Annotated in this window: 104 protein-coding genes (1 of these 104 running past the window's edge); 47 read left to right on the top strand and 57 right to left on the bottom strand. The window is 47.7% G+C overall.

Going from position 1 to position 115,343, the window contains the following annotated elements; genetic code table 11:
• The 5 genes from D9Y29_RS12080 to D9Y29_RS12060 form a co-directional block, all read right to left on the bottom strand.
• Positions 1–478, bottom strand: partial view of an RtcB family protein gene (locus D9Y29_RS12080; protein ID WP_127128412.1) — the 5' end (the start) only. The gene continues 974 nt to the left of window position 1, outside the view; 478 of the gene's 1,452 nt are visible here — the first part of the coding sequence; the start codon lies at positions 476–478; its stop codon lies beyond the left edge, outside the window.
• Positions 479–1,677: 1,199 nt separating this feature from the next.
• Complete coding sequence (locus tag D9Y29_RS12075; RefSeq protein WP_127128410.1) at positions 1,678–2,352, bottom strand: response regulator transcription factor; 675 nt, start codon at positions 2,350–2,352, stop codon at positions 1,678–1,680.
• A gap of 22 nt (positions 2,353–2,374) precedes the next feature.
• Complete coding sequence (locus D9Y29_RS12070) at positions 2,375–3,130, bottom strand: sensor histidine kinase (RefSeq protein ID WP_127128408.1); 756 nt, start codon at positions 3,128–3,130, stop codon at positions 2,375–2,377.
• The gene (locus D9Y29_RS12065; protein WP_127128406.1) at positions 3,091–3,753 is read right to left on the bottom strand and encodes a hypothetical protein; all 663 of its coding nucleotides are present in this window, start codon (positions 3,751–3,753) and stop codon (positions 3,091–3,093) included. The genes D9Y29_RS12070 and D9Y29_RS12065 overlap by 40 nt, the downstream gene beginning before the upstream one ends.
• A gap of 52 nt (positions 3,754–3,805) precedes the next feature.
• Positions 3,806–4,318 (bottom strand): hypothetical protein, encoded by a 513-nt coding sequence (locus D9Y29_RS12060; RefSeq protein ID WP_127128404.1) that lies wholly within the window; start codon positions 4,316–4,318, stop codon positions 3,806–3,808.
• A gap of 189 nt (positions 4,319–4,507) precedes the next feature.
• On the opposite strand from D9Y29_RS12060, the gene D9Y29_RS12055 reads away from it, so the two are divergent.
• Positions 4,508–4,774, top strand: coding sequence for a hypothetical protein (locus tag D9Y29_RS12055; protein ID WP_127128402.1), 267 nt, complete (start codon positions 4,508–4,510; stop codon positions 4,772–4,774).
• Positions 4,775–4,791: 17 nt separating this feature from the next.
• Here the strand turns inward: D9Y29_RS12055 and D9Y29_RS12050 are convergent, their stop codons facing one another.
• The 3 genes from D9Y29_RS12050 to D9Y29_RS12040 are packed head-to-tail and all read right to left on the bottom strand — an operon-like array spanning position 4,792 to position 7,185.
• Entirely contained in the window at positions 4,792–5,868 is a 1,077-nt protein-coding gene (locus D9Y29_RS12050) for a PA0069 family radical SAM protein (protein WP_127128400.1), read from the bottom strand.
• Positions 5,869–5,888: 20 nt separating this feature from the next.
• On the bottom strand, positions 5,889–6,524 hold the full coding sequence (locus tag D9Y29_RS12045; RefSeq protein ID WP_127128398.1) for a 2'-5' RNA ligase family protein: 636 nt from the start codon (positions 6,522–6,524) through the stop codon (positions 5,889–5,891).
• 37 nt (positions 6,525–6,561) lie between these two features.
• Positions 6,562–7,185, bottom strand: coding sequence for a 2'-5' RNA ligase family protein (locus tag D9Y29_RS12040; protein WP_127128396.1), 624 nt, complete (start codon positions 7,183–7,185; stop codon positions 6,562–6,564).
• 72 nt (positions 7,186–7,257) lie between these two features.
• Between D9Y29_RS12040 and D9Y29_RS12035 the strand changes: the two genes are divergently transcribed.
• Positions 7,258–7,692, top strand: a complete 435-nt coding sequence (locus tag D9Y29_RS12035) for a LexA family protein (RefSeq protein ID WP_127128394.1) — start codon at positions 7,258–7,260, stop codon at positions 7,690–7,692.
• A gap of 134 nt (positions 7,693–7,826) precedes the next feature.
• A complete protein-coding gene (locus D9Y29_RS12030; protein WP_127128392.1) occupies positions 7,827–9,155 on the top strand; it encodes a Y-family DNA polymerase in 1,329 nt (442 codons plus the stop codon).
• Positions 9,156–9,163: 8 nt separating this feature from the next.
• Here D9Y29_RS12030 and D9Y29_RS12025 read toward each other — a convergent pair whose 3' ends face one another.
• Positions 9,164–10,084 (bottom strand): DUF72 domain-containing protein, encoded by a 921-nt coding sequence (locus tag D9Y29_RS12025; RefSeq protein ID WP_127128390.1) that lies wholly within the window; start codon positions 10,082–10,084, stop codon positions 9,164–9,166.
• A 106-nt stretch (positions 10,085–10,190) separates the two neighbouring features.
• Between D9Y29_RS12025 and D9Y29_RS12020 the strand changes: the two genes are divergently transcribed.
• The 3 genes from D9Y29_RS12020 to D9Y29_RS12010 are packed head-to-tail and all read left to right on the top strand — an operon-like array spanning position 10,191 to position 11,422.
• Positions 10,191–10,769 carry an RNA polymerase sigma factor gene (locus D9Y29_RS12020; RefSeq protein ID WP_127128388.1) on the top strand — a complete coding sequence of 193 codons (579 nt, stop codon included), beginning with the start codon at positions 10,191–10,193 and terminating at the stop codon, positions 10,767–10,769.
• A 6-nt stretch (positions 10,770–10,775) separates the two neighbouring features.
• Positions 10,776–11,180: a hypothetical protein gene (locus D9Y29_RS12015; RefSeq protein ID WP_206513770.1), complete on the top strand. Its 405-nt coding sequence runs from the start codon at positions 10,776–10,778 to the stop codon at positions 11,178–11,180.
• Positions 11,181–11,206: 26 nt separating this feature from the next.
• A complete protein-coding gene (locus D9Y29_RS12010; RefSeq protein WP_127128386.1) occupies positions 11,207–11,422 on the top strand; it encodes a hypothetical protein in 216 nt (71 codons plus the stop codon).
• A gap of 61 nt (positions 11,423–11,483) precedes the next feature.
• On the opposite strand, the gene D9Y29_RS12005 is transcribed toward D9Y29_RS12010, so the two are convergent.
• From D9Y29_RS12005 to D9Y29_RS11985, 5 genes are all read right to left on the bottom strand, one after another.
• Positions 11,484–12,869 carry a deoxyguanosinetriphosphate triphosphohydrolase gene (locus D9Y29_RS12005; protein WP_127128384.1) on the bottom strand — a complete coding sequence of 462 codons (1,386 nt, stop codon included), beginning with the start codon at positions 12,867–12,869 and terminating at the stop codon, positions 11,484–11,486.
• Between the two features lie 29 nt (positions 12,870–12,898).
• Positions 12,899–14,242, bottom strand: a complete 1,344-nt coding sequence (locus tag D9Y29_RS12000; RefSeq protein ID WP_127128382.1) for a DEAD/DEAH box helicase — start codon at positions 14,240–14,242, stop codon at positions 12,899–12,901.
• 211 nt (positions 14,243–14,453) lie between these two features.
• Complete coding sequence (locus tag D9Y29_RS11995) at positions 14,454–16,925, bottom strand: TonB-dependent receptor (RefSeq protein WP_127128380.1); 2,472 nt, start codon at positions 16,923–16,925, stop codon at positions 14,454–14,456.
• 315 nt (positions 16,926–17,240) lie between these two features.
• A complete protein-coding gene (locus D9Y29_RS11990) occupies positions 17,241–20,651 on the bottom strand; it encodes a methylmalonyl-CoA mutase family protein (RefSeq protein ID WP_127128378.1) in 3,411 nt (1,136 codons plus the stop codon).
• A 217-nt stretch (positions 20,652–20,868) separates the two neighbouring features.
• A complete protein-coding gene (locus D9Y29_RS11985) occupies positions 20,869–21,177 on the bottom strand; it encodes a hypothetical protein (RefSeq protein ID WP_127128376.1) in 309 nt (102 codons plus the stop codon).
• A gap of 312 nt (positions 21,178–21,489) precedes the next feature.
• On the opposite strand from D9Y29_RS11985, the gene D9Y29_RS11980 reads away from it, so the two are divergent.
• The 6 genes from D9Y29_RS11980 (at position 21,490) to ispG (ending at position 28,762) form a co-directional block, all read left to right on the top strand.
• Positions 21,490–22,314 (top strand): amidohydrolase family protein, encoded by an 825-nt coding sequence (locus tag D9Y29_RS11980; RefSeq protein WP_127128374.1) that lies wholly within the window; start codon positions 21,490–21,492, stop codon positions 22,312–22,314.
• Positions 22,315–22,495: 181 nt separating this feature from the next.
• Positions 22,496–24,061: an alpha,alpha-trehalase TreF gene (gene treF, locus D9Y29_RS11975; RefSeq protein ID WP_127128372.1), complete on the top strand. Its 1,566-nt coding sequence runs from the start codon at positions 22,496–22,498 to the stop codon at positions 24,059–24,061.
• Between the two features lie 27 nt (positions 24,062–24,088).
• Positions 24,089–24,913, top strand: a complete 825-nt coding sequence (locus D9Y29_RS11970) for a class D beta-lactamase (protein WP_127128370.1) — start codon at positions 24,089–24,091, stop codon at positions 24,911–24,913.
• A 139-nt stretch (positions 24,914–25,052) separates the two neighbouring features.
• Positions 25,053–25,967, top strand: coding sequence for a VWA domain-containing protein (locus D9Y29_RS11965; protein WP_127128368.1), 915 nt, complete (start codon positions 25,053–25,055; stop codon positions 25,965–25,967).
• Complete coding sequence (locus D9Y29_RS11960) at positions 25,964–26,590, top strand: tetratricopeptide repeat protein (protein ID WP_127128366.1); 627 nt, start codon at positions 25,964–25,966, stop codon at positions 26,588–26,590. Before D9Y29_RS11965 ends, D9Y29_RS11960 begins: the two co-directional genes overlap by 4 nt.
• A gap of 174 nt (positions 26,591–26,764) precedes the next feature.
• Positions 26,765–28,762, top strand: a complete 1,998-nt coding sequence (gene ispG, locus D9Y29_RS11955) for a (E)-4-hydroxy-3-methylbut-2-enyl-diphosphate synthase (RefSeq protein WP_127128364.1) — start codon at positions 26,765–26,767, stop codon at positions 28,760–28,762.
• A 196-nt stretch (positions 28,763–28,958) separates the two neighbouring features.
• Here ispG and pheS read toward each other — a convergent pair whose 3' ends face one another.
• Complete coding sequence (gene pheS / locus D9Y29_RS11950; RefSeq protein WP_127128362.1) at positions 28,959–29,987, bottom strand: phenylalanine--tRNA ligase subunit alpha; 1,029 nt, start codon at positions 29,985–29,987, stop codon at positions 28,959–28,961.
• A gap of 68 nt (positions 29,988–30,055) precedes the next feature.
• On the opposite strand from pheS, the gene D9Y29_RS11945 reads away from it, so the two are divergent.
• Positions 30,056–31,192 (top strand): arginase family protein, encoded by a 1,137-nt coding sequence (locus tag D9Y29_RS11945; RefSeq protein WP_127128360.1) that lies wholly within the window; start codon positions 30,056–30,058, stop codon positions 31,190–31,192.
• Between the two features lie 24 nt (positions 31,193–31,216).
• Positions 31,217–32,605 carry a D-alanyl-D-alanine carboxypeptidase/D-alanyl-D-alanine endopeptidase gene (gene dacB, locus D9Y29_RS11940; RefSeq protein ID WP_127128358.1) on the top strand — a complete coding sequence of 463 codons (1,389 nt, stop codon included), beginning with the start codon at positions 31,217–31,219 and terminating at the stop codon, positions 32,603–32,605.
• An 85-nt stretch (positions 32,606–32,690) separates the two neighbouring features.
• Here the strand turns inward: dacB and D9Y29_RS11935 are convergent, their stop codons facing one another.
• Both D9Y29_RS11935 and D9Y29_RS11930 read right to left on the bottom strand, forming a co-directional pair.
• Positions 32,691–33,161, bottom strand: coding sequence for a nucleotidyltransferase (locus D9Y29_RS11935; RefSeq protein WP_127128356.1), 471 nt, complete (start codon positions 33,159–33,161; stop codon positions 32,691–32,693).
• A gap of 3 nt (positions 33,162–33,164) precedes the next feature.
• Complete coding sequence (locus D9Y29_RS11930) at positions 33,165–33,584, bottom strand: hypothetical protein (protein ID WP_127128354.1); 420 nt, start codon at positions 33,582–33,584, stop codon at positions 33,165–33,167.
• 252 nt (positions 33,585–33,836) lie between these two features.
• Between D9Y29_RS11930 and D9Y29_RS11925 the strand changes: the two genes are divergently transcribed.
• Together D9Y29_RS11925 and D9Y29_RS11920 are read left to right on the top strand one after the other, a co-directional pair.
• Positions 33,837–34,379, top strand: coding sequence for an RNA polymerase sigma factor (locus D9Y29_RS11925; protein ID WP_127128352.1), 543 nt, complete (start codon positions 33,837–33,839; stop codon positions 34,377–34,379).
• 5 nt (positions 34,380–34,384) lie between these two features.
• Positions 34,385–35,896 carry a porin family protein gene (locus D9Y29_RS11920; RefSeq protein ID WP_127128350.1) on the top strand — a complete coding sequence of 504 codons (1,512 nt, stop codon included), beginning with the start codon at positions 34,385–34,387 and terminating at the stop codon, positions 35,894–35,896.
• Here D9Y29_RS11920 and mutL read toward each other — a convergent pair.
• On the bottom strand, positions 35,882–37,840 hold the full coding sequence (mutL, locus tag D9Y29_RS11915; RefSeq protein ID WP_127128348.1) for a DNA mismatch repair endonuclease MutL: 1,959 nt from the start codon (positions 37,838–37,840) through the stop codon (positions 35,882–35,884). The two genes, D9Y29_RS11920 and mutL, sit on opposite strands and share 15 nt — an antisense overlap.
• A gap of 137 nt (positions 37,841–37,977) precedes the next feature.
• Between mutL and D9Y29_RS11910 the strand changes: the two genes are divergently transcribed.
• Both D9Y29_RS11910 and D9Y29_RS11905 read left to right on the top strand, forming a co-directional pair.
• Positions 37,978–40,890, top strand: coding sequence for a serine hydrolase domain-containing protein (locus tag D9Y29_RS11910; RefSeq protein WP_127128346.1), 2,913 nt, complete (start codon positions 37,978–37,980; stop codon positions 40,888–40,890).
• A 448-nt stretch (positions 40,891–41,338) separates the two neighbouring features.
• A complete protein-coding gene (locus D9Y29_RS11905) occupies positions 41,339–43,192 on the top strand; it encodes a 2-oxoacid:acceptor oxidoreductase subunit alpha (protein ID WP_127128344.1) in 1,854 nt (617 codons plus the stop codon).
• A 167-nt stretch (positions 43,193–43,359) separates the two neighbouring features.
• Here D9Y29_RS11905 and D9Y29_RS11900 read toward each other — a convergent pair whose 3' ends face one another.
• The gene (locus D9Y29_RS11900) at positions 43,360–44,679 is read right to left on the bottom strand and encodes a Pycsar system effector family protein (RefSeq protein WP_127128342.1); all 1,320 of its coding nucleotides are present in this window, start codon (positions 44,677–44,679) and stop codon (positions 43,360–43,362) included.
• Positions 44,680–44,781: 102 nt separating this feature from the next.
• On the opposite strand from D9Y29_RS11900, the gene D9Y29_RS11895 reads away from it, so the two are divergent.
• The 3 genes from D9Y29_RS11895 (at position 44,782) to D9Y29_RS11885 (ending at position 49,986) form a co-directional block, all read left to right on the top strand.
• On the top strand, positions 44,782–45,618 hold the full coding sequence (locus D9Y29_RS11895; protein ID WP_127128340.1) for an SdiA-regulated domain-containing protein: 837 nt from the start codon (positions 44,782–44,784) through the stop codon (positions 45,616–45,618).
• A gap of 149 nt (positions 45,619–45,767) precedes the next feature.
• Entirely contained in the window at positions 45,768–49,409 is a 3,642-nt protein-coding gene (locus D9Y29_RS11890; RefSeq protein WP_127128338.1) for a BamA/TamA family outer membrane protein, read from the top strand.
• A 58-nt stretch (positions 49,410–49,467) separates the two neighbouring features.
• Positions 49,468–49,986 (top strand): DUF4251 domain-containing protein, encoded by a 519-nt coding sequence (locus tag D9Y29_RS11885; protein WP_164735383.1) that lies wholly within the window; start codon positions 49,468–49,470, stop codon positions 49,984–49,986.
• A 72-nt stretch (positions 49,987–50,058) separates the two neighbouring features.
• Here D9Y29_RS11885 and D9Y29_RS11880 read toward each other — a convergent pair whose 3' ends face one another.
• The 12 genes from D9Y29_RS11880 to D9Y29_RS11825 all read right to left on the bottom strand — a co-directional run bounded on the left by D9Y29_RS11880 (position 50,059) and on the right by D9Y29_RS11825 (position 62,260).
• Positions 50,059–52,464 (bottom strand): hypothetical protein, encoded by a 2,406-nt coding sequence (locus D9Y29_RS11880; protein ID WP_127128334.1) that lies wholly within the window; start codon positions 52,462–52,464, stop codon positions 50,059–50,061.
• 367 nt (positions 52,465–52,831) lie between these two features.
• On the bottom strand, positions 52,832–53,524 hold the full coding sequence (gene nth, locus D9Y29_RS11875) for an endonuclease III (protein ID WP_127128332.1): 693 nt from the start codon (positions 53,522–53,524) through the stop codon (positions 52,832–52,834).
• Between the two features lie 92 nt (positions 53,525–53,616).
• Entirely contained in the window at positions 53,617–53,856 is a 240-nt protein-coding gene (locus D9Y29_RS11870) for a hypothetical protein (protein ID WP_127128330.1), read from the bottom strand.
• Between the two features lie 256 nt (positions 53,857–54,112).
• Positions 54,113–54,409, bottom strand: a complete 297-nt coding sequence (locus D9Y29_RS11865; RefSeq protein WP_127128328.1) for an FtsB family cell division protein — start codon at positions 54,407–54,409, stop codon at positions 54,113–54,115.
• Positions 54,410–54,511: 102 nt separating this feature from the next.
• On the bottom strand, positions 54,512–55,801 hold the full coding sequence (gene eno, locus D9Y29_RS11860) for a phosphopyruvate hydratase (RefSeq protein ID WP_127128326.1): 1,290 nt from the start codon (positions 55,799–55,801) through the stop codon (positions 54,512–54,514).
• Positions 55,802–55,810: 9 nt separating this feature from the next.
• Entirely contained in the window at positions 55,811–56,731 is a 921-nt protein-coding gene (gene gldA, locus D9Y29_RS11855) for a gliding motility-associated ABC transporter ATP-binding subunit GldA (protein ID WP_127128324.1), read from the bottom strand.
• Positions 56,732–56,755: 24 nt separating this feature from the next.
• Complete coding sequence (locus D9Y29_RS11850; protein ID WP_127128322.1) at positions 56,756–57,394, bottom strand: carbonic anhydrase; 639 nt, start codon at positions 57,392–57,394, stop codon at positions 56,756–56,758.
• 118 nt (positions 57,395–57,512) lie between these two features.
• On the bottom strand, positions 57,513–58,136 hold the full coding sequence (locus D9Y29_RS11845) for a carbonic anhydrase (protein WP_127128320.1): 624 nt from the start codon (positions 58,134–58,136) through the stop codon (positions 57,513–57,515).
• A gap of 4 nt (positions 58,137–58,140) precedes the next feature.
• On the bottom strand, positions 58,141–59,736 hold the full coding sequence (locus D9Y29_RS11840; protein ID WP_127128318.1) for a SulP family inorganic anion transporter: 1,596 nt from the start codon (positions 59,734–59,736) through the stop codon (positions 58,141–58,143).
• A gap of 225 nt (positions 59,737–59,961) precedes the next feature.
• Positions 59,962–60,336, bottom strand: coding sequence for a hypothetical protein (locus D9Y29_RS11835; protein WP_127128316.1), 375 nt, complete (start codon positions 60,334–60,336; stop codon positions 59,962–59,964).
• Positions 60,337–60,495: 159 nt separating this feature from the next.
• Positions 60,496–60,735: a DUF6814 family protein gene (locus tag D9Y29_RS11830; RefSeq protein ID WP_127128314.1), complete on the bottom strand. Its 240-nt coding sequence runs from the start codon at positions 60,733–60,735 to the stop codon at positions 60,496–60,498.
• Between the two features lie 10 nt (positions 60,736–60,745).
• Positions 60,746–62,260: an MFS transporter gene (locus tag D9Y29_RS11825; RefSeq protein ID WP_127128312.1), complete on the bottom strand. Its 1,515-nt coding sequence runs from the start codon at positions 62,258–62,260 to the stop codon at positions 60,746–60,748.
• A 134-nt stretch (positions 62,261–62,394) separates the two neighbouring features.
• Here D9Y29_RS11825 and acs point away from each other — a divergent pair, with 134 nt between their 5' ends.
• Positions 62,395–64,308, top strand: a complete 1,914-nt coding sequence (acs, locus tag D9Y29_RS11820; protein ID WP_127128310.1) for an acetate--CoA ligase — start codon at positions 62,395–62,397, stop codon at positions 64,306–64,308.
• Positions 64,309–64,792: 484 nt separating this feature from the next.
• On the opposite strand, the gene D9Y29_RS11815 is transcribed toward acs, so the two are convergent.
• The 5 genes from D9Y29_RS11815 to D9Y29_RS11795 form a co-directional block, all read right to left on the bottom strand.
• Positions 64,793–65,347 carry a L,D-transpeptidase family protein gene (locus D9Y29_RS11815; protein ID WP_127128308.1) on the bottom strand — a complete coding sequence of 185 codons (555 nt, stop codon included), beginning with the start codon at positions 65,345–65,347 and terminating at the stop codon, positions 64,793–64,795.
• Between the two features lie 145 nt (positions 65,348–65,492).
• The gene (locus tag D9Y29_RS11810) at positions 65,493–66,323 is read right to left on the bottom strand and encodes an outer membrane beta-barrel protein (protein WP_127128306.1); all 831 of its coding nucleotides are present in this window, start codon (positions 66,321–66,323) and stop codon (positions 65,493–65,495) included.
• A 30-nt stretch (positions 66,324–66,353) separates the two neighbouring features.
• On the bottom strand, positions 66,354–67,529 hold the full coding sequence (locus tag D9Y29_RS11805) for an anti-sigma factor (protein WP_127128304.1): 1,176 nt from the start codon (positions 67,527–67,529) through the stop codon (positions 66,354–66,356).
• A 1-nt stretch (position 67,530) separates the two neighbouring features.
• Positions 67,531–67,983 carry an RNA polymerase sigma factor gene (locus tag D9Y29_RS11800; RefSeq protein WP_241237920.1) on the bottom strand — a complete coding sequence of 151 codons (453 nt, stop codon included), beginning with the start codon at positions 67,981–67,983 and terminating at the stop codon, positions 67,531–67,533.
• A 230-nt stretch (positions 67,984–68,213) separates the two neighbouring features.
• Positions 68,214–68,435, bottom strand: a complete 222-nt coding sequence (locus D9Y29_RS11795; RefSeq protein WP_127128300.1) for a hypothetical protein — start codon at positions 68,433–68,435, stop codon at positions 68,214–68,216.
• An 82-nt stretch (positions 68,436–68,517) separates the two neighbouring features.
• Here D9Y29_RS11795 and kbl point away from each other — a divergent pair, with 82 nt between their 5' ends.
• The 3 genes from kbl (at position 68,518) to D9Y29_RS11780 (ending at position 71,519) form a co-directional block, all read left to right on the top strand.
• On the top strand, positions 68,518–69,705 hold the full coding sequence (kbl, locus tag D9Y29_RS11790; protein ID WP_127128298.1) for a glycine C-acetyltransferase: 1,188 nt from the start codon (positions 68,518–68,520) through the stop codon (positions 69,703–69,705).
• 227 nt (positions 69,706–69,932) lie between these two features.
• Positions 69,933–70,979 carry a tetratricopeptide repeat protein gene (locus tag D9Y29_RS11785; protein WP_127128296.1) on the top strand — a complete coding sequence of 349 codons (1,047 nt, stop codon included), beginning with the start codon at positions 69,933–69,935 and terminating at the stop codon, positions 70,977–70,979.
• Positions 70,980–70,988: 9 nt separating this feature from the next.
• Complete coding sequence (locus D9Y29_RS11780) at positions 70,989–71,519, top strand: DUF3267 domain-containing protein (protein ID WP_127128294.1); 531 nt, start codon at positions 70,989–70,991, stop codon at positions 71,517–71,519.
• Here the strand turns inward: D9Y29_RS11780 and D9Y29_RS11775 are convergent, their stop codons facing one another.
• Positions 71,520–71,900: a Rid family detoxifying hydrolase gene (locus tag D9Y29_RS11775; RefSeq protein WP_127128292.1), complete on the bottom strand. Its 381-nt coding sequence runs from the start codon at positions 71,898–71,900 to the stop codon at positions 71,520–71,522.
• A gap of 84 nt (positions 71,901–71,984) precedes the next feature.
• Between D9Y29_RS11775 and D9Y29_RS11770 the strand changes: the two genes are divergently transcribed.
• From D9Y29_RS11770 to D9Y29_RS11750, 5 genes are all read left to right on the top strand, one after another.
• On the top strand, positions 71,985–72,629 hold the full coding sequence (locus tag D9Y29_RS11770; RefSeq protein WP_127128290.1) for a 3-hydroxyacyl-CoA dehydrogenase family protein: 645 nt from the start codon (positions 71,985–71,987) through the stop codon (positions 72,627–72,629).
• A complete protein-coding gene (gene tsaB, locus D9Y29_RS11765) occupies positions 72,629–73,339 on the top strand; it encodes a tRNA (adenosine(37)-N6)-threonylcarbamoyltransferase complex dimerization subunit type 1 TsaB (protein ID WP_127128288.1) in 711 nt (236 codons plus the stop codon). Before D9Y29_RS11770 ends, tsaB begins: the two co-directional genes overlap by 1 nt.
• 100 nt (positions 73,340–73,439) lie before the next feature.
• A complete protein-coding gene (locus D9Y29_RS11760) occupies positions 73,440–73,787 on the top strand; it encodes an ArsR/SmtB family transcription factor (protein ID WP_127128286.1) in 348 nt (115 codons plus the stop codon).
• A gap of 111 nt (positions 73,788–73,898) precedes the next feature.
• Positions 73,899–75,305 (top strand): MBL fold metallo-hydrolase, encoded by a 1,407-nt coding sequence (locus D9Y29_RS11755; protein WP_127128284.1) that lies wholly within the window; start codon positions 73,899–73,901, stop codon positions 75,303–75,305.
• 159 nt (positions 75,306–75,464) lie between these two features.
• A complete protein-coding gene (locus D9Y29_RS11750) occupies positions 75,465–75,923 on the top strand; it encodes a hypothetical protein (RefSeq protein ID WP_127128282.1) in 459 nt (152 codons plus the stop codon).
• A gap of 3 nt (positions 75,924–75,926) precedes the next feature.
• Here the strand turns inward: D9Y29_RS11750 and D9Y29_RS11745 are convergent, their stop codons facing one another.
• On the bottom strand, positions 75,927–77,144 hold the full coding sequence (locus tag D9Y29_RS11745) for a hypothetical protein (protein ID WP_127128281.1): 1,218 nt from the start codon (positions 77,142–77,144) through the stop codon (positions 75,927–75,929).
• Between the two features lie 49 nt (positions 77,145–77,193).
• Between D9Y29_RS11745 and D9Y29_RS11740 the strand changes: the two genes are divergently transcribed.
• Positions 77,194–80,169 carry a sensor histidine kinase gene (locus tag D9Y29_RS11740; RefSeq protein WP_127128279.1) on the top strand — a complete coding sequence of 992 codons (2,976 nt, stop codon included), beginning with the start codon at positions 77,194–77,196 and terminating at the stop codon, positions 80,167–80,169.
• Positions 80,170–80,171: 2 nt separating this feature from the next.
• On the opposite strand, the gene D9Y29_RS11735 is transcribed toward D9Y29_RS11740, so the two are convergent.
• The 9 genes from D9Y29_RS11735 to D9Y29_RS11695 all read right to left on the bottom strand — a co-directional run bounded on the left by D9Y29_RS11735 (position 80,172) and on the right by D9Y29_RS11695 (position 88,991).
• A complete protein-coding gene (locus D9Y29_RS11735; RefSeq protein ID WP_127128277.1) occupies positions 80,172–80,825 on the bottom strand; it encodes a response regulator transcription factor in 654 nt (217 codons plus the stop codon).
• Between the two features lie 9 nt (positions 80,826–80,834).
• On the bottom strand, positions 80,835–81,512 hold the full coding sequence (locus D9Y29_RS11730) for a sensor histidine kinase (RefSeq protein WP_127128275.1): 678 nt from the start codon (positions 81,510–81,512) through the stop codon (positions 80,835–80,837).
• 100 nt (positions 81,513–81,612) lie between these two features.
• Positions 81,613–82,509, bottom strand: a complete 897-nt coding sequence (locus D9Y29_RS11725; protein WP_127128273.1) for a lysophospholipid acyltransferase family protein — start codon at positions 82,507–82,509, stop codon at positions 81,613–81,615.
• A gap of 6 nt (positions 82,510–82,515) precedes the next feature.
• The gene (locus D9Y29_RS11720; protein ID WP_127128271.1) at positions 82,516–83,970 is read right to left on the bottom strand and encodes a RapZ C-terminal domain-containing protein; all 1,455 of its coding nucleotides are present in this window, start codon (positions 83,968–83,970) and stop codon (positions 82,516–82,518) included.
• Positions 83,971–84,034: 64 nt separating this feature from the next.
• Positions 84,035–84,763 (bottom strand): nucleotidyltransferase family protein, encoded by a 729-nt coding sequence (locus D9Y29_RS11715; protein WP_127128269.1) that lies wholly within the window; start codon positions 84,761–84,763, stop codon positions 84,035–84,037.
• Between the two features lie 149 nt (positions 84,764–84,912).
• On the bottom strand, positions 84,913–86,511 hold the full coding sequence (nadB, locus tag D9Y29_RS11710) for an L-aspartate oxidase (RefSeq protein ID WP_127128267.1): 1,599 nt from the start codon (positions 86,509–86,511) through the stop codon (positions 84,913–84,915).
• Between the two features lie 24 nt (positions 86,512–86,535).
• Positions 86,536–87,225 carry a lysoplasmalogenase gene (locus tag D9Y29_RS11705; protein ID WP_127128265.1) on the bottom strand — a complete coding sequence of 230 codons (690 nt, stop codon included), beginning with the start codon at positions 87,223–87,225 and terminating at the stop codon, positions 86,536–86,538.
• A 10-nt stretch (positions 87,226–87,235) separates the two neighbouring features.
• Entirely contained in the window at positions 87,236–88,006 is a 771-nt protein-coding gene (locus tag D9Y29_RS11700; protein WP_127128263.1) for a hypothetical protein, read from the bottom strand.
• A gap of 31 nt (positions 88,007–88,037) precedes the next feature.
• On the bottom strand, positions 88,038–88,991 hold the full coding sequence (locus D9Y29_RS11695) for an aldose 1-epimerase (RefSeq protein WP_127128261.1): 954 nt from the start codon (positions 88,989–88,991) through the stop codon (positions 88,038–88,040).
• 45 nt (positions 88,992–89,036) lie between these two features.
• Between D9Y29_RS11695 and galK the strand changes: the two genes are divergently transcribed.
• Positions 89,037–90,206 carry a galactokinase gene (gene galK / locus D9Y29_RS11690; RefSeq protein ID WP_241237904.1) on the top strand — a complete coding sequence of 390 codons (1,170 nt, stop codon included), beginning with the start codon at positions 89,037–89,039 and terminating at the stop codon, positions 90,204–90,206.
• A 211-nt stretch (positions 90,207–90,417) separates the two neighbouring features.
• Here the strand turns inward: galK and D9Y29_RS11685 are convergent, their stop codons facing one another.
• From D9Y29_RS11685 to D9Y29_RS11670, 4 genes are all read right to left on the bottom strand, one after another.
• On the bottom strand, positions 90,418–91,023 hold the full coding sequence (locus D9Y29_RS11685) for a type 1 glutamine amidotransferase family protein (RefSeq protein ID WP_127128259.1): 606 nt from the start codon (positions 91,021–91,023) through the stop codon (positions 90,418–90,420).
• Between the two features lie 39 nt (positions 91,024–91,062).
• Positions 91,063–91,512, bottom strand: coding sequence for a GyrI-like domain-containing protein (locus tag D9Y29_RS11680; RefSeq protein WP_127128257.1), 450 nt, complete (start codon positions 91,510–91,512; stop codon positions 91,063–91,065).
• A gap of 90 nt (positions 91,513–91,602) precedes the next feature.
• The gene (locus tag D9Y29_RS11675; RefSeq protein ID WP_127128255.1) at positions 91,603–92,151 is read right to left on the bottom strand and encodes a DNA-3-methyladenine glycosylase I; all 549 of its coding nucleotides are present in this window, start codon (positions 92,149–92,151) and stop codon (positions 91,603–91,605) included.
• A gap of 19 nt (positions 92,152–92,170) precedes the next feature.
• The gene (locus D9Y29_RS11670; RefSeq protein ID WP_127128253.1) at positions 92,171–93,127 is read right to left on the bottom strand and encodes a helix-turn-helix transcriptional regulator; all 957 of its coding nucleotides are present in this window, start codon (positions 93,125–93,127) and stop codon (positions 92,171–92,173) included.
• A gap of 113 nt (positions 93,128–93,240) precedes the next feature.
• On the opposite strand from D9Y29_RS11670, the gene D9Y29_RS11665 reads away from it, so the two are divergent.
• Genes D9Y29_RS11665 through D9Y29_RS11645 form a run of 5 tightly spaced genes read left to right on the top strand, consistent with a single transcriptional unit; the run spans position 93,241 to position 99,917 of the window.
• On the top strand, positions 93,241–94,086 hold the full coding sequence (locus D9Y29_RS11665; protein ID WP_241237903.1) for a 3-hydroxyacyl-CoA dehydrogenase family protein: 846 nt from the start codon (positions 93,241–93,243) through the stop codon (positions 94,084–94,086).
• Between the two features lie 30 nt (positions 94,087–94,116).
• Positions 94,117–95,112 carry an SDR family NAD(P)-dependent oxidoreductase gene (locus D9Y29_RS11660; protein ID WP_127128251.1) on the top strand — a complete coding sequence of 332 codons (996 nt, stop codon included), beginning with the start codon at positions 94,117–94,119 and terminating at the stop codon, positions 95,110–95,112.
• A gap of 11 nt (positions 95,113–95,123) precedes the next feature.
• Positions 95,124–96,206 (top strand): carboxypeptidase-like regulatory domain-containing protein, encoded by a 1,083-nt coding sequence (locus D9Y29_RS11655; RefSeq protein ID WP_127128249.1) that lies wholly within the window; start codon positions 95,124–95,126, stop codon positions 96,204–96,206.
• Positions 96,207–96,221: 15 nt separating this feature from the next.
• On the top strand, positions 96,222–96,965 hold the full coding sequence (locus D9Y29_RS11650) for a LytR/AlgR family response regulator transcription factor (RefSeq protein WP_127128247.1): 744 nt from the start codon (positions 96,222–96,224) through the stop codon (positions 96,963–96,965).
• A 9-nt stretch (positions 96,966–96,974) separates the two neighbouring features.
• Entirely contained in the window at positions 96,975–99,917 is a 2,943-nt protein-coding gene (locus tag D9Y29_RS11645; RefSeq protein ID WP_127128245.1) for a sensor histidine kinase, read from the top strand.
• A 26-nt stretch (positions 99,918–99,943) separates the two neighbouring features.
• On the opposite strand, the gene D9Y29_RS11640 is transcribed toward D9Y29_RS11645, so the two are convergent.
• On the bottom strand, positions 99,944–100,888 hold the full coding sequence (locus D9Y29_RS11640; protein ID WP_127128243.1) for a UDP-3-O-(3-hydroxymyristoyl)glucosamine N-acyltransferase: 945 nt from the start codon (positions 100,886–100,888) through the stop codon (positions 99,944–99,946).
• Positions 100,889–101,231: 343 nt separating this feature from the next.
• Between D9Y29_RS11640 and D9Y29_RS11635 the strand changes: the two genes are divergently transcribed.
• From D9Y29_RS11635 to D9Y29_RS11615, 5 genes are read left to right on the top strand one after another with little or no spacing between them, the layout of a single operon-like run.
• Positions 101,232–101,822 carry a pseudouridine synthase gene (locus tag D9Y29_RS11635; protein ID WP_127128241.1) on the top strand — a complete coding sequence of 197 codons (591 nt, stop codon included), beginning with the start codon at positions 101,232–101,234 and terminating at the stop codon, positions 101,820–101,822.
• 51 nt (positions 101,823–101,873) lie between these two features.
• Positions 101,874–102,749: a YicC/YloC family endoribonuclease gene (locus tag D9Y29_RS11630; protein WP_127128239.1), complete on the top strand. Its 876-nt coding sequence runs from the start codon at positions 101,874–101,876 to the stop codon at positions 102,747–102,749.
• Between the two features lie 24 nt (positions 102,750–102,773).
• Positions 102,774–103,259 carry a gliding motility lipoprotein GldH gene (locus D9Y29_RS11625; protein ID WP_164735382.1) on the top strand — a complete coding sequence of 162 codons (486 nt, stop codon included), beginning with the start codon at positions 102,774–102,776 and terminating at the stop codon, positions 103,257–103,259.
• A gap of 3 nt (positions 103,260–103,262) precedes the next feature.
• Entirely contained in the window at positions 103,263–104,237 is a 975-nt protein-coding gene (locus D9Y29_RS11620) for a sensor histidine kinase (RefSeq protein WP_127128235.1), read from the top strand.
• 9 nt (positions 104,238–104,246) lie between these two features.
• Positions 104,247–104,951: a response regulator transcription factor gene (locus D9Y29_RS11615; protein WP_127128233.1), complete on the top strand. Its 705-nt coding sequence runs from the start codon at positions 104,247–104,249 to the stop codon at positions 104,949–104,951.
• 1 nt (position 104,952) lies between these two features.
• Here the strand turns inward: D9Y29_RS11615 and D9Y29_RS11610 are convergent, their stop codons facing one another.
• Complete coding sequence (locus D9Y29_RS11610; RefSeq protein ID WP_127128231.1) at positions 104,953–106,407, bottom strand: BatD family protein; 1,455 nt, start codon at positions 106,405–106,407, stop codon at positions 104,953–104,955.
• 376 nt (positions 106,408–106,783) lie between these two features.
• On the opposite strand from D9Y29_RS11610, the gene D9Y29_RS11605 reads away from it, so the two are divergent.
• Positions 106,784–108,073, top strand: coding sequence for a histidine kinase (locus D9Y29_RS11605; RefSeq protein ID WP_127128229.1), 1,290 nt, complete (start codon positions 106,784–106,786; stop codon positions 108,071–108,073).
• A 35-nt stretch (positions 108,074–108,108) separates the two neighbouring features.
• Positions 108,109–108,855, top strand: coding sequence for a LytR/AlgR family response regulator transcription factor (locus D9Y29_RS11600; RefSeq protein WP_127128227.1), 747 nt, complete (start codon positions 108,109–108,111; stop codon positions 108,853–108,855).
• Between the two features lie 293 nt (positions 108,856–109,148).
• Here the strand turns inward: D9Y29_RS11600 and D9Y29_RS11595 are convergent, their stop codons facing one another.
• On the bottom strand, positions 109,149–109,850 hold the full coding sequence (locus tag D9Y29_RS11595) for an SDR family NAD(P)-dependent oxidoreductase (RefSeq protein WP_127128225.1): 702 nt from the start codon (positions 109,848–109,850) through the stop codon (positions 109,149–109,151).
• A gap of 91 nt (positions 109,851–109,941) precedes the next feature.
• Here D9Y29_RS11595 and D9Y29_RS11590 point away from each other — a divergent pair, with 91 nt between their 5' ends.
• The gene (locus D9Y29_RS11590; protein WP_127128223.1) at positions 109,942–110,637 is read left to right on the top strand and encodes a YjjG family noncanonical pyrimidine nucleotidase; all 696 of its coding nucleotides are present in this window, start codon (positions 109,942–109,944) and stop codon (positions 110,635–110,637) included.
• A 71-nt stretch (positions 110,638–110,708) separates the two neighbouring features.
• On the opposite strand, the gene D9Y29_RS11585 is transcribed toward D9Y29_RS11590, so the two are convergent.
• Genes D9Y29_RS11585 through D9Y29_RS11575 form a run of 3 tightly spaced genes read right to left on the bottom strand, consistent with a single transcriptional unit; the run spans position 110,709 to position 113,111 of the window.
• A complete protein-coding gene (locus D9Y29_RS11585) occupies positions 110,709–111,365 on the bottom strand; it encodes a phosphatidylserine decarboxylase family protein (protein WP_127128221.1) in 657 nt (218 codons plus the stop codon).
• Between the two features lie 34 nt (positions 111,366–111,399).
• Positions 111,400–112,281, bottom strand: coding sequence for a phosphatidate cytidylyltransferase (locus tag D9Y29_RS11580; protein WP_127128219.1), 882 nt, complete (start codon positions 112,279–112,281; stop codon positions 111,400–111,402).
• A gap of 14 nt (positions 112,282–112,295) precedes the next feature.
• A complete protein-coding gene (locus tag D9Y29_RS11575; protein ID WP_164735381.1) occupies positions 112,296–113,111 on the bottom strand; it encodes a CPBP family intramembrane glutamic endopeptidase in 816 nt (271 codons plus the stop codon).
• Positions 113,112–113,256: 145 nt separating this feature from the next.
• On the opposite strand from D9Y29_RS11575, the gene dusB reads away from it, so the two are divergent.
• Both dusB and D9Y29_RS11565 read left to right on the top strand, forming a co-directional pair.
• The gene (dusB, locus tag D9Y29_RS11570; protein ID WP_127128215.1) at positions 113,257–114,297 is read left to right on the top strand and encodes a tRNA dihydrouridine synthase DusB; all 1,041 of its coding nucleotides are present in this window, start codon (positions 113,257–113,259) and stop codon (positions 114,295–114,297) included.
• Between the two features lie 29 nt (positions 114,298–114,326).
• On the top strand, positions 114,327–115,268 hold the full coding sequence (locus D9Y29_RS11565) for a M20/M25/M40 family metallo-hydrolase (RefSeq protein WP_206513769.1): 942 nt from the start codon (positions 114,327–114,329) through the stop codon (positions 115,266–115,268).
• Positions 115,269–115,343 lie beyond the last annotated feature (75 nt).

Here is a 115,343-nt window from a genome sequence, read left to right as displayed (position 1 = left end):
TATCGAAAACTGACAGGCACATCCTGCAACCGATATCAACCCCAACGCCATAGGGGATCACGGCATTGGAGGTGGCCAGCACCCCACCTATTGGCAATCCATAACCGGAGTGAGCATCCGGCATCAACGCTCCGCTGACAGATACAGGCAGCCGGGCTGCCTGGTCCATCTGCGTCAATGCCTGCTGCTCGATAGCGCCCGACCCGAAGATGTTCACAGGAACTCCTGTTTTGTTCAATTCTATAACATTCGCTGCGATGGTTTCCTTCGGGATCAGTTGCAGTGCAATCAATCCAAGCACGGCATCATTCTCGTATTCGACAGGCGCTTTCAATATTTTTTGTAACAGTTCCATTACTTCCTCCTTTGTGGAATATTTGAATTCCCTTTGCATGATATTCTTTGCGATACTGATCACCGGACCTTCCGGATAACCTATTTGCCTGAGGTCTTTGCCTCTTAATTCCAACTTTGCCATTGTGAGTCTTTTTTTGACGCGTAGATGAATTCTCCTTCCCACTCGTCTTCATTCCATTCTTCCGCATCAAATTCTTCTTCTGTTGAGCTGCTACCTATCGCAGGCTGAAAGCCGCGGGGTGCAGAGGTTCTTTGTGGTCATCAATTTCCACTTTTTTTCTTTTCTTTTTCCTGCTCTCAATCAGTGAGCTTATGAGCGACACAAGCAGGACGAATAATACCAGTTTCATGTTGGCCTCCTTTTCTTTTCGTCATTTGTTTTGGTTTTGAAGGGCGGACCATACTGAGTTGGGCTGGGCATCAAAAAAGCCCGGTCGGTATGGTCCGGCCGGGCTTTCGGTATCTTGTTCAGCGCAGTGCTGATCTTATGATCCGTAGTCTCCCGACCTTTTTCGTTTGATAAACTTAATACTGCCATCAAAGCTTGATACGAAATGCGCGTTACCCGTTGGGCACATACGCGTATCCTGCCGGCGCTCAGCCAGGGCGAGGAATATTGTTCCGTAATTGACATTGGCATCGATGGGCATAACTATCACAACTGTTTTGAATTCAGTGAAACAAAAAACCCCGCAGATGCTGCGGGGCTTATATTTTGAGGATCTTTTCGATCCGGCTATGCTGCAGCATAACAAGCCCCGCGGATGGCGTCACTCGGATTGAGTGCAAACCACTTCACTGTTTCGATATGTTGCATCTTTTGGGACATGTTTTAAATTGTTTGTCGATGCAAAAGTGAAACTATTTTTTTAATAGTGCCAACTTTTTATCAGGAATTTTTAAAAAAATATTTTCCTATGGCTACCCGAAGAGGGCGGAAACGCAGACTGAATAAGAGTTTCATAGGGTTCAGAAGCAGTGACAAATAAGCTGGAATGTTTATTGCTGGTTTCGGTTCTCTGACAGATTCAATTCAACTCTATAACGTAGATGCTAAACCGAATAAATCAGCTTACGTTTTTCCCTGCTCAGATTACGCAGAGTTGGAGGTGCAAGAAAAAAGCAAGGATTATTCTGAAGCGATGTTTTCTACGGGGTGCAACAACCGGGGCTGACTAAAAAGGACGGGGAGCTGGCAGTCGCTCGCCTCCCGGCGAGTGACTTGTATTTGTTCGCCTCCGGCGAACACCGCGTCGCCAGAGGCGACTAAACAAAACTCACTCGCGGGGACGCGAGCGAGTGGGCACACCGAGATTATTTTCAGATCCTTTCTGGTGTATAAAGATTGTTCTTGATGGCATAAATGATGATCCCAGCCGTATTCTTCACTTCCATTTTTTCCAGGATCTTCATCCTTAATCCTTCCACGGTTCGAACGCTTAGGAAGATGCGTTCTCCGATCTGTTTACTGGTGAGACCGTCGCAGATATGACGGATGATCTCCAGCTCTCTGTCGTTGAACTCGGGTTTCACCTGCTGGCGGTGCGGGTTGAATTTGCTCCTGGCCACCATTTCAGCCAGCTTATGGCTGGTATGACGACAGTAATAGGGTTGCTGATCGTAAACAGATTTGATGGCATCCACGATCTCGTTCTTATCTGCATTTTTGAGGAGGTAACCTTTGGCGCCGGCTTCCAGCATATCGATGATGAGATCTTCTTCATCAAACATCGTGAGGGCGATGATGCCGATATGCGGATAATGTTCTACGAGATGACGGGTGGCTGCTGCTCCGTCCATGCGCGGCATCTTCACATCGCTGATGACTATATCCGGTTGGAGTTTCTTTACCTGGTCAATGAGTTCGCGGCCATCACCGGCCTCGCCTACCAGTTGAATATCCTGCTGCTTTTGCAGCATGATGCGCATGCCATCGCGGAATATTTCATGGTCATCCGCGATCACTACTTTGATTGTGCCAAGTATTGTGCTCATAAAACAGAGGATTCGGTGGTGATCATAGCGGGATTTCGAATGTGTACATCGTCCCCTTTCCAGGCTCAGACTGGCAACTGAGTTCAGCTCCCATCACTTCTGCCCTGCTCTGCAAGTTACGAAGTCCAAGTCCCGGATTGTCTTTTATTTTCAAAAAATAATCGAATCCTTTTCCATTATCGGCGGTCATGAGGAGGAGGCGGTTCTCTTCGATCACCATTTTGATGATGAGACAACTGGCCTGAGCATGCTTGATAGTATTGTGAACGATCTCCTGTATAATACGGTAGATATTGATCTCTTTCTGCTGGTTCAGGTTGAGGTTTTGTTCGCAGATGAATTTCACCTGAAGGCCGCTCGTCTGTGTGGCATGGTTGGATTGTTCCACAAACTCTGAAATGGCTTTCTGCAGTCCTTTACGCACAAGCGTATTCGGCATAAGGTTATTGGAGATCTCGCGCAGTTTGGTGATGATACTGTCTATATGCGTACTGGATTTCATGATGGTGAGCGCATCCAGGTCATTGGCTGCGTCCAGGCTGTTGATCTGCAGCTTCACGGCAGAAAGCAACGGGCCCAGTTCATCATGAAGATCGGAAGCGATGCGAGTGCGCTCATTTTCGAGTGTATCGATCTCGGCCTGGATCTTTTCCTTATGCAAACGAAGGCTCCTTCGCTGGTAGCGAATAATAGTGATGATAAAGTAGATGAGAACGGAGCCCACCACCCCAACCACCATCAAAAGGGCTTCATAAAGTTTTGCTTCCGGGGTATCCATACGATCGCTACAGCATACAAGAAGTTAACCAAAATATTTGAACACACATTGATGATCTGAAGATTTTGCCTGAACAGTTTGGTGGCAGACCTGAACACGTTGAGGTTTACCATGCAAACCAGTATGAAAAAAGTATAAAAGATAATGATGCCAAGGCAGATCCAGAACTTGGGATTGTGAAAAATATTTCGTCTGTCGTTCACCACGGCCTTATTGAAAGTATTCACGCTGAAAGCGATCAGGATAGCCGAATACAGTACCCTGAAAGCGAAGTTGGGTGTGAGGATATTCTGGAGGATGAGGGTGATGAATATCCAGGCGGCAAAGCCTGCAGCGAGAAACGAAATGAAAACGGTCCGGTTGCCATTGAAGAGCCTCCAGTTATGGAACAACCAGGTGAAGAGAACATAATCAAGAATGGAAAAAGTATTGATCACAACAGTGAAATACCGGGGCTCGGTCGATAAAAAGAAGAGCCTTGCAGTGACCTCGATGATCAATACAAGGAAGATGCGATAAAGAAAGGGATAGTAAGACTTATCGATTTTACGGAATCTTACTATCCCGATCAATACAGCAAACACAATACTCAGGCTCAATACAAAACGTACTGTATCATTCATCAGTTAAGGTGGAGAGGATTATGATTTGGTTTGCGGCCGGGGAGCTGCTCAACTATTCACCGGGATACGGTGCAAAACAGGGCGGATCGCATTGGCCGTATTCAGCACCCCCTCTCCTCGGAGTTGTTTGAGTAGCTACTGCCGAGCCATTGTCGATATACAGGTCCTGTCCTTTTGCATCAACACCCACGATGATCAGGCGGAATTCATCTCTTGCACCACTCTTATCTTTGGCAGCACCATAATAGATGCGGATGCCAACACATTTGGGGTCTTTCAGAATTTCCAGCAGTATCTTTTTATTGAAGGCTTCACTATTGGGAATAAAGAGGTTGGGCATAAGGCGCTTCAGGGTATCGCGGTCGATGGCGAAATCTGCGCGGAATTCCTTGATCTCAGCTTCAGGAATAAAGTGGTTTCGTTTGCCCAGGTCGGAAGAGTCTTTCGGATTAGGTATCCATACGCCGTCTTCTTTGGAGCCTCCTGTGCAGGAGTGAAGAAGGAGCATTATGGAGAAAATACCGATCAACGACATTACGCTGGCTTTTTTCGGGTTGGTTGCCATAGAAAACGTGTTTATTGGTTAAATAGTGGCTTAAAGATATTTGTAAAAGATTTTTTCCCAATAAGTATATCTACGGAATCTGATTTCACGCTCTACGCCCAATAAAGGGTATTTTAACGGTTGTTCCGCATACAGGATTATAGGAAATTTGGGAGGTAACTTATCACCGAAATCATTAAACAGCCTGTTATGCGCCACCATCCACCGGTTCCGGGTAGCGGAAAGCTTTCATCCGCCCTGCCGGCCGGAAAGAAGCCGGTCATTGTATCACCGATACTGGGTGATTCATTGGAAGCGATTGAACTGTATCACCGGGAAAAAGCGCAGGTGCTGGAAAAAAGCCTGCAGCAGTTGAACCTGCTGGAGAATGCAAAGGAGATTGCATTCATCTGCCGCGAGGTGATGGTAATCCGTGAGAAGATATCTTCTATTCTGAAAAGGAAATTCAAAGCATAGTCAGGAGTTCCTTTCCCTTAAAACAACTTCATTTGTTCGCCCGGGCGACGGAACTGTGAGCAATCCAGTTCCCATTTCTCTTCGTTTAATCCAAAACGTTTGCACCAGGTCTTGAACTGACGGTTGATCAGTTCGGCCAGGGGGCCTTCTCCGCGCATGCGCGTACCAAACCTGCTATCGTTCACCTGCCCGTTATGACCCTGCTCGATGAAATGCCAAACTTTATCGGCGCGGTCGGGATAGTTTTTATAGAGCCAGTCGTGAAACAATAATTTCACGGCGCCATTGAGTCGCACGAAAGTGTAGGCAGCAAAAACGGCCCCTTCCTCCGATGCTGCTTTCAGGATATTATGCATTTCCTGATCGTTCAGTCCCGGGATCATGGGGCCTAACATAACGCCCATGCGCACACCGGTATCCGTCAGTTCCCGGATCACCCGCATCCGCTGCCGCGCTGTGGTGGTCCTGGGTTCCATCTTTCGCCGCAGTTCCTCATCAAACGTGGTCACTGAAACCAGTGCTGACACAAGGTTCCTGGCAGCGAGCTGCTGCAGCACATCCTTATCACGGAGGATGCCGGCATTCTTGGTAATGATGCCCACCGGCTGATTAAACTCAAGGCATATTTCCAGGATGCGCCGGGTCAATCGATATTTTTTCTCTGCTGGTTGGTAACAATCGGTATTGCCACTGAGGGATACCGGAACACATTGCCAGCGCGGATTCATGAGGAATTTCCGGAACAGCTCGGGTGCATTCTTCTTCACCATGATATTCCTCTCGAAATCCACACCGGCACTGTATCCCCAGTATTCAAAGGAGTTGCGTGCATAGCAGTAGATGCAGCCATGCTCACATCCCTGGTAGGGGTTAATGCTGTACCACATGCCAACGTCAGGGCTATCTACTCTATTAACCACCCCTTTGGCTTTGTCTTCGAGGTAACGCGTTGCTACATCGGATTCGATCCATTCATCGATTCCCTCGATATGTTCCTTCACCCTTTCATTTTTCAAAAAACGGTTACGCGTGTTGATCTGCGCACCGCGCCCCTTGAGATAGGTATCGGGTTTCTGTTCTTCGTGGTTTTCCATGATTCGTTTCCTTTCTTCACTCAGGCGAAAAGCTCACCCTGCCTGGTATTCACAGGAAGGTTCTTGAACTCGAAGCGCTCAGCGATCTGCCAGGCGCGGTCGCCCGTTCTTCTTTTCAATAATAACATGCCATCTGCCAGGAAGCGGCCTGTGAACTGCCTGTGAGAATATTCCAACCACCCCTGTTCGTATTGCCAGGGCTGCAGTCTGCTGGCGATGGTGATGAAAGGCTCATCGATAAAATGAGGTTTACGGTCCTTATCATATTTCATCAGTCTCTGCAATTGCCTGATCTCTTTCACCAGCCCCTGAACAGGCTGCCTGGTTACCACATTTACATAAATGGAATGGGTGGGGAATGCACCATAATTCTTCAGCTCCACCCGGAACGGATGATAGCCATTGCCTGCAATGCGCAGGCGGTGCAGGATCTTTTCTTCCATCATCTCCAACTGTGTGAACTTCGCAAGCAGGATATGAGGACGAACGAAATTCGTATATCCGCCAGGGTAAGTCTCATGAAAGGCCTTCTTCACTGCAAGGATCTTGTTACGCAGCTCTTCATGAGGCGAAAGCACCAGTTGATATTCATTGGTGCGCAATCCGCTTTTGTAAAGCGCTCCATAATCAGGTAAGGTGTCAACAAGCTGTTTCATTTGCACGATTTTAAAAAGATAGAAATAAGGATAAGGCTCAGGACAATTCCTGATATAGTTCGTAAGTACCCGGCAGGAACCGGAATACATTCACTGTTTTGTTGTTTGCTTCATAAGGAGAGCTTTTCACCAGCAGGAGATCATTGGCGAGGAATGAATGATGAAAAGATCTTCTTGAAAAATCTGGCATGGCCTTCTCGTATACGGACTGCGGCAAATGCCCCGCAATGTCCAGGTAAGGGCGCAACATCATGATGGGCGGCGGACAGGCAGAGGAACGAATATAATCTTCCACCGGACGAAGCTGCCTGATCAGTTGCCGGATTGGCCATTGGTCCTGTATGCGCAGGTAAATGGTATGCGGCGGATGGCCACTGTAATTATTAAGTGTGATCACAAAGCTGCGGTGGTTGCTGCAGATCCTTTGTATCCAACGCATCAGGGTTTCTTCCATTCCATCCCTCACGGCGAATTTAGCGATGGTGATCTGGTGCCCTGAACGCGCCTGCCCCTTCAGTCCATACTTCAAAACCAGGTCCTGCTGCTCCAGCCAAACCTGCTGACGAACTACATTATCTGCCTGGATCACAAGGCTGTATTCCTGTAACCCTTCTGCCATCCAACCCTTGCCCCCACTATGATTGACCGCTCCTGTGTGCATAAAATTTCTTTTGTCTGATCATATATTTAGCATAAATTTACTAAATAATTTAGCACAGCCAAATTTAATTATATGCAGGACGAAATTTTTTACGATGCCGCTTATAAAGGTTCCAAAGATTACAATCAATGGAATGTGAAGACTGCCGATGCCACAGGCTTCGGAGCGGCCGCGGATGATTATATGGAGCGCGGGATCGATCTGAATGAACAGCTCATTCACAACAAACCCGCTACCTTCTTTTTGCGTATGAGAGGCGATGCCATGACCGGTGCAGGGATCCATGATGGTGATGTGGTGATCGTGGACAAAAGCCTCAAGGCGCAGAGCGGGAAAGTTGTGATTGCAGTACTGAACGGCGAGATGCTGATCCGCAGACTGGAACGAACATTCAACAAAGTGCGGCTGCTGCCGGAGAACAGGCAGTTCGCCAGCACGGAGATCGATCCCTCCTGTGATACACTCGAGATCTGGGGCGTTGTCACTTATGTGATCCACCAATTATAAAGGCATCGCCTTTTTAAAGATACTGCCAACGAGCAGCCATTACCATTAAGCCTCCTATGAGAGAAGTGAGCAGCTCTTACCGTTCCATGAGTTGCTCATTATCTCTCCCTTTCATCATCAGCAATCATTGAAGCATGAAAACAGCAGCAGCACCTGATCTTTTCACCGCCATTCCGGGTTCCTACGGAATGAAAGCGATCGTGGACTGCAACAGTTTTTATTGTTCCTGCGAAAGATTGTTCCGGCCGGACCTCCGGAACAAACCGGTAGTAGTACTCAGCAACAATGATGGCTGTATTGTTTCGCGAAGTGATGAAGCCAAAAAGTTCGGGGTGAAAATGGCAGGCCCGTATTTTGAAGCAAGGCCATTGATCCGTCAGTTCGGGATCACAGCTTTCTCTTCCAATTACAACCTGTATGGCGACCTGAGCTGGCGCGTGATGGAAACATTGCGCATGCTGGTTCCCTCTGTGGAAGTATACTCGGTGGATGAGGCATTCATTGACCTCAGTCATGTACCATATGATCAACTGGAACAAACAGCAATGCACATACGTAAAACAGTAGAACAATGGACAGGAATATCCGTTTCGATAGGGGTAGCGCCAACAAAAACGCTGGCCAAACTGGCCAATTATATAGCGAAGAAAGACAAGCAGGCTTCGCAATGTGTAACCGTAACTGCCACCAGGGAGGAGCAGCTCAGGATGCTGCAGTCTACCAGGGTGGAGAATATCTGGGGCGTAGGGTGGGCCTACGCGGAAAAACTCATCAACCAGGGGATTATCAGTGCCTGGGACCTGAGCAATATGCCCGAAGAATGGGCTCACCGGCACCTGGGTGGTGTGAATGGCGTTCGACTGATCCGCGAACTCAATGGCATCCCCGGGAAAGAGATGGCAGCGCCCCTGACCAGCAAGAAAATGATCGCTACTACCCGTATGTTTGGACAACCCGTAACGGAACTGAATGATGTGCGGGAAGCCATCGCCACTTATACTTCGCGGGCCGCAGAGAAATTACGCAGGCAACATGGCGCCGCCAAAACCATCGGCATTTTTCTCGTGACCCGCGAAGAAAACCATTTGACCAATTTCAAACGAGGCGCCACCCTGCATTCGCATATCACACTTCCTTCCGCCACCGCTGTTACGCAGGAGCTGATCAAAGCAGCCGTACAACAGGCAGAACAATTGTTCAGAAAAGGAAAGTGGTACAAGAAAGCAGGCGTGATGCTCAGCAATATCGTGCCGGATGATTCCATCCAGGGCAACCTCTTCTCCCCTCCTTCGGGTAATGAATACCGTTACCTGATGGATGTGATAGACAATGTGAACTTCAGCATGCGCGATGATGTATTGAAGTTTGCCGTTACCGGCACCACGCGTAACTGGAAGATGCGGCAGGAGTTGAGAAGCAAGCGCCACACAACCCGTTGGGAAGAGTTATATGAAGTGAAATAGTAGCATCGTCAAAACATACTTATCTGGGTACTGCCGGGAGCAGGCTGTATGAATTGTGGCTTCGGAATATGAAGTCTGCTTACAGCCTCCATCCTTCCGGCAAAATAATCCACCATCTCCGGCGCCATGATCTCTTCTGGCGTGTGCATGAAAAACCAGATCTCTTCCAAACCCTTATCCAGCCATCGTTTCAGCCTGCCGGCCCATCTGTCTAACCGAACCGGGTCTGTCGGCCCCATACCATGCCCTACATATCGTATGAATGTTTTCGGCAAGGTCAGCTCCATATGCGCACAGTCCCTTCTGCCGGATGTGTCTGTGATCACTGCTCCGATCTTCATGTCACGCAAGGTATCGAAGAGATATTTTTTAGGCGCGCCGGTGAGCCAATCCGGATGACGCAGTTCCAGGAAGAAAGTAAGATCGGTTGGCAAAGACTTTAAATAACTGAATAATTTTTGCTGATTGGCAGGAGAATGCTTTTCACTCAATTGCAGAAAGATGGGCCCCAGGTGATCACCAAAAGCCATGATGCCGCGGAGAAAAGAATCGGTAGGCTCTTCCACATTATTGAAGCCGCTGTAATGACTGATCAGTTGAGGTACTTTCGGGCAGAACATGAAATCCCGGCCTTCAGCTTTCGCCGCCCATTTGGCAATGGTTTCCTCTCCGTAGATCTGATAATGCGTTGCATTGAATTCGATACAATTGAAATGCTTCACGTATTCATCCAGGAAATCTGCCTCTTTTGTTCCCTTCGGGTAGATCTTATTGATCCATTGTTTAGGGCCGCGGGTGGCGCATCCCACATAGAGTAATGGCTTTGGCGCCGGCTTACCAGGCAGCACAAGCGCATTGCCCGGCGGATCGGCAGGAAGGCTGAAATCAATGCTATTCACCTCATTTTCAGGTACTTTTCCAAAATGCATAGGCCGTTGTTTCGCTTGCAAAACTAGGAAAACCGGTCATTCCAGATTTTTTTTCTGAATTTTAAAATATCCTGTCGCCAAGCCCGTCTACCTTTTTATACAAAGCATGGAAGAGAGCCTGACGATATCAACCATTATGCCGGCTGAACGCAAAAGAAACATAACGCAAGTTATTAATGACTACAGTAAAAGACTGTTCGGCTTTATCCGTAAACGGGTGAAGAATGAAGCAGATGCGCAGGATATTATGCAGGATGTGTTTTATCAGTTCGTGGGCAATGCACAGCCCATCGAACAATTATCAGGATGGTTGTTCACCGTAGCGAGGAATAAGATAACAGACAGGCAACGCAAACACAAACCGGCCAATTTCAGCGACCTGTATTCGGATGAAGAGCAGGAAGATCTCGAAGGCTTCTCTGAATTGCTGATGGATACCGGAGATGATCCGGAGAAAGAATATCTGCGCACTTTATTCTGGCAGGAACTGAACACTGCGCTGCAGGAATTACCGGAAGAGCAACGCGATATATTTATCAAACATGAGCTGGAAGGCGTAAGCTTTAAAGAACTTTCAGCAACAACCGGCGAATCCGTAAACACGCTGATCAGTCGAAAACGCTATGCAGTGCTGCATTTGAGGGAAAGACTGAGAGCGCTTAAAGAAGAACTTTTAAATTATTGACAGAATATGAGACGTACAACCAAAATCTTTAAAGGAATAGGCATCTTCATTTGTGTGATATTGGCAGCCATATTGTTTACCTACATCGTGATGTTCTTGTGGAATGCCATCCTTCCCGAGGTGATCGGCGTGAAGGCTATTACCTTCTGGCAAGCTCTGGGAATCCTCATCTTGTCTAAGATATTGTTCAGTGGCTTTGGCAAGGATGAAGGTGGCCACTGGAAAGGAAAAGCCCGCGCACGCTGGAAAGACCGCATGATGAGCAAATGGGAAAGCATGAGCCCTGAGGAAAAAGAGAAATTCAAATCCTCCTGGGAATCCAGGTGCGGCAAGCCCTGGAGACGCCCATTCGGCGGCCAGCGCTTTGAAGAGAAAAAACCGGAAGACAGCCGCGATGCTGGTGCAGAATAAAACATCAATCCCAAAAAAACCATATTATGGAAGTGCTGGTGTTCAAAACAAGTGTCCAAAACAGGAACAATGTTCAATCGGTCAGTGCTGCCCTGGATGCATTAACCGGTGTTCTGAAATGGAACTTCGATCTGCAGGATGCAGATAATATCCTTCGCGTGGTAGCAAACGATGTATCGCCCCGGAAAGTGGAGCTGACACTACATTACGCAGGATTCACCTGTGAGGAATTACCTGATTGAGAGAAAAGGAAGCACTCTACTCAATGCAATGCCAGGCGCATTGCATTTTGCTGTTGGAACATTATCGCAATTGCGGCATACTGATACCCGTGATCTTCCTGTAAATATCCACTGCATACAGATCCGTCATGCCGGAAATGAAATCCACCACCGATTGAATATCGTGATACAATTTCTCAGGCTCGCCCGTTATTACAAACTGAGGAGAGATCAACTGTAATACTTTCTTCGCTTTCGCAGATTTCTGTTCGATGATCGCCTCAAAGAATTCTTTCAGCAATCCGCCAATTACATTATAGCCGGCAATTTCGATTTCCACCACCGATCGGTGATTGTAGATATGCTTTACGGAATATTCATCGATATGTTTGATGATCGACAATTCATCATCACTCAGATAATCAATCAAACTCTTTTCCAGCGTACCTTCCAGCAATTCTTTCTCACGCTCCATGAATACCTGGCAAATCCGGTTGATCAGGAGGTTGATCAGTCTTGCGCGGAGGAAACTCACTTTCTGGTTATCATCTTTGATCTTCTTCAGCGCCGTTTCCACTTTTTCTTTCGATTCATATCCTTCTTTGGCATCGAAGAAAGAAAGGAAGAGTTCTTTGATGGTATCGAGTGAAATGATATTGAGGCGATGTGCATCCTCAAAATCGATGATGCGATAGCAAATATCGTCTGCAGCCTCTACGAGGTACACAAATGGGTGTCTTGCATATACATTGGCATTATCCGAACGTTTTGGGATCTGTAATGCCTCCGCAATACTCTGGAAGATACCTGTTTCTGAATCAAAGAAGCCTGACTTCTTTGTAATTAGTTGCTGCTTGTTGAACCCGCTGAGAGAATCAGTGGGATACTTAATGATGCTGGCCAGTGTGGCATAAGTGAGCCTGAACCCTCCGGGAGCATCCTCATTGAAATGATGCGTAAGCGTTCTGAACGCATTGGCATTGCCTTCAAAAAACAGGAAATCCCTTTGCTGATTGGGCGTGAGAAAGTTTTCAAACTTTCTTTTCGCTTCTCCTTCCAGGTCGCGGAAAAAAGAGCGGATGGCATCTTCTCCGGAATGACCGAAGGGAGGGTTGCCGATATCGTGTGCGAGACAGCCGGCTGCAATCACGGCAGACAATTCATATTTGTAGAATTCGCGAAAATCTTCGCTGTTATTGGGATACTTGTCTGCAATGGCATCACCAACGGCCTTTCCCAGGGAACGCCCTACTGAAGCCACTTCCAGGCTATGCGTGAGCCGGTTGTGTACAAACACGGGGCCGGGCAGGGGGAATACCTGCGTTTTGTTTTGCAATCTCCTGAAAGCAGATGAAAAGATGATGCGGTCATAATCGCGCAGGAAGGAAGTTCGTATGGCATCGTTATTGCCGGAAGATTTGTTCTCTGATCCTGTACGTTTATTGCTGTAAAGGGTTTCCCATTTCATGTATCGGAAAGGCGTATGATTTTCGGTAACTATTGTTTGGGCTGTTGCGGCCTGGGGCTTTTATTGGCTGACTGATGATGTTGTCCACCACCCTGACGATTCCCTCCACCATTGCGATTGCCACCGCCGTTATGATTTCCATTTCGATTACCACCGCCGCCTTTGCGGTTGTTGCCACGCCATTTCCCTCCGCCGCCGCTTCCTCCGGTCCGCTTCTTATTCCGCGGACGATAGTCTGGTGCTGGTCCCAGTTCTGCGGGCACCATTCCCTTGTTCACGGTACGTCCGATCAGTTCCTCTATTGCAGCAAAACGGTTCTGTTCCTTTTCACTGATGAAAGTAATGGCTGCGCCATCGGATTCTGCGCGGGCAGTACGTCCGATACGATGCACATAATCCTCCCCATCATGAGGAACATCGTAATTGATCACGAGGTCGATATTATCGATATGGATACCACGGCTAAGTATATCCGTAGCTACCAGTATGGGGATCCTTCCGCTGGTGAATTGCATCAGCACATCTTCGCGGGCAGCCTGTTCAAGGTCCGAGTGGATCTCGGATGCGGGCAGTTTGGCGCGGCGAAGATCGCGGGTGAGGTTCTTCACATTCTGTTTGCTGGAACAGAAGATCAGGATCATTTTACAATTGGTATGCTGCAGGAGATGCAGTAACAGTGCGGGCTTCTGGGGCTCGTACACAACAAATGCCTCCTGCACGATCTTATCCGGAGGACGTGAAATAGCGATATTCACTTCTTCCGGGTTATGCAGGATCTTCCTGGCAAGCGAACGGATCTTCTCGGGCATGGTAGCAGAGAAAAGCAATGTTTGTCTCTTCTCCGGCAATTTGCCGATGATGCGCATGATATCGTCGTGGAATCCCATGTCCAGCATACGATCGGCTTCGTCCAGCACCAGGAATTGCAGGCCGTCCAGCTTTGCATAGCCCATGTTCAGGTGTGCGATCATTCTTCCGGGCGTACAGATCACCAAGTCAACTCCTTTGGAGAGGGCCATCTTTTCATTCGAAAAGTTATTGCCGTCGTTACCGCCATAGATGGCGATGGAACTGATATTGGTGAAATAGCTCATGCCTTCCAGGTTCTGGGAGATCTGGATGGCCAGTTCGCGTGTAGGAACGATCACGATGCAGTTAACCTGACCGTCGTTGCTATGTTGTAATAATCTTTGTATGATGGGAAGCAGGAATGCTGCGGTTTTGCCTGTTCCGGTCTGAGCGGAAGCAATGAGATCGTGACCTTTCAGAATGATGGGGATTACTTTCTCCTGGATGGGAGTGGCCTCTTCATAACCGGTTGCCTCGATACTTTCAATCAGACTGTCGTCTAAACCAAACTCTGTAAACTTCAACTTATTAGCGTTAGGTGAATAAAGTCAATTCTGAGTAAAGATACAGAATTGCCGCATCATGGCTGTAGGTGGGGGCTTACAGCCGGTTCCCGGGGTGTTTGGGTAGCTGAGAAGAGGGCGGAGTGCCGGCAGTCGCTCGCCTCCGAAAATCAAAAAGGCGACTTTAATAGTCGCCCCTTTGTTATTTAATATCATTAAACTAATGAAACCCTTATTGCTGGCCACCTCCAAGGCCACCACCCTGGGTTGTTACACGCTTGTTCTCGTCTTCCAGACCAGCCTTACGTTGGCGGGCCGCTTTCACAGTATTGCTTCCGAAGCGGTAGGTGAAGTTCAGTTTCAACTGACGGCTTTCCCAGCTGCCCCAGGCTGTAGTGGTTTGGCCAGCATAGCTGGGGCTGGTCCCTCTCCATCTCATAGTTTTGAAGATATCACTTACAGAAGCTTTTACAGTTCCCTTTCCTTTGAATACGGTTTTGAGCAAACCCGCATCGATACTCCACATTTCTCCGCTCTTGAATACACCCTGCCAGATGGATGGCGAAATGTAAAGACCAGTCAATTCACCTGTCCAGCCCTTTCCTAAACGGAAGGTATTCTGCGCAAAGCCGGTCAATGCCCAGGCGTCGAGATCGATCTTCTTGCCTTCGCCCATATTGGCTTTGTATTTGGAATAATTACCATTCACGTTGGCAAAAACAGTATACCATTTATAAGTGAAAGGATAGCTGATATTCAGGCTTACAACATCTTGCGTAGCCAGGTTTTCTTTCATCATGAAACTCTTACTGGTTTCGATGGTATCAATTGGAGAACCAAATACATCACTGATATGGCTATAGTTCAAAGTAGTGGTAAGCGTGTATTTGTAGATATACGTCATACCGATGCTGTTGGTATATTGGGGACGCAACTGTGTATTACCCTTCATATAGTTGTACTCATCGACCTTGAACTCAAAGGGGTTCAGGTCCTGGTATGCAGGGCGGTCGATACGCCTGCTGTATGTGAAGGTCCACTGGCTCATCGGGTTCTTGTTGAAGGTAACCGATGCGCTGGGGAAGAAGTCTGTGTAATCACGTGTGAAAGAGGAATCGTAAGGTTTGAACACACCTGACACTTCATCCAGTTTTCTTCCAATGCTTCTGCCCTCAGAATGTGTGTTCTCCATCCGCAGGCCGGCCTGGAAGAGGATGCCACCTTTGAACTGCCTGTTGTAATTCACATACAGGGCATTCACATTCTCCTTGTAGTTGAAATTGTTGCTGCGGGCGGAATCCAGATGTTTGGCGCTGGAGATCACATCGTATCTGCGGAAATCATTTTTCGTTTCTACGATAGAACCCTTGCCACCCACGCCCAGTCGGCCATTGAGAAAGTCCTGCTCATAATCGATCTTCAATGTATAGATATCGATATCAGTGGGCGCTACCATATTGTAAATGGCATTATAGGTAGGCACACCTTCAGGCGTCAAATAATAGTTTGGCTGGAACTGGTCACTTGTAATGCGATACAGGCCATAGTCAGCATCGATATTGAGCTCGCGTTTGGCAGTATCGGCGTAGCGATAGTTCAGGTTGAAATTGGCATTGTCTCTTTTTCCAGCTGTGGTGTTGGCCACATCCAGCAATTTCACTGGTTCTTTGACGGATGCATCAGAGATCAGCGTACGTCCGGGATTACGGAGACCGTAATCACTCAGGGCGCCATTCACCATCACGCCAATAGTGCTTGTTCTGCTTAGTGAATAATCCATACCAGCTTTGAAAGTATGGGATTCGTTGCGGCTGAACATTTTGGAGTGCTGTTCAAATGTTGTGTCTTCCTGGGCCCTGTAAAGATTGAACGGACTTTCGTTCTTGTTCTTATTGTAATTGTAGTTTCCAAAAAGATTGATATTCCTGTTACGGTGGTTCAGCGAAAATCCTCCGTTATATTTTGGATATACACCCTGGTTGTACCCTGCGGTTACAGAACCGTTGGTGCCAAAAGCCTTGTTCTTCTTTAATTTGATATTGATGATGCCGGCATTACCTGCTGCTTCGTATTTGGCAGAGGGATTGGTGATGATCTCGATAGATTCAACAGAGGATGATTGCAATGTTCTCAGGTAATCGGCCAGTTCTTTTCCGGAAAGTGGTGTTGGACGTCCATCCACATACACCTGTAATCCGCTTTTACCGCTGAGACTGAGGTTATCATCTTTATCGATCATAACTCCCGGCGCTTTGCGCAACAATTCAAATGCATCCTGGCCTACCGCATTCACAGTGCTCTCCACGTTCAGGATCATTTTATCAGCGCGTACTTCCAGCAATGGTTTACGGGCGGTCACAACAGCCTCTTTCAGGTTGCCGGTAACTTTGTTCAATACAATGTCTGGTGCATTTACATCACCAGCCCCGTTCACTTCAAATTTTGGGCTGTTCTGTGTAGTATGACCAACGAAAGTTGCATTCAGGAAGTAGGTGCCTGCGGGAATGCTTTCAAATGAATAATTCCCGGTTGCATCGGTTACACTCAATTTGGCAACAGAGGAATCTTTTATTTTCTTCAATAATATGGTGGCTCCGGCAAGCGACTTGCCCTGATCGTCTTTCACAGTTCCTTTGATTTGCTGCGCCTGTGCGAAGGCTGATAAGGAAAGCACAGAGATCACAGTCAATAGTAACGTTCTCATGAATTGTTTGTTTCTAAGTTTAGTCGACAAAAGTACCCGGATGTTACAGGTGAGTTTCCTGTGCTACACCAACGGTAAATGACCATTACCAGTGGCTACGCATAGAGAATAAATATTGTAAGCGCAACTATTCAACAGAAATTTCACCGATTTGTTTATCGTCGTAACATTGACGGGGACTATGTTTGCTGTCGTAAAAGAGTATATACCGGTGATCATTAAACGAAATAACAATCGTTAGCATCAAACAATAAAAACAAGAAGGGCAGGAACTTATACCGTCCTGCCCTTCGGATATTTTTGAAAAGAACTTGCTTACATATTTCTGCGGTACTGACCACCTACTTCGTACAAAGCATGCGTGATCTGCCCGAGAGAGCAGAATTTTACCGTCTCCATTAATTCTTCAAAAAGGTTCCCATTGTTCATGGCCACTTTTTTCAATCTGTCCAGCATTTTCTCAGATTGATTTTCGTTCCTTTTCCAGAATCCTTTGAGGTTGGAGATTTGCTGTTCTTTTTCTTCGGTGGTGCTGCGGATCACTTCCTGGGGAACTACGGTGGGGCTTCCTTTCTTGTTGAGGAAGGTATTCACGCCGATGATGGGCAGCTCGCCGCTATGCTTGAGGCTTTCGTAGTAAAGGCTTTCTTCCTGGATCTTATTACGCTGGTACATGCGTTCCATAGCGCCGAGAACGCCGCCACGTTCGGTGATGCGGTCGAATTCGGTCAGTACTGCTTCTTCCACGATATCTGTCAGCTCTTCAATGATGAATGAGCCCTGGATAAAGTTTTCGGTCTTTGCGGAGCCGAGCTCACGATTGATGATGAGCTGGATGGCCATCGCCCTGCGCACGCTTTCTTCTGTAGGGGTGGTGATAGCTTCATCGTATGCATTGGTATGAAGACTATTGCAGTTATCGTAAATGGCGTAGAGCGCCTGAAGGGTGGTGCGGATATCGTTGAAATCGATCTCCTGCGCGTGCAGTGAACGACCGGAAGTCTGAATATGGTATTTGAGTTTCTGGCTTCTGTCGTTCCCCTTGTATTTGTTCTTCATCGCCTTGGCCCAGATCCTTCTGGCAACGCGACCGATCACACTGTATTCAGGGTCCATACCATTGCTGAAGAAGAAGCTGAGGTTAGGCGCGAAATCATCGATGTTCATGCCGCGGCTCAGGTAATACTCCACGTATGTGAAACCGTTAGCCAGCGTGAAAGCGAGTTGTGTGATAGGGTTGGCGCCGGCTTCAGCGATATGGTAGCCGCTGATGCTCACGCTGTAGAAGTTGCGCACTTTGCGGTTGATGAAATATTCCTGTACATCGCCCATCAGTTTGAGGGCAAACTCAGTACTGAAGATGCAGGTGTTCTGCGCCTGATCTTCTTTAAGAATATCAGCCTGAACAGTTCCACGGACCTGGCTGAGGGCTTCGGCTTTGATCTTCTCATAAACTTCGGCAGGCAGTACTTCATCGCCACTCATGCCGAGCAGTTTGAGACCAAGGCCATTATTACCTTCCGGCAATCTCTCGGGCGCTGATGGATTGTAGTAAGTTGGTTTGGGGGCATGTTTGAATTTCATCGCCATTTTCTGATCTACTTCAGACCAGAGATTGTTGACGCTGATATATTTTTCACATTCCTGGTCGATAGCTGCATTCATGAAGAAAGCCAGGAGGATCGGCGCAGGCCCGTTGATGGTCATGCTCACAGAGGTTTTGGGATCGCAGAGATCGAAACCGCTGTAGAGTTTTTTGGCATCGTCAACAGAAGCGATGCTCACGCCGCTGTTACCTACTTTACCGTAGATATCCGGACGGTGAGCTGGGTCTTCACCATATAAAGTAACGCTGTCAAATGCAGTGGAGAGGCGCTTTGCAGGCTGGTCTACCGATACATAATGGAAACGTTTATTGGTCCTTTCGGGGCCGCCTTCACCGGCGAACATGCGTGTAGGATCTTCGCCCTGGCGTTTCAGTTCAAATACACCGGCAGTGTAGGGAAATTCTCCGGGAAGGTTTTCCACCAGCTGCCAGCGGAGGATATCACCCCAGTCTTTATAACGGGGAAACACAACCTTTGGAATGCGTGTACCGCTGAGCGAGGTGGTGGTCAAAGGTTGTTTGATCACTTTATCGCGCACCTGGTATTCGAAAAAATCGGCTTTGTATTTTTTTTCTGTGGCGGGCCAGGAATCGATGAGTTTTTTGCATTCGGGATGCAGTTTCTCTTCGAAATTCTTGTAGATCTGTTGCAGATCGGCAATATAGCTTGCATTACCTGCCGCATCCATCACCCCTTTCAGCTGATAGAGTTTGGTAGCGAAGCCGGATTGTTCTTTGACCCATTCATCATAACTGCGGTTGTTCTCTGCGATTTCGGAGAGGTAACGGACACGGTTAGGCGGAATGATGAGACTTTTGGTGGTGGTGTCTTTAGTATGTGCGTGGTGTTCAATGGATCCGAAGGATATGCCAGTTTTCTTTTCGATGCTCACCATCAGTTTTTCGAAGAGCTCGTTTACGCCGGCATCGTTGAACTGGGCCGCGATGGTGCCCACGATGGGGAGGTCTTCATCTTTGGCGGTCCAGAGCTGATGGTTGCGTTTGTATTGTTTGCGCACATCATGTAAGGCATCGAGTGCGCCTGCTTTGTCGAATTTATTGATACAAACCACTTCAGCGTAGTCCAGCATATTGATCTTCTCCAGTTGGGATGCAGCGCCGTATTCCGGCGTCATAACGTACATGCTCACCTCGCAGAAATCGAGGATGCTGGCATCGCTCTGGCCCACACCGGCAGATTCCAGGATGATGAAATCGAAGCCTGCAAGTTTGCACACATCGATAGCTTCCTGTACGTGCTCGCTGAGGGCTACATCGCTTTCGCGGGTGGCGAGTGAGCGCATGTAGGCGCGTGGATTGCTGATGCTGTTCATGCGGATACGGTCGCCCAGCAATGCGCCTCCGGTTTTCTTCTTGCTGGGATCCACAGAGATCACAGCGATAGTCTTTTCCGGAAAAGCGTTTAAGTATCGGCGTACGATCTCATCCGTAACGGAACTTTTGCCGGCGCCACCGGTACCGGTGATACCAAGTACGGGTGATTTTTTGTTGGGATCGGCTTTTCCGGCAGTGCCATTCAATACTTCCCTTCCATTGAGCCCGCTTTCTGCGAGTGTGATGGCGCGTGCAATGCGACGAATGTCTTTAGCCTCTCCGAGTGGCGCTTTACCATTCCATTGCTCGGGAGCTTTCCAGTAGGCTGGTGTGTTTTTGGATGTCGAAGCGGGGGCGGGCGGAAGGGAGCATTGATCGATCACATCCTGGATCATGCCTTCCAGTCCCATTTTACGGCCATCATCCGGACTATAGATCTTGGTGATGCCATAATGATGTAGCTCAGTGATCTCCTGGGGCAGGATGGTTCCACCGCCACCTCCGAAGATCTTGATATGACCGCAACCATTCTGGTCCAGCAGGTCTTTCATATATTTGAAGAACTCCACGTGACCACCCTGGTAGCTGGTGATAGCGATTCCCTGTACGTCTTCTTCAATTGCACATTCCACGATCTCAGCCACGGAACGGTTATGACCTAGGTGGATGATCTCAGCGCCTTTGGCCTGCATTATCCGGCGCATGATATTGATTGCAGCATCATGACCATCGAATAAGGAGGCAGCCGTAACTATACGGACTTTGTTTGTGGTTGTATTATCCATAGCAAGTAAGCATTCACGAAAATGCGTAGCAAAGTTAGGCGAAAAAGCTAATGGGCGTTAGTGTTTTTTCGGAGAACTGAAGGAGGCACTGAAATCACTCATAAATCTAATGTAATCCCCCATAGAATATGGGTGCCAGAATGGAAGAAGCGGCTTCACTAACGTAAACAAAAAAAGCCACTAACTGAAAATGGCTCTTTTGTAATATGTATATAAATCAGTTTTGCTTTGTTATTCCCTTCAAATTTTCAAATTGTTCACCGTACTGAGTGACAAGATTTATTTTTGATATTTCCTCTGTCAATCCCTCAATTTTTATCCCTACGTCTCCTAGCCCATGAGTTGTTGTTCCTCTCAATTCCTCCAGCTTATTATGTAAAGATTCAACTTTTGAATTTAAGGTGTCTACTTGCTCTTTGATAGTTTTAAAATTATGATCCACCTTGGTAAATCCATTACCAACAACTGAAAGTATAGTTTTTAAAGAATCAATCAATTCTGTCTTTTTTTCTTCGTTATTTTCCATATAGTGATGAGGTTATTTATATAAAAGATTCATGAAAAACGGACAGTGGGATTATGCAAAAAGAGACAGTCAAGGAGAAACCAGGTTTTCGGGGCCAGGGAAGGTATGACCTCTCAACTGTAAAGCAAATTTAATATTCCAAAAGTAAGTGACCATAATTATCATCGATCTAAACAAATAAACTTGTTTGGAATCAAGAAATCCAGTGCATGAGCATTGATAGTATTATCATATCATCACTGGCTTTTCCTTTGTATCTTAGTGTACTATACCGTTATTTAGTATAGGTTTGAAAACTTTAAATTTCATTCCATGACCATCGATTCTCACGTTCATTTCTGGAAATTCAACCGAAAGAGAGACGCCTGGATCACAGACGACATGAAGGTTTTACAACAGGACTATCTCCCCGAACATCTTAGTCTAACGCTCAAGCGCAACGAAATCGATGGCGTGGTAGCCGTTCAAGCCAGTCAGGAAGAAGTGGAAACCCGCTTCCTCTGCGAACTCGCCAAAACTCATCCGTCCATCAAAGGCGTGGTGGGATGGATCGATCTGCAGGCAGATAATGTGGAAGAAAGACTGCAACATTTCTCCCAATATCCCGAGATCAAAGGGTATCGTCATATCGTGCAGGGAGAACCGGATGACTTCCTGCTCAACGTAAACTTTCAGCGTGGCATCCGTGCGCTGCAGCCATTCAATTACACATATGATATTTTAATTTATCCGAGACAATTACCCGCAGCCATCGCATTCGTGGAAGCCTTCCCCGGTCAGCGTTTCGTGATCGATCATTGCGCCAAACCAGTGATCAGGAAAAAGGAGATCGAAGACTGGGCATCACATATGAACACTATCGCGAAGCATCCCAACGTTTATTGCAAGTTGTCAGGACTGCTCACCGAAGCCGCCTGGAAGGAATGGAGTGCAGGTGATTTTTACCCTTACCTGGATGTGGTGTTCGATGCTTTCGGAACCGATAGACTGATGTTCGGCAGCGACTGGCCCGTGATACTTCTCAGTGGCATGTATGTGCAATGGAAGAGCCTGATAGAAAAATACATGGAGAAATTTCCACAGGAAGAAAAGGAAAAAGTGATGGGACAGAACGCGCTCGATTTTTATAGTTTGTAGAGAGCCGCCTGTCGCTCGCCTCCCGGCGAGTGACTTCTATTTGTTCGCCTCCGGCGAACACCGCGTCGCCAGAGGCGACTAAACAAAACTCATTCGCCGGGAGGCGAGCGAGTGGGCACAGCGAAATGAGGCGGGCGACTGGCCACTGCGAAATAATATTCAATCAGCTAAACGGCAGGTTATGAAAAGACCGGTACTTATTCTTCTTTTCTTTTCCATTATTGTTGCGATCAGGGCCCAACCTGTATCGCCGGACAAACTCTATGGACAGCTTTTCCGGGAAGTACAGATGGAGAAGGTCTTCGAAGATGGAAAAACTTTTGTGGACTGCATTCCCAAACGCAGCCCTTCTGCTATCATGCATGACTATGCGAAAGCAAAAGGCAGGAACTTTGATCTGAAGAAATTTGTGGAAGAAAATTTTGAACCACCTTACACCCCGCAACTTAATTATATCCAGCAGGAGAAAGATATGATGGCCCATATCAATAATGTCTGGGGCCTGCTGAGCAGAGAGCCCGACAATCCTTCTGAAGGTAGCTCTCTGCTGCCGCTTCCATATCCTTACATAGTACCTGGCGGACGTTTCCGCGAGATCTATTACTGGGATGCTTACTTCACCATGCTCGGTTTGAAAGAAACCAATCACACGGCCATGATCAGGAATATGGTGGATAATTTCGCTTATCTCATCAACACTTACGGGCATATTCCAAATGGCAACAGGTCTTATTATCTCAGCAGATCGCAACCTCCCTTCTTTGCACTGATGGTAGACCTGCTGGCAGAATTACAAAGCGATACTGTGTATGTATCCTTTCTTCCTGCTTTGGAAAAAGAATATGATTTCTGGATGGAAGGCGCCACTAAACTCAAGCCAGGTCAGGCTCACAGAAGAGTGGTAAAAATGCCGGACGGCAACCTGATGAACCGCTATTGGGATGACCAGAATACTCCCAGACCAGAAAGCTATCGCGAAGACGTGGAAACTGCCAGGAAAACAAAAGGCAATAAAGCCACACTCTACCGAAATCTCCGTGCAGGCGCAGAAAGTGGGATGGACTTCAGCAGCCGCTGGCTGGCCGACGGAAAGAATCTCCACACTATTCAAACCACCAATTATATTGCTATCGATCTGAACACGCTGATCTATAAACTTGAACTCGGCATCTCACGCGGCAAACAACTCACCGGACAGGATTCCCTGGCACTGGAATTCCGCAAAAAAGCAGACAGGAGGATCATCGCCATCGACAAATATTGCTGGAACAAGGACCAGAACTTTTATACCGACTATAATTTCGTTACCAAAAAAGTAAGTGATGTGATCACACCCGCAGGCATGTACCCATTCTGTTTGTTCAACCGCAAACTGGATTACATGAGCCTGCTTGCCCGTAAGGCTGCCAATGTAGTAAGAACGAATCTCCTTAAAGATGGAGGCGTACTAACCACCGTCAATAATACCGGTCAGCAATGGGATGCGCCCAATGGCTGGGCGCCGCTTCAATACATGACTGTTTGGGGATTCCAGCGTTGCGGGCAAAGAGAACTGGCCAGGGAGATCGCCCAGAAATGGACCAACCTGAATACGGACGTATACAATCGCACAGGCCGGCTCATGGAAAAATACAATGTGGTGGACACAAAACTGGAAGCAGGAGGTGGCGAATACCCCGGCCAGGATGGGTTTGGTTGGACCAATGGTGTTTTTTTGAAACTCGTGTCGATGTACCTGCCAAAGTAGTTTACCTTTGCAAAAAAATTTGCAGTGATGATACGTAGCGTTTCCGCTTTTCTCTTGGTAGTCCTCGGCTTTGCCTCCTGTTCTCCCAACAATGTAACAGAAGACAAATCCCTGGAAAAATATTTCAGGGACAATAGGGTTACCGGCAGCTTCGGTATGTTCGATAACGGTCAGGGACATTTCACCCTTTCCAATATTTCGCAATTCACAGACAGCATGTATCTTCCTGCCTCCACTTTCAAGATCATCAATTCGCTGATCGGCCTGGAAACCGGCGCCGTACAGGATTCCGCCAGCATCCTGCCTTTCGACAGCACGCGCAGCTACCGTGCAGAGTGCAAGGGAGAGATGAATATGTACAACGCCTTCCGTATCTCCTGCCCCAACTGGTACCAGGAACTGGCGGATCAGATCGGGAAACCCGCTATGCAGAAATGGCTGGATACGCTCGGTTACGGACAACGCAAAGAAAGATTCGTGATCGGTAATAATCTCGATACATTCTGGCTCGACAATACTGTGAAAATAACCGGCGATGAACAACTCGGCCTGGTGAAAAAATTATATTTCGATCAGTTGCCTTTCAGCAAAAGGTCGCAACGGATCGTTCGTAATATGATGCTCTGGGAAAACAACAGCAATTACCAACTGGCCTATAAAACAGGCTGGGGAATAGACGAAAACAAAAACCAGGTCGGCTGGATCATCGGTTGGATCGAAGAGAACAAACACCCATATTTCTTTTCATTGCAGGTGAAATCTCCTGATGCCAATATCGATATGAAGGCCATTCGCCTCAATATCCTCAAAGGTATTTTAGCTGAATACGGGTTCATGGAAGGCAAGAAGTAAAAACAGGCATAGTTTTAGCTTTATCATTCCATCAGTTTATCCTATATTAAACCCCGTGCTCAGATTCGAACATATAAACTATTTGACAGGTCTCTTTGCGCTGATAGCGTTGGGAGGCCTGTTTGCATTTGCGCTCTTTATGAAAAAAAGGACTGTGAAGAAGATCGGCGATGAAAAGCTGGTGCGCGAGCTCACCCGCAAATACTCTCCATTCAACTTCCTGTTCAAATTCCTGTTGATTGCCGTCTGCCTCACCGCCATCATCTTTGGTGCGGCCAATCTTCAGATGCCGGGCGCCGAAGATGCCGTATCACGTAAAGGAATAGACGTAGTGATCGCTATGGACGTAAGTCGCAGCATGTTGGCGGATGATATCAAGCCTAACAGGCTGGAACGTGCACGCCAGCTTGTTTACAAGTTGATAGACAAATTCCCCGATGATCGCATCGGACTGGTGGTATTCGCCGGCCATGCCTACCTGCAGATGCCGCTCACTACAGACCATGCTGCCGCACGCATGTATGTACAGCAGGCAAACCCTTCTATCGTTGCGGCCCAGGGTACCGTGATCTCTGAGGCTCTTCGCGTGAGCAACAGGGCATTCAACAGCAAAGACAGGAAATTCAAATCCATCATCCTGATCACAGATGGAGAGGACCATGATGAGCAGGCCGTTCCCATGGCGCAGCAGATTGCAGAAGAAGGTGTGATGATCAATACCGTGGGCATCGGATCACCGGAAGGTTCGCCCATCCTCGATCCTTCCACTAATGATTTCAAGAAAGACGCCAATGGCAATACCGTCATCTCCAAATTGAATGAACCCGAACTGCAACAACTGGCAGCCAATACAAACGGCATCTATATTCATCTTTCAGAGCCCGATGAAGCAGTAGCAGCATTGGATACACAACTTGCTAAGATAGAAAAAACAGCCACCGGCGATAATTCATTACGCGAATACACCAGCTATTTCCAGTGGTTCATTGCACTGGCACTACTCTTCCTGATCGGAGAATTCTTTTATCCTGAACGCAGCTTTAAAACCGCATGAAACAACTGATCACCATAATCATCTTTGTAATTTGCTCCAATGAACTGCTGGCGCAGACAGAGAACAGCGCCATCAGGAAAGGCAATCAATTGTACAAGAAAGGAAAGATCAGTGATGCAGAAAAAGAATATTCGAAAGCAGTTCAACAGAATCCCTCCAGCCCCACCGCTAATTTCAACCTGGGCAATACCCGCTTCCGGAAGAATGAATTCGCAAAAGCCGAAAAGGACTTCAATAGCAGTCTGACCAATAACCCTGACAATACGCAGCTCCGGCAAAAAAGCCTGTACAATATCGGCGTATCACTTTCCAAACAGAAGAAATTGCTGGAAAGTATCGATGCTTACAAAAAAGCGCTGCGCCTGGATCCTACGGATGAAGACACGCGCGTGAACCTGCAGAAAGCACTGGAAGAACTGCGCAAACAACAGCAGTCGCAGAAACAACCGGAAGACAAGCCCAAACAGCAGCAAAAAGACCAAAAGCAAAAACAGGAACCGAAGACCAACAAAAAACGCCTGGAACAACAACTCAAGTCCCTGCAGCAAAAAGAGCAGGAGATCCAGGAAAAAATGCAGCAAAACCGATCCAGGTCAGGCTCCCAGCCCGAAAAAGACTGGTAGAACACACTCGGATTGTCGCCACTCGCTCGCCTCTGGCGAGTGAGTTATATTTGTTCGCCTCCGGCGAACACAGTGCTCGCCGGGAGGCGAGCAAATACAAGTCACTCGCGGGGACGCGAGCCACTGCCACCCTCCGATATTTCATTACCTTTGTACCCACAATTTGAAAACCTCATGCAGCTTTACTGCGACTCATTAACAGAATACAAGAGAATCAAGACCGTGGAAGTGAAGATCGGCGACCTCCTCCTGGGAAACGGCCACCCGATCCGTGTGCAGACGATGACCACCACCGATACCATGGATACCATCGGTACCGTAGAACAAACCATCCGCTGCATCGAAGCAGGCGCCGAGCTGGTGCGCATCACAGCCCCCAGTAAAAAAGAAGCAGAGAACCTCCTCAACATAAAGAACGAACTGCGCAAACGCGGCTATCATACTCCGCTTGTTGCCGATATCCACTTCACGCCCAATGCCGCTGAAATTGCAGCGCGCATCATCGAGAAAGTACGCGTGAATCCCGGCAATTATGTTGACAAAAAAAAATTTGAACAGATCGATTATACCGATGCCGAATACGCAGAAGAGATCGAACGGATCCGTGATCGCTTCACACCTCTCGTAAAGATCTGTAAGGAATATGGTACTGCCATGCGCATCGGCACTAACCACGGATCGCTCAGCGACCGTATCATGAGCCGCTACGGCGATACTGCCAATGGAATGGTTGAATCAGCGATGGAATTCCTCCGCATTGCACGCGCTGAAGATTTTCACAATATCGTGCTCAGCATGAAGAGCAGTAACCCGCAAGTAATGGTGCAGGCTTATCGCCTCCTGGTGCAGACCATGAACAATGAGTTCGGTCTTATCTATCCCTTACACTTAGGTGTAACCGAAGCCGGCGATGGAGAAGATGGACGTATCAAATCAGCCATCGGTATAGGCAGCTTATTGGAAGATGGGATCGGAGACACCATTCGCGTATCGCTCACGGAAGATCCGGAATTTGAGATCCCTGTTTGCCAGGACCTCGTGAAGAGATACACAAAATCCGCTGCCACTTCATTTGAAGTGCCACCCGTTGAGAAACTCAGTTATGATCCTTTCTCCTACACGCGGAGGGATAGTTTCGCCGTTGACAATATCGGCGGGAAGCAAGTGCCGGTTGTGATCGCTGATCTCAGCAAGCTCGATAGCATTACACCCCAAAGCCTGCAAAGCATCGGCTACCATTATGACGCCAATACAGACAAATGGAATATCAACGATGCCGCTGCCGACTATGTTTTCACCGGCAATAAAGTACTCGACTTCCATTTGCCCGGCACCCTCAAAGTGATCGTTTACCCGGATGCACTGGCGCAGGCCAATGATCCTTCCAAATATTTTCCCATTTTCAGCGCTGCTGAATTTGCTGATGCTCCCAATCGCAGCCGCCATTTGAATTTTGTAATGCTGGATTGCTATGGAAGACCCGAGCAGGTACTGGACCAGCAACAGCCCGGGACCTGGGCCAACGATGCATCTGTTGTTCTCTGCCTCAGCAGTACACGTCAGAACGCGATGCAGGCCGTTCGTCGCATGTTTGTTGAGCTGCACCAGCAGAACATCAAAAACCCGGTTGTACTGATCACTGACAGTAATGGACAAACGCCGGATGAACACCTCATTCATTTTGCCACAGAAACCGGCGCGCTCCTGCTCGATGGTTTGGGAGATGGCATTTGCCTTGGTTATGGCGCTAACGCAAAGAACGAAAGTCTTCAAACCAATGGCCGCACTTATCTACCGGTGCAGGACCATTTCCAATGGACAAACAATATCGCTTTCTCCATATTACAGGCAACGCGTACGCGCATCTCCAAAACAGAATATATTTCCTGTCCGAGCTGCGGCCGCACATTATTTGATCTGCAGGAAACAACAGCTAAGATCCGTTCCGTAACTAATCACCTCAAAGGCGTGAAGATCGCTATCATGGGCTGTATCGTGAATGGCCCCGGAGAAATGGCCGATGCTGATTTTGGATATGTGGGTAGCGGTCCCGGCAAGATCACGCTGTACAAAGGAAAAGAAGTGGTAAAGAGAAATGTGGACAGCGCCATTGCTGTGGAAGAACTGATCAACTTATTGAAAGAAAACGAAGCCTGGGTAGAACCGGCTTAAACTTACGCAGTGCCCAGTCGCTCGCCTCCGGCGAGTGACTTTTATTTAGTCGCCTCCGGCGACGCGGTGTTCGCCGGAGGCGAACAAATACGGGTCACTCGCGGGGACGCGAGCGACTGGTAACCCCCAAAGTAAAATCGGCGATCCGCACATAACAGATCGCCGATTTTATTTCGGGAGATGATGATCTATCCCGCTAAGTGATCGGTGTAAACTGATTCAGGAATCGCACATCATTCTCACTGAACAGCCTGATATCATTGATGCCATATTTCAGCATCGCCGGTCTTTCAATTCCCATTCCGAATGCAAAGCCTGTGTATTTATTCGGATCGATCTTACAATTCTCCAGCACTTTCGGATGAACCATGCCACATCCCAGGATCTCCAGCCAACCGGTGCGTTTGCACACAGCACAACCTTCGCCATGACAGATCAGACATTGAACGTCCATTTCTGCACTGGGCTCGGTGAAAGGGAAGTAACTGGGACGGAAACGGATCTTGATATCCTTTCCATACATCTCCTGAACAAAGAAGTAAAGCGTTTGCTTCAGGTCTGCGAAGGAAACGTTCTCATCGATATACAACCCTTCGATCTGGTGGAAGAAACAATGACTGCGAGCACTGATGGTCTCATTGCGGTAAACGCGGCCGGGACAAACGATACGCAGCGGCAGTACGCCTTTCTCCATATTGCGGATCTGCGTATTGCTGGTATGGGTACGCAGCACCCAGTCCGGGTTCTGCTGGATATAGAAAGTATCCTGCATATCGCGCGCAGGGTGGTTCTCTGCGATATTGAGAGCAGTGAAATTATGCCAGTCGTCTTCGATCTCAGGTCCTTCAGCAGTGGAGAAGCCGAGACGGTTGAAGATGCTGATCACATGATTCAGGAATAAATTGATCGGGTGGCGTGTTCCGAGTGTAAGGGAATCACCGGGAAGGGTTACATCGATGGAAGCGGCCTTTTGAGATCCTCCGCCCAGCTGCTCTTTCCAGTTTTCATATTTCCCTTCAGCCAGTTGTTTGAATTCGTTCAATACCTGTCCAAATTCCTTTTTCTGGTCGGCCGGAACATTCTTCATTTCAGCGAAGAGGTTCTTGACAATACCTTTGGTACCTAAGAATTTTATACGGTAAGCTTCCAATGAATCGGCTCCATTGGCAGGGGTATTTTCAATCTCCAGCTTGTAAGCTGCGATCTGTTGTAACAATTGCTCCATGTGGCAAAGATAAGAAAGTAAGGCCGCTGGCCGATATCAATTTCCAACTTTCGGATTATATTGCAGCCATGTCGGATATATTGAACATAAGTGACTTCCTGGAACCCATCAACCGGGCCATGCTCTCACTGGACGAGGATTATAAGGATGGACAGTTTGGCAAGACCATAGACGTTTATGAAGAAGCGATGCCCGAGCTGGAACTGGCAGACATCGTGCTGGTAGGCTGCGGCGAATCCCGTGGGGCAGGTATCAATATTCACAGTACCGATTCCCCCGATACCATCAGGGCTGAATTTTACCAGCTTTTTTACTGGCATACTGACGTCCACATTGCCGATGTAGGCAACGTAAAACGCGGCGCATCACTCAACGATACCTATGCCGCCCTCAAAACCGTGGTGAGCGCACTCACAGCCGCAGGTAAACTGGTGGTGATACTCGGAGGCACACACGATCTTACCATGGCGCAATACCGAGTGTATGCAGACCAGGAACAGATCATTGAAGCCGCCTGCGTGGACGCACTCATCGACCTGGATATCGATAGCCGTCAGCGCGACAAAAACTTCCTCATGGAAATGCTCACCGGCGAACCCAATTTCATCAGGCATTACAATCATATCGGATTCCAGAGTTATTATGTGCACCCGCGCATGCTGGAAACCATGGACAAACTCCGGTTCGACTGCTTCCGCGTTGGTCATATCAAGGAAGCCATCGAAGAGATGGAACCGGTTATCCGCAATGCAAAACTTTTCAGTTTCGATATAGCCGCCATCGCACATGCATTCGCACCAGCCAATGGCATTACACCCAACGGCTTCAATGGCGAAGAAGCCTGCATCCTTATGCGCTATGCAGGGCTCAGTCCAAATATCGACACCGTGGGCATTTACGGCTATATGCATGAAAAGGACCGCGACAATCTCACAGCCAAACAGATCAGTCATATGCTCTGGTACCTGATAGACGGACGCAGCCGTGGACAGCGAGAAGCGAAGCTGGAGGAAAAAGAATCCTTCAACGAATTCACCATCGCTTTTGCGGAGATCGAAACCGTTTTCCTCCAAAGCAAACGCACTGGTCGCTGGTGGATGCAATTGCCCGATCAGCAATTCATCGCCTGCTCCTACAAAGATTACCTGCTGGCCAGCAGCAATGAGATCCCCGAACGCTGGCTGCGCGCGCAGGAAAGAAGCTAAGTCAGAATTTGCTATATTGGTGTTATGAAAATCAGTCTCTGGAGCTTCCTGGCCATAACCCTGTTCGCATCTGCCTGCACCAGTTCCCGCCCAATAACCCAGGGCAGCGCTGTGAAGCAGGATTACGTTGCGCAACACCTGCTGAATGATTCCACTTTGCAAAACGCACAGGTAGGCCTTGCCGTTTACGACCCGGCAGCAGGAAAATATCTGTATAGCTACCAGGCTGAAAAATATTTCACACCTGCCAGCAATACCAAACTATTCAGCTGCTATGCAGCCATGAAATATTTAGGCGATAGCATTGTTGGCCTCAACTACTTCGAGAACGATACTGCAATCTTTTTATCGCCCACCGGAGATCCCACCCTGCTGCATCCTGATTACAAACAACAACCCGTGATCAGTTTCCTGCAACAATCAAAAAAGAACCTGTACATCAATCCTCCCAAATGGAAGACCACCGCCTGGGGCGAAGGCTGGAGCTGGGATGATTACGCTGACGATTATATGGTGGAACGAAGTGCACTGCCTGTATACGGCAACGTAGTGGAATGGGTGCAGGAGAACAACGATACCACCGGCAGCAGCAACCCTGATTTTGTTCCGTCGCCCAGTATTTATTCCAATCCAGAAGTGAACTGGAAGGTCCGCTTTACAGAAGATACTTCACGCCGCTTCCGCGTTGGCCGCGAATTGAATGCCAATACATTTTTCATTACGCAGGGATTGGAAAGAAAAGCTTCGAGATATGTGCCTTTTGTGACCAATGGCGTGCAATCCGCACTGGAACTCATTCCTGAAGTGATTGGAAAAGAGATATCAGAAACACCGCCGGCTACACGTAGAAGATTCGATCGTGCAGGCGGTATACAATTGCTAGGCATCAACAGTATTTTGTCGCAGCCCCTGGACTCCCTGCTGAAGCCAATGATGCATCGCAGCGATAATTTCTTTGCAGAACAATGTTTGCAGATGGTGAGCTATGAACTTTTTAAAGAGTTCAATGAGCAGAAAGTGATTGACACCATGATGAAAACAGTACTGAACGATCTGCCGCAATCCCCGGCCTGGGCAGATGGCAGCGGACTGAGCAGAATGAATCTTTTCACACCCCAGGATTTTGTAGTGCTGCTGCAAAAAATGGAAAAAGAGTATGGGATGGATCGATTGAAAAATATCCTTGCCACAGGTGGTATCGGAACTCTGAAGAATTACTATCTCTCAGACAGCGGATATATTTATGCCAAGACCGGCACGCTCCGTGGAGTGGTAGCGCTTAGTGGTTTTCTGATCACAGAAAAAGGTAAGACGCTGATCTTCTCCGTGTTGGTGAATAATCATAATGGGAGTCCGGTGGCAATCAGGAGGAAGGTGGAAGGATTTTTGAAGGAGATCAGAAGTAAGAACTAACGCAGTTTCCTTTCATGATTTCTGGTTTTTCCTCTCAATCTGATAGGAAAAGAAAGTAAAACTGATAGGGAAAACTCATCACACTCTACTTCTTACCATTTTTACTTTTCCCCTTCTTTTGAAGTGAAGCAATATCATTGATATCTTGAGACCGTCCTGACGCTTCTTTATTTTTAATAAAATCCTGAAGACCGATATAGGTTATAGTGAGTCCATCAAGATCAACCTCTTTCTTGTTTTTATAGGCATCTTTAAAGTCTACTCCATCAATTGAATTCAAAATATCGATTCTAAGTGGAGGGTATCCGATTTGAGTTATATAGCCCTCTTTCAGAAAATCATCTTTCGTAAATCCCAGTGCGGACAATCCAAATTCTTTAAGCACCTCCAACATCTTATCCGCATTCTTCTTTGAAATCCCGATCCAAATATCAAGGTCTCCGGTATAACGTGGCTTTCCGTAAAATGCAAGGGCGTACCCGCCTACCACCATGTACTGAACTCCGTGTTTATTTAATAATGCTACAAAATCTTCAAAGTCCTGTGCAAGAATCATGAGTTAAATTTTTCTTTTTGAAACGGCAGCCTTATTCAACTTTGCACCGGGTTGTAATGATTGAGATATTATGAAGGTGACAGCAGCTGCCCTTTCTTTCACTGACCGAGATAACCAATATTCGAGATCTTCTTTCGCTTGATCAAAACTATGGAGTTGTCTCTTTTGAACTATTGGTACCATTCTAAAGGTTGATTTGGTAGCTATTGGTTTTGTAATGACAGGCATTCTTTCAATTCGCAAATTCTCAGTTTCGAATGGCTTTTTTGCTTTGGAAAGATAGTTGTTGATAGTATTGTAACTATACTCGGGATAAGAAGCAGTGAAATGCTTCAAATTTGAATACACTTCAAAGTTGTCTTTACTTCTTAATTTCCAGAAAGCAAGTATTACCCTTCTGCCTTTATCGTCTGATTTTGACATATAACAAATTTACAAAACGACAATTATTGTAACAATATTTGTCATGTTATTTTTTGATCAGATTTTTTTGATCCAAATCAACTCCTCCACCCACCCAACCCTTCCCAATCCGCTCCCGTACAATAATGCAGCGTGCATCAGGTGGAAAATAATCCGACCTTTAAGAAGCAATATTGCCCGGGTTGGATCGTTCAATAAGGGTAAATTCCCTCCGGCTGCTGCATAGCAGTGAACCACTTAATACAAGGATGTTTGGCAGGTAGTCTTGCCGATATGGAGATGATCACCGGCTGTATCAATAACGACCGGCGGTGCCAGGAACAGTTGTACAAACAGTTCTACGGGCCGATGGTATCTATTTGCATGCGGTATACCCGCAATCACGACGATGCCATTGAAGTATTGCACAACGGATTTCTAAAAGTGTACAAACATATTCACACCTTCAACGCAGAGCGCGCATCGCTCTATACCTGGATCAGGACCATCGTTGTGAATTCAGCTATCGACTTCCTCCGTCAGCGGGAAAAATTCTATAGCGATATCGAGCTGGAAAAAGCTTCTGAGCCGGCCATCGACGATGATGCCGTGCAACGGATGTCCGCCACCGAATTACTGAAACTGGTGCAAAGGCTGTCGCCCGCCACCAGAACGGTTTTCAACCTGTACGTCATTGAAGGATACAATCACAGAGAAATAGGAGAATTACTGGGCATCAGTGAAGGCACCAGCAAATGGCACCTCAGTGAAGCCCGCAAACAATTACAAAAACTATTACAAACCTTGCAAGTGTAAACGTAATGAACGAGAGACAACCATACGAACAACACTTGGCAGACAAAATGCAACAGCTTCCTCCTCCCCTGGAGCCTGATAAGGCATGGGAAAAGATGAAGATCTTGCTCGACAAAGAACTTCCCCGCGGCAACGGAGCCGGCGGCAATGGCCGCTGGTGGATCATCGGGATGATCGCGGGCGTCCTCTTCATCGGAACCTGGATCCTCTATCAACCGGATCCCGGAAAGATCACTGCTGCAAAAAAACCGACTGCTGTTGAATCACTGCCCAATGCTTCCCAGCAAAACCAGGAAAGCATCGCCAAACTGCCACCCGTACAACATCCGCCGGGAGCCTCCAAAGAAGCACCCGCACGGAACCAACAGAACGGCAAAGCCAATGCCGATGCAGCACGCACGGACCAGGCCATCGTAGCTGCCAAAAAGCAGGTCATCAGGGATGACCAGTCGCAAACCGATGAAGATATTGGAGCTTCCCTCCAATCCATTCATCCCATTCCCCAAAACAAAAAACTCCCCGCCTATACCGAAAACTCTACTCAGTCATCAAAACCGATAAAAGAAAATATCAGTCAGGGAAACCTGAGGACATCTAACGCTAATACAAAACCGAAAATAAGCGCAGACTGGATACAATCTGCCGGCGGCGATTCAGAACTTAACGGTTCAATGCCGGCAGACATCATAACAAATCCTTTCGTGATCGAGACCAATCAGCTGCTACCCGGGCGGGAAATGAGAGCCGGTAAGTCTTTCAGCCATCAGCAACTGGCTGTGAAATACAATGCGCCAAAAAAGATCAACCGGAATTCGGATAAACAGGACCGCGCATTTGCTTTCGGATTTTCACTGCCCCTCGCCTTTCCCCTGGCAGATCAAAAAGCCCTGGGATATAATTTCCGCGGCGGCTCCAACACCGTATCGGATTATATCCCCTCGCCGCATGTGCAATACCATCTCAACAGGAAAACCTTCTTTCAAACGGAAATACAGGTTGTGTCACCGCAATACATCAGACCCATCCTGATGTACCAGCAAAAGACCATGACCAATCCCAATACCTGGATGTACAATTCCGTATATGCAAGAAAGCTTTATTACTTCAACCTGCCTGTGTCTGTTTATCACAGCCCCATGCCTAACTTCTTCCTGGGTACAGGACTGCAGTTCTCCTCCCTGATGAGCGGGGTAGCAATGTATGAAGACAAAAGAGTATACGGTAACCAGGAAACCATCCTGAATCAACAGTTCAACCGTATCAGTCATGATTCCCTCACCAACCGGATGAACAATTCGGAAGTTCGGTTACTCTTAGACGTTAATTATTACTGGCAACGCTTCACCGTTGGCCTTCGTTACAACCAGGCTTTCGGCAATTATGCCAGCTTCCGGCTCAACAATACTACCGGTTACACGTACGATAAGAACAAAGCATTGTTCTTCTATCTCAGGTATAATATCTGGGAAGACAAGAAACGCAATGCACCCGCGCGCTCTATGTTAACGCTTAAATAATTGTTCCAGGTAATCTTTCTTGAACTCGATGTAGGTGGGACTTCCGCCCGCAGTTACATTGTGCTGCCTGCACTGGAAGAGATCTGTTACCAGTGTGCGCATCTCACGCTCGGTCAAAGCAGTGCCCGGCTTGATGGCCTGTTGCCAGCTCAGTGAACGGATCAGTTTTTCGCGCCTTGAGAATTTTAGATCCCCGCTGAAATGTTTGAACTGTTCAAGTAATTGTTCGATCACTACTTTCTCGTTACCTGCTTCCAGGTCTGCGGGTGTTCCATTGATCAGGAATCCCTGTTTTCCTGCGGGCTCGATGAGATAGCCAAGTATTTCCAGGTCGGGCAACAGATCGCTCATCAGTGCTGCATCCTGTGCGGACAATTCAATCGTTTGCGGGAACAGGCTGCGTTGTGAAGCCATCGGCTTGCCGCTGGCCGCAGCAGCGAAACGCTCATACAACACACGTTCATGCGCCAGTTGCTGGTGCACTAAAATATACCCGCGATTGGTAGGAGCAACTATATAATTGTAATGCAATTGCAGCATCGGTGCATCTTCCAGCACGCGCATCTCCTGCTTCGGTTGTGCGCCATAGATAGCCAGCAATGGATCGGTCTCTTCTGAATATTCCTGAGCAGGCTGTTTGGTCCTGATCTGGTCCAGCAGCGACTCAAAAGGCTTTTCCTTTCCTTCTGTGCCGGGCATTGCACCGCCGGCAGCCAGGATGGACGACTGTTCATCGGGTTTTGTTTGCTGCGAAGGCTCATAGAACTCTTTCCAGTTCTTCAGTCCTGCATTCTTCTCCGAAGGAGGAATGGACCAGGCCTGGTGTTTCTGCGTGAAGTTCTGATAGAGTTGGGAAGATGCGGCAGCAGCCTGCTTGTCTTCCGTAAATGGTTTGTTCAGCGCATCCAGTTGCTGGATATTGGGATCGAGATCGAACTCGAGTGTAGGCGTGATGCTGAACTGCGCCAGCGCATGTTTCACTGCCGCCTGTACAAAAGCATACACGATCTTCTCATCTTCGAACTTGATCTCCTGCTTGGTGGGATGCACATTGATGTCTACCTGCGAAGGATCAAGATCGATGAACAACACATAGAGCGGGAAACTATCGGGAGCAATCAGGTCCTGGTACGCACTCATGAGCGCATGGTTCAGGTATGGACTGCGGATGAAACGATTGTTGACGAAGAAATACTGATCACCTCTTGTTTTCTTGGCTGTATCCGGCTTACCAACAAATCCATGGATATTGAGATAATCCGTTTTCTCCTGCACCGTTACCAGTTTGGAATTGTAATTATTACCGAACAATTGCACGATCCTTTGCTTCAATGTTCCCTTTTCGAGATGGAACATTTCAGTACCATTGCTGGTGAGGGAGAAAAATATTTCAGGGAAGCTCAACGCCACGCGGATGAACTCATCTACGATATGCCTGTTCTCGGCAGGATTGCTTTTCAGGAAATTCCTTCTCGCCGGAATATTGAAGAAAAGATTCTTCATGGCAATGCTGGTGCCCACGGGACTGGCCACAGGCTCCTGCTTGATCACCGTACTGTTTTCTATTTCGATATAAGTGCCCGCTTCATCGATCTCGCGGCGACTCTTCAGCACCACCTGTGCTACCGCTGCAATCGAAGCAAGTGCTTCGCCGCGGAAGCCCATGGTGCGGATATGAAAAAGATCATCGATATTCCTGATCTTGGAAGTGGCATGACGCTCAAAACACATACGGGCGTCGGTTTCACTCATACCCTTGCCATTATCGATCACCTGGATCAGTTGTTTACCGGCATCCTGGATGATCAGACGGATCTCTGTTGCACCGGCATCCACGGCGTTCTCCAACAATTCCTTTACGGCGCTGGCAGGGCGCTGGATCACTTCTCCGGCTGCAATTTGATTGGCTATATTGTCAGGTAATAATTGTATGATGTCAGGCAAAACCTACGCTCCCTTGTTTAGTCTGCAAAAATAAGGGAATATTATGCCTACTATCAAATAGCTACCCGTTTGTGCGTTTTTCCGCGTTAATTTGCAGGTTTATCCTTAATTTGTGCAAATAATTGCAAGAAGTCATTATGAAGAAACTCCTACTATTATTATTGCTTGGCTCTACTGCCATTGCCCAGGCGCAGCGCCGGTCGCATCTCCCGGCAGACCAATGGGTAGACAGTGTTTTCAAAACCCTCTCCAAAGAAGAGAAGATCACCCAACTGATGAACATCAGGGTGTCTACCATCGGCCCCAATCGCACAGCGTTGTTCCTCGACAAAGAAGTGGAAGAAGCAGTACGAAAGTACAATGTAGGAAGTCTTTGTCTGTTCCAGGGTGGCCCCATCAAACAGGCCCAGACCATCAATTATTACCAGTCCGTTGCAAAAACTCCGCTCCTTATCACCATCGATGGAGAAAATGGAGTGGGCATGCGCTTCGACAGCGTGATGGGACTTCCCCGCCAGATGATGCTCGGCGCAGCAAATGATCCTGCACTGGCCTACCAGTACGGCCAGGTAGTGGCCGAACAATGTAAGCGCATAGGCATACAGGTGAATTATGCGCCTGTAGTGGACATCAATAACAATCCCGCCAATCCTGTGATCAACGACAGATCATTAGGCGAAGACAAATACCGCGTGGCCGAGTTAGGATTACAATATATGAAAGGTATGCAGGACAATGGCGTGATGGCCTGCGCCAAACATTTCCCTGGTCATGGTGATGTGGCCGTGGATTCTCATCACGATCTTCCCGTGATCAACAAATCCAGGGCAGAACTGGACTCACTGGAGCTCTATCCTTTCCGTGAACTCATCAAAGGCGGTGTTGGCTCCGTAATGGTGGCACACCTGCAGGTGAATTCCATCGACAATGGCGTCAATCGCCCCACTTCCATTTCACCCAAAGCCGTGAATAACCTGCTCAAAAAAGAGCTCGGCTTCACAGGCCTCACTTTCACCGATGCGCTCGAAATGAAAGGCGTTGCCAAATTCTACCCGGACGGTGAAAACAGCCTCCAGAGCCTGATTGCAGGCAACGACATGCTTTGTCTTCCCGGCAATATCCCAGGCAGCATCGAGAAAGTGTTGAAAGCCATCCGCAAGAAAAAACTCAACTGGAAAGACATCGATGCGCGCGTGAAGAAAGTACTGTACGCCAAATACCAGTACGGTCTTGCCAATCTTCAACCCATCGATATCAACAATATCACCGAAGACCTCAACAGTAAAGTGCCCATGATGCGCAGGATGATCGCTGAAAAAGCGATTACCCTTCTCCGTAATGATGAGTACGGCATCTTCCCGCTCACCAAAGGAAAACGTGTTGCCTATATAGGTTTCGGCCTGGAAAAAGACAATGTATTTGCAGCAGAAGTGCGCAGGAACTACGACGCACAGGTTTTCTATTTCGATTACAACCTCGATGAAAGCCGCGTTGCGCCGATGCTTCAATTGCTGAAGGACCGTTTCGATGTTGTAGTACTCGGTCTGCACAATTACAATCGTTTCCCCGCCAACAATTTCGGAGTGAGCAATGCAGCCATGGACCTGATGAAAGGTCTGCAGCAGCAACACAAGACCATTACCCTGGCCTTCGGGAATCCTTACCTGATCAAAAATTTCTGTGATGCCAAAGTGTTACTGGCCTGTTATGAAGATGATGATATCACCCAGTCTGCCGGGGCAGACCTGCTCTACGGTAAGTTCTCTGCAAAAGGACAATTACCCGTCACCATCTGCGATGCTTTCAAATTTGGTGATGGCATTGTTGAGCATAAAATATTGAAAGAGGCCACACCCGCTTCACTCGGATTCAACCAGGCCCGCATGACGGCGCAGATAGACAGCATCGTTACAGATGCTATCGCAAAGAATGCGATTCCCGGCGCAGTGGTACTGGTAGCGAAAGATGGAAAAGTGGTTTTCGATCGCGCTTACGGCCATCTTACTTACGACAGTACAGATGCAATGTACCCTGAAACCATTTTCGATCTTGCATCAATCACCAAGGTGATGGCCACTACCATTTCCGTGATGAAACTGGTTGATGAAGGTAAACTCGATATCAACAAAACACTGGGTGATTACCTGCCATGGGTGAAAGGGTCCGACAAAGAGAACCTCAGGCTCCGCGATATCTTATTGCACCAGGCCGGACTGAAATCCTTCATTCCATTTTATCGCGGGACCCTCACCGGTACTGATGGCAGACCCAACTGGGCCTACTATTCCATGAAGCCCGATTCCCTGCACCAGGTACGCGTTGCCAACGGCCTTTACCTCCGCAACGATTACCCGGACACGATGTACAATATCATCGTAAAAAGCCCGCTGGAGCCCGGCAACCGCTATATCTACAGCGACAATGATTTCATTTTCCTCGGCAAAATAGTGGAAGCCATTTCCGGCATGCCACTGGATCAATACGTGAAGAAAACCTTTTACGACAAACTGAACCTGGCCACCACCGGCTTCAAGCCCCGCAACCGTTTCCCGCTGAGCTACATTGCTCCCACCGAGAACGAAGCGCTGTTCCGCCGCCAGTTGATCCAGGGAGACGTTCACGATCCTGGCGCTGCCATGTTCGGCGGAGTAGCCGGTCATGCCGGTCTTTTCAGCAATGCCTACGACCTCGCGGTGCTGGCGCAGATGCTGCTCAATGGTGGTGTGATCGATGGCAAGAATTTCTTCAGCAAAGCCACGCTGGATGAGTTCACCGCATACCAAAGTAATATCAGCCGTCGTGGTCTCGGGTTCGACAAACCCGAGAAAGACAATGCCACACGCAAGGAAGCCTATCCAACGCTCAGTGCATCGCCGCTCACATTCGGCCACACCGGTTTCACCGGCACCTGCATCTGGATGGATCCCAAGTACAACCTCACGTACATCTTCCTTTCCAATCGCGTCAACAGCACCGAGCCCAACAAATTCGGCAACCTGAGCGTACGCCCCAAAGTACACGAAGCCATTTACCAGGCGCTGATCAATTAACAGCAACAGGAAAGCATAACCGAAAAACTGGCCAAAAGCCGAATAAACACAAAGAAAAAAGAAGAAAAATAGAAATCAAAACACTCACTAATATAAATGGTCACCCTCCCGGTGACCATTTTCTATTTCGCAGAAGCCCACACATACACCCCTAGCTTGCCATTCACAACGCCTGACGCACCCTCACCCTCCTTTCCCCCTCTCAGCGTGTTGAGCAAATGGGGCATGAGTAACACAGGCCTTCGAAACAAAAGTTCCACAGCCCACCCCAGTTCCACCGCCCATCCCATCCACAAAAGCCCCATCAAACCTAAATAAGCGCCGGTTTGTTTCGTCAGCCCATGTTACCATGCCCCATTTGCGGAATTATCAATTGTTATTTTTCCGCTTTGCGAAACACGCCCAACCCCCAACTTTAGTTAATTTTGCCGTTTACAAAACTTCCCCAATGAGCAGAAAAGAAGAAGTGCTGCAGGATGTTGTCATCAAATTTGCCGGAGACTCCGGCGACGGTATGCAATTAACTGGCAGTCAGTTCACTAATAATACAGCCCTGCTGGGTATCGACCTGGCGACCTTTCCCGATTTCCCGGCCGAGATCCGCGCGCCCCAGGGAACGCTCCCCGGTGTAAGCGGTTACCAGCTCCGTTTTTCCAGTGATCGTGTGTTCACACCCGGTGATGAATGTGATGTTCTCGTGGCCATGAATGCAGCCGCCCTCAAAGCCAACCTGAGAAGTCTCAAGAAAGGCGGCAAGATCATCGCCAATACCGATGGTTTCGATACCAAGAACCTTCGCCTCGCCAACTATCCTGATGGTGTGAATCCGCTGGATGACGATAGTCTCTCCAACTATGAAGTGTATCGCATGGACGTTACCAAAATGACCCGCGAAGCGCTGAAGGAGATCCAGATGGGCACCAAGGAAAAGGACCGCGCCAAGAACATGTTCGTACTCGGCTTCCTTTACTGGATGTATAACCGCGATATGGAAAACACCATCCAGTTCCTCAGGGAAAAATTCGGAAAGAAACAGGAGATCCTCGAAAGCAACATAAAAGCCCTTCAGGCCGGATACAATTTCGGCGACACTACTGAAACTTTCACCACCAGGTTCAAAGTGGAAAAAGCGAAAATGGAAGCCGGCACCTACCGCTCCATCATGGGCAACCAGGCGCTTGCATTCGGACTGATCGCCGCTTCACAAAAAAGCGGATTGTCCATTTTCCTCGGTACCTATCCCATCACGCCCGCTTCTGATATCCTTCATGAGCTCAGTAAGCACAAAGCTTTTGGTGTAAGGACCTTCCAGGCGGAAGACGAGATCGCAGGTATCACATCCGCCATCGGCGCTTCATACGGAGGTTTGCTGGGCGTTACCACTACATCTGGTCCGGGAATGGCGCTGAAAGGAGAAGCAATGGGACTGGCAGTGATGCTGGAAATTCCTTTGCTGATCGTGAATATCCAGCGTGGCGGCCCTTCAACCGGATTGCCTACCAAAACAGAACAGAGCGATCTGCTGCAGGCATATTATGGTCGTAACGGCGAATGCCCGATGCCCATAATCTCTGCCAGCACTCCTTCGGATTGTTTCGCTGCTGCCTATGAAGCAGTGCGCATCGCGTTGCAACATATGACGCCTGTGATCCTGCTGAGTGATGGTTATATCGCCAATGGCGCTGAGCCCTGGCGTTTCCCGCAATCAGATGATCTCAAACCCATCGAAGTGAAATTCAAAACAGAACTGGGCGAAGACGAAGAAAAATACCTGCCCTATCTCCGTGATGAAAAACTGGTCCGTCCCTGGGCTATCCCCGGAACACCAGGACTGGAGCACCGCATCGGTGGTCTGGAAAAACAGAATATCACCGGTAACGTTAGCTACGATCCCGAGAACCACCAGTTGATGGTGAAGATCAGGCAGGAAAAAGTAGACAAGATCGCAGATTATATTCCTGAGCAAACGCTGGACAGTGGCCCTGAAAAAGGAAAAGTGCTGATCCTCGGTTGGGGATCAACGTATGGCGCCATCAAGAGTGCGGTAGCAGAAGTGCAGGCAGAAGGTTATGCAGTAAGCCATGCTCATCTGCGTTATATGCGGCCTTTCCCAAAAAACCTCGGAAGCATTCTTAAAAACTTCGATCATATCCTGATCCCCGAGATCAACAATGGCCAGCTCATCAAGATCATCCGCGATCAATTCCTTGTGGATGCCAAAGGATACAATAAGATCATGGGAGTGCCCATCACCAAAACAGAACTGGTGATGAAACTTCACGAAATACTGGGGGCTGACTAAAAAGGTCAGAGAGCCGGCAGTCGCTCGCCTCCCGGCGAGTGACTGGTATTTGTTCGCCTCCGGCGAACACCGCGCCGCCAGAGGCGACTGAATAAAACTCACTCGCCGGGAGGCGAGCGAGTGGGCTGCCCGAAATGCTAAGATGGTAGCTTTTGGGTCGGCCCCTTCTATCCTGCATTTGGATTCTGCTCGGAAATAAGGAACACGATGGCAAAGGCCAGGATGGCAATCACCAGTCCGAACATGAAAATATTGTAAGCCATTCTCAGGTATTTGTATTTGCGGGCCAGCACAACACCGAGACTGTAAATGTCCTTGATCATACTACTATCCAGGTAATCACGATCCGCCATCATCTGCTTCATCGCCCAGTCGTAGTCCCTGAGTTGCATATTGAAGAAATTACCGAAAAACAAAAGGTTCACTTTTTTATTCTCGATATCCTCCTGTGTGAATGTGCCGCGGTTCACATTGGGCCTGGTAGCCAGGATGGCGAACACTACGGCACTGAGGCATACGGTCAGCAAGATGATGGTAGGCACGATGAATTCAGGATAGAACTGCAATTTTCCCAGCAGCACAGACACCATGATGGAGATCACGATGGTATTCACCGAGATCATGATATTCGCTTTGCTGTCTGCCATCTGGCTCAGGTTCACATGGTTCTCGCTCATGATGCGGAACATGGTAGCGATGCTTCTTTCCGTCCTCGCCGCTTTATCTTTTTCGAGTTTTTCCTTTTCCCTTTCCAGCTTCTCCCTTTCTCTTGCCAGTTTATCGTTTCCATTATTTTTTTCAACCGGCGCCACAATATTATTTTCGGGTGGGAGCTTTGTGTTCACTACCATCTTTTCCATGGAATCATCTTCCTCTTTTCCATTTTTGTCGTTCTTCCGGATCAGCGCCAGCAAATGCTGTTGCTTCACAGGTTCCAGCACTGTTTTACCGTATTCAGTGAAGTAGCGGTGCTGTTGTAAAAAGAAGATATTCTTCTGGCGCCATTCTTTCTTGCCGAGTTTGTTATCGAAAAGAAGATTGAGCTCCTGCCGAAGCAGCTTGTTCTTTTCCGGGAAGATAGGCATACCGAGATGTGAGAGATCTGCATCGCAGAGGATCTGCTCCAGTAGGTTGGTAGGGCTTTGCGGCCATTTGGTGGCCATGATGGCATTACTCACTTTGTCGATGGTCTGCTGGTCTGCTCCCCGGCTTTGCAGGAAGTCCGTAGCAATATCACGACTTACTTCTTCATGTCTTTTCGGTTGACCTGCGGAATAGCCGGTATCGTGGAACCAGGCAGCCAGCAGCAGTGCGGGTCTTTCTTCCTCCGGAAGGCCCAGGTGAGTGGCCATCAGGTCTGAGGCTTCCACCACTTCCCTGGTATGGTCTAAGTTATGATACACAAATGCAGGATTCACTTTGGTAGTGAAGATGCCCGTTACATATTGCCTGGCCTCCTGTAATAATTGCTGCGCGGCTGATGTCATACCTTGAATGATTTCGACAGTCTAAATTAAGCAATAAAAGATTGTATATTTAAATATCGATTCCCTGCCCCAACTTTGTATCCCAATAAGTGTTGTTGTTTTATGAACAGAATCAATTCCTGTATCCTTTTCATATTGCTGATTACCGGCTTTTCCGGATGTACCGGACAGGGTAAATCCTTTGTACCCTCTATTCCCGGCTATGACGCCTCCAGGAAAACCACCCTGGTGCTGGACAAAGACCTGCTGGAAATCTCAGGCATGTTCTGGCTCCCCAATAATACCATCGCGGCCATCAACGACGAAGAAGGAAAAGTTTTCCTGGTGGACCCGGAAGACGGCGACCTCCGGGTGAGGAAATTTGGTAAGAAGAGGGATTATGAAGATATCGTGCAATTAGACAGTTTCTATTTTGTGCTTGAAAGCAATGGCAATATCCACCGGGTACCCGTAAACGTAAAACACGTGGAAGATGAATTCGAGTTCCATCGCAAGAAGAAGATCGAGTTCGAAAGCCTTTATATCGATCCCAATAACCAGCTCATCCTGCTGTCTAAAGAACAAAGGGAATCAAAGAAAGGCGTGCTGGCCTATAGCTTTAACCCCATTACCCTGCAATTTTCCGATACGCCGGTATATGCCATCAGGTGGAAAGATATCCGCAACCAGTTCAAGAACAACAATGTGGAATTCAAACCATCGGCAGCCGCTATCCATCCGGTAAAACGGACCCTGTTCATTGTGGCCAGTGTTGGCAAAGCCATGCTGGAAACGAGTTTGGAAGGAGAAGTGCTTGCGGCTTATCAACTCAATCCCGATCAGTTCCCTCAACCCGAAGGCCTCACCTTCGCTCCGAATGGGGACATGTATATCTCCAATGAAGGAGTGGACGGTAAAGGAACGATATTGAAATTCCCCTATAGCGGGAACTCAAAATAAACAGCGTGCCGCCAGTCGCTCGCCTCCCGGCGAGTGACTTTTGTTTAGTCGCCTCCGGCGACGCGGTGTTCGCCGGAGGCGAACAAATACCAGTCACTCGCCGGGAGGCGAACGACTGGGCACACAATAAGTAATATCAATATTTCTGTATGAATAGGATCTATACCTGGCTGGTTTTATTGCTGATCTTCTCAACCGCGTCCGCATCAGCGCAGGATTCGCTTGCACATCGCATCATCCTCGTAGGAGATGCCGGCAAACAGATCGATGGCCGTCACCCTGAACTGGAACTGATGAAGTCACTCTTCAACCTAGACGCCCGCACCACTGTACTCTTCCTCGGCGACAATGTGTACCAACACGGTCTGCCAGACTCCACTGCTTCCAATTATCCCGAAAAGAAAAAGATCCTCGATGATCAGATCAACTCCGTAAAAGGTACTGCAGCGCAGGCATGGTTCATGCCGGGAAACCACGACTGGAACAAGGGCAAACACAATGGTTTCGCCCAGATCCTGCACCAGGCGCGTTATGTGGAATCCTTACAGATACCAAATATTCATTTTGCACCGCTCGAAGGATGTCCCGGCCCCGTAGAAGTGAAACTCACTGATGAGATCACCCTGCTGATCATCGACAGCCAGTGGTGGTTCCAGCAAGAAGGCCGCCCCGGCGAAACCTCCGACTGTGATTGCAAAACCAATGATGAGCTCACACTTGCCATTAAAGATGCACTCTATCGCAACCGCAATAAACTCGTGATCTTCGCTGCCCACCATCCTTTCAGAACACATGGTGAGCACGGCGGATACTTCACTTTCAAACAACATTTATTCCCGCTTACCGAAGTGAACGAGAACCTGTATATCCCACTGCCTGTTATCGGTTCCATATACCCGTTATCCCGCTCCTGGTTCGGAAATATACAGGATATGCCACATCCCGTTTACAAGAAATATATTCAGTCGCTGGACACTTTGCTCAACAAACATCCTTATTCCATCAGGGTTTCAGGGCATGAGCATACACTGCAATACATGACGGAAAATGGACAGCAACATATCGTCAGCGGAGCCGGCTCCAAGCAAAGCCAGGTGAAATACGGAAAAGATACGCGCTTCGCCAATAAAGGCACCGGCTTTGGCGTACTGGATATTTCCACCAATGGAAGCATCACGCTTACTTTCTATTCCTCCCTCTCGAAGGAAGCCAATCATGTATTGTATCAAACATCATTACCTGCATTTAAATCTCCTGGCCTGGAAGAAGCAGCAGTTGCCATTCCAAATCTACCGGACTCCTTCACTACTGTCACTGCGCCCTACTATAAAGCCAACCGCTTCAAGAGATGGTTGCTGGGAGACAATTACCGGAAAGAATGGACTACACCTCTCACTGTTCCTGTATTCGATATGGGTAAAGTGCGTGGCGGCCTCAAGCCTACCAAACGCGGCGGCGGTATGCAGTCCCGCTCGCTCAGGCTGGAAGATGCTGAAGGCCGCGAGTTCGTATTGCGCAGCGTGGAGAAGTATCCCGACAAAACCCTGCCGGAAGAGTTCCGTCAAACATTCGTGAAAGATGCAGTGGTAGACGGCATTTCAGCCTCTTACCCATTTGCAGCGCTCTCGGTGCCGCCACTGGTTACTGCAGCACAGATACCGCATGCCAATCCCAAACTGGTATGGCTACCCGATGATCCGCGCCTGCTCCAGTTCAGGCAGGACTTTGCCAATGGCCTTTATCTTTTTGAAGAAAGAGAACCACTCGAACTTTCTAAAACCTGGAGTACTGAAAAAGTGATCGAAAAGTTGCAGGAAGACAATGATAATAAAACTGATCAGAAAGCTGTCTTACGGGCAAGGCTACTCGATCTGTTCATCATGGACTTCGACCGTCATGAAGACCAGTGGCGCTGGGGCGCTCCCGAAACCGCCAAAGGAAAGGGAAAGATCTATTTCCCTATTCCCCGCGACCGTGATCAGGCCTTCTTCACCAATGATGGCGTTATTCCCAAACTCATCAGCCAACCCTGGCTCATTCCAAAATTCCAGGGCTTCCGCGCAAAAGCAAGGAATATCAATACTTTCAACTTCAATGGAAGGTATTTCGACCGTTCCTTCCTGAACGATCTCAGCGAATCCGACTGGGCCGAAGGTGTAGACTCCTTCCTGCCTCTCATGACGGATTCCGCCATCCGCCTGGCTTTGCAGCAACAACCACAGGAGATCCAGAACGATGCCGTTCCCCATATCATCAAAACCCTTCAGGAAAGAAGGAACAATTTGAAGAAAGAAGCATTGACCTATTATCGCTTCCTCTCCAAAGAAGTGGACGTGGCCGGTTCAGACAAACGTGAGTTGTTCGAGATCACGCGCAATGAAGACGGCTCCGTGAAAGTGGTGGTGCGCAAGATCAATAAAGAAGGGGAAGAAACGAAAAAACTGTACAGCCGTACTTTCCGTCATGGTGAAACCAAAGAGATCCGTTTGTACGGAATGGGAGGCGAAGATAAGTTCGTGCTCAACGGCGATGGCCGCAAAAGCATTCTCGTGCGCATCATCGGCGGAGCGGGAGCAGATACGATCGATAATTCGGCTACCCATTCCAGTGGTAGCAAGACCCGTGTATACGATCTCAAAACAGAGGCCAATGTGATCACAGGTGCAGGAAAAGAGCTGAAGAAATTCTCCTCCGATCCCGCCGTGAATGAATATGACCGCAAATCATTCCGCTACAATATCTGGGCACCCCTGGTCAATGCCGCCTTCAATCCTGACGATGGCGTTTTCCTGGGCGCAGGTTTCAAATACACCGGCAATAAATTCCGCCGCAATCCTTCCGTGATACACAAATTACTGGTAAGCCATGCACTGGCAACCAATGCCTTCACCATCCGCTACAGCAGCGATTTCCGCAAAGCGATCGGCAGATCTGACATCTTCGTATATGCGAACCTGAATGCGCCGGATTATGTGACCAACTTCTTCGGACTTGGTAATGAAACCAATTACAATAAAGATGCACCAGGCAAGATCGATTATTATCGCGCACGCTACAACAAAGGCGATATGGCTGTATTGCTGAAGCGCGAGATCACTAACTGGCTGGCCATCGGTATCGGTCCATCTTTCCAGTATTTCCGTCCGGATGAAGACGAGAACCAGGGCAGGTTCCTTTCCAATTTCGCAGAGAACGGACTGGATCCGAAAACCTTGTTCGCGGACAAATCCTACCTGGGTGGTCAGTTCAATATGAATATCGATACACGCGATAATGAAGTGATGCCTTCACGCGGTACGTTCTGGCAATCATCGCTCAAAGTATTGCGCGGCCTCAATGATAATTCCGGCTACCTCACGCAGTTGAATTCCGATATGGCTCTCTATTTTCCTTTAAGCAGCACAGCGGGCACAGTGATTGCAACCCGTTTTGGAGGAGGGATCAATTTCGGGAAATATGAATTCTTCCAGGCTCAGTATCTGGGTAATACGGAGAACCTGCGTGGATTCAGGAAATACCGCTTCGCGGGAAAATCGATGTTGTACAACAATACCGAGCTGCGCATCAAGGTAACTGATTTCAGGACCTACCTGCTGCCCGGCGCCATCGGTATAGTTGCATTCAATGATATTGGCCGTGTATGGGTTGATCATGATCAATCCAATGTTTGGCACCACGGTTATGGCGGAGGCATCTGGCTGGGCATTGTAAAAAGGATTGTATTGACTGCCAGCCTCACTTCGTCCAAAGAAAGCACCCTGCCCCTTTTAACGTTTGGTTATCAGTTCTGATTTTGACCTTAACATTTTCCTGCCGTCTAATGAGGGCATAACAATTAAAATGTTAACCATGAGAATAGTACAGAACGCGTTGAAAGCCTCTTTGTTACTCCTGCTCTTCGTTACTGCCTTTACAACAGTGGCCAGTGCACAAACAAAGCAGGAAAAAGAAGCTGCAAAAGCAGCCGAGGTAAAAAAACTGGTAGACGGTCAACGTTATGTGTTCATCGCTCAAACAGTATTACCTCAATCCGGCCGGACAAGACAGGTAACGCCGGACTTCGATTTTACGGTAACTAAAGATACCATCATTTCTTACCTGCCCTATTTCGGAAGGGCCTTCCAGGCAACCCGGACTACAGAAGGTGGCATCAAATTTGAATCTAAAGATTTTGAATACACGAAAACCGATGGAAAGAAAGGTGGATGGGATATCCTGATCAAGCCGAAGGATGCGAACGATATTCAATCCGTTCGGTTGAACATCACCGAAAGTGGTTATGCTTATCTTCAGGTACAGAGCAATAACCGTCAACCGATCTCTTACAACGGTTATGTTACCGAAATAAAAACAAAAAAGAAAAAATAGAACTCATTTTTCCGAGAAAAGCAAAGGGCTATCCAGTGATGGGTAGCCCTTGTTTATTGAAATGGGGAATGATCATTTATTTACGCCCGCCAGTTTTCTTCCTTCTTTTTCCCGGTCATCTTCTTCTGATTCTATTTCCAGGTTCACGCCTACTCTCAGGGCTTTCAATCCACTTACACCCTGCAATTCTTCCAGTTCCAGTCTTTCCACTTCTCCACGGAGCAATCCCTGGTTTTGCAGGTATTCGATATACTCCAGGTATTCGAAGGCTTCCTGTTGCTGCGAATATACGATGGCGATATAACCAGGTTTGGTCAACCTTTCATTGGAATCTTTCAGGTGTACCTTATCGATCCTTTTCTTGATGATCTCGTAACGGATATTGTATGCGCCGTCCACATCGAACTTGCGTTCCGCAGTGCGGAAGCTGATGGAGATCGGGTGGCTATGCGCAAGGATCAGTTGGCTGGTCTGCAATGGCATGGCCAGTTGTTTCTCCAGTGAATGCGTGAGCCTGGCGGCTTTCGCCAGTGTGCTCAGTTGCCAGATCTTGAGGTTGCGCAGGTAGAAGAAATCGAATTTCTTTTCGGGCGTGATGGACTGACCGATATAGATATTGAAGTCCACACCATCTGTTACGAACCTTTCAAAATAATGCGGGAAGATCTGCTGCGCCATTTTCTGTTCATGATCGATGAATCGCGCAACTTCATTGTTTATTTGTGTAATGCTGTCTTCATATTTCTTTCTGTGATGGTACACCATTTCAACAGGTGAGTCCACCGCTTCAAAGTATTTGTTGATCGGTTTATTCAATGATGGCATGATGGATTGCAGGTGCTTGAACAACTGCACCACTTCCACTTTCAGGAATTGCAGGATACTCAGTTCATCATCCGCGAACAGGATATTGGACACGGAGTGAATGTATTTCCTGATCTTGAAATTGGTTTCATCCAGCAGGGGGAAAGGATGATCTTTCTTTGCTGCCAGCACGATATCGTTCGCCTGGTTCAGTTGTTCCAGTAGATCGAGCTGTATGGAATGATTCCTCTCAACGGAAGAATTGCGGATATCGATGGCGCCATAGAGCGGATACACTCCTTCAAACACGATTGGTTCGATCTTCACTTCGCCATCTCCCTTATCCATGCCCGTGAGGTAGTTGAGAGCGGCTTCAGTGAAGCGCCATTCAACGGCATCCTGTACAGCAGTGAACTGGTCTTTGATCACGCGGTCCACCTGGTGGTCAAGGTTCTCCTGCGCTTTTTCCATCGCGATCCTGAAGAGTGGAATGGCTGGCTCGATCCTGAGCACATGCTCGGGCTGGAATCTTCCTTTTTCTTCTGTAACGATGATCAGCACACCCATCATTTCTTTGTTATCTCCGAAGAGGGGGCAGATGATGGCGCTTCTCCAACCGAACTCTGCCATGAATGTGAGGAAGGGATAACGCATTACTGCCTCTTCATTGATCTCGTTCACCAGTAATGGCTTCGGATTCTTTGCAAAGGCGGTGGTCACTGCCTGGTAAAGGTATTGCAGCTTTTCAGGCGATGGCTTGCGCTTTACGATATACTCGTCCATAGTGGTGTAGAACTCGGAGAGTACCATATGGTTGTTCACCTGGAAGAAAGGCTTCACGGCAGTTTTCACACCGGGCACACCCAGAAGATTTTGCACCTGGTTCTGCAGGTCGCCAAACAGTTCAGTATCAGCGAAATTGTTCAGGTGAAGGAGTTTGTCGCGAATGATATTCAATACTTCTCTTTCCGTTACTTCCCAGATGCGGATGATCACCATGCCTTCGAACTCGAATTTGTCCAGCGGAAGGGCGGTACGCAGGCCGGGCACATGATCGATACCCCCACCAGCTTTCACACAGCCGATCTGCACTTCATCGGGCAGTGGCGGTAATTCGCCTCTTACACGAACATCGAGGAACCTGGTATCGATTTCCAGTTCCATGTATCGGTCCAGGCCTGTTTCCGGGCATTTGTAGGGTTCTACCATGCGCACGGTATCGGTTTTATCGATATCGTAAAGTCTGCTGAGGATGAACTGATACATGCAATCTTCCTTGCCTGATTGAGGCGATCCACCACCACAGGCATCTGCTTCAGGAAGTGTGATATCATGTGTATGCGGGTCCACGATGAAGAGCTCGCGGAACTTTGTTGATTCATAGAACATCTTCATCTGGAAGGGGAAGCCCGCTCCGAAAAGATCTTCTTTATCGTTGAGGGTCACAGGAAACACTGTGGCCATCATTTGTTCTATGAGTGTTTTGTGTTTGTCCAGAACAGACAGATCATCGATCCTGCCTAATAGTTCAGGGTATTGCCGAACCTTGTTCAGCAGATCCTGGTACAACTGGCGGGTTCCTTCCCTGCCCTCCCGGATCATCTTCTCCCACTCCCGGATAAGGGGGGCGAAACTCAGATAAGAGTGCGGCGCCTGGGTAAAATTTGATTCCATTGATTGTCTGATTAATTACTGTTAATTACGCTAAAAAACTAAGTCCTCTCTAAGGGTAGACGGCTGGCTCGGTTGGATATTGTAAAATTACAATAATAACAGTGGGCCCGCCAAAAAGTTGGCGGACTAAACCCCGGGTTTAACCGGTTTTTCTCCGGTTTTGACCGGTAGTACTGTTGCGTTGGCAGTAACCTAAATGTTAGTGGTTGAACTTTGGCGGAGTGTGCCCAATCGCTCGCCTCCGGCGAGTGATTTATATTTTAAGCGCCTCTGGCGCCGCAATGTTCGCCGGGAGGCGAACAAATATAAGTCACTCGCCGGAGGCGAGCGACTGCCAGCACCCTGTTATTTTACTGCCAGCACCCTGTTATTTTTTTGCAGCCTTCTTTCGTTTTTCATTCAGCGCTTTGATCTCTTCCTTCATTACCACGTTCTGATAATATTTGCAGGCAGGTTTCAGTCCGCATTCGGCGCATTTGGGATTTCGGGCCACGCAGATATATCGTCCGTGAAGAATGAGCCAATGGTGCGCGATATGCACCAGGTCTTCCGGAATGAATTGTAACAATTGTTTTTCCGTTGCCAGTGGAGTGGTGGCCTTAACGGTGAGGCCTATACGCGCAGACACGCGGAACACATGCGTGTCCACGGCCATGTTCGGCTGCTTGTCTATCACAGAGGTGATCACATTGGCAGTTTTGCGGCCAACGCCGGGAAGCTGTACCAGCTCTTCAACAGTATGCGGGATCTCGCCACCGAACTGCTGCTCCACCATCTGGGCCATCCCGATGAGGTGTTTGGTCTTGTTATTCGGATAGGAGATGCTCCTGATGAGCGGGAACAGCTTGTCAAATGTGGCTTTGGCCAGATGTTTCGTATCCGGGTAATGCTCAAATATTGCCGGCGTGGTCATGTTCACGCGCTTGTCTGTACATTGTGCAGACAGGATCACCGCTACCAGTAACTGGTAGGGATTATCGTACAACAATTCAGTTTCCGCATTGGGTGCGTGCTCCTGAAAATAATGGATTACAAAGTCGAAACGTTCTTTTCTTGTCATCGGATCCTGGTGATGACTGCGAATTTACGGGAGAAGGGTTATTCACCGAACAGCCTGGCTAATCAAATCAGGCTATCAGTCGGGGGATTGGATCAGTGTTGCACCGATTCTGTGGCCGTTTGGCGGGCATAGTTGAGCACATTCAGTACTGCTTCATGCCTGGGTGATTCTACCAGGGAGTTGAGCGTTTTCCTGGATGCTTTCAGCACTTCCAGCTTTTCACGAAGGGTCCAGTCTTCCTGTAAAGCGGCCTCTATCGCTGCGGTTTTCCCGGGGGAAGTTTCATTATACAAATACTGTACGAGTTCCTCTGGTGTAAAGAGAACTGTCATAGGCAATCCTTTTTGTCCTTGAATAAATAGTTCCGAAGAGTCAATTCGGATGTCCGTCCGTGATTAATAAACGTGGGTTGGTTCCTCTTTATTGTACAAAGGTATTGGAAATATAATATGCAGGAACAGGGGCTGGCAAGGTAAACCATTACCATCACCGGAAAAATAGTAAAACTACCAACGTGGACAAAGCCGGGAAAACTTTTAATGGGAAGGGTTGATAATCAGCTAATCACAACAGTATGGAACTGAATAATTATTCCGGAAGGATAAAAAGGTCTTCGTTATCCTTCTTCATCCAGTACTTCTCACGGGCAAATTTCTCCAGGGTGGATTTGTCCGATTTGAGTTGTTCAAGCTCCGATTTGGTTAAATTGATCTGGTCCAGGTAATAGTCCCGGCTCTCTTCCAGCTTGTGGAGCTCGGATCTGTGCTTGAAATATGTGGTGAAGATATCCTGGTCATCAAAGAAGAGGATCCAGACTACAAATACGAGGGTTGTCAGGATGTATTTGTTCTTTAACCAGGCCGGTATTCGGGAGATGAGCTTCATGTTGTATAAAATGGAGGATCAGAAAACGATAGCGAAAATCAGGCCGCTATCACTTTCTGATCCATCCGGAAAACTATTTGGAATTGAATTCAGTCAAAAAGCTTACTTACCAAATTTAATTCTTCCTTTCGGATAAATGGCAGTCTCTGCCAACATTTCTTCGATGCGGAGCAGTTGGTTATACTTGGCCATACGGTCTGTACGGCTGGCAGAACCAGTCTTGATCTGTCCGCAGTTCAGGGCAACAGCCAGGTCAGCGATAGTGGTATCTTCCGTTTCACCGCTGCGATGGCTCATGATGGTATTGAAACCATTGGTCTGTGCCAGTTGCACAGCATTGATGGTTTCAGTTACAGTTCCGATCTGGTTCACTTTGATCAGGATGCTGTTGGCGATATTCTTATCGATGCCTTGTTTCAGACGTTTAACGTTAGTCACGAAAAGATCGTCACCCACCAGCTGGCATTTGCTGCCGATGGCTTGCGTGAGATTCTTCCAGCCTTCCCAGTCGTCTTCAGCCATACCGTCTTCGATAGAAACGATAGGATATTGCTTCACCCAGTTGGCCCAGTAGTTCACCATTTCATCTGAGGTGATCACTTTATTGGTGCTCTTGTAGAATTTGTAGCCGTTTGTTTTTTCGTCCCACATCTCTGTACTGGCGGCGTCCATCGCGATAGCAATTTCTGATCCGGGTTTGTAACCGGCGGCAGTGATGGCTTCGAGTACAGTTTCGATCGCTTCTTCATTGCTCTGGATGTCCGGGGCAAAGCCACCTTCATCCCCAACGTTGGTGCTGTATCCTTTCTTTTTCAGAACGGATTTCAGGTGATGGAAGATCTCGACGCCCCAGCGCAGACCCTGGCTGAATGTTTCAGCGCCTACTGGGATCACCATAAATTCCTGGAAGTCGATCTTGTTGTCTGCATGCGCACCGCCATTGAGGATATTCATCATCGGGATAGGCAGTACGGTTGCATTCACGCCACCGAGGTAACGGAAGAGGGGAAGACCGGTTTCTTCAGCAGCAGCTTTTGCAACGGCCATTGAAACAGCCAGTGTGGCGTTGGCGCCCAGCTTTGCTTTATTATCAGTACCATCGATGTTGATGAGTTGCTCGTCTATATATGCTTGTTCAGTAACGTCGATGCCGATCAGTTGTTCAGCAATGATCTCGTTAACATTCTTTACTGCCTGCAAAACGCCTTTACCCATGTAAACGCCTTTGTCGCCATCACGCAGCTCAACAGCTTCGTGTTTTCCGGTTGATGCGCCACTGGGAACTGCGGCTCTTCCTGAGAATCCTTCTTCAGTGGTCACATCCACTTCCACAGTAGGATTACCACGGCTATCTAAGATCTGTCTTGCATGAATGTCAGCAATGTAACTCATGATTCAATTTTATTGTTTTGTTGATGATGATGTGAGGCTCCGGAAAACTTCTTCCAGACTTTGTTCACCGGATTGCAAAGAAACGATATTCAGATTGTGTTGCAAAGCCAGTTCCATCAATTGTTTATTAGCTTCCTGCACATCTTTGCAAACTAACTCCCATTCGTTAGGGGTGATACGGTTCACTTTGTCTACTGCGCTCAAACGCTCCATCCATGCAGCTTCCAGCGGTTCCTTGAAAATCACTTTCAGTGTGGCGGTATGATTTGAACGGCTGCGAAGCGCTGTGAGACTATCATCCGCCACCAGCTGGCCTTTGTTGATGATCACTACGCGATCGCAGATGGCTTCTACTTCCTGGAGGATATGGGAAGAAAAAATTACAGTCTTGTTCACACCCAATGTTCTGATCAGTTCCCTGATCTCGAGGATTTGATTGGGATCGAGGCCGGTAGTTGGTTCATCCAGCACCAGTACTTCGGGATCATGAATGAGTGCTGCTGCAAGGCCAACACGTTGCTTATATCCTTTGGACAACTGCCCGATCTTTTTTTTGCTTTCGGGTGTGAGACCAACAGTTTCGATCACTTTCCCGATGGTCTGTTTTTTATTTTGCACTTTATGTACATCGGCAATAAAGTCGAGATACTCTCTCACATACATATCGAAGTAAAGGGGGTTGGCTTCGGGCAGGTAACCGATCTTTGCCTTGGCTTCCAGCGGTCTTTCCATTACATCGATGCCGCAAACAACGGCCTGGCCTGCATCTGCAGCCAGGTATCCTGTGATGATCTTCATGGTGGTGCTCTTTCCGGCGCCATTGGGGCCGAGAAAACCAACGATCTCTCCCCTTCCGATAGCAAAGGACACATCGTTCACTGCTTTCTGTTCACCATAGTTCTTTGTGAGCCCTTTCACTTCAATGCTCATATCAATGTAGGATTTGTGAGATGTTTAGAACTGGTATTTATAAAGATCGTCTATAACGCTGCCGGCCTTCATTTCGTACGCAACATTGATAAGACCATCTTTGAGCCCATACACCCAACCGTGGAGATCGGGGCGTTGCTCCTGTTGCCAGGCTCTTTGGATGATAGATGTTTTAGCGAGATTGGTGAGTTGTTCTTTCACGTTGAGCTCAACCAGGCGGTCGAATTTCTTTTCTTCTTCCGTTAATGCATCCAGTTCATCGCGATGAAGACGGTATACGTCCTTGATATTGCGGAGCCACATATTCAGCACCAGTTTGTAGTCTGTGTTGGTCATGGCAGCTTTAACGCCGCCGCATCCATAGTGGCCGCAAACGATCACATGCTTCACTTTGAGATGGTTCACTGCATAATCCAGTACAGCCAGCAGGTTCACATCTGTATGCACTACCAGGTTGGCCACGTTGCGATGAACGAAGATCTCACCGGGTTGTGTATTGGTGATCTCATTGGCGGGAACGCGGCTGTCGCTGCAGCCGATCCACAGGAACTCGGGTGTTTGTAGTTGCGCGAGGCGGTGGAAATATTCAGGATCTCCGCTCACTTTACTGTTTGCCCATACTTTGTTTTCTGCCAATAGCTTTTTGTAGGATTCGCTCCACATACCAGTTGGATTTGATTCCCACAAATATAGCGGTATACGGGTAAAATCCGGCCAACAGTTCTGCTGCCCGGCTTACCCGCACACCGCTAATTAAACGGATGTATTGGTCAAAAATCGATTAAACGATCTGGTAGTTCAGCTTCTTCACCGGAGGTGCGAGGCTGAAGATTTGTTTGATATGACCATCTTTCAGGCCATATACCCAACCATGGATATGGGGCCTTTCTTCGCGCGCCCAAACCTTCTGGATAGTGGCGGTCTTGGCCAGGTTGAGCACTTGTTTGCGAACGTTATGCTCTACCATCAGGTTCACACGGTCAGCTTCATTTTCAAGTGCATCAATCTCCTTGCGGTTCTCTTCATAGAGTTCTTTGATGCCGAGGATCCACTTGTCGATGATGCCGAAGCTCTGGTCTGTCATAGCAGCTTTCACCCCACCACAGTTGTAGTGACCACAAACGATCACATGTTTCACTTTCAGATGCACTACTGCATATTCCAGTACACTGAGGCAGTTCACATCATCTTCCACTACCAGGTTGGCGATATTGCGGTGAACGAAGATCTCACCGGGAACAGTATTGGTGATCTCATTGGCAGGCACGCGGCTGTCGCTGCAACCAATCCAGAGGAACTCTGGCTTTTGTACATTTTCCAGTCTTTTGAAGAAGCCGGGATCTTCATTTACTTTTTCCTGTGCCCATGCTTTATTCTCGAGGAGTAATTTTTCAATTGCTTGCATAACATTAGTTTTTAGATGCCAGAATTTCCTGGTGAACTCCGTTTCCGTTCACAGAAAAGCCCTGGTCTTTGTAAACACTTTTTTTCAGTTCAACAGTAATGTCTTTCAATGGCGCTGCTTTCATGAAGTCTTCGATTACTTCCACCACGTCTTTATCGATGAAGTCCGCACGCTGTGCATCGATCATCACATAAGAATTCTCCGGAACTTTTTCCAGTTTGTTCTTGATGATGGGTTTATTGAGATAGCTCACATCTTTCCGCAGGCGGAACAGGTATTTGTTGCTGTCGTGTACAACAAATACAGCGGATTTGAAATTGCTTCTCAGTACAAAGAACATGGCTACCACACATCCGATGAAGATACCCATCAGCAGGTTGGTGAACAGGATCGCTACTACGGTGATCACAAAGGGAAGGAACTGCGTCCATCCTTTTTTGTAGAACTCCGCAAAGAGAGCGGGCTTACAGAGTTTATATCCTGTATAGATCAGTACCGCTGCCAGCGATGCATAAGGGATCAGGTTGAGCAGGAAGGGGATCAGCGCCACACAGAGCAGCAACAGAAGACCGTGCATGACTGCAGACATCTTGCTTTTCGCTCCTGCGTTGACGTTAGCAGAAGTACGAACGATCACAGATGTAATGGGAAGACCCCCGATCAAACCTGCGAGCATATTACCTGTTCCCTGCGCCATCAGCTCCCTGTTCTTGGGAGTAACGCGTTTGTACGGGTCCATCTCATCCGAAGCTTCGATATTCAGCAGGGTTTCAAGGCTCGCTACGATAGCCAATGTAATGGCGGTAGTCCACACAGTGATATTACCCAGGTGACTGAAGTCAGGGAATGAGAAGAAGGTGATGAACTCAGCAGGTGAGTTGGCCATCGGGATGTTCACCAGGTGTGAAGCTCCCAGCGCCAGCGCAGGGTTGGTGGCTTTCAGCCATTCATTAACGCCTACACCCAGCAATACAACGATCAGCGCCGAAGGGATCAACTTGAATGCCTTAGCTTTTTTAACCAGAACCTTGTCCCAGAATACCTGCAAGGCGATAGACACCACGCCCAATGCAAACGCAACAGGCAACATATATCTTACAGAATAGTAAAGCTCAGTAAATGTATTTCTGCCATCTTTCTGTTTGAATTCTTCATCACCCACAAAATCCGCATCAAATCCCATGAGGTGGGGGATCTGTTTCAGGATGAGGGTGAGACCGATGGCCGCCAGCATCCCTTTGATCACACCGGCAGGAATATAATCGCCCAACACACCCAGTTTCAGGTAACCTAAAATGATCTGGATGATACCAGATAACACTACCGCCAGCAGGAAGGCTTCAAACACCGGCAGTTTGCCGATAGCTCCCGATACAATAGTGATCAGACCTGCAGCGGGACCACTCACACTCAGCGGTGATTTACTGAGCAGACCAATCACAATACCACCCACGATACCGGCAATCAGACCTGAGAACGATGGGGCACCAGAGCCCAACGCAATCCCAAGACAGAGCGGCAGCGCCACTAAGAAAACCACAACCGAAGCAGGGAAGTCAGAGCCGAGTGAGCTCAGCAACCCCTTTTCTTTTTTGACCATAAAAATTATTTAATACATCCGTTTATAAGGAGTCGTTTATCGAATAAGACCATCATCTCCCAATCGCTATCCGTCCGTTTTTCGGATAACAATTACGACAAGTTCAGGGCAAATGAATGCGCACTTGAATTGTACAGAGATGGCAGTAACGCCATGCTATGCGTCCTAACAATTATTAGAATGGAATAACATCAGCTATGCGAAGCATAACTGTGCAAAGAAGATTTAAGCTTCGGGAGGGGGGGAAATGATTTCGAAATGAACAAGTTTCAATTGTTCGGCCTCGTGGATCTTATGACGGAACAATGCGTTGATCCAATATGGGTCCACTGAGCCTTCGCCCTCGTGGATATATTCTTCCTGGATAGTAATGGGACCGCCGGGAGATTTTTCATCGGGGCCGGCAGGATTCGGATTGCCTTGGGAACTGCAATCTTCATCAGCCTGTAAACATGAAAATTCAACATGCACCCTTGCATCACCTGAATAGATGAAGAAGTTGATACTGGTAAGCAGCAATAACAAACACATCAACCCTACGGAAAGGATGGCCCTCACCGCCGGACTTGTTCTGATATATTGTATTGTACTTCCTTTCATGTGTATTAACCGGAGAACAAAAATAATGCATCGCTACATGTAAAACCAAACTCTAATCGATTATTTAACAGAAAAGTGACCGTATTCAATTGACTATTAAATGCCAATTAATTCTCTGTTGATTAACAGCTTGCAAACATTTTTTGTTCAGCCGTTGTGTTAGATTTCATCAGATTTTTCGGGAAGACGACTGTATTCCCCTTTCAGAGCATAATATCCGAATATCATCAGACCAATGCAGATAGGAATGAATACGATGATGAATACAGCCCATTGAATCTTGGTGTCTATCACGGGTTTAGCTGCAATCTCATGTGCAGCAGTTTTGATCAGGTACCAGATGGCCACAGGCCCCAGCAGAAACCAAACCACACCCAATATTTTCTTCAGTGCGTTCATACACTTGTATTTAGTCGTTTACATTAGGATCGATCTTGTTGCTCACGTATACTGCGCCTATCACAAAGCAAAGGCCACCGATGATGATCGGATACCATAGCCCGCTCAGGTGATCATTTACATAAATAGTGGTCAGCAGCGTTGCAATGAATGGCGTGAGACCACCGAATACACCATTGCCGATATGATATGGCAGGCTCATACTGGTATACCTGATCTTGGTTGGGAAAAGCTCCACCAGGAAAGCGGCAATAGGACCATACACCATCGTTACATACGCCACCAGTACAAAGAGCCACCATACGGCTGTCCAGTAACCGCCGCTGCCCAGTTTCTTATCTTTATATACCACCATTGCTTCAGCACCGGCATCTTTTTCCATTACTGTTTTTACTTCCTTAAATATGGCTCCGTCAGTATAGTGGACCTCACTGGTAAGAACAACCGAATTACCAACCCTCTCCCGGGATAACAGTTTCCTTTTTTCCACTATTTCGGTTTTGGTGACAGGATCGCTGATCACCTGAAATTGTTTGAAGATATAATGATAGGTGGAGATGGCCAGCAACATACCGATCAGCATGATCCATTTCCTTCCGATCTTATCGCTCCATCCTCCAAACACTATAAAGAGCGGTGTAGCCGCAACGATAGCCCAGATAAGGATCGTACGGCTCTGATCGAAATCTATCTTACAAACATTTTCAATGAATGATTGCGCATAGAACTGCCCGCTATACCATACAACCCCCTGCCCCATGGTTGCGCCGAACAAAGCCAGCAGCACCATTTTCAGATTGGCCCTGTTACCGAAACTTTCCTTCAGCGGATTGGATGAAGTCTTCCCTTCAGATTTCAGTTTTGCAAAGAGCGGTGACTCCTGCATCTTCAAACGTATATATATAGATACGCCTACCAGTACGATGGACACCCAGAAAGGAATGCGCCATCCCCAGCTGTTGAATTTCTGAATGGAGGTTTGCAGATCGGGGTCAAGCGAATGCCGCGTCAACAGTATCACACCCAACGAAAGAAAGAGCCCCAGCGTTGCCGTGGTTTGGATCCAGCTGGTATAAAAACCACGACGGTTGGCAGGCGAATGTTCTGCAACGTAGGTGGCGGCGCCTCCGTATTCTCCGCCGAGTGCAAGCCCCTGCACCAATCGTAACAACAATACTAATAATGGTGCGGCAAAGCCGATGGTCTCATAGCCCGGCACCAATCCGATAGCGAATGTGGAGCCTCCCATAAGAACGAGCGTTAGTAAGAAAGTGTATTTTCTGCCGATGAGATCACCGAGGCGTCCGAATACCAACGCACCAAATGGTCTTACAATGAATCCGGCGGCGAATGTGGCCAGTGTTGAGAGCAAAGCAGCAGTAGGGTTACCTTTGGGGAAGAACTGATCAGCGATCACGGTGGCCAGACTTCCGAAAATATAGAAGTCGTACCACTCGATCAGCGTACCTACAGATGAGGCAGCAATCACTTTCCAGATCCCCCTGTTCGTTGCAGGAGTTTTCATGCAAGAAAGATAATGCAAAAAGCGAAATGTTGAACACACGACATTGATCCTGAAAAGATTTTAGAAATTTTCAAATGAACTTGAATTCATTTTGAATTAATTTTAGCCCTCATTACTTCAAAAAACGAGAGCCTATGTCATTCCCCTACCAGCTGAAAACGACAGCTGATTACCAAGCAGCGTATGAAAAAAGCGTTCAGGATCCCGAAGGGTTCTGGAGTGAGATCGCTTCGCATTTTACCTGGCGAAAAAAATGGGATACCGTACTGAACTGGGATTTCAAAAAACCAACCATCGAGTGGTTCAAAGGCGGTAAACTTAATATTACAGAGAATTGTATCGACAGGCACCTGGAAAAACTGGGCAATAAACCTGCTATCATCTGGGAACCGAATGATCCGGGCGAACACCATCGTGTGATCACTTACCGCGATCTTTATCACAAAGTAGTGCAGTTCGCAAATGTGCTCAAGAACAATGGTGTGAAGAAGGGCGACCGTGTTTGTATCTACATGGGCATGGTGCCGGAACTGGCCATTGCTGTTCTTGCAGCCGCGCGCATCGGGGCCATTCACTCCGTGATCTTCGGCGGCTTCAGCGCACAAAGCATTGCCGATCGTCTGCAGGATGCCAAAGCAGAATTCATAGTCACCTGCGATGGAGCCTATCGCGGCAATAAAGAAATTCCGCTCAAGAGTGTGATCGATGATGCACTGGTGCAATGCCCCTTCGTGAAAAGAGTGATCGTACTCACGCGCACACGTACGCCTATATCCATGATCAAAGGAAGGGATGTGTGGTGGGAAGATGAGATCCGCCTCGTGGAAACACAGGGCAGCCCTGATTGTCCAGCCGAAGAAATGGATGCGGAAGACATGCTCTTCATTCTCTACACTTCCGGCTCCACCGGCAAGCCCAAAGGTGTGGTACATACAGTCGGCGGCTATATGGTGTATACCAATTATTCATTCGTGAACGTATTCCAGTACCAGCCCGGGGATGTGCATTTCTGCACTGCCGATATCGGTTGGATCACCGGTCATAGCTATATCGTATATGGACCACTCAGTGCTGGCGCCACTTCACTGTTATTCGAAGGCGTACCTACCTGGCCCGATGCCGGCAGGTTCTGGGAGATCGTAGATAAATACAAAGTGAACATTCTCTATACAGCGCCCACTGCCATCAGAAGCCTGATGGGATTCGGACTGGAGCCGTTAAAGAACCGCGACCTCAGCTCACTTCGGGTACTCGGCACTGTTGGAGAGCCGATCAACGAGGAAGCATGGGCCTGGTACGATGAAAATATTGGAAAAAAGAAATGCCCCATTGTTGATACATGGTGGCAGACAGAAACTGGCGGCATCCTGATCTCCAATATTGCAGGCGTTACACCTGCCAAACCCACATTTGCTACATTGCCACTGCCCGGCGTTCAGCCCATTCTTGTTGATGAGAACGGTAAAGAAGTGGAAGGCAATGGCGTCAGCGGCAATCTCTGTATCAAGTTCCCCTGGCCCGGTATGCTGCGCACTACTTACGGAGATCATGAGCGTGCACGTCAGAATTATTTCGCTACATACGAGAACCTCTACTTCACCGGCGATGGTTGTCTCCGCGATGAAGACGGCAACTACCGTATCACTGGTCGCGTGGATGATGTGCTCAACGTGAGCGGTCACCGCATCGGTACGGCAGAAGTGGAGAATGCGATCAATATGCACACAGGAGTTGTGGAAAGCGCCGTAGTAGGCTATCCTCACGATATCAAAGGACAGGGCATCTACGCCTATGTTATCTTCCAGGGCCATCATGGCGATGATGAACTGACCCGCCGCGATATAACGTCTACCGTTAGCCGAATCATCGGGCCGATCGCCAAACCGGATAAGATCCAGTTTGTAAGCGGATTACCCAAAACAAGGAGCGGCAAGATCATGAGGCGTATTCTTCGCAAGATCGCGGAAGGTGAGATAAGCAATCTCGGAGACACTTCCACCTTGTTGGATCCCGGTGTTGTGGATGAAATAAAAAATGGAAAATTGTAAAGAAGAATATTTGAAGAAAAGAGAATGGCTGCCTGAACAAGGTGGCCATTTTTATTTCGCTGCCGCCAGTTGCTCGCGTCCCCGCGAGTGACTTGTATTTGCTCGCCTCCGGCGAGCACAACTGCAACAAACTGATCTCAAAGAAAAACCCCACGGCTGGAGTTGTGGGGTTTTCATAGAGTCGGAAACATTGACCGTTTTCTAAAGCCAATGTGTATGGCTGTTGATGTTTCCCTGTTGGATCATGGTTTTTCAGGATTCGGATTTCCTTCACAGTGGGTTACGGCGGACCCGCAACAAAGTGAATACAATTTGGTGATAAAGACAAGCATTGTGAGCAATTCGTTGCTGGTTGCGTATAAATCCTAACGAACAGCCAGTGAAAGTACTAGCTGCTGTGCAGAATTCATTGAGAATACTGGAAACCAAAAAGCGCTATTCCGGTTGATGGCCTGAATAGCGCCAATATTAATGTAATGGGAAATTATCGCTGGATCGTTACCCTTGTGCCAACCGGCAGGAATACTTCCAACTCATCCAGGTCTTCATTTTTGAGAGAAACACAACCATTGGTCCAGTTGGTATAATCATCTACCGAGAGATTGTCGTTTGGCCAGGTTCCATGGATAGCGATGCCGCCTCCTATTTTTGCCGAGCCGGGAATCTTACCTGACGCCTTCCGTTGCTTGAATTTTTCCCAGCTGCTTTGATTGGGATAGTCCAGCATCAGCATCTTATGCCATTTCTGATGGGGCCTTTTGGAGATGATCTTGAAATTGCCTTCCGGCGTTCTGCGGTCCCCTTCCATCATTTTATCTGAAAGGTCCTTATTTCCGAATACCACCGGGTAAGTGCCATACCATCCTTCATCGTCATACACTTTCAATTCGTAATCCGATTTATCTACTACAATGTAGACAATGCCAACAGGGCCTGCTTTGTAATTCGCTCTGTAAGTGGTTTTCTTTTTGGTTTCTTCAAATGCTGTGTTCACCACTACCAAAAACAACAGCACAGTAACAACTGCTAAGCGCTTCATGATAACCAGGTTTTTTGCGTAGAATCCGGGCAATAAGTATGGATTTCGTGAACGTGGTTGTTGATCGTTTTGATCCGGAGCGGGCTCCGGTCCTACGCAAGTTAACGCCGGTACATCGAAATTATTTTTAATGTGGAAAAGTTTGTTACCAGCCAAAGCGGAGGCCCACTGCATACGGGGTTTGATCGGGCCCTTTTTCAAACATGCTTTGTGTGGCAACCGTTCCGTAAACACCTACCCATCCGAAGGTGAGTTCGCCGGTATAGGCCAGTTTCCAGGGGCGGAGATCGAAATCATCGCGCTTCTTGCGTTTGCCATCGGCATCGGTGATGGTCTTCTGGCGGCTGCTGTAGAGATAGCCGGCAGTTACACCTGCGCTGAGGCCCAGGTTTCTTTTCTTATGCGGTGCGAAATTGAAATTGAGCATCAGGGGAACGCTCACATAATCCGCTGCCAGTTTGTTTTTGCTGTAATGAGTGGAATTGTCCATGATCACCTGTGTAGGGCTGGTGCCATACTTGATGGGAGATTCATAACGGTAGTTGTACAGCTCAACGCCAAGGCCATATTTCAGGTTTACATAGTGATTGATCAGGCTCAGTTTCTGCATGAAGAGCCAGATATTCACGTTGATGGATTTACCGTTGCGGAGATCAAACCAGTCTTCTGTTGCGCCGGGAGCAAAGCCTGTAGCAGGGTCCTGGATGGCAGAACCGGCATAGTTGGTCTTATCGTTGAAGTTGTTGAAACCGATATCGAATACCAGCCAGTTGGTGCTGATCTTTTTGGGCGTTTTGTCGCGATGCGATTCTATTTTGGTGCGGGAACTTCCGTCTTCATTCGTCCCTTTTTTCTTGATGATGATCATGGCGCCGATACGAACGGTATCAACTTTTTCTTTGGCGCTGGAGTCGGTCTGGGCTACGGTGGTTAATCCAATAAAGAGCCCGGTCAGGAGTATTACTATCCTTTTCATACAATGGTCTGTTTGCGATGTAATGGAAGATTATTTCAATGCGATCTCGAAGTTGGCAATGCGGATATTTCCTTTGCGGTTATCGCTGGCATCTGCATTGGTGGCTTTGTCAAAAACGCGGCCTACTCTTCTGAGGATCCCACGCATCTTGTTCTTTCTGTCTGCTGGTTGGATCTCGAAATCCTCTTCATCCAGCAGGTCATAAGAATGATCTGCGATGGCAGCCATATCGGAATTGTTCAACACAGTATTACCCGGGGACTTGACGTTGATCTTTCCTGTATTCGGCTGTTCAGTTCCTTTAAGAGCTTCTGTAGGTGTTACGTTTGAAGCTATCGTAATGTTACCGGGATCTGAAACTTTTTTTCCCTGATCATTGTTTGCCATATCCTGATTAACGGGAATGTCAGTTACAGTGCGGTTTTCAGGCATTGTGACGGGAGAAGGGATCGTGATCTGAGGACGCTGTGCCGCTGCATTGGCAGGAACTTTTTGGGCTACCTTAGATTTGCCCGCAACTTTTTCAACCTGCGATTTCTCTGCAACGGTTGAGGAAGGATGCACTTCTGCGATGGATTCATATGCAGATGTTCTTGAAGGTTCGCGGTCTGCTACGGAATCATTGGCGGCAATTCCTGATGATTGCGGAGTCTGCTGCCCATCTCGCTTAGCCATCTCCGTTTTATCATCTTTCTTCGTCAACCACTGAAAACTTACGCCACCAATCAGCAATACCAAAACAGCGGCCGCAGCCATTCTGTACCAGCGCATCATTATTACCCGACGGTTATTTTCAGAACGGTACAACAATTTCTTGTCAGGGAAAACGATGCTCTGGTCTGGCGTGAGCTTCGTCTGCTGGATCAATTCAAAGGTTGCCTGGAATTGTGGATGATGATAAACAAACTCTTCCACAGATGCTTTCTGCTGATTGCTCAGCTCATCATCTGCATAGAGTACAAAATATTGATCGCAGTTGGCGGGAGTGATAACAAATTCGTTATTGGTCTTCAGCAGTATTTCCTTACCTGGAAAAACAATCTCTTCATCAGGCCGGAATGTGCTTTGCTGCAGCATCTCCAGTTCCTGCTGAAGGTCGGGATTGGCTGCCAGGAAATCATCCACGATGATGCGCTCAGCCAGGCTGAGCTCATTGTCTACGTAGAGTAGCAACCATTCTTCGTAATTCTGTCTGGTAATGTTCATATCACAAAACATTTTCAGGACTGACCAAATAATTCTTCAACTGGATCCTGGCGCGGTGAAGGTACACTTTTACCTGGCTCTCGTTAAGCCCCATGATATTCCCGATCTCATCGTAAGAATATCCTTCATAATCTTTCAGCAATACCAGTGAGCGCTGTACTTCATTGAGCCGGCCCAGGGCCTGCTCCAGCACCTTCCGGGTATAGTGCACCTGTCCGTCCGTTACCTTCACCTCTTCCCTGAAATCCTCTCTCAGGCTGATCCGTTTGTTCTTCCGGATATGGTCTATCATCTGATTGTAGGCCACAGTAAAGAGATAACTTTTGCAACGGGTGGCATCCACCTCGCCGCGATTGATCCACATCTTTTCGAATGCCGTTTGTACCACATCCTGTGCATCTTCCGAATGACGGAGATTCTTCAGGATGAAACGATACACGTTATCCGAATACATGTTCACACAATCATTATACTCTTTCTCGGTCATAAGCAGGACCAGGCTGTTGTTTAAAGTAGACTTGTTATGTTGTGATACGAATGGCCGGAACAAAAGTTACAGGCTTCCGGAATATTTTTCAAATATATTCCCGGTACCCAATCACCTCAGTTACCCGGCCCATGAAAACAAAACCGCCTCCTGACGGGAGACGGCTTACATATTCTTTCAAAAAATAATGTAACGAATTAGTGGAAGGCGATGTTCAGCGTCCGGTTCAGCGTCTCCCAGATCAGGAACTCTCCCTGTTCTTTGAGTTGCGACTCGCATTGTTCTTTCACTACACCGGCTGCCTCGCAATCGTTCGCAACCTTACTGAGCTTTGGCGCCCAGGCAGCCAGCATGATCAGTGTTCCTGCCATCAGCAGGCAACCAACCAGCGTTACGCGAACAAAAGTTTTTCTGAACATAGTGCACCTCTTTGAAGAATAGGACGAAGGTACATCGAAAATGTTACACTATTTTTGCCCCCTATCTAAAAAAACTAGCTACATGAATAACAATCTCGTGAAAAGACTGGCAATTGAACTCGATGAGATCAGTTCCGCCGGACTCTTCAAAACTGAAAGGATCATCGAATCCCCCCAGGGAGCAGAGATCACAGTGAACGGCAGGACCGTACTTAACTTTTGCGCCAACAACTATTTAGGTCTCTCTTCTCATCCCAAAGTGATAGAAGCCGCAAAAAAATATGTCGATTACCGCGGCTATGGTATGAGCAGTGTTCGTTTCATCTGCGGTACGCAGGACATTCACAAGGAACTGGAAGCTAAAATTTCCAAATTCCTCGGCACTGAGGACACTATCCTCTATGCTGCTGCATTCGATGCCAACGGTGGCGTTTTCGAGCCATTGTTCGGCGAACAGGACGCCATCATCTCCGATGAGCTCAACCACGCAAGTATCATCGACGGCGTGCGTCTTTGCAAGGCACAACGTTTCCGCTACAAGCACAACGATATGGCCGACCTCGAAGCCAAACTGAAAGAAGCAGCTGGCAATCGCAACAGGATCATCGTTACCGACGGCTCCTTCAGCATGGACGGCACTATAGCGCAGCTCGACAAAATTGTTGAGCTCGCAGAAAAATATGATGCCGCCATCATGGTAGACGAATGTCATTCCAGCGGATTCCTCGGTAAAACAGGAAGAGGCACACACGAGTACCGCGGTGTAATGGGTAAGATCGATATCATCACAGGCACCCTGGGTAAGGCCCTGGGCGGGGCTTCCGGCGGATTCACCTCCGGCAGCAGGGAAGTGATCGAAATGCTGCGCCAGCGTTCCAGACCCTATCTCTTCTCCAATACACTTGCTCCCAGCATCGTGGGCGCTTCTATTGCAGTACTCGATCTGCTCTCTGAAACCACCGCCCTCCGCGATAAACTGGAGAACAATACCAAATTCTTCCGCAGCCAGATGACCGCTGCCGGTTTCGATATCAAACCAGGAGATCATCCCATTGTGCCCATCATGTTGTACGATGCAGTAGTAGCCCAGCAATTTGCCGCCAAACTACTGGAAGAAGGCATCTACGTGATTGGTTTCTTCTACCCTGTGGTAGCAAAAGGACAGGCCCGCATCCGCGTGCAGATCAGCGCTGCACACGATCAGCATCATCTCGAAAAAGCCATCGCCGCCTTCACCAAAATCGGAAAGGAACTCGGCGTGTTGAAATAATTCATTTCAATAATATTTTCCGGAACGGCAGCTGAACAGGCTGCCGTTTTTTATTTAGCAGCGGGCAGGCAGTCGCTCGCCTCCGGCGAGTGACTTTTGTTTAGTCGCCTCCGGCGACGCTGTGTTCGCCGGAGGTGAACCAATACAGGTCACTCGCCGGAGGCGAGCGACTGCCGCACCCTGATAATAAACCTAACATTCCCGCGTTTTATACAGAGCCTTTCTGCATGAAAAATCCTCTTTACCAGGTACCGGCATATTTACCGGATGATAGTGGATGCGAACAATGCGGCGCACCAGACATCATTCATGGCCACCCTACACCACTTTGCCAGAGGTGCAGACAGGGCTTTATCAGGTATCCCATTCCCCTGTTGATCAAAATATTTGGCGCCGCTATCATCGCTCTCGTAATCTACTGCTGCATCAGCTTCCCCTCCGATCTCGCATTGGGACTGCATATCACCAGAGGTAAAAAAGCAGAATCAGAAAAAAAATTCCTCACAGCCCAGCGGGAATTCACCAAAGCCGCTGCCAAAAATCCAGGCGATATAGAGATCCAGTGCCATCTCGCACTCGCAGCTTTCAACAATATGGACCTCACAGCATTTTCCGTGATCGCTGAAAAGCTCGTGGGCAAAAGCATCGGGAACGATCAGCTCTACAGGAAAGTGGACGATGCCATGGCAAAGTTCAATAGCTATATGCCCAAAGATTCCATGATCGAACTCATGAAAGTGCATAGGAACAATATCCCCGACAGATCATTCAAAAATTACCTCAGTAGTCACCCGGATGATATCTACGCACATTTTTCTTATGCCTCGATCCTTTTCGATCAAAATCGTTTCCATCCCTGCGACAGTATCCTGAAGAATGTATTGAAGGTCGATGCTGGATACTTTCCCGCTCTGCGGTTGATGGCCAGCCTGAAAAGAGAAATGAATGATTATGACGGTGCAGACAAATATTGCGAGGCGCTGCTGAACATCAACAATGAAGCAGGTTACGCTATCGCCTCCAAAGCCAGGACCAGGCTGAAACAGAAGAAAGATGAAGAAGGATTGCAACTGGCATTGCAAAGCGTTGAAACCGATCAGCAGGATCCTTACAACACAGCCACATTGATCCTGGCTTATCATTTCAATGGAGAAAAAGATAAATGCGATGCATTGATAGAAGAATGTAAAAATGTAAACAACGAAGCCACGAGGGAATTTGTATTGTACGCAACAGATGTGATCAGCGGCAAAGTTCCTTTCAGAACAAAATAATAAACTGATATGCTCATTCCAGGGATCGCTATCTCTATCGTCACTTGTCCGGGTGTTGTTGTGCACGAACTGGCGCATCAACTCTTTTGCCGTTTGTTCAGGATCCCCGTATTCCAGGTAGTGTATTTCCAGGTTGGCAATCCCGCAGGATTCGTATTACACGAAATCCCGCCTTACAAATGGCAAACGATCCTCATTGCAGTGGGTCCGTTCTTGGTAAACACGATCCTCGGAGCCTTGATCGCATTGCCCGCTGCACTACCTGTGTTCACACTGAACAATGCCAATTTCCTGCATTATGTGCTGATCTGGCTGGGAGTTTCCATCGCCATGCACGCTTTCCCCAGCACAGGAGATGCAAGAGAGATCTGGAACGAGGTCAGGAAGACGGATACACAGCCCATCATGAAGCTCATTGGTTACCCGCTGACAGGACTGATCTATTTAGGCTCACTGGGAAGTATGATCTGGCTGGACCTGATCTACGGCATTGCAGTAGCAGTAGCCATTCCCAACCTGATCATACAATGGCTTGCCTGATTATTTCACGGCGATCATGCTGATCTCTACATTCACACCTTTCGGTAATCCTTTTACAGCAACCGTTTCGCGCGCAGGGAAATCACCGGTGAAAGATTTGCCATATACCTCGTTCACAACCGGGAAAAGGGCCATATCACTGAGGAAAATGGTGGTCTTCACAACATGTCCGAAATCTATCTGCGCCGCTGTGAGCACAGCTTTCAGGTTCTTCATGATCTGCTCTGTTTCCCTGCCGGCATCGGTAGCTTCTATATTGCTGGTGGCAGGATTGATAGCGATCTGACCTGAAATATATACGGTTCCGTTGATCATTACGGCCTGGCTGTAAGGCCCTATGGGAGCGGGCGCGTCCGGTGTATTGATGATTCTTTTTTCCATGACGTAAAAATATTAAAACCCCGGCACTTGTACTCACCTGATAATTCCCCGTAATGCGTTTTCTTTGCGGAAAGTTTTTTAGCTATGACGATCGCAATTCTGGCCGATGATACACTTCAGCATGAATGGTTACAACATCAATTCCCTGAAGAAATCAACTTTATCTGGGTTGATTCCATGAGCTCACTCACCATGGTAGATGCGGATGCTTATATAGACCTGCTCTTCCGTAATGATCCCGAGCGCAATCAACACCTGGCAAAACTGCTGCCCAAACCCGTGCTGGTGAATGCAGTGGAATACACAACTGCCGATATCCGTCATCCCTTCATTCGGATCAATGGATGGCCCACATTACTGAAAAGGAATATCGCAGAGATCGTCTTACCTGCATCCATAACCGAAAACACAATTAAGGAATTGTTTGCTGCTTTCAACTGGCAGTATCAGCTGGCGCCTGATGTTCCGGGTATGATCACTGCGCGTGTGCTGGCCATGATCATCAACGAGGCATATTTCACATTGGGAGCGGGTGTCAGCAGTAAAGAAGAGATAGACATCGCTATGAAACTCGGCACCAATTATCCTATGGGTCCATTCGGGTGGAGCGAAAAGATCGGATTACAGCGCGTGTATAACTTGTTGCAGCAATTGCATCTGACTGACGCCCGCTACGCACCTGCGCCAGCACTCGAATCAGCTATCAAATCACAACAATCGAAACCGTAATGGCGCTACTGCTCAACATAGATACAGCTACAGAGAACGCGGGCATTTGTATTTCAAAAGATGGCAAGGCGCTGCGAACAATGGTGAACAACCAGCAGCGGGATCATGCGGCCTGGATACAGCCCGCTATCGAACAGATTTTACAGGAAACGCAAAATACCGCAAAAGACCTTCAGGGTATTGCTGTAACTGCCGGTCCAGGCTCTTACACAGGGCTGCGTGTAGGCATGGCAACAGCGAAAGGATTATGCTTTGCGTTGAATATTCCACTCATTACAGAAAATACTTTGCGTGTAATGGCTTATGCCGCAACACTGCAATCTTTCCCAAATGGGGATGAGTACAGCATTAAAGCCGGATTAAAAAACGCAACGCTTCTCTGCCCGATGATCGACGCCAGAAGGATGGAAGTGTTTACTGCTCTGTATGATTTGGAGTTAAACATTGTTGAAAAGCCCGCTGCGCTTATCCTTGAACCTGACTCTTTTAACAAAGAATTAGAAAATAATAGTATACTTTTTCTCGGCAATGGCAGTGCTAAGTGGAAACTTGTATGCAACCATCCTCACGCATTTTTTGCAGAATTGGTGCAAACAGCCGAACATTTGGCGCCGCTCGCAGAACGATTATTTTTACAAGGAAAATTTGCTGATCTGGCCTACGAAGAACCCGTTTATCTCAAGGAATTTTATTCTCATATAAAAAAGTAACCAACTGAAACTTTTATCCATCTTCGTTCCGGAATGGTGACTTTTTCTTGTAAATTTGACACTCTTATCCTATATAATACTAAAAAGCTCTGATGTGCACATGAACGTAACAAGTAATTACTCCATGGTGCTAGCCGCGGAAGGTGTTCCCGGTGATTCCGTAAAAGTAGACTTCCTGAATCTGAAAAAGGCTGCTATGATCTTACGGGCACTGAACCACAAGCTCCGGCAGCAAATCCTGAAGCTCATTGACGAGCACAGACGCCTAACCGTAACGGAAATCTATGTTCGCCTGCGACTGGAACAATCCGTCGCATCCCAACACCTGGCCATTCTTAGAAGAGCAGGAATTGTGAAGACTGAAAGAGATGGCAAATTCATTTACTATTCCGTAAACGGATCCCGTGTTGCTCATATCATGCAATGTGTGGAGGACCTCAATACCTGACAAACCGTATCAGCGTATTTTATTAATCAACCTGGCAATTAAGCAGAAGGGATACCCCCCCCTTCTGCTTTTTGCTTTTTTAGTACCTTTGTTCCCAAAACAGGTTAACGAATGTTTATTAAGCAATTATATACAGGCTGTTTAAGTGAAGCCGCCTACTACGTAGAAAGTGAAGGACAAGCCGCTATCATCGATCCCCTCCGCGATATCGACAGCTATCTTCAACTGGCCACGGAACGCAATGCCACCATCAAATATATTTTCGAAACGCATTTCCATGCCGACTTTGTGAGCGGCCACCTGGACCTCCAAAAAGCTACAGGCGCCCCCATCGTGTATGGCCCAAATACAGAAACAGGTTTTCCTATCCATCTGGCAAAAGATGGCGAGACCTTTCAACTTGGCAAACTCAGCATCCAGGTGCTGCATACGCCAGGTCATACACTGGAATCAACCTGCTACCTCCTGAAAGATGAAGCAGGCAAAGAGCATGCAATCTTCACCGGCGACACATTGTTTGTTGGTGATGTAGGCCGCCCCGATCTCAGCAGTGGAAATATGAGCAAGGAAGATCTTGCATCTTTGCTCTACGATTCTTTACAGAACAGGATCGCCACCCTGCCCGATGATGTGATCGTATATCCCGCGCATGGCGCCGGCAGCAGCTGCGGAAAGAACCTCGGCCCTGAAACTCACAGCACCATCGGCGAACAGAAAAAAAGCAACTATGCATTGCAGCCACAGTCACGCGAAGAATTCATTCGCGCAGTAACGGACGGCCTCGCACTGCCTCCGCAATATTTCCCTATCAACGCACGCATCAACAAGGAAGGATACGACAGCCTGGACAATATCCTGGAAAATGGATTGAAGCCGCTCAGCATTCCCGCCTTCAAAGAATTCCAGAGCAATGAAGATGTGATAGTGCTGGATACCAGGAAAGCCTCTGTATTCACTGCAGGCTTTGTTCCCAACTCCATCAGCGTGGGCCTCGAAGGTCGCTTTGCTGAATGGGCCGGCAGCCTTCTCCCCTTCGATAAAACCATCGTGCTGGTAACAGAAGCTGGTAAAGAAAGGGAAACGGTGGTTCGACTCGCACGCGTTGGCTTCTCCAAAATGGAAGGCTATCTCGAAGGCGGATTCGAAGCATGGCAGCAGGCCGGTGAAGAAGTGGACATGATCATCGACGTTGAAGCCGATGAACTGGCCATGGACCTGCCCTTCGATCAAAATCTGGTAGTGGTGGACGTTAGAAGGGAAACAGAATTTGCAGATGGTCATATCCAGGGCGCTCAAAATATTCCGCTCGCGGAAATGACAGACCCCGGCAATCTCGCAACACTGGAAGAACACCAGAACCTCTACGTTCATTGCGCAGGCGGCTATCGCAGTGTGATCGCCGCATCCATCATGAAACGCCAGGGCATTCACAATCTTCGCAATATCCTCGGCGGATGGGGAACCATCAGCAAGCAGGAGGGAATCGAAATTGTGAAAGAGAAAAGTGTTTTGAATTGATTCGATTGATTTCTTTTTATCAAATACCAGCCGGCGATTTCCGCCGGCTTTTTTTATACCGTGTTTTTCACGGTAACACTATGTGGTATAAACCCTTGCAACCCGTGAAAAGACTTGTTAGCTTGGCCCTATTATTTCATTTTTTAAACATTTCATGTTATGGCCACTACAATTAACACGAACTCAGGTAATGATCAGGACCCTGTAAAACTCAAACCAGGTCTGCTGGTGCATCTCAACAATGTGGATGGACAGGAAAACCTTGGCAAATTCAGACCGGAAGATATCGTTCCCGGTTCCCTCAAGTTGAAAGCGAAAAAAGTGGCTGTTGGAAAAAATCGCGTCAGGTTCACCATCACTTTCGAAGTAGACAATGTTGAAGTACATACCACACCGTACGAAATTCCGAAAGCCGAAATGGAAAACCGCGGCTCCATCGACATCCTGCCTGTAACTGAGGATGGTAAACCCCTCGACGATCCCGATGCAGAACTCACCATCGCCAACCCGGATGATACCGAGATCACACTCGAAAACCCTGACGACTCTACTGAAAACCTCGACTGGGGAGTTACCTTCCGTTCAGGTGGCGGTAAAGTGCGCGGTGTAGGATTGTAATCACTATGTTCTGTTGAAGAATTCCCTGATAAATTTCTCCCACCTGCAATCCTTCCGGAACTGACGCAACCGGCCATCTTCAGAAAAATAAATCCTGCGGATCGCCATCTGGTCAGCCGTGGTGGAAAAGGCAGGAAAGAAAACTGACAGGAATAACGGACTGCTTGTTGAACGTACACTTTTTCGCATAGCAGGAGCATAGAGATCAGGCGGGCCGGGTGGCTTATGAAGTGAACCCAAACATCGTTGGCGGACCTTTCCGAACCGTTGATGGATTTTCTGCAGAGGCTGCACCGGGCCCGCTTCTTTTACCAGTTGTTCCAGGAAGAATGTAAGATCGATGAAACCAAAAGATCTGGACGGCGTTAGTTCAGTACAGCTCCTTCTTGCGCGGACCACTGCCTGCAATAACCGCTGGCCGCCTTCTTCAAAGCAACCCATCAGGAAATCAGTGAGTTCATTCACACATTCCACCAACGCTCCATATTCACTCAGGTAATTGGCAGCTATACTCACCACCCTGGGATTCTGTTCATCAGCGTATCGCGTCAGTTCGGTACTCCTGAATGGCTCCTCTTCGTATTTCAGCAAGAAATTCTTAGTTACATTATCGGCTATTTGTTGCAGTGAGAGACCGGGCTGCGACTCCATCAGTGAGAATAATCTCGCATAATGTATACCGTACCATGTCATCGTGGTCTGTGGTGCGATGAACAGCTCCACTTCATCTTTTAAACTATACCCGGTTTCCAGCAATTGTGTATAACAACTAACAGCCATCAATACTTCCACTTTTCCGATACTCTGCCGGATCATAGCCGCCAGCTGCTCAGCACTGATCATTCGGATGCCGCCATCGCTGTGTTTTTCCGCAAAGAAACCCAGGCCCGCTCCATGACCGTTCAGGATCAGCAAATGCCTGCGCTTAGGGTGATGGTCAGGCCCTACATACTGACGAAAAAACTGAATGAAAGTCTGTGGGTCATACAACTGTGCAGGATAACTGGCAACCTGTTCAAGCCGCTGAAAGTTATTGTGAAATATCAATTCCTTCACCTGGACCGTTCCTTCATGTAATAAATAATAAAAAATGACATACCTTAAGCTCCCGGTCAGCTCTTGCTGCAGGATGGATTGTTCCAATTCATCGTACACATGATCATGTACCCCGTCATGAATAACCATTATCGTAACAGTCCAGGTGCAATTATTATCGGCCATATACCATCTGATTACTGCTGTCAGAAAGAGAGATAGAACCTTACTCCTTTTGCTGCTCATTGCCTGCCAGGCGGCAGGACAGGAAACTGCTTTTGTTCCGCTTACCAGGCTCTCCGTAGACAATGGTCTCTCCAATTCCAATATACGAAAAATAGTACAGGACAAATATGGCTTCCTCTGGATCTCCACACAGGACGGTCTCAACCGCTTTGAAGGCAAACAGATGGAAGTACTCAGCGCCGGCAATAAACATTTGCAGAGAAACCTTCCGGGACAGGACATCTATGATATTGCACTGGACCAATCCGGCGATTATCTCTGGGCGCTCGTTCCCTATGCCGGCCTCTCTAAAATTGATATCCGTACTGTAAGGATTGTAAAGAACTATCTCAATACTCACGGAGCCAAACAACCGAATTACTGGTATAAGTGCCTGGCGCAGCATCAAAACAAACTCTTTATCGGCACCAATGAAGGCCTGATCATCGGATTTGATAAGAACAAAGAAGAAGAGTTGTTCCGTCTTCAAACCAAAGACTTCTTTGGAATAGATTACCAGGTGGATAAACTTATCTGTACAGCTGATGGCCACTTATACATCTTCCTTTCCGGCAAAGGCATCCTTGTGTATGACCCGGAAAAGAAACGCCTGATTGAACATATCAGCCCCCATGATCTTTACCTCGATGGTTATGCTTTTCAGTTCACCGATGTAACCGAGAACGCCGGCGTCTTCTGGATCGCTACCACTATGGGGCTTCGTTGCCTGGTAACACATAATAACCAGGTGCTTAATCCGCGCAAGCTACAGACCACCCCTTCGCTCTGGTTCCTCAATAAATCCATCAGCACCATTTCCGTTTACAACGGCCAGGTATTGTACAGTGGCTGGAACGGACTGTTCCAGACAGATACGGAGCTGAACAATCCGGTACAAATTCAGCCTACGCGGAATTATGATAACCATGATTTCTTCGAGATGGCCAACTGCATATTTCAGCAGGGCCAGGTGGTTTGGGTGGGATCGCCTTATGGACTGGCCTGGATCAAGAACCGGTTCTCGCCATTCATGGCCCTCACCAATTCTCTCAATGGTAATGGCAACCGGATCAAGCATTCCATGAGCCTGCTTCCTGTTACCGATTCCGTGATCGCAGTTTGTGCCGATGATGCATTGTACTTTGCCAATCACCAAACCGGTACCATCAACAAGTTCTCTCTACCCGATTTCTACCTCACCGCATTCAAAACTCCCGGTGGATTGTTCATCGCTTCGGGAGATAATGGCTTCAAACTGTTCAATGCAGCGCAACAGCCTCTGCCACTGGAAAAACATTTCCCCGAATTATTACCCATCAGCCAGGACCTTCTGGTGAGCGCCACTGCTTATACAGATTCACTCATTTTCATGGCCAGCCAGAATCAGCATGGCCTGTATAAATGGAATCATCAAACCCGCACTGTTACTACCATTACAGACAGCAGTGCAGGTCCCAGATTGCAAAGTCATGTCATCAACCGGCTGTACATAGACAGCCGCAAAAGACTCTGGATCCTCTGCGATAACGTGATCTCGATTTATGATATCCGCAATAACAGCATACAGCATTTCACGCTCAGGGCACCCGGTCAGCAAAAACCGATGAGCGTACTCATGGATATCTGTGAAGCCGCCAATTCCTTCTGGCTGGCAGTTTATGGGGTTGGCATTGTGAACCTTGACCACAACATGAGCGTAAAGAATATCCACGCACTGCAGCATGGCATCAATGACCTGGGACTTTACAAGATCATGAAGCTCTCAGACAGTACTCTGATTGCATCAAGTAATAATGGTATAACGGTTTTAAATATCCGAAATGGAAAGGCGACCAATTATTTTGAAGAAGATGGATTGCAGTCGAGCAGTTTCGAAGAAACCAGCGGCTGCATCTCCGGTAATTACCTGTTTCTCGGCGGCTTCAATGGTTTCACCCGCATCGATCCAAAAAAATTCCTTACCAACAGCAGACCGCCCGCACTGTATTTTGCCAATGCCAATATTCGTATGCCGGAAGCCGATACGGATTCGCTCAATATTTTCATGGAATCACTTACAGTGCCCAGTGATGCTTCGCAGGTAACCATCGGGTTCTCTGCAGTGAATTATACAGGGCCGGAGAAAGTCCGTTATCAATACAAATTGTTGCCGGTAAGCAGCCAGTGGGAAAGCAGTGGCCATGATCCATTCCTTAACCTGGTGGGCATCGGCCCCGGCACCTATACATTACTGGTGCGCGCTTCCAATGAAGACGGTGTTTGGTCAGAACCGATCAGGATGATCTTACATTTCAAGCCCAAATGGTTCCAGACCTGGTGGTTCACCGTGCTCTGCATTGCAGTGGCGCTGGGCATAATCCTTTTGCTGGTGCGTATGCGCCTCCACCAGTTGTCAAGGGAGGAAGCTATCAGAAGAAAACTATCCAACGATCTGCATGACGATCTCGGCAGTACGCTCAACAGCGTAAAAGTACATGCCAATCTCGCCATGATGGACCCCGGCAATACCACTTATCTGCAACGCATCAAGGAAGGAACACAGCAGGCCATCGTCAGCACCCGCGACCTGATCTGGGTTTTGGACGATAAGAAAGATACCGTCGATCACCTCATCAGCAGGGTAATGCAGTTTGCAGAACCGCTTTGCGATGCACAGGGTATCACGCTCACAAAGAACATCAGCTCCGATGCCTGGAGCCACAAACTGGGAAAGGAGGAGAAAAGAAATCTTTACATGATTCTTAAAGAATCCATCAACAACAGTGTGAAATATGCCCATTGCAGGAACATACTGCTGGAAATAATGAAAGATGGAAAGCGACTACATATTTCAGTTAGTGATGATGGATCAGGCTTCAACAAGGAAACCATTACACCGGGTAACGGCACCACCAATATTTACTCCAGGGCCAAAGATGCAGGCTACGAGGCCATGATCCGCACGGCGCCGGGTAAAGGCACAACGGTTCAGTTGACAGCCACCTGATATTACACATGAACGATGCCATGCTTGATGGCATAGATGACAAGCCCCACACGGGTTTTGATCTTCAGCTTATCAAACAAGGAATCCCTGTAACCATCGATGGTACGCGGGCTGAGATGCATTTTATCTGCGATCTCCTTGTAGGTCATTTCAGAACAGGAAAGTTTGAGGAATTCCATTTCGCGCTCATTCAGATTAAGCACTTTACGGGTAGTACCTTCTTCATCCGATGAGTTGATGGTATGGAGCAGTTTACCGGTAATCATCTCGGTATAATAAAACCCCTTGGTCAGCACAGCTTCAATGGCCGATTTGAGCTCAGGAGTATCGGAGTCTTTAAGGATATATCCCCTGGCGCCATTCTTCAGCATGCGGATAATGGCTGCTTCATCATCATACATGCTTAGGGCCAGTACTTTGATATCGGGAAAATATTGTTTCATGTAGGCGGCAGTTTCATATCCGTCCATTACCGGCATATTGATATCCATGAGTACTACTTCAGGATGAGGGCCATCCTGGAGTTTCGAGATAAAATCTTTTCCGTCGTTGGCTTCGATCACCACCTGGTGGCCTATGTTTTTCACCAGGGCTGCCAGTCCGTTGCGAAGAAGAACGTGATCGTCTACCAGGCCGACTGTGATATTTGTTGTCATACAAGAAAATTAACGGGTCAGGGGAAGGGTCAGGAAAATTACCAGTTCACCATCGGGTGTGCCATAGAACTGAAGGTCTGCATTGATCATTTCCGCTCTGATCCGCATTTGCCGTGCGCCGGGCAGGACCTCCTGCACAATGCCTGGCTGCGCGGAATGCAGGAGCGGGCTGTTGCTGAGCAGGAACCTGACATCACTTTCGCGGAGATCGGCTCCGGCATGAATGGGCCTGGATACACTCACCCCCATGAATACAGCCAGAAGTTCCTGCAACAATCTGAAAGCGATCAGTTCGCTGGCAATGTCGAATCTATCGATTTTTTCATTGACGGAAAATTCAATCTTCCTGTTATGGATGCGACCCAACGTTTCCATTTCATGGGTCAGGGCATAGATCAACCCTTTTTCCCTGATCTCGGAAATGGTTACAGGTTTGGCAACCTGTCTGAGGTCTTGAATAGCCTGTCCTACCAGCATTTTGGAGGATGCCAGCGTATAGCTCAGGTGCTCATTCTCTTTCGGTATCTGGGAACTCAGTTGAAGTTTGGCCAGGCTCAATACCTGACCCACATTGTCAAATATTTCAGCCCTGATCATTTCCAGTTCACGCTCCTGAATTTCAAGTTGAACGCGAAGCAGTTCCTCTTCCAACCGGTTATCTTGTTGTTCATGTCCGGATTGCATCATTTTCGTTTTTACCTGGCGGAACCGGGTTACAGGTCCGACAGCAACGTTAATATTTGATGAAGAGATGTGAACCGGGAAAAACACGGTAATTCAGGCAGGGTTATTTCACCGGATCGGTATCGATCCAGAGTTTGCGGTACTCCTCTTTCCAGTCGTGCTTCCAACGGCGATGGCTCCAGAGCCACATTTCAGGATGTTTGCGGATGGATTCTTCCAGGAATCGTATATACCTGCGGGTAAGTTCACCTTCGGGCAGCTCTTTGGGGTTTTCAGCGCCAATTTCCAGCCGCACACGATAGCGGCCCCTGCTGGTCTTGTAGATATCTGCAAATACAACGGGAATATTGCCTGCACGGGCGCCGCTTTCCGGCCCCTTTACAAATGGTGTTGGTCTTCCGAAGAAGTTCAACCAGAAAGCTCTTTCAGGACTGCCGGGCGCCTGGTCTGCCACCAGCGCCAGCATGTACTGGCTATGCCGGTATTGCACAATCGAATTTCGCATATTGGTAGCCGGTAGCATTACAGAACCGGTCCGGGTACGCAGCTTCATGAACAGGCGGTCGATTGCCTTATTCTTGATAGGCATGTACACCACCAGGAATTCATATTCGGTATGCATCGGCATGAACGCATTGGCCAGTTCCCAGTTGAAATTATGGCCCAGGTGCAATTGGACCTTGCGGCCATCTGCATAAAATTTTTTGAAAGGATCACTGTCTAACCGGAACCTCTTATTGATCCAGGCCGGGGAGGCGGAGAGCAACTTGAGCGTTTCTATGAAATTGTCAACGAAGTTGTGGTAGAATTTCCTGGCGATCTTTTTTCTTTCCGCCATTGATTTTTCCGGGAACGCAATGGAAATATTCTCCATGATCACCTTCCTTCTGTAACCGAGCACCACAAATACCAATACGGCAAGTATATCGGAAAGAATATACAATATCCACATCGGCAGCAAAGACATCAAATAGAATATTCCGTAAACGATATAATACATGACTCTCTAGTACTTGTTATTCACCCAATTCTTTGCTTCCTGTTCCACATGTTGCAGAACAACCGGTACTTTGTATTTGTTGCGAAGATGCCTGGCCAGCGCATCTGCTGCATATACACTGCGATGCTGGCCTCCGGTACAACCAAAACTGATTACAAGGTTATCAAACCCGCGTTTCATATAGTCTTCAACGGTAATGTCCACCACATCAAAAACGCTGTTGAGGAATTCAGGCATCCTGGTTTGTTGTTCCAGGTAATCCTTCACTTCCTTATCCCTTCCGGTAAGTACTTTGAATTCTTCCTGTCTGCCGGGATTGAGGATGCCCCTGCAATCGAACACGAATCCACCTCCATTGCCGGAATCATCATTGGGAATTCCTTTGCGGAAAGAGAAACTGTTCACCCTGATGGTGAGTGGTGTTTCTGCTGTGGCAGTGAGTGGAGTGAATCTTTCGAGGATCTCATCGCTCACGCAGATGTCCAGCACTTTCCTGAACTCGGGAACAGCAATACCGAGGCTTTGGTTATCGATGAACCAACGGAGATTGTTAAGCGCCTGCGGGATACTGGTAAGGAACTGCGCTTTTCTTTCAAAGAGGCCGCGGAATCCGTAAGCGCCCAGTACCTGAAGCAGGCGGATGAGCACATAGCCGTTATACTGGCTTTTGAAGATGACGCGGTCCACCGTCTGTCCGATAGTTTGCTCGAATGAATCGATATAATCGTTGAGCAGGCGTTCTTTCCAGTGGTCAGGAAGATTGGCCCTTGCCTGCCAGATCATGCTGGCGGCATCGTATTGTGGCGCACCGCGCATACCGCCCTGGTAATCGATGAAAAATACGGTGCCGCTTTCCCTGACCAGGATATTCCTGCTCTGGAAATCGCGGAACATGAAATACTTGTATTCCGTGTGCGTGAGATAGGTGCTGAGCGCTTCGAAGTCGTCGATCAGTTTTTGTTTATCATACGGTTTGCGAAGTGCGTCCAGGAAATAGTATTTGAAGTACAGGAGATCGGCCATGATCGCTTGTTTGCCGAATTCCTGGTTGGTGAGGCAGCGGGTATAATCGAGGCCCTCATGCCCCTTCACCTGCAGTTGCGCGAGTGAGTGAAGGCTTTGCTTGAACAGGGCATACACATTGTCTGTGAGCCCTTCCGTTTCCAGTTTGTTGAGCAGGCTGTTATCGCCCAGGTCTTCCTGGAGATAGATGGTCCTTTCTTCATTCCAGCCGATCAGGGCGGGAACAGGCAGCGCCTTTTCACGGAAATGTTCCGAGAAGTACATGAAGGTGTCGTTCTCAGGAATATTGTTTCCATAAGTGGCGATGCAGGTGCCGCCTTTCAGGTGCAGTCTGAAATACCGGCGGTCTGAACCGGATTGGGGCAACACATCTATATCCAGCGGGGCTTCACCCATCGAGATACAGAGGTCTCTTATTGCGTCTATTACAGCGATCATAATTTACTTACAGGAATAGCGGCCAAAAATACTGAAAATAGGGATGCCAGCGCATCGGCTATTCTCAGGGAAACAGTTGTTCAGCTTTAGCTACGGAATCGGGCTTTCCCACATCTATAAAACGGGATCCGCTATGGTCGAAAGCGCGGATGGTTTGGGATTTGGCCAGATGCAGGTATAGTTCCACCATCGAGAATTTGCCTTCCTGGTGGATCATGGGCAATATGGCCGGATCGATCACATGGATACCACTGAATGCTTTCTGCACGTAGGTGGTGGCCGGCCGGCTGATCTTCTCTTCACCGGTAGTAACGTTGCGCCATCCTGCCAGCGTATCATTTTCATCGAATAAAAAATACCTGGAGGTAGACCGGTCAGACACTGCCAGCGTTGCAAGGGGTTGTGCAGTTTGATGTTCTTTGATCATCGCACCGAGATCCAGATCTGTTAGAATATCAACATTGAAGATCACGATGGGCGTAACAGTCTTACTGAAAAAATGCGCGGCTTTTTTCAGACCGCCACCAGTTTCCAGCACAGCATCGGTTTCATCACTGATGGAAATATTGCTTCCCCACCCTTTGTTTTCATTCACTGCCTGAATGATTTGATCCGCAAAATGATGCACGTTCACTACTATATTATCGATACCATACCGTTTCAGGTATTCGATATTGCGCTGCAACAGGGATTTGCCATTGATCACGGCAAGCGCCTTGGGATGCAGGTCCGTCCAGGGTTTGAAGCGTGTGCCCAGTCCGGCTGCAAAGATCATGGCAGAAGGTTGTTGCATTATGCTCGAATTTAAGATTACTTAGTGTGCGTCCAGTCGCTCGCCTCCCGGCGAGTGACTTTTGTTTAGTCGCCTCCGGCGACGCAGAGCTCGCCGGAGGCGAGCAAATATAAGTCACTCGCCAGAGGCGAGCGACTGCCAGCTCTCTGCTATAACACAATATTCTGCACCAGCCTGCTTTTCGCAGGATAGTCTGTATTGTAATGCAAGCCCCTGCTTTCTTTCCTGAACTGCGCACCTTTTACAATCAGGTAACTCGCCGTGATCATATTGCGCAATTCACAGAGCTGCGGGGATACAGTAGTGGCCTGGTACAACAGCTCTGTTTCTTCCCATAACAGATCAAGCCTTTTCTGTGCGCGCTGCAAACGCACATTTGTCCTTACGATTCCCACATAATCACTCATCACCTGCTGCACTTCTTTCAGGCTCTGTGTAATGAGGATCATCTCTTTGGGATCAGTGGTGCCGGTGGCATTCCAGTCCGGTATTGGTGGAAAATCGTTTACTGATCTGCGTTGTTGGATGCAATCCAGGAATGCACGATGTGCAAATACCATTGCTTCCAATAATGAATTACTGGCAAGACGATTGGCGCCATGCAATCCTGTGCTGGCGCATTCTCCGGCTGCATAGAGGTTGCGAATGCTGGTCCTGCCCCATTCATTGGTTTTGATGCCGCCGCAACTGTAATGCGCTGCGGGCGCCACCGGGATCATATCTTTTGTAACGTCGATACCGATGGATTTGCATTTCTCGTAGATGTTCGGGAAATGCTCCACGAATTTCTCCAATGGCATATGCCTAACGTCGAGGTATACGTGTTCTGTACCCGATATTTTCATTTCGCTATCGATGGCGCGCGCCACGATATCGCGGGGAGCAAGGTCTTTTCTTTCGTCATATCGCTCCATGAAGGCTTCGCCTTTTTTGTTACGGAGGATGCCGCCATCGCCGCGGACAGCTTCAGTGATGAGGAATGATTGTCCGCGTACACCCGGCTCATACAAAGCAGTTGGATGGAACTGGATGAACTCCATATTCTCGATCCTTCCCTTGGCCCGGTACACCATGGCCACGCCATCGCCGGTTGCGATATTGGGATTGGTGGTGGAGCGGTACACCTGTCCGTTCCCGCCGGTGGCCAGCAAAGTAGTGCCTGCAAGAATGGTCTCGATCTTATTCGTTTTAAGATTGAGAACATATACGCCGTAGCAATCGATATCAGGAGTGGATTTTGTTACGAGGTAGCCAAGATGGTGCTGCGTGATCAGATCCAGTACAAAACAATGTTTGATGATCTCGATATTGGGATGCGCGGCAACTGCTTCCAGCATGGCGCGCTCGATCTCTTTCCCGGTAACATCCTTGTGATGCAGGATGCGGAATTCACCATGGCCACCTTCCTTGCCGAGTTTGTAATCACCATCGGCTTCCTTATCGAATTCTGCGCCCCATTCAATCAGTTCCTGGATCCGGTCTACACCTTCCTTCACTACGATCTCCACCACAGTCTTGTTGCAGAGGCCGTCTCCGGCAATGAGGGTATCCTCGATATGTTTGTCGAAGCTGTCGCGCTCAAAATCCGTAACGCCGGCGATACCACCTTGTGCATACTTGGTATTGGTTTCGTCGGCGGCGGTCTTGGTGATCACGGTCACTTTCTGGTCCGGGTATTTTTGGGCTGCCTTGAGCGCGAAGGTAAGACCGGCAATTCCGGAGCCTATCACTAAAAAATCAGTCTGCATACTATTTTAGTTCGGGCGGTAAAATTAGGAGTTATTACGGGATTGCAGATATTTCCTGCTTCCTGTAACCAGTAACAGTTGAGCCAGGCAATAGGTTGTCATCACCAGGAGCGGGGCAGCCCTGAAGGGACTATAGAATTTATCCAGGGACAGCAGGCTGTCTGAGGTCACAAAAAGTATGGCGCCGGTAACACAGAAAGCACCGGCCAGTTGTGCCGGGAAATGAAAAGCATGAATAGCGGTCAGCAGCATGGCGCCTAACACTGATGCATACACCAGCACGGGCACCTTCAGCGATCCGGTCCCGGGCTTCAGGATATAGAACAGTACGCCAACATAAACCAGCACCAGGAAAACCACCAATGGGTTCCAGGGCCTGCCGGGCCTGTTCTGTTTTTTCACCCTGGTAAAGAAGAGCAGGTAAAAAATATGGGCGATAAGAAAACTCACCAGTCCTCCTATAAAAAAGTATTCGTTTCGGGAAGTGAAGAGTAGTAATGTATCGCCGCCCCAGGAGAAGATCAGCGCCCAGATAACGAGGACCCTTCCACGCTTATCCTGGATATAGTAAGAAGCGAACCATCCCAGCAGCAACAGCATCAGGAGTGGTTTGGTCACATAGCGCATAGTGGTCCATCCGAAGTAGACGGCTAAGAGATCTGCCATCACGTCCAGCAGGAAAAGGTAGAGCCAACGTTTGTTGGCGGATTTCATCGAGAACTGGTCAATATTCAATCGTAAAGGAATATTTAGCGGGATCGTTAACAATGTCCAGCAGATTGTATCTCAATTCCACAGTTCTCTTGTCTTCCGATACTTTCAACAGGGGATGATTACCGGTGTTTTTCACGGGTCTGGGCAATTTGAAACTGGTGGTGTACATCATTTCCATACCCTGGGCTGCCATTTGTTTGATGTCGGAAACCTGGGGCCTCATCATCAGTTGTTTGTATTTTGCTGTATCCACTTCTTTCTTGATCAGGCCATTGTTCAGGGTGATATCGTACAAACTCACCATGTCCTGGAATGTAGCTTCGGAGCTGTCTGGCGTCATCTCGGGCTGCTTGTTGCTTTTCAGCAGACCTGAAAAAGAATTCTTCATCAGGGTTCCCTGTCCTTCCATCAGGCTCTCCAGTTGTTGCCGGGTATGGTAGGGAATATTCATCCTGATATTGAAGAGCTTTTCTTTGATGTTCAGCTTGAAGAACATTTTACCATCTTTCATCCAGGCATTTTCCTTCCGGGTGGCTTCATCGGCAGAGTCCAGGATAGCCTGCATGGAAACAACTGTGTCTATGGCTTTGTCCAGTCCGTTTTTGGTGAGTTCTTCTTCACCGGCAAAAGTTTGCATCAGTTCGATGAGCTGGCCCATATCTATCCGGGATTCGTATACCCCGCTGCCATCTTCGTTGATCACCACTTCTTCATTCACTTCATAGCAGCTGATCACAAAACCAATAAGGGCAAAAACCAATGCAAACCTGAGCCATTTCATACGGGGATCCATTTTACACAAGGTAATGGATTTACCCAATACTCAATTGATACCACAGGTTAAAAGTAAGGGTCTGCCGGGGCGCCATTCTGATCAGTCCCATTCCATTGTTGAAACAGTTGGGAGCCCCGCTCAGGTTTTCAATAGCGATGCTCTCCCGGTGGTCCGGCGTATAGATCTGCAGGTAAGGATAGCGCGCATTGGTATAGAAAGCCAGCTGCAATTTATTTTCCGGGTTGTAGAGGACGCAGCAGGGAATGCCTTCCTCATGGTCCAGCAGAAAGCAGCTGTCCAGGAAACGTTCGCCGATCACTGCGCCATTGAGGAAAGTATCATCGTACAAGGTATTACCCGTAGGAACGATCATTTCGTTTGACTCCAGCATGGCATCGGAGCGGAACTGCAATTCGTACTGGTTGATCTTTCCGCCCAGCCGGAAATAGGGATGCCATCCATCCTGCATGGGAATGAATTCATCAGAGAGATTGATAATTGTGGTTTCCACTTGCAATGCGCGATTGGGATGAAGCGCATATTTCACTTCACACATATATTCGAAGGGAAATCCCGGGTCATCTTTTTTGTAATGATAGCGAAGTCTAACAGCAGCCTGCTGATCATCCGTGAATTGATCGGAGAGATGAAAGGGCTTATTGTACAACAGGCCGTGGATAGCAGTGCCATCTCCGAAACGGTTGGCAAACTCATAATCTTTTTCATCAAAATTGTACCGGCCATCTGGCAGCCTGCAGGCGAAGGGAGAGAGTTTGGCGCTTTTGTAGGAAATGGCCAGGTCCTTCTCCAGGTCAGCTTTTCCGCTATAGTTGTGGATGATATTGAACCTGCCTCCATTCAATGGCACATCAAAGCCATGTAATAGGGCGCCATATGCAGGAAGTATACTGATAGTTGTGTCAGTTGCCTTATCTTGCAATCTGAGAAGCTCGAGGTCGTTGTCCGTAATCCGGTCGATCTGAAAACTCATAGTATCCGTTTAAAGAATTTTTAAATTTAAATCATTTTCACAGATATGGCGATAGTAGAACGATTGCGTAAAAAATTCCGTGACCTCTATGGTCAGGAGCCGATTGTGGTGGCAGCTCCCGGACGCGTGAACCTGATTGGAGAGCATACTGATTACAATGAAGGCTTTGTACTGCCGGGTGCAGTGGACAAACGAATGTACGTTGCCATTGCGGCACAGGCTGAGCCTGAGATCACTATCTACGCCAACCATTTTGAAGAGTCATTTTCTTTCAATCCCGAACATGCTCTCCAGCCCGTTTCCGGTTGGATGAATTATATGCTGGGTGTTACCCATCATATCAAAGCAGCCGGAAAAACTATCGGTGGCGCACAGGTGCTGATCGACGGTGATATTCCTGTTGGCGCAGGTATGAGCTCATCCGCAGCGCTCTGTTCCGCTTACGGATTTGCACTGAATGAATTGTTCAATCTCGGCCTCAGCCGGATGGAGCTCGCTTTCATCGGACAAAAAACCGAACATACATTCGTTGGTGTAAAATGCGGCATCATGGACCAGTTCGCCAGTCTTCATGGCAAAAGTGGTCACGTAATGAAACTGGATTGCCGCAGCCTCGAATATGAATACATCCCCTTCGATTTCCCTGATCACAAGATCGTACTGGTGAATAGTATGGTCTCCCATTCGCTCGCAGGTTCTGAGTACAATGTTCGCCGTCAGCAATGCGAAGAAGGCGTAAGCATCATCAAAAAAACTTATCATAATATCAATTCGCTTCGCGATGTGAGCCTGCAAATGCTGCAGGAGCACCAGCACCTGATCAGCCCTGTTGTGTACGACAGATGCTGGTATGTGGTAACAGAAAAAGACCGCCTGCTCGATGGCTGCAATGCCCTTCAGCATGGTGATCTCGAGGCATTCGGCAAATTGATGATCGCCACACATAACGGCCTCAGCAAACAATACGCAGTGAGCTGCACGCAGCTCGATTTCCTGGCAGAACGCGCAGGTTATATCAAAGGCGTTGAAGGTTCAAGAATGATGGGAGGCGGGTTTGGCGGCTGTACCATCAACATCGTGCAGACAGAAATGGTGGACACATTCAAACAAAAGATCCAGCATGCATTTGAACAGCTTTTCCAGGTTACCCCTGAAGTGTACGTTACGCAGATCGAAGATGGCACACATGTGGTGAACAGTGAAGTGTATCATTGATTGTAAAACCTCTTGACGAGGCTGACTAAAAAGGGCGGAGAGCTGGCAGTCGCTCGCCTCCCGGCGAGTGACTTCTATTTGTTCGCCTCCGGCGAACACTGCGTCGCCAGAGGCGACTAAACAAAACTCACTCGCCGGGAGGCGAGCGAGTGGGCACAGCGAAATGAAATCTAACAACCTTTTTAGTCAGCCCCTTACTAACCCATTCGTTCTACGCTTCTGTTTCAGCAAACATCCTGTTTTCCATTCCTGCACTTTTGAACAGATCATACACAGCGTCGGTTACACTGGCTTCCATCACATTGAACTTTTTGAAGATCGCTACCATCAGTTCCAGCGCTGCCGCTCCATTGGCGGTGATCAGGTTATCGGCGCTCACACAAGGCTCCTGCACGTAATGCGCATCGCCTCCGTAATCCGGCGCCAGGTCTTTGAGATAAGCCAGGTCGTTACTGGTATGTGGCACATGGTCCAGGAAACCATGATTGCCCAGCATCACGGTAGCGCCGCAAATTGCAGCCACGGTTTTTTTGGCGTGCAGGAAGGCCTCAACCAGCAACGCAATTTCCTGGTGTTCTCCATTCTCCCAGGCCTCACCTCCGGGCAGGAGGAGCAGGTCAACTTTCTTCGGGTCCACTTCTTCCAGGGAATGATCAGGTTCTATCCTGATATCTCCCATGGAAGTAACGGTTTGCCCATCGATTGAAAAGGTCCGGATCATGAAATCTGAATATTTGTTCAGGTGCGCTACAGTGTAAGCTGCTTCCCAGTCTGCATAGCCATTAAATACGAACAGGTAACAAATTCTCTTTTTCATGAGTATATGTTTATATGGTTGATCGGTTATTGAGCACAGTTATAACACCCCCATCTGCACCGTAGTGATATTGTTGCGCGGATCCTGGAAATCGATATTGACATAGATCTCCCGGCATTCATCATTGATGGCAATCTTCCTGTCGTCTATGAATTTCAGCAACTGGCCATATACTGAAGGCAGGTCTTCCCATGCGCCTACATGTTCATGCACCAGCGCTTTGAAGGCGGGCAATTGTTTCAGACCGAATTTTCCGGAATTGGACATTCCCTGTACCGGTAGTGCGATCTCCAGCGTGAATTCTGTATCGGGTTTACCATCGGAACCATGATAGACCCAATAGACCGGTCCGCTGATCAGCGCTTTCTGATTAGCCGCTTCTGCGAGCAGGTCCTGGAGAACAGTGCCAACATATTGATGCAGTGTGTTCAGGGTTGTCTGGTGGGAACTGTACAAAACAGTCACCGGGGGATGCGTCTTGATTTCCATAGCGCTCGTATTTGTTTATACAAAAGAACTATGGGGTAGTGACAGCCCTATGTCAGTAGCAGGAAAATAAAAATCGATAACGGGTCTGGATCATTTCTTCGCCCACATGGGTTTGCTTTTCAGCACCTTTTTTTGAACCTGGCAATTGTCCGAATGCGCCCCGGGCAGGTAGCCGGTGCTCATAAGGAATTCGTTCACGATCTCTCCACCGGTAAAACGGAAGGTCTTCTTAAATAGCTTTACCCATTCTTCCTTCGTTTTGGGATGATGATGTTCCAGCCATTGTTCAAAAGAGCCGAACTCTTTTTGCAGAACAAGAATGGTCTTTGCATTCTCGATAGCTGCATTGATCTTGAGACGGTTCCGGATAATGCCCGCATCCTGTAGTAAGCGCTCCCTGTCTTTCTCTGTGTAGGCGGCCACTTTCTTCACGTTGAAATTATGGTAGGCTTTCCGGAAAGAGGCTTCCTTTTTCAGGATGGTTTCCCAGCTCAGCCCGGCCTGGTTGATCTCCATGATCAATCGTCCGAATAGTTCATTATCGTCGTGAATTGGAAATCCGTAATGATTATCGTGGTAGTTCTTGTGTAATGCCTGTTTATCTCCTGACATTCTTTCGATAACACTGCAATATGACATGGGAAGTATTGATTAAGGTTTAGCCTGCGTAATGTTGATGAAGTTCTTTTGAAAAAGAGGCCATGGTATCTTTGAGCGATTGGGGCGATTCCACTTTTACTGCATTGGTGAAAGTGAGCAGCCATCTTGCGAAATATTCCATATGACCGGTCATGAAAAACATTCGGGTACAATTATCTCCCGCCGCCTCGTCCTTCACAAAGCCATAGTAGTAGCGGCTCTCGCGTATATACCTGATGAATTCGTTCTGCATGGTCACCACTGCTTCATTCAGTTCAGTTTTATCTTTTTTCATCGAATCGATATAACCATGAAGCGTAGGATGAACGGAGCCATCAAAGGTTTCATCTTTCAATTGCAGTCGTTGGATGCGGCTCACACGGAAGTCCCGGTAACCTTTTCGCAAACGGCACCATCCGATCAGGTGCCAGTACATGCTGTAATACCATAAACCGATGGGTTCCACCATCCGCTCAGACAATTCCTCTTTTCCCCCTGAATGATAACGGATGAAAATAACACGCTTTTCTGCGATCGCCTGTTGCAGGGCGGTGAGATGCGAATCTGCATTTTCGTCCGATGGTCCCCGGAACCTCAGTACTTCGATATGGTTATTGAGATTATCGAGATTCTCTTTGTCGGTTGTACGCAATACAGCTTTGATCTTGAAGAGGGCTGCTTCGAAATGCTGGCGGATCGATCCGTCAGTAAGTTTTTCCGCCAGCTTTCCACCAAGCAGCAGGGCATTGGCTTCCTGCTGGCTGAACATCACCGGCGGCAGGCGATAGCCTTCCATGATGGTATAACCGCTGCCGGCTTCGCCGATCACGGGAACGCCGCTTTCGTCCAGCGCTTTCACATCGCGGTAAACGGTGCGCAGACTGATATTGAACCGGTCGGCAATCTCCTGGGCTGTTACCCTTCTCTTGCTCTGCAAATGGGTAAGAATGGCGTGAAGGCGGTCTATTCTGTTCACAATAACGGTTTATGCGAACACTAAATTACTACTATGAAATTGTATACCCGCTCTTTTCACTACTTTTATCCCGCCAAATTTCAATGGTGATTCACTCAATTCAACAGAAGATCATGATTCAGACTGTTTGCGTGTGCGGAGCAGGTACAATGGGACGGGGCATTGCCCAGGTTGCAGCCCGCTATGGATTTCATACGATACTCTTCGATGTAAACAAAGACGTGCTTCAGCAAGCCAATACCGCCCTGCAAAAAGATTTGCAGAATTTGGTGGAAAAGCAAAAGCTCACCGCTGAACAACAACAAAGCATCCTTGACCATATTAAACTCACCAGTGAGATCAATGATTGCATTGCAGACATCGTGATTGAAGCCATCGTTGAAAAGCTGCCCGTGAAAGTAGGTCTGTTCAATCAACTGGCAGAAGTGAACCATAGTGAAACCATCTTCGCTACCAATACCTCATCCCTCTCAGTAACGGAAATTGCCAAACAGGTGGTCCACCCCGAAAGGGTTGCAGGCATGCACTTCTTCAATCCTGCGCCGCTGATGAAACTGGTGGAAGTGGTAGCCACGCCGCTCACCAACCAGGCCACCATCGATGCCGTGGTTGCCCTCACGAAGGAACTGGAAAAAACACCCGTACTCTGCAACGATGCGCCGGGTTTCATTGTAAACCACGTGGCGCGCCCCTATTACCTGGAAGCGATGTATCTCGCAGAAAAAGAACTGAGCAGTATCGAAACGATAGACACGCTCCTGGAAGCAACAGGTTTCAAAATGGGCCCTTTCAAACTGATGGACCTGATTGGCAATGATATCAATTATGCTGTGAGCTGTTCCGTATACGATCAGCTTGGTCAGCCTTTGCGTCTCCGCCCTTCTCCATTGCAGGAGGAAAAAGTAAGAAACGGCGCACTTGGAAGAAAAAGCGGAAAAGGTTACTACCAATACAACTGAGTTATCTGAAGAGCAACAAAAAACATCCAATTGTCTACTATCTTCATCACCGGCGGTACAGGTTTCCTGGGCGCTTACATCATTAAGGAACTGGTTCAACAGGGATACCAGGTCCGCGCCCTGAAACGCAGCCGCGAACTTCCTTCTTTTATTCCATCTTCCATTTTTGAAAAAGTGGAATGGGTGGAAGGTGATATCCTGGATGTGGTTTCCCTGGAAGAAGCAATGGAAGGGATCGATACCGTGATACATGCCGCCGCTGTGGTTTCTTTCGATCCCGGGAAAAAACATACACTGTTCAAAGTCAATATCGAAGGCACTGCCAATGTGGTGAATATCGCGCTGGAAAAAAATGTACGCCGTTTTGTGTACATTAGTTCTGTTGCAGCACTCGGAAGAACAGCCAAAGAAACAAAAGTTACGGAAGAGAAAAAATGGACAAAGAGCAAATCCAACACCCATTACGCCATCAGTAAATACTTTGCGGAAATGGAAGTGTGGCGCGCCATGGGTGAAGGCATGGAAGTGATGATCCTGAATCCCAGCACCATCCTGGGTTATGGAGACTGGAACAGCAGCAGCTGCGAGATCTTTAAAACGGTTTATAACCAGTTTCCCTGGTACACCGAAGGCGTGAACGGATTTGTAGATGTGGAAGATGTTGCCAAAGTAACGGTGGCGCTGATGAAAAGCTCCATCAGCAATGAACGCTTCATCGTTTCCGGAGAGAACCTTCCTTTCCGCCAGCTGATGAACGATATTGCAGACAATTTCGGAAAGAAAAGACCTTCCAAACACGCTACGCCATTCCTGATGAAGATCGCATGGCGACTGGAAAAATTGAAATCAAAGTTCACCGGCAAAAAGCCGCTGCTCACCAAACAGAGTGCGCGTGTGGCTCAAAGCAAAACTTATTTCGACAATACAAAACTGCTGAATGCATTACCTGATTTCAGCTTCACACCTTTAACCCAAACCATCGAAAAAGCCTGTAAGCGTTATAAACAGCAACTACCCTCATCCTGAAACCAGATACTATGAAAAAGCTCCTCCCTTTCCTGGTCCTGTTATTGATGCATTTAACATCCGTGGCACAGGAAAAGAATTTCACCCTGCTCGGGAAAGTAGTGGATTCCGCTACGCAACAAGCGCTGCAAGGCGCATCCGCCTATTGCCAAAATACCACGCAGGGCACCATCACCAATAAAGAAGGGCTCTTCTTCCTTCGGCTCCCCAACGGGGGATATGATCTCGTGATCTCCTTCATGGGTTATGAAAAGAAAGTGATCCGCATCAGCAATAACCTGCCTGCCGCAGATACCATGCAGATCGCTTTGCTGAAGGAAGAAAAATCACTGGCGGAAGTAGCTGTAGTAGCCAGTACAGAATTGCCGGATGGGCTTGCCCGTTATGGCCAGTTCTTTATCGATCATTTTATCGGCACATCTCCCAATGCATCACAATGCGTGATCAAAAATCCTGAGGTACTTAAATTCTACTTTTTCAAAAAAAGGAACAGGCTGAAAGTGACGGCGCGCGAAGATATCATCATTACAAATGAAGCCCTGGGCTACAATATCCGCTACCAGCTGGATTCCTTCAGCTACGATTACAACAATAATATCAGCCAGTATACCGGCTATCCGCTTTTCACAGAGATCGATACTACCGCTGAAGCACGTACGCAGTACGAGAAAAACAGGGCAAGGACCTATCTCGGCAGCCGCCTCCATTTCATGCGTACCTTATACGACAGCACCATGCCCGACGAAGGATTTGTTGTGGAGAAAATGGAAGACGATCCCCAAAGCGCCAAAGGCACATACATAAAAGATATCTATTCCGAAGAGCTTTACGAAGCAGACAGCAGCGAAGTTTTCATCAACTGGAAAGGCCGTTACCGCATCACTTACAGGAATGTGCATCCAGACAAACGTTATCTGCAGGATTACAAGCTGCCGGACAATATCCGCGTTCAGGTATCCCTGCTTGACGTAGCCGACGGATTCATCATAGAAGAAAATGGTTATTTTTACGATCAGCAAACCGTGATCAGTACCGGCTACTGGGCCTGGAAACTGCTGGCGGAACTGCTGCCCTACGATTATGAATACCATTGACCTCAATCCTGCCATATGATCAAAAGCATTATTATCGATGACGAACACAACAGCGTGGAAGCGCTTCATGAAATGCTCACCCGCTACTGTCCTGTAGTGTCTGTTGTAGCCAGCGCCAACAATATCACCACTGCAAAAGAGTTGATCATTCAGCACCAGCCGGACCTGATCTTTATAGATATTGAAATGCCTTTCGGCAATGCCTTCGATCTGCTCAACAGTATTCACAAGATCAACTTTGAAGTGATCTTCGTAACCGCATTCGATAATTATGCACTCAATGCCATCAAACTTTCTGCACTGGATTATTTGCTGAAGCCCGTCAGCATCAAAGAGCTTCAGGCTGCGGTGGCAAAAGCAGAAGTGAAGATAAGTTCCAAGAATATCAACACGCGCATCGAAAACCTGCTGTACAATCTCAAGTCCCCGCCAAGCAGTTCCAAAAGACTGGCCCTTCCTACATTTGAAGGACTGATCTTTTTAGACACCGATGATTTTGTAAGATTGGAAGCGAGCAATAATTACACTTTTATTTTTCTGAAAGATAAAAACAAGATCATCGTATCCCGCCCGCTGAAAGAGTTTGAGAGTTTGCTGGACATGAGTAATTTCAGCAGGGTGCACCACTCGCATATCATCAATCACAACTATATTAAAAAATACCATCGCGGCCGCGGCGGATACGTGGAAATGGAAGACGGGAGCGCCATTGAAGTGAGTACAAGAAAGAAAGACGAATTCCTTTCTAAATTCATCTAACAGCTATCTATGTTGCGCAAATACTTCATGCTTTTTTTATTGCTGTCCGGCTTATCTGCCACTGCGCAACAATACAATTACAAAAAATATACTGTAGCTGATGGACTGCCCAGCAACCTGGTGTATGATGTAAAGCAGGATGCAGAAGGATTCATATGGGTTGCAACAGACGCGGGCGTGGCGCGTTTTGATGGAAGGAAATTCACGGTGTTTACTCAACAGGACGGGCTGGTCAATAATGACGTGATCATGCTATACCCTGATTCAAAAGGAAGGCTTTGGATGGTGTCTATGCATAATTCGATGTGCTATTATTATAAAGGCAGGTTTTACAATTACCGGAACGACACAAGTCTTCAAAAAATGCGGCCGCTCAGTTCCTTTTTACTTGTTGTTGAAAATGATGCTGGCGATATGGCTTTTGCTTCTCATGAACACCTGTCCCCGACCATTTATATATTGACTGCCGACAATCAGGTTAAATACGATCAATTCAATCATAAGATCAGAGGACATACCAGCCTTGCAGCCGGGGTCAGGCCGCATGAGTTTCTTTATTCCATTTACGATTCCAGCGCACACAAATCTGATTTTCATCTGTACAATGGTGAAAAATGGCAACCCTGGTACTCGGTCAAATGGAGTACCACATCGGATTATTATCAACCTTACAAAATGATAAACGGGAAAATGGAGCAGCAACCGCCTGTTTACTATCCCAATAGCAGTAAAATGATGCTTGCTCAGATTTCAGACTTTGACAATATAAAATTTTCATTTCGCCCTTCGGAGATGATAAAGGTATCCTGCAATATCAATAAAGGAAGGACTATACAGTTTTTCAGTACACATCATGGGATTTATATGGTTGATACGAAGACTGAAAAAATAAATGACCACCTGGTTCCAGACCTCAATACCAACAGAGCTTCCATGGATAAAGAAGGAAATATCTGGATCGCCACTCAGTCTGATGGACTATTGATGATTCCAACCCGGAATGTCAGGTCATATACCTACCCCAATAACTCAACTGATATACTTAGTATTTATAAAGCCGGCAATCAGATATACACAGGTAATTCTGACGGAAAACTTTACATCATTAAAAATGGAGAAATTACCAGCAAAGACTTTTCAGGTTACCATGCAATAGCAAATAATAAAGGCCTGGTCAACTGGATGCGCTTCATCGAGCCACTTGAAAAAGATTGGCTGGGACTTGGCTTTGATAATTTTTTGATCAGTTATGATGTAATCACAGGAAAATCGAAATTCAACAAAACAGATGTAAACAAAGCCATTGCACCTGCCGGAAAAGACAGCTTCCTGGTAGCAACCGGAAGAGGAACATTGCTGGTTGATAAAGAACTTAATATTCTGGATACGATTTGGAGATACAGATCTTATTCCTGTCTGAAGTCAGGCAATGATTATTATATCGGTACTCCTAACGGACCGGTAAAAATCACTCCAGGCCGCCAGCCCTTTATTATGGCCAATGCAATTCCGGAACTGCAGGCCCTCGTAACCAGAATGTGTAAAGACCCATCCGGAGATCTTTGGATCGCCACTTCAGGAAATGGACTTTTCAAATTAAGGAACGATACTGTTGTTGTTCAATTCAACAGTACAAATGGACTGGCGAGTAACAATTGCAAATCCATCTTCCCCGATGCTAAATTTCTTTGGGTTGGGACTGAAAAAGGTTTACAAAGGATCAACTGGCGAAATCTTTCTGAACCTCTGCAACTTTACACCACCGAAGACGGCTTACCTTCCAATGATATACTTTCCATCTTTTCTGACAGCGGGAAGTTATATGTTGGCTCCTCAGGAAAACTTACTTTGTTTGATACAACCTTGATCCGTCAGAGTACTTTCTGCAAATTGATCATGCTGAATGTAGAAGCCGGAGGCAAAGCCGTGAACAATGACAGCCTCCACCTTCTAAAATACGATGAGAACAGCCTGCGATTTAATTTCACAGGAATTTCTTTCCGGTCATCCGATAATATATCCTATCACTACAAACTAAATGGCTATTCTGACACCTGGAGTTCAACCTCTAACACCAGCCTTGAGTTCATTGCACTTCCACCGGGCAATTATGATCTGAAGGTCTTCGCACGGAATAAATTCGGCGTTCAAAGCGATACTATCTCAGTTCCTTTTAAAATTTCGCCTCCCTTCTGGAAAACCTGGTGGTTTCGGATTTTGATAGTTGGAATAACTGCAGCCCTTGTCTGGTGGCTTATTATCCGGCGCATCCGTCAGGAGCAGGCAAAATCCGCCACCCAGAACCGCATCAATGAACTGGAACAACTGGCCCTGCGTTCACAAATGAACCCACACTTCATCTTCAACTGTCTCAACTCCATTCAGAATTTCCTGCTACAGAACAATTTTGAAAAGACCAATGAATACCTCACTTCATTTGCACACCTGATCCGCCAGACACTGGACAACTCAAGCCGATCATCCATCAGCATCGAAAGCGAATGCCGTTACCTCAGCAGTTACCTGGAACTGGAAAGCATGCGCTTCTCTCATAGCTTCGTCTATGATATAGAAGTGGACCCCGCCATCGATGCAGACAACACCTTCATCCCTACAATGATCCTGCAACCCTATGTAGAAAACAGCATACGTCATGGCCTCCGGTATCGGCTGGACGGCTTGAAATCTGTAAGAGTACTATTCAGGAAAAGAGGCAATACCCTGGTATGTATTGTTGAAGACAATGGGATCGGAAGAAAGAAAGCGTCCGAACTAAAATCCTTCATGCATGTGGAATACCAGTCAAAAGGCATGACGCTGACAGCAGAAAGGATTGCTGCGCTCAACCGAAGACAGGAAATTCCCATAACCGTAGACGTAATAGATTTGGAGGAAGACGGAAACGCAACCGGCACCCAGGTGATCGTTCGGTTTCCAAACGTTTTCCTGTAGTGCCGGTCGGTTATGAAAAGATGGAATTATTTCGCATTGAGTCTTGCCCAGATCTCAGGAATGCGTTTTACCCAGATCAGCTCTTTCTTTTTTGCCAATGCATCTTCTGTGGGCGTTCCGAAATATACTTTACCACCTTCCAGTGAAGAAGGAACACCACTCTGCGCCAGTACAACAGCATTGTCTCCGATACTGAGCGTTTTGGAAACACCTACCTGCCCCCAGAGCACCACACCAGCGCCAATCTCTACTGCACCTGCAATACCCACCTGCGCAGCAAACAAACAGTTGGGGCCGATAATGGAATCATGACCGATATGCACCTGGTTATCCATCTTGGTGCCGCGCCCAATCAGGGTATCATGACTCACGCCTCTGTCGATAGTGCAAGCCGCTCCGATCTCCACATCATCTTCAATCACTACCCTTCCGCCACTTTCCATTCTTTTATACCATACCTCCCGGTCTTTCTTCGTATTGTAGTAGAATGCATCCGATCCTATCACACTCCCTGCCTGGATCACAACATTATTACCGATCACGCAATGGTCCATGATGGTTACACCGGGATGGATACGGCAATTGGTTCCGATAGTAACATGGTTTCCCACATACGCGTTCGGCGCAATCCAGCTTCCTTCTCCTACCAAAGCAGAATCACTGACAGCTTTACTGGAAGGAACGAATGGACGGAAATGTTTGATGATGGTCTGATATGCTTCAAACGGATTGTCTGTTATCAGCAATGCCTTCTCTTCAGGAAAACTGGTTTCTTTATTGATGATGATGAAGGATGCTGCGGACTGGATACATTTATCGTAATACTTGGGATGATCAACAAACACCAGATCTCCTGGCTCTACCCTGTGAATCTCATTGATGCCTGTTGCCTGTGCGGTTGCGTTACCAACCAACCTCGCGCCGATCAGATCAGCTATCCATTGCAATGATACCGGTGATGGAAATTTCATATCGGGAATTTGCGCAAAAGTACAATACGTTTTGTGAACGGAAGCATCTGCATCAGTTTCCAAAACATAGTTGTTATCTGTATTTCAAGTGCAACAATTTTATTTGTAGCTTCTGCGTTTTTAATCTGCAACTGTAATTCACCTATGTAGTTTTATCATTTACTGCCGATACCCCCGCCACATTTTCCACAGTATTAAAAAAAATGTGAATAAAATTTATTAGAAAATTTTTTAGTTTAGAGAAAATTATTTTTAATATTGTGTAGGGAAATTTATTTCCCGGTACTTACTAACCCATCTACATAATAAATCTCCCGAATCATCGGGAGATTTTTTTTTGACTATGCTTCAATATTTCATCATCAACAAACCATTCCAGGTACTCTCACAATTTACATCAACCGAAGACAAACAATCTTTGCGCGACTACTTCAAAGTGCCGTCTGACGTGTATCCTGTCGGAAGACTGGATTATGATAGTGAAGGGTTACTGTTACTAACAAACGATAAACAGGTGAACCATCTTGCGCTTCATCCCAGCTTCGCACATGAACGTGAATACTGGGTGCAGGTAGAAGGAACGATAACGGAAGAAGCGCTCGATCAGTTAAGGAATGGCTTGACCATTTCCATCGATGGTAAGCTCCATCGAACCAAACCTGCCCGCGCCATCGCCTTTGCTGAACCACCCAGGGTACCTGACCGTAATCCACCGATCCGCTTCAGACAAAATATTCCTACCAGTTGGATCAGCCTGGCCCTTACCGAAGGAAAGAACAGGCAGGTTCGAAGGATGACAGCCAAAACCGGATTCCCAACATTGCGGCTTATACGATTTCGTATCGGCTCCCTTACCATCGAAGGTTTACTCCCCGGAGAAATGAAGGAGCTTGACAGAAATACTTTCTATAAAGGAGCAGGCATTACCCGCTGAATGTAAGGCCTATTGACTATTTCGTTACCTTGCTGTAAAATCAAGTTACTTATGTTGAAATCAATGACCGGATTTGGAAGAACAGAGCAATCCATAGGCGATAAAACTTTTCTCGTAGATATAAAATCGCTGAATGGAAAACAGTTTGAACTGTTCCTGAAAATGCCGGCGTTTTTGAAACCCTTTGAATTTGATATCAGGGGAATCTTATCCGCAAACCTGGGACGTGGAAGCGTAGACTGCACCATCAGCCTCAAGGAAAGCGGCAGCTCAAAACCAGTCAGCATCAATACCGCTCTCGCCAAAACTTATTACCGTTCCATTGCTGAACTGTCTACCGACCTCAACCTGGACCCTTCCAGCATCCTCAGCAGCCTGCTCAAACTGCCGGAAGTAATTACACCCACCAGCGATACCCTCACCGATGCAGAATGGGAATCTTTCAAAACCCTGATCCTTTCCGCCATCAACGAACTGAACAAACACCGCCTGGAAGAAGGCAAGATGCTGGAAGGAGACCTCCGCCTCCGTATTTCCAATATTGAAAAACTGCAACAGGAAGTGATCCAGCTGGAACCACTCCGCAAACAAAAGATCCGCGAAGGACTCGTAAAAGTCCTGGAAGATAATGTTGGAAAGGAAAACTACGATCCCAACCGCCTGGAACAGGAACTGATCTACTATATTGAAAAGATAGACCTCAGCGAAGAACAAACCCGCCTCAAAAACCATTGCGATTATTTCAAACAGGTACTGGATGAAGGAGAAGATACCAAAGGAAAAAAATTATCCTTCATCCTCCAGGAAGTAGGACGTGAGATCAATACCACCGGCGCCAAAGCCTATGATTCCACCATCCAGAAAGCTGTTGTACAGATGAAGGATGAACTGGAAAAAGCAAAGGAGCAGGTACTGAACGTATTGTAATTTTATATTTGAAAAAAAATCCCCTTGAAAAAACAAGGCTCAACCAGCATCCTTTTGTTCTTACTGACCGGCATTCTCCTGAATGCCTGTTCCATCAGAACAGATCTATTTGAGAAGAACGTTGCCATCCCCAACCACGCCTGGAGCAAAGACTTCAAACCGGAGATCACCATGAACGTGGAAGACACTTTAAGCCGGTACCATATTTACGTGGTGATCCGGCATACAGACGCGTACAAGTTCAAAAACCTCTGGGTAAGCACCACCATTCAAAACCCGAAGGGTGAAACCAGTACACATCCCCTGGACCTCCAACTCGCCACGGACGACAAAGGATGGCTCGGTTCCGGAATGGATGATATTTTTGAACAGCGCATACGCATCACTCCCGGCGATCAACCCGTTCCCCTTCAGGCAGGCACTTACAAGTTCACATTGCAACAGATCATGCGTGAAGACCCGCTGGAAAATGTAATGAATGCAGGTATCCGTGTTGAAAAAGCAAAATGATGAATGAAAACATCCCGTAAAAGCAGGTTATTCCTGGCGAGCATCGCCTATTGGTTCCTGCTGGTCTATATTGTAGCAGCACTGGTGTTCTGGTTCTTTGAACTCAACCAGCAATCAGACCAGATGGCCAGCTACCAGACCAGCGCTCTGATACTGGATGATCCCGACTATCTCATCAAATACGAGAAGATACAGGATGAAAGAAAAAGAAAATCTGCACAGTTCCTGGGAGAAGGGATCACCTTCCTGGTACTCACCCTCCTGGGAGCATTTTATGTTTACCGCGCCGTTCGCAAACAGATCAAGCTCCAGCAACAACAACAACATTTCATGATGGCCGTTACCCACGAACTCAAAACGCCCATCGCTGTTGCCAAACTCAATTTGGAGACCTTACTCAAACACCAGCTGGACGAACAGAAAAAGAACAAGCTGCTCTCCATGACGCTGGAAGAAACCAATCGCCTCAATACCCTCGCCAATAATATCCTGGTATCCTCCCAACTGGAAGGTGGCCGCTATCGTATCGCGAGGGAAGAAATCGATTTCAGTACACTGGTGCAATCCGCCGTACAGGATTTCATCAACCGGTTCCCGGCCCGGAAATGGATCACCAATATCCAGGCAGATACAGAGCTTATCGGAGATCCCCTGCTGCTCCAGATACTGGTGAACAATCTGGTGGAGAATGCCGTTAAGTATTCACCTAAAACCGCAGCCATTGAATGCCGGCTCTTTACAAAAGGCAAGACCGTGGTTTTACAGGTAGCAGATGAAGGTCCGGGCATTCCGGATAACGAAAAGAACAAAGTGTTCGAAAAGTTCTATCGCATCGGTAACGAGAATACCCGCACTGCCAAAGGCACAGGGCTCGGCCTCTTCCTCTGCCGGAAAATTGCGGAAGACCATCACGCTAGCATCCGCGTAACAGATAACACGCCCACCGGTTGTATCTTTACGGTGAGCTTCACCCTGTAATTGAAAAGCATGAGCACAACAAAAACATCCATACTGTTGGTGGAAGATGAAGAGAATCTCCACGAAGCGCTGAAGCTGAACCTGGAACTGGAAGGATATGAAGTTACTTCCTCCTTCACGGGCAGCGAAGCCCTTCAGAAAGTGCAGGGAGAGTATTTCGATCTCATCATCCTCGATGTAATGTTGCCGGAACTGGATGGCATCACGGTTACAGAAACCATCCGGGTCCAAAACAATGAGGTGCCCATTCTCATCCTCTCCGCAAAGAATGCCAGCTCTGACCGGGTGCTCGGCCTTAAAAAAGGCGCCGACGATTATCTCACCAAACCTTTCAACCTCGAAGAGCTCCTGCTTCGTGTTCAGAAGCTGATCAATAAGAACAAGAAAATGCAGGAAAAGGATTCCGTTGGTGATACGTATGCGTTTGGCAGCAATACGCTCGACTTCAAAGCGCAGGAAGCCATCACCCGCAAGGGAGAACGTATTCAGCTCAGCAAGAAAGAAGCCATGCTGCTGAAACTACTGATAGAAAACAAGAACGAAGTAGTACCCAGAGAAAAGATCCTGCAAACAGTTTGGGGCTATAACGTTTACCCTACCACGCGCACCATCGATAATTTCATCCTCAACTTCAGGAAATATTTTGAAGAAGACAGCCGCAATCCGCAGTACTTCCATTCTGTTCGCGGAGTAGGTTACAAATACACGGAGTAGATCAGGCTTCAGGTTTCAATCCTTCCAGCACCTGCCTCGTTTCATCCAGCAGACTGCGTGGATCGCTTTGCTCATGCCCGGGCACATAGAGCGCCCATTCGCAGGTATTGAGCAGGTGAAGTAGTTGTTGCACCAGTGCATCACTCACGCCCTGCATCGCCAGCCTCGCCGCAACATTTTGTTTGTTGAGCAGGGATGGAGGTATCTCACAGCGGACCGCCGCCATATTCCAGAGCACATGTTGTATCTCGTGATAGAAGAGTTTCATATTCCCGGACTGCAGGCTTTCCCTGGCAGTGGCCAGTTGCTCTTCCGGAGCAGGTATCTCAACTTTTGCAGGCAAATGAATTTTCGGTTCCACCGATCTCTTTTTGCGCAGCTGACTGAACTGATATACCAGACAGCTAACGATGATCAGCACCACCAGGCCAAACCAATAAAGATGTTTGGGAATAGCGCCATTATCTACCTGTTTCATGGCATTTGCCCGCAATTGCCGCGTTTCTTCAGATTCACCAGGCTTTACTGTCAGCGCAAGCGGATCACTCACCGCTTCTTTGTATTGTTGTGATTGTGGATCGAAATAAGCCAGACTGGCTCCCGGGATCACGATATTACCCGTGTCCGGCGCAGCGAAGGAATACTCGAATGCTTTGCTGCCACTGAGCGGGAAAGTGAATTTATCAACCATTTCCCTAACCACCGGATCGGCAGTATCAACACCTTCAGGCCATGTGATCTCCGGAGGCGTAAGCAGATTGATATTGCCTGAACCTTCTACCAGGATCCGCACTTTGACCAACTCACCCTGATGTATAGCCGTATCCGGACCTTTCAACTTCACAGTATATTTTCCTACTGCACCGGTATAATGATCCGGTTGCCCTTTCAATGGCAGGGGCTTTACCTCGATGATCACCGGCTCGGAACGAAGGGTTACTTTATGATCGAGCACAGAAGGAGCTTCGCCAATGTTCACGCGAACAAAATGCACAATGCTTTCCACTTCAGCAGGGTCCAGTTCAAATTTCCCTTCCTGCAAAGGAAACAACTGCACTTTACGGATAAGGTTCACATAATAAGGCACACCTTTGATCCTTTCAACTACCGGTTTGCCATCATAGGCCTCCACCATTTCCATTACACTGAAACCTGTGAAGGACGGCCGTTTCATCACCTGTGAATTGGTATTGAGCCTTGAATACATCTTGTACACCACTTTCAGCGGCTCGCCCACCACGCAACTGGTTTTACTCACCTCCACCCGGATCAGCAACCCCTGTCTGACCTTTTCTTCAATGAACTCTCCGGGCTGGATCACAGAAGCCGCTTCCACATCAGGTTCCAGGTCCTGCATATCGGCATGACTGCGCTGTGCAAGCTGTTGTGCATGCAGGCTCCCGCCGGTAAAGCAACAAACGAGAAGAAAAAGGAAATATAAAACTCTGGTGTTCATTACGGTGATTAACAAATTTAATTGCTGATGCCCTCGGTTGTTAGCAGTTTTCACGTTAAATGTCGGTTAAAAGGATGAGTGGTGAATTAGCCAGAAAATAAGCAAATACGGCCGTTCAATAACTGCAAAAGGATACAGCAACACAAACATCGTACCTCTGTGATGGCCAAGTTAAAATCGCGCTTACCAAAGATGGCAGCAAAAGCTGTCTCTACATGATTAAAGGACAATCCTTTCAACAACCGGAAATAAGAACGGGCCTAACCAACAGGGGGGCCGTCTCCTCAAAAGAGATGGCCTCTCCCTTTAAAATTGTAACTTCCATTATCTAAATTGTTACCCCCTGGTCAACGTATCTGTTCTCATACTGACCTTCGTGCTGCTGCTGGTCTTACTGGCTGTTTTCATCCTTTACCGCGAAAAGAATATCCGCGACAAGGAAGCCCAGAAGACCGCCCTGCAACAACTGCGCGCCGCCAATTTTCAATACCAGCTGGAAATTGAACAGATCATCAATTATTTCGCCACTTCCATGAGTGGACAAACACAGGTGGACGCCATGCTCTGGGACGTATGCCGCAATTGCATCGCCCGCCTCGGTTTTGAAGATGCCGTGATCTATCTTATCGATCATCAAACGCAAATACTCCATCAGAAAGCAGCCTGCGGACCCAAGACCACCGCATTCAATGTGATTGTAGACCCCATTGAAATTCCCGTGGGCAAGGGCATTGTAGGCAGTGTGGCATTATCAGGAATGGCCGAGATCATTCCTGATACCTCCCTCGATGCCAGGTATATTGTTGACGACGCCCATCGCCTCAGCGAACTGGCTGTACCCGTGATCAGCAACCGAAAAGTGATCGGTGTGATAGACAGTGAACATTCGGAAAAGAATTTCTATACAGCCAAACATCTCCAGGTGCTGACCACCATTGCCAGTATGCTGGCGCATCGCATCGAGCAGATACATGCAGAGAACATGATGCGGGAAAGGGAAATTGAATTGATCCAGGTGCATGCAGATCTCGCCACTTACCAGCTAACGGCGCTGCGTGCACAAATGAACCCGCATTTCATCTTCAATGCACTCAACAGCATCCAGCAATTCATCCTGCAGGGTAATGCCTACGAAGCCAACCGTTACCTCGCACGTTTTTCCAAATTGCAGCGCGATATCCTGCATCATTGTGATCAGCATCTCATCACTCTCGAAAAAGAGATCGAAATGCTGCAGCTCTACCTGCAACTGGAACAACTCCGCTTCCAGGGGGATTTCGAATTTTCCATCGAAGTGGACGATGATATCGATGCCAACGAGATCCGTATTCCCCCCATGCTGCTGCAACCCTTTGTGGAAAACGCCATCTGGCACGGACTGATGCCCAGGAAAGAACAAAGGCAGGTGCAGATCTCCTTTCACCCGGAAGGGGACCATCTCTTACTCTGTGTGGTGCAGGACAATGGCATTGGCCGCGAAGCAGCAGCGCAAAACAAAAAAGAATGTCCGCATGAATCAAAGGGGTTACTGCTGGTGAATGAGCGGCTCCGCATCTTACAACAACAGTACCAGCAACCTTTTGAAGCATCCATAACAGACAGATTGCATCCCGATGGAACAGCAGCAGGAACAACCGTAACGCTTCGCGTTTTCATCGGTGGATAATGCGGGTGGAAATACAAAATCCTTAACTTCGGCAGGTGATAAAAGCGATTATCATAGACGATGAGCCCGCAGCCGTCAACACCCTGAAGTTGATGCTGGAACGCTACGTTCCTGAGATCAACCAGATCAAAACAACCAACGATCCGGTCAAAGCCATCCAACTCATCAAAAGCTTCAAACCTCAACTGGTATTCCTGGATATCCAGATGCCGGCCATGAATGGATTTGAGCTTTTGAAGAAGCTGCCCGAGATCCAGTTCAATATCATCTTCACCACTGCCCATCACAAATATGCTATCGAGGCATTGCGCTTCAGTGCGCTGGATTACCTGATGAAACCCATCGATGCCGATGAGCTCCGGCAATCAGTTGACCGCTTCATGGCAAGAACTGTTGTAGCCCTTAGCCAGCAATCACAGTACCAGAACCTGCTTAATAATATCGGGGCTAAAGACAGGAAGGATTTCAAACTGGCTCTGCCCACCAGCGAAGGCACTTACTTTTTCAATCCCGAAGAGATCATCCGCCTTGAGGGTGAGATCAATTACACCTGGTTCCATTTCAGCAATCGCAAGCCTTTGCTCATCTCCAAAACATTGAAGGAATATGAGGACATCCTGAATGATCATGGATTCCTTCGTATCCACAAATCACATCTCATCAATAAAGTGCATGTAGTGAATTATACGCAGAATGGCACGCTCACCCTCAGCGACCGTTCACAGGTAGACATTTCAAGAAGAAGAAAAGAGATCATTCTCGAAGCTTTGCGCACGAGGTAATAATCGGAAAGCCGCCAGTCGCTCGCCTCTGGCGAGTGACTTCTATTCCGTCGCCTCCGGCGACACGGTGAGGCTGACTAAAAAGCTACCATCTTATAATTTCGGGGAGCTCACTCGCTCGCCTCCCGGCGAGTGAGCTTTATTCAGTCGCCTCTGGCGACGCGTGTTCGCCGGAGCCGAACAAATAGAAGTCACTCGCCGGGAGGCGAGCGACTGCCAGCTCTCCGCCTTTTTCGTCAGCCCCAAATTCAGGTCACTCGCCAGAGGCGAGCGACCGGGCACACCCTGATCAATTATAAATCCCCCAGCTGCGGCCGCATGATGATATCTTCCACGCAGGCCTGTGGGCTCAGCTGCGAAGCGGCATGGATCATAGCGGCTATATCCTGTGCAGTCATGATCCGTTCCGGATCGATGCCACTGCCAGCCCATGAATTCGTATAAGCGGCGCCGGGATATACAGCCGTTACCTTGATACCATGCGGTTTCATTTCTTCCCGGAGATTGCGGCTGAATCCTGCCAAAGCATATTTACTGATGCTGTAGGCCCCACCATTCGGATAGGCATGGAGGGAAGCGATGGAGCACATATTGAAGATATGTCCCTGTTTACGTTCAATCATCGAAGGGATCAATGTCCGGGTTAGATGATAGGCGCTGTAAAGATTCACTGCCATCATTCTTTCCAGTACGCCTTCCGGTTCATTGTGCACACTGCCGGGCTCAAACAATCCTGCATTGTTCACCAGTACGTCTACAGGAACATCATAACCGAGTACCCATTTTCCGAATGCTTCCGCCTGCGATTTCTCGCTGAGGTCCGCGGGCATAGCCTTGATGCTACGTTCGGGATAGCGCAGCTGTAATGCTTCCAGGGTTTTATAGAGGTCCACAGGATTGCGGCTGCAGAGGAAAAGATCGTGTCCCTGAACGGCAAATGTTTCTGCAATCGCTCTTCCAAACCCTTTGGATGCGCCGGTGATGACAATATTCATGATACAGGAATTTTGATGAAGCGAAGTAAGGAATTTCCCGCCGGTTTCAATGCATTCAGTCCACTTATTCTGACTGTCGTATTTTTGCAGCATGAAGTACAAGCATCTGTTTTTTGACCTGGACCATACCTTATGGGATTTCGATGCTAATTGCCGTTTTACCCTGGAAACCATTTATCAGAACGAAGCGCTCGAATCCCGGGGCATACACAGCTTTGAAGAGTTTTTCAAACAATACAATATTCATAACGACAGACTCTGGGAGCGCTATCGCAGTGGCCAGATCAAGGCCGATGAATTAAGATGGAAACGCATGTTCCTCAGCCTCCTCGATTTCCGGATCGGCGATGAAAAGCTTGCACGTGAGCTCAGTAACCAGTTCCTGGACATGCTTCCCAGCCGCACCATCCTCTTCCCCTATTGCATGGAGATACTCAGCTATCTGAAAGGAAAAGGCTACGTGCTCCACCTTATCACAAATGGTTTCGAGAAAACGCAATACAGCAAAATCACCTACTCGGGCATCGATCATTTCTTCGCAGAAGTAATCACCTCCGAAGGAAGCAACAGCCTGAAGCCTCACAAGGAGATATTCGACTATGCATTCCAGCGAGCCAAAGCATTGCCGGAACATAGCATCATGATCGGCGACAGCATCGAGGCGGATATCAAAGGCGCCATCAATGCCGGCATCGACCAGGTATTTATGAACCACCTCAATATCCAAACCGATGTGAAACCCACTTACACTGCGTACTCGCTGAAAGAGCTGGAGGATATCTTCTGATGCAAATCATCGTTCCATAAAAAAACCGGCTGTAGTTGCAGCCGGTCAGAATATGTTAGTGCATTCTTTTTTTAGATCGTTGCAAGCACTGTAACGCCGCCCTGAACAACCTGGTTCAGTTCAACATTCACTTTGGTGCCTACAGGAAGCAGCACATCCACACGGCTGCCGAATTTGATGAAGCCAAGCTCTGATCCCTGCTCCACTTTCTGACCAACGGTGAGATAATTCACGATACGCTTGGCCAATGCCCCTGCAATTTGTTTTACCAGGATCTCCCCTTTCGGATAACGGATCACTACGGAGTGACGCTCATTCTCTGTAGACGATTTTGGATTCCAGGCCACCAGGTACTTACCCTTGTGATACTGACTGTATACCACTTCACCACTCAATGGATTGCGGTTCACGTGCACATTGGCAGGGCTCATAAAAATGGAAACCTGCAAACGCTTGCCTTTGAAATATTCTTCGTCGATGATCTCTTCAATTACAACAACCTTACCATCGGCAGGACAAATCACCTGGTTCTCGTTTTTGGTAAGCTGCCTGGCAGGGATACGGAAAAAGCTCACGATGAACAGGGTCAGGCCCAGTGTGAGGATAAAGATCAGCCAGCTCAGCCAGGGTGTGGAATAGCTGATGAAATAGAACGATAACAGGTTGATCACAGCGAATATGATCACTGTAATGAGGATGGACTTATAGCCTTCTTTGTGTATGGTCATTGAAATCAATTAAGGTGCTAAAATAAGAAGAATATCAGATCATAAAGAGAACAACATAGAGCCACACGAAAGGAGTGGCCAGCAAGAGGGAGTCGAAACGGTCGAGAAAACCACCATGACCGGGCATGATAGAACCGCTGTCCTTCACATTGGCCATCCGCTTGAGTTTGCTTTCCAGCAGGTCGCCCGCAGTGCCCACCACCGCTGCAATAGAAGCAATGATCACCCAGTGATGAACAGGATATTTCAGCCAGTATGCCAATGCTCCCACTACCACCACTGCCAGGATAGCGCCGCCGATGGTGCCTTCCCAGGTTTTCTTGGGAGAGATAGCGGAGAAGGGCGTTTTGCCGATGAGAGAGCCTACAATATAAGCCATGGTATCGTTGATCCAGATGGAAATGATCAGGGAAACAGGCAACAACGCCGAATAATAATAAATAGCATCGATGCCCTCATATGCTATCAGGGAAGATTTTGCAGACAAGTCCATCATCAATCCCCAGCTGAGTGAAATATACAATAGTCCCAGTGCCGAGTAACCGATATTCTTAACATTGATAGTGCCTGCAAATAATAATTCTACAATGGGAAGAACGAAAACACAAACCAGTCCCAGCCACCAGCCTGCTGCATGCAAAGAGAAGGATCCGATATTATATGCATCGCTGGTAAAGAACAACATGATACACCAGCCTGCTATGCGAACTCCATATTTGTGAAAAGGAGTAATGCTGGCATAATCCGGATAGATCTTTGAAATCAGTTCCTGGTATTCTTTCCAGCAACCGAAATGTACAATAGTGAATAGAATGAAAAAACTCCAGTGATTCCACAACAAACCCAACAGCATCACCACCACAAAAACTGCGGCAGTAAGGGAGCGGGTTTTCAATGTGGCCATATTCAAAGCCATGCTGATATTGGATTTTATGCTATAAATTGATTGGTGGGAGTGAGTCCTTCCGTATCATACACTTTGGACCAGGTAACGGTGGATTTGCTTTTGAAATACCAAAGGATCGCCCAAACAGCTATAAAGCTTACTACTGCCGACAATACCGGCATCTGCGGATTCTCGTTCACATATTTCGGCATATAGGAAACGGCGATCACCTGCACGGCATTGATCACAAAGTGCGCAATGATGCTGGTCCATAAACTGCCACTATACCAATATAACACACCCAGCACTATGCCAAGCGCTGCCCTTGGCAAAAATCCAAGGAACTGGAAGTGCATGGCGCTGAAAAATATTCCGGTGATGATGATACCGGCCCAGGCATTTTTGGTGAGATGAATCAGTACGCGCTGCACTGCTCCGCGAAAAAAGATCTCTTCACAGAATGCAGGCACCAGGGCCACTACTATCAGGTTGATCACAACATCCATGGGCGAATTCACTCTCAGGATCGTCTCCATGGTCTTGCCCGCTGTTTTTTCCAGTTGACGCAAATGCTCGGAAACAGGCAGCCCCTGGTTGATCTGCCCCAGCCAGAACATGGCCGGCAATGCCACCAGCGCACAAATACCGGATAAGATGAACATATTTGGCTTTTCCGGATTGCGGAAGCCCAGGAAATAGAATTGTTTACTTCTGAACGTAAACACCGCAAAAAGAAATGCCGGGAAAAAGAAAAATGCCACTGAAGTGATGATCTGGCTCCATTTGAGTGATTCAACAGCGCCGGGCCTGCTGAGATCAACCTTTACCTCCTCATTACTAAAGAGTATGTTAAGAAACATTGTAATAAGCAGCGGTGAAGCGCATAACAACAGCGCTCCCAATTGCTTTCTGGGGGATCTAATCTTCAAATGACCGGTCATAAGCTGGTATAAACAAATATTAGTATGTAAATTTGCAACCGGCTCAAAGATACAGTTTCCAACGATGGTACATATCGGCAATATAACGCTTCCTGATTTTCCGTTGCTTCTTGCTCCCATGGAGGATGTAAGCGATCCCCCCTTCCGTTATGTGTGCAAACAAAATGGCGCAGATCTCATGTATAGTGAGTTCATCTCCAGTGAAGGATTGATCCGCGATGCCATCAAGAGCAGGCAGAAACTGGATTTCTCCGAATTCGAAAGGCCATTCGGAATCCAGATCTTCGGTGGCGATGAAGAAGCAATGGCCATGAGCGCTAAAATTGTTGATACCGTTCAACCAGACCTGGTAGATATCAATTTCGGTTGCCCGGTAAAGAAAGTAGTGAGCAAAGGCGCCGGCGCTGCTGTTCTCAAAGACGTTGACCTGATGGCCCGTCTCACGGAAGCGGTTGTACGCTCCACCAGTCTCCCTGTAACGGTCAAGACCAGGCTCGGTTGGGACGAAAGCAGCAAGAACATCGAAGAAGTGGCGGAAAGATTACAGGATGTTGGCGTGAAAGCGCTCACCATCCATGGCAGAACCCGCGCACAATTATATAAAGGCGAAGCCGACTGGAGCCTGATCGCCGCAGTCAAAAACAATCCACGTATTAAGATCCCTATTTTTGGTAACGGCGATATCGACTCTCCGCAAAAAGCACTGGAATACAAGAACCGGTATGGTGTTGATGGTATCATGATCGGACGCGCCGCGATCGGGTATCCCTGGATCTTCCGCGAGATCAAACAGTTCATGCAGAATGGCGAGATCCTTCCACTGCCTACTATCGAAGAAAGACTTGAAGTATGCAGGACGCATGTGCGCAAATCAGTAGAGTGGAAAGGAGAAGTTTTGGGCATCCTGGAAATGCGCCGTCATTACAGTAATTACCTGAAAGGGCTGTCGCATATCAAAGAGTTCCGTACACGCCTCGTAACAGTGAAAACGATCGGAGAAGTGGAAAGCATTCTGGATGAAGTGGCTGTTCATTTCGCCGGACAAACACCTGCACATAGCCCAGTACAACTGAGCCCCGATCAATTGAGCTCCTGCGCTTACTAACCGATTTCACTGAATTAAAATATAGCTTCATGAACCGATTACTGGTATCCATGCTGAGCAGCCTTATCCTGTTTAATTCCTGCGCTGGTAATGGCCAGCAGGCAAAACCAACGCCTCAGCCATTGTACGCCACTGTAAAACTGGATAGCGCACAACTGATCAACGATCTTCAATTCCTTTCGTCTCCGGCACTGGAAGGAAGATTGGTTGGGACCGAAGGCAATAAACAGGCACGCAATTATATTGCAGCCCGCTTCGACTCACTGCAACTGGCAGCGCCTGATTCCGGCCGCTTTCAATCCTTCCCCGCCAGGAACAAAGCCACTGGTGTGAATGTACTCGGTATCATCAAAGGCTCTCAATTTCCTGATCAGTATTATGTGCTCTCCGCGCATTATGATCACCTGGGTAAGAAAGGTGATAAGATCTATACAGGTGCGGACGATAACGCTTCCGGCACCTCCGCATTACTGGCCATGGCTGCATGGTTCAAACAACATCCTCCAAAACATAGTATCATCTTTGCTGCCTTCGATGCAGAAGAAGGTGGACTGATGGGCTCGAAGTATTTCGCAGAAAATCCATCTGTAGCATTTGACAATATTAAGTTCAACCTGAACATGGATATGGTGAGCAGGAACGATAAGAATGAGATCTATGCCTCAGGAACTTTTCATTATCCCTTTCTTTCAAAATACATCGACAGCATACGGCCACTCACAGCCGTAACCGTTTCATTGGGACATGACGATGCCTCCAAAGGCGCTTCCGATGACTGGACTTCACAGTCTGACCACTTTGCCTTTCACAAGAAAAACATTCCATTTATTTATTTCGGTGTGGAAGATCATCCGGACTATCACCAACCAACCGATAGCTTCGAAAAAGTGAACAAGCATTTTTATTACCAGGTTTGCAATATGATTGCAGCCATGGCTGTACTGCTTGATGGCCAGCAACAATTGCAGTAACAAAGTGCCACCTGAAGCTCGCCTCCCGGCGAGTGACGGTTATTCCGTCGCCTCCGGCGACACTGTGTTCGCCGG

It is taken from the genome of Pseudoflavitalea rhizosphaerae (assembly GCF_003991355.1).
GTDB lineage: Bacteria > Bacteroidota > Bacteroidia > Chitinophagales > Chitinophagaceae > Pseudobacter > Pseudobacter rhizosphaerae.
This window is presented reverse-complemented; position numbering and strand designations above follow the sequence as displayed.

Excerpts from the sequence above, each read along its gene's own strand:
- D9Y29_RS12075 (WP_127128410.1), bottom strand. The coding sequence starts at position 2,352 with ATGAGCACAATACTTGGCACAATCAAAGTAGTGATCGCGGATGACCAT.
- D9Y29_RS12070 (WP_127128408.1), bottom strand. The coding sequence starts at position 3,130 with ATGGATACCCCGGAAGCAAAACTTTATGAAGCCCTTTTGATGGTGGTT.
- D9Y29_RS12065 (WP_127128406.1), bottom strand. The coding sequence starts at position 3,753 with ATGAATGATACAGTACGTTTTGTATTGAGCCTGAGTATTGTGTTTGCT.
- D9Y29_RS12060 (WP_127128404.1), bottom strand. The coding sequence starts at position 4,318 with ATGGCAACCAACCCGAAAAAAGCCAGCGTAATGTCGTTGATCGGTATT.
- D9Y29_RS12055 (WP_127128402.1), top strand. The coding sequence starts at position 4,508 with ATGCGCCACCATCCACCGGTTCCGGGTAGCGGAAAGCTTTCATCCGCC.
- D9Y29_RS12050 (WP_127128400.1), bottom strand. The coding sequence starts at position 5,868 with ATGGAAAACCACGAAGAACAGAAACCCGATACCTATCTCAAGGGGCGC.
- D9Y29_RS12045 (WP_127128398.1), bottom strand. The coding sequence starts at position 6,524 with ATGAAACAGCTTGTTGACACCTTACCTGATTATGGAGCGCTTTACAAA.
- D9Y29_RS12040 (WP_127128396.1), bottom strand. The coding sequence starts at position 7,185 with ATGCACACAGGAGCGGTCAATCATAGTGGGGGCAAGGGTTGGATGGCA.
- D9Y29_RS12035 (WP_127128394.1), top strand. The coding sequence starts at position 7,258 with ATGCAGGACGAAATTTTTTACGATGCCGCTTATAAAGGTTCCAAAGAT.
- D9Y29_RS12030 (WP_127128392.1), top strand. The coding sequence starts at position 7,827 with ATGAAAACAGCAGCAGCACCTGATCTTTTCACCGCCATTCCGGGTTCC.
- D9Y29_RS12025 (WP_127128390.1), bottom strand. The coding sequence starts at position 10,084 with ATGCATTTTGGAAAAGTACCTGAAAATGAGGTGAATAGCATTGATTTC.
- D9Y29_RS12020 (WP_127128388.1), top strand. The coding sequence starts at position 10,191 with ATGGAAGAGAGCCTGACGATATCAACCATTATGCCGGCTGAACGCAAA.
- D9Y29_RS12015 (WP_206513770.1), top strand. The coding sequence starts at position 10,776 with ATGAGACGTACAACCAAAATCTTTAAAGGAATAGGCATCTTCATTTGT.
- D9Y29_RS12010 (WP_127128386.1), top strand. The coding sequence starts at position 11,207 with ATGGAAGTGCTGGTGTTCAAAACAAGTGTCCAAAACAGGAACAATGTT.
- D9Y29_RS12005 (WP_127128384.1), bottom strand. The coding sequence starts at position 12,869 with ATGAAATGGGAAACCCTTTACAGCAATAAACGTACAGGATCAGAGAAC.
- D9Y29_RS11995 (WP_127128380.1), bottom strand. The coding sequence starts at position 16,925 with ATGAGAACGTTACTATTGACTGTGATCTCTGTGCTTTCCTTATCAGCC.
- D9Y29_RS11990 (WP_127128378.1), bottom strand. The coding sequence starts at position 20,651 with ATGGATAATACAACCACAAACAAAGTCCGTATAGTTACGGCTGCCTCC.
- D9Y29_RS11985 (WP_127128376.1), bottom strand. The coding sequence starts at position 21,177 with ATGGAAAATAACGAAGAAAAAAAGACAGAATTGATTGATTCTTTAAAA.
- D9Y29_RS11980 (WP_127128374.1), top strand. The coding sequence starts at position 21,490 with ATGACCATCGATTCTCACGTTCATTTCTGGAAATTCAACCGAAAGAGA.
- treF (WP_127128372.1), top strand. The coding sequence starts at position 22,496 with ATGAAAAGACCGGTACTTATTCTTCTTTTCTTTTCCATTATTGTTGCG.
- D9Y29_RS11970 (WP_127128370.1), top strand. The coding sequence starts at position 24,089 with ATGATACGTAGCGTTTCCGCTTTTCTCTTGGTAGTCCTCGGCTTTGCC.
- D9Y29_RS11965 (WP_127128368.1), top strand. The coding sequence starts at position 25,053 with ATGAAAAAAAGGACTGTGAAGAAGATCGGCGATGAAAAGCTGGTGCGC.
- D9Y29_RS11960 (WP_127128366.1), top strand. The coding sequence starts at position 25,964 with ATGAAACAACTGATCACCATAATCATCTTTGTAATTTGCTCCAATGAA.
- ispG (WP_127128364.1), top strand. The coding sequence starts at position 26,765 with ATGCAGCTTTACTGCGACTCATTAACAGAATACAAGAGAATCAAGACC.
- pheS (WP_127128362.1), bottom strand. The coding sequence starts at position 29,987 with ATGGAGCAATTGTTACAACAGATCGCAGCTTACAAGCTGGAGATTGAA.
- D9Y29_RS11945 (WP_127128360.1), top strand. The coding sequence starts at position 30,056 with ATGTCGGATATATTGAACATAAGTGACTTCCTGGAACCCATCAACCGG.
- dacB (WP_127128358.1), top strand. The coding sequence starts at position 31,217 with ATGAAAATCAGTCTCTGGAGCTTCCTGGCCATAACCCTGTTCGCATCT.
- D9Y29_RS11935 (WP_127128356.1), bottom strand. The coding sequence starts at position 33,161 with ATGATTCTTGCACAGGACTTTGAAGATTTTGTAGCATTATTAAATAAA.
- D9Y29_RS11930 (WP_127128354.1), bottom strand. The coding sequence starts at position 33,584 with ATGTCAAAATCAGACGATAAAGGCAGAAGGGTAATACTTGCTTTCTGG.
- D9Y29_RS11920 (WP_127128350.1), top strand. The coding sequence starts at position 34,385 with ATGAACGAGAGACAACCATACGAACAACACTTGGCAGACAAAATGCAA.
- D9Y29_RS11910 (WP_127128346.1), top strand. The coding sequence starts at position 37,978 with ATGAAGAAACTCCTACTATTATTATTGCTTGGCTCTACTGCCATTGCC.
- D9Y29_RS11905 (WP_127128344.1), top strand. The coding sequence starts at position 41,339 with ATGAGCAGAAAAGAAGAAGTGCTGCAGGATGTTGTCATCAAATTTGCC.
- D9Y29_RS11900 (WP_127128342.1), bottom strand. The coding sequence starts at position 44,679 with ATGACATCAGCCGCGCAGCAATTATTACAGGAGGCCAGGCAATATGTA.
- D9Y29_RS11895 (WP_127128340.1), top strand. The coding sequence starts at position 44,782 with ATGAACAGAATCAATTCCTGTATCCTTTTCATATTGCTGATTACCGGC.
- D9Y29_RS11890 (WP_127128338.1), top strand. The coding sequence starts at position 45,768 with ATGAATAGGATCTATACCTGGCTGGTTTTATTGCTGATCTTCTCAACC.
- D9Y29_RS11885 (WP_164735383.1), top strand. The coding sequence starts at position 49,468 with ATGAGAATAGTACAGAACGCGTTGAAAGCCTCTTTGTTACTCCTGCTC.
- D9Y29_RS11880 (WP_127128334.1), bottom strand. The coding sequence starts at position 52,464 with ATGGAATCAAATTTTACCCAGGCGCCGCACTCTTATCTGAGTTTCGCC.
- nth (WP_127128332.1), bottom strand. The coding sequence starts at position 53,524 with ATGACAAGAAAAGAACGTTTCGACTTTGTAATCCATTATTTTCAGGAG.
- D9Y29_RS11870 (WP_127128330.1), bottom strand. The coding sequence starts at position 53,856 with ATGACAGTTCTCTTTACACCAGAGGAACTCGTACAGTATTTGTATAAT.
- D9Y29_RS11865 (WP_127128328.1), bottom strand. The coding sequence starts at position 54,409 with ATGAAGCTCATCTCCCGAATACCGGCCTGGTTAAAGAACAAATACATC.
- eno (WP_127128326.1), bottom strand. The coding sequence starts at position 55,801 with ATGAGTTACATTGCTGACATTCATGCAAGACAGATCTTAGATAGCCGT.
- gldA (WP_127128324.1), bottom strand. The coding sequence starts at position 56,731 with ATGAGCATTGAAGTGAAAGGGCTCACAAAGAACTATGGTGAACAGAAA.
- D9Y29_RS11850 (WP_127128322.1), bottom strand. The coding sequence starts at position 57,394 with ATGTGGAGCGAATCCTACAAAAAGCTATTGGCAGAAAACAAAGTATGG.
- D9Y29_RS11845 (WP_127128320.1), bottom strand. The coding sequence starts at position 58,136 with ATGCAAGCAATTGAAAAATTACTCCTCGAGAATAAAGCATGGGCACAG.
- D9Y29_RS11840 (WP_127128318.1), bottom strand. The coding sequence starts at position 59,736 with ATGGTCAAAAAAGAAAAGGGGTTGCTGAGCTCACTCGGCTCTGACTTC.
- D9Y29_RS11835 (WP_127128316.1), bottom strand. The coding sequence starts at position 60,336 with ATGAAAGGAAGTACAATACAATATATCAGAACAAGTCCGGCGGTGAGG.
- D9Y29_RS11830 (WP_127128314.1), bottom strand. The coding sequence starts at position 60,735 with ATGAACGCACTGAAGAAAATATTGGGTGTGGTTTGGTTTCTGCTGGGG.
- D9Y29_RS11825 (WP_127128312.1), bottom strand. The coding sequence starts at position 62,260 with ATGAAAACTCCTGCAACGAACAGGGGGATCTGGAAAGTGATTGCTGCC.
- acs (WP_127128310.1), top strand. The coding sequence starts at position 62,395 with ATGTCATTCCCCTACCAGCTGAAAACGACAGCTGATTACCAAGCAGCG.
- D9Y29_RS11815 (WP_127128308.1), bottom strand. The coding sequence starts at position 65,347 with ATGAAGCGCTTAGCAGTTGTTACTGTGCTGTTGTTTTTGGTAGTGGTG.
- D9Y29_RS11810 (WP_127128306.1), bottom strand. The coding sequence starts at position 66,323 with ATGAAAAGGATAGTAATACTCCTGACCGGGCTCTTTATTGGATTAACC.
- D9Y29_RS11805 (WP_127128304.1), bottom strand. The coding sequence starts at position 67,529 with ATGAACATTACCAGACAGAATTACGAAGAATGGTTGCTACTCTACGTA.
- D9Y29_RS11800 (WP_241237920.1), bottom strand. The coding sequence starts at position 67,983 with ATGTATTCGGATAACGTGTATCGTTTCATCCTGAAGAATCTCCGTCAT.
- D9Y29_RS11795 (WP_127128300.1), bottom strand. The coding sequence starts at position 68,435 with ATGTTCAGAAAAACTTTTGTTCGCGTAACGCTGGTTGGTTGCCTGCTG.
- kbl (WP_127128298.1), top strand. The coding sequence starts at position 68,518 with ATGAATAACAATCTCGTGAAAAGACTGGCAATTGAACTCGATGAGATC.
- D9Y29_RS11785 (WP_127128296.1), top strand. The coding sequence starts at position 69,933 with ATGAAAAATCCTCTTTACCAGGTACCGGCATATTTACCGGATGATAGT.
- D9Y29_RS11780 (WP_127128294.1), top strand. The coding sequence starts at position 70,989 with ATGCTCATTCCAGGGATCGCTATCTCTATCGTCACTTGTCCGGGTGTT.
- D9Y29_RS11775 (WP_127128292.1), bottom strand. The coding sequence starts at position 71,900 with ATGGAAAAAAGAATCATCAATACACCGGACGCGCCCGCTCCCATAGGG.
- D9Y29_RS11770 (WP_127128290.1), top strand. The coding sequence starts at position 71,985 with ATGACGATCGCAATTCTGGCCGATGATACACTTCAGCATGAATGGTTA.
- tsaB (WP_127128288.1), top strand. The coding sequence starts at position 72,629 with ATGGCGCTACTGCTCAACATAGATACAGCTACAGAGAACGCGGGCATT.
- D9Y29_RS11760 (WP_127128286.1), top strand. The coding sequence starts at position 73,440 with ATGAACGTAACAAGTAATTACTCCATGGTGCTAGCCGCGGAAGGTGTT.
- D9Y29_RS11755 (WP_127128284.1), top strand. The coding sequence starts at position 73,899 with ATGTTTATTAAGCAATTATATACAGGCTGTTTAAGTGAAGCCGCCTAC.
- D9Y29_RS11750 (WP_127128282.1), top strand. The coding sequence starts at position 75,465 with ATGGCCACTACAATTAACACGAACTCAGGTAATGATCAGGACCCTGTA.
- D9Y29_RS11745 (WP_127128281.1), bottom strand. The coding sequence starts at position 77,144 with ATGGCCGATAATAATTGCACCTGGACTGTTACGATAATGGTTATTCAT.
- D9Y29_RS11735 (WP_127128277.1), bottom strand. The coding sequence starts at position 80,825 with ATGACAACAAATATCACAGTCGGCCTGGTAGACGATCACGTTCTTCTT.
- D9Y29_RS11730 (WP_127128275.1), bottom strand. The coding sequence starts at position 81,512 with ATGATGCAATCCGGACATGAACAACAAGATAACCGGTTGGAAGAGGAA.
- D9Y29_RS11725 (WP_127128273.1), bottom strand. The coding sequence starts at position 82,509 with ATGTATTATATCGTTTACGGAATATTCTATTTGATGTCTTTGCTGCCG.
- D9Y29_RS11720 (WP_127128271.1), bottom strand. The coding sequence starts at position 83,970 with ATGATCGCTGTAATAGACGCAATAAGAGACCTCTGTATCTCGATGGGT.
- D9Y29_RS11715 (WP_127128269.1), bottom strand. The coding sequence starts at position 84,763 with ATGCAACAACCTTCTGCCATGATCTTTGCAGCCGGACTGGGCACACGC.
- nadB (WP_127128267.1), bottom strand. The coding sequence starts at position 86,511 with ATGCAGACTGATTTTTTAGTGATAGGCTCCGGAATTGCCGGTCTTACC.
- D9Y29_RS11705 (WP_127128265.1), bottom strand. The coding sequence starts at position 87,225 with ATGAAATCCGCCAACAAACGTTGGCTCTACCTTTTCCTGCTGGACGTG.
- D9Y29_RS11700 (WP_127128263.1), bottom strand. The coding sequence starts at position 88,006 with ATGAAATGGCTCAGGTTTGCATTGGTTTTTGCCCTTATTGGTTTTGTG.
- D9Y29_RS11695 (WP_127128261.1), bottom strand. The coding sequence starts at position 88,991 with ATGAGTTTTCAGATCGACCGGATTACGGACAACGACCTCGAGCTTCTC.
- galK (WP_241237904.1), top strand. The coding sequence starts at position 89,037 with ATGGCGATAGTAGAACGATTGCGTAAAAAATTCCGTGACCTCTATGGT.
- D9Y29_RS11685 (WP_127128259.1), bottom strand. The coding sequence starts at position 91,023 with ATGAAAAAGAGAATTTGTTACCTGTTCGTATTTAATGGCTATGCAGAC.
- D9Y29_RS11680 (WP_127128257.1), bottom strand. The coding sequence starts at position 91,512 with ATGGAAATCAAGACGCATCCCCCGGTGACTGTTTTGTACAGTTCCCAC.
- D9Y29_RS11675 (WP_127128255.1), bottom strand. The coding sequence starts at position 92,151 with ATGTCATATTGCAGTGTTATCGAAAGAATGTCAGGAGATAAACAGGCA.
- D9Y29_RS11665 (WP_241237903.1), top strand. The coding sequence starts at position 93,241 with ATGATTCAGACTGTTTGCGTGTGCGGAGCAGGTACAATGGGACGGGGC.
- D9Y29_RS11655 (WP_127128249.1), top strand. The coding sequence starts at position 95,124 with ATGAAAAAGCTCCTCCCTTTCCTGGTCCTGTTATTGATGCATTTAACA.
- D9Y29_RS11650 (WP_127128247.1), top strand. The coding sequence starts at position 96,222 with ATGATCAAAAGCATTATTATCGATGACGAACACAACAGCGTGGAAGCG.
- D9Y29_RS11645 (WP_127128245.1), top strand. The coding sequence starts at position 96,975 with ATGTTGCGCAAATACTTCATGCTTTTTTTATTGCTGTCCGGCTTATCT.
- D9Y29_RS11640 (WP_127128243.1), bottom strand. The coding sequence starts at position 100,888 with ATGAAATTTCCATCACCGGTATCATTGCAATGGATAGCTGATCTGATC.
- D9Y29_RS11635 (WP_127128241.1), top strand. The coding sequence starts at position 101,232 with ATGCTTCAATATTTCATCATCAACAAACCATTCCAGGTACTCTCACAA.
- D9Y29_RS11630 (WP_127128239.1), top strand. The coding sequence starts at position 101,874 with ATGTTGAAATCAATGACCGGATTTGGAAGAACAGAGCAATCCATAGGC.
- D9Y29_RS11620 (WP_127128235.1), top strand. The coding sequence starts at position 103,263 with ATGAAAACATCCCGTAAAAGCAGGTTATTCCTGGCGAGCATCGCCTAT.
- D9Y29_RS11615 (WP_127128233.1), top strand. The coding sequence starts at position 104,247 with ATGAGCACAACAAAAACATCCATACTGTTGGTGGAAGATGAAGAGAAT.
- D9Y29_RS11610 (WP_127128231.1), bottom strand. The coding sequence starts at position 106,407 with ATGAACACCAGAGTTTTATATTTCCTTTTTCTTCTCGTTTGTTGCTTT.
- D9Y29_RS11595 (WP_127128225.1), bottom strand. The coding sequence starts at position 109,850 with ATGAATATTGTCATCACCGGCGCATCCAAAGGGTTTGGAAGAGCGATT.
- D9Y29_RS11590 (WP_127128223.1), top strand. The coding sequence starts at position 109,942 with ATGAAGTACAAGCATCTGTTTTTTGACCTGGACCATACCTTATGGGAT.
- D9Y29_RS11585 (WP_127128221.1), bottom strand. The coding sequence starts at position 111,365 with ATGACCATACACAAAGAAGGCTATAAGTCCATCCTCATTACAGTGATC.
- D9Y29_RS11580 (WP_127128219.1), bottom strand. The coding sequence starts at position 112,281 with ATGGCTTTGAATATGGCCACATTGAAAACCCGCTCCCTTACTGCCGCA.
- D9Y29_RS11575 (WP_164735381.1), bottom strand. The coding sequence starts at position 113,111 with ATGTTTCTTAACATACTCTTTAGTAATGAGGAGGTAAAGGTTGATCTC.
- dusB (WP_127128215.1), top strand. The coding sequence starts at position 113,257 with ATGGTACATATCGGCAATATAACGCTTCCTGATTTTCCGTTGCTTCTT.
- D9Y29_RS11565 (WP_206513769.1), top strand. The coding sequence starts at position 114,327 with ATGAACCGATTACTGGTATCCATGCTGAGCAGCCTTATCCTGTTTAAT.